Below are 93286 nucleotides of genomic sequence, written 5' to 3'. Positions count from 1 at the left end.
GGGCGGGCTCGGGCTCGGCCGGGGCGGGAGCCTCGGCGTCGCTCTCGGCGTCCACCGACGGGGTCGCATCGTCAGTGGCCTCGGTCTCGGCGGCCTGGACCTCGGGGGCCTCCTCGGCGGGAGCCTCGGGCTCGGACGCCGACGCGGCTCCGGAGCCGTCTCCGATGCGCACCAGCTCGGCGCCGACCTCGACGGTCTCGTCCTCCTGGACGAGGATCTCCTCGATCACTCCCGCGACGGGCGACGGGATCTCGGTGTCGACCTTGTCGGTCGAGACCTCGAGCAGGGGCTCGTCCACCTCGACGCGGTCCCCGACGTTCTTCAGCCAGCGGGTGACCGTTCCTTCCGTGACACTCTCTCCGAGTGCCGGGAGGCTGACGGATTCGCTCATGAGCCTGTCTCCTTAAGACGCTTGTGTTTCGATGTCCAGCTTACTGATGCGGAAGCGGCGGATCGCCGCACCGCAGTGGTTCTACAGGGCGTGCAACGGCTTCCCCGCCAGAGCGAGGTGCGCCTCGCCGAGCGCCTCGTTCTGAGTGGGGTGCGCGTGCACGAGGGGCGCGACGTCCTCGGGGTGCGCCTCCCAGTTCACGATGAGCTGAGCCTCGCCGATCAGCTCGCCGACGCGGGCTCCGACCATGTGCACGCCGACGACGGGGCCGTCGACCAGGCGCACGACCTTCACGGAGCCGGTGGTCCCGATGATCGTGCTCCGGGCGTTGCCGCCGAGGCCGTAGTCGTACACGGCGACGCGCTCGGCGCCGTACTCGGCGATCGCGCGGGCCTCGCCGAGGCCGACGGAGGCCACTTCGGGGTCGCTGTAGGTCACCTTCGGGACGTTGACGTCCGAGACGACCTGCGGGCCCAGACCGGCGATCTCCTCCGCGACGAAGATCCCCTGCTGGAAGCTCCGGTGCGCGAGCTGGAGCCCCGGCACGATGTCGCCCACGGCGTACACGCCGGGGACGGAGGTCTGCAGGCGCTCGTCGGTCAGCACGTAGCCGCGGTCGAGGCGGACCCCGGCCTCCTCGAGGCCGATGCCCGCGGTCACCGGGCCGCGGCCGACGGCGACCAGCAGGATCTCGCCCTCCACCGTGGCGCCGCTCTCGAGCGACACGGAGACGCCGCCCTCGCTCTGCGAGACCGACGCGATGCGAGATCCCAGCTGGAAGGCGATGCCCCGCTTGCGGAAGGCGCGCTCCAGCTGCTTGCTGACGCTCTCGTCCTCGCTGGGGACGAGGTGGGGGAGGGCCTCGACGATCGTGACCTCGGCGCCGAACGAGCGCCAGACGCTCGCGAACTCGACGCCGATCACTCCGCCGCCCAGGACGACGACGCTCGCGGGCACGTGGTCGAGCTCGAGAGCCTGGTCGCTCGTCAGGATGCGGCCGCCGATCTCGATCCCGGGGAGGGTGCGGGAGGCGGACCCGGTGGCGACGACGACCGACGCGCCGTGGAGCACGTGCTCACCGACCGTCACGGTGCCAGGCGCGGTGAGGCGGCCCTCGCCCGTGACGACCGTGATGCCGCGCGAGGACACGAGGCTCTGGAGCCCCTTGTACTTGCCGGCGACGACGCCTTCGCGGTAGCGCGTGACGCCCGCCATGTCGATCCCGGTGAAGCTCGAGAGCACGCCGTACTTCTCTCCCTCGCGGGCGCCGTCCGCCAGCTCGGCGGCGTGCAGCAGGGCCTTGGTGGGCACGCACCCGCGGTGCAGGCAGGTGCCGCCGAGCTTGTCGCGCTCCACGAGCGCGACGCTCATCCCGAGCTGCGTCGCCCGGAGGGCCGCCGCGTACCCGCCGCTGCCACCTCCGAGCACGACCAGGTCGTAGCGCTCTTCCGACACCCAGTGACTCCCTCGCGACGTGCGGTCCCGCTTCCCGGCCGACCGGCTCCGGCGCTGAGCGCCGAGCGGATCGGGAGGGGGGACGAGGCGGGATCTCCCGCCCCGTCGACCCTACTACGCGCTCGCGAAGCCCTCGGCCAGAGCGATCAGCGCGCGCACCGAGACCCCCGTGGCGCCGGCTCCGGTGAAGCCGTAGCCGCCGCCACCATTGCTCGAGGGGCCGGCGATGTCGAGGTGCGCCCACGGGATCGTGGTCGCGTCCTCGCCCTCGCCGCGCTTCCCGACGAACTCGCGGAGGAAGTGGCCGGCGAGGAGCATGCCGCCGGCGGTGTTGCCCGGCTTGACGTTCGCGATGTCGGCGATGTCCGAGTTGAGCAGCGGTCGCAGCTCCGCGGGGAGGGGCATCTGCCAGAAGGGCTCTCCCGCCGCGCGGGCGGCGTCGAGCACGCGGGAGACCAGCTCGTCGTCGCCCAGAGCGCCGACGGTCCGGTTGCCGAGGGCGACCACGGAGGCGCCGGTCAGCGTCGCGACGTCGATGATCGCATCGGGCTGCTCCTCGCTGGCGGCGACGAGGCCGTCGGCGAGCACCAGCCGGCCCTCGGCGTCGGTGTTCAGCACCTCCACCGTGGTCCCGCCGCGCACGGTGAGCACGTCGTCCGGGCGGATCGCGGTCCCGGAGGGGAGGTTCTCGGCGATGCAGAGCCAGGCGGTCGCGCGGAGCGGGAGGCCGAGCTCCGCGATGGCGCGCACGACGGCGTACACGGTCGCCGCGCCCGCCATGTCGGTCTTCATCCCGATCATCGAGGCCGGCGGCTTGAGCGAGAGTCCGCCGCTGTCGAAGGTGATGCCCTTGCCGACCAGGGCGAGGTGGGTGCTCGCGCCCTCGGGCGCGTAGGCGACCTTCACGAGGCGGGGCGGGCGGGAGGAGCCGCTGCCGACTCCGAGGATGCCGCCGAACCCCTCCTCCGCGAGGGCCTCCTCGTCCCAGACGGTGACCTCGAGCGGCAGTCCCTCGGCGCCGGTCTGCACGGCCTCGGCCAGCGTCTGCGGGTAGAGGTGCGACGGGGGAGTGTTGACGAGGTCCTTCACCGTGCCGACCGCGCGGCCGAGCACGAGCGCCCGGTCCAGGACGGCGGGGTCGGCCGACTCGCCGCCGCCCAGCAGGACGACGTGCTCGACGGGCGCCTTCGCCGCGGCGGCGGTGCTGCCGCGGAAGGCGGTGAAGGAGTAGGAGCCGAGCGCGGCGCCCTCGGCGACCGCGGCGAGCGTGCCGTCGGAGCCGGCCGGGAGGGAGAGGGCGACGGAGGCGGACCCCGCGAGCAGGCGGACGGCGGCGCCCGCGGCGTTCCGCAGCGCGGTGTCGTCGGGCTCCGCCGAGCCGAGTCCGACGAGGACGATCACTCCGGCACGGACCGAGGACGGCACGCGCACGAGCGTCTCGGCGGTGCCGGTCGCGCCGAGCGCGGTCAGCGCGGGGGCCAGCTCCTCGAAGCCCTCCGCGCCGACGAGCCGGGGACCATCGGGTCCCGGGGCGACGCCGAGGACGAGGGCGTCGGTGTCGATGTCGGAGGCGGGAACGGTCGAGTACTCGAGAGAGGAGAGGGGCATGGCGGCAATGCTAGGCGCTGTTCGCTGAGGGCTCAGCGGAGCCGGACGGGGCGCCGGGACCCCCGTTTAGACTGGACGCATGCTGGATCCGGAAGACCTGTTCGAGATCGAGGGCGACCTCTCCGAGATCCCGCGCGGGCTGCACCTCGTCGCGGGCCTGACCGGCTCGGCCGACGCCGGGGGAGCGGTGGGGCAGCTGGGGGAGTACCTCTTCGAGACCCTCGAGCACCGCGAGGTCGCGGTGTTCGACCAGGATCAGCTGCTCGACTACCGGGCCCGCCGCCCCATCATCACGTTCGACCAGGACCACCTGACGGACTACCGTCCTGCGATGCTCCGGCTCTCGCTCGCGCACGACGAGCTGCACCAGCCGTTCCTCCTGCTCACCGGCTTCGAGCCGGACTTCCAGTGGGAGCGGTTCACCCGCGCGGTGGTCTCCCTCCTCGAGCGGCTCGACGTCGCCTCGACCACGTGGGTCCAGGCGATCCCGATGCCCGTGCCGCACACCCGGCCCGTCGGCGTCACCGTGAGCGGGAACCGCGAGGACCTGATCGAGGCGATGTCGGTCTGGAAGCCGCACACGCAGGTGCCCTCGAACGTCCTCCACCTGCTCGAGCTGCGCCTCTACGAGCGCGGTCTGACCGTGGTCGGCTTCGCGCTGCTCATCCCCCACTACCTGTCGGACACCGAGTACCCGCAGGCGGCGGTCGCTGCGCTCGAGAGCATCTCGGCGTCGACCGGCCTCATCTTCCCGACGGACCGCCTGCGCGAGAGCGGGCGGGAGTTCCTCGGCAAGGTCGACGAGCAGGTCGGCGGCAACGACGAGCTGCAGAAGCTGGTCTCGGCCCTCGAGGCGCGGCACGACACCTACATGGAGGGGACGAGCCTCCGCTCGCCGCTCACCGACGAGGACGGCTTCGTGCCCAGCGCCGACGCGATCGCCGCCGAGCTCGAGAAGTTCCTCGCGATCCGCCGCCCGGGCGAGGAGCCCACCGCCTCCTGAGCGGCCGTAGGATCGGACGAGTGCGTGATCGTCGAGCCTGGTTCGTCTTCGGTGCCGGAGCGTTCGCCTACCTCGTCGCGGTCCTGGACCGCACGACGCTGGGCGTCGCAGGAGTGGACGCCGCGGAGCGGTTCGGGGTGGCCGCCGCCGTCCTCTCGTCGCTCGCCGTCGTCCAGCTGATCGTCTACGCCGGGATGCAGATCCCGGTCGGGATCCTCATCGACCGGTTCGGCCCGCGGACCCTGATCCTCTCGGGCACGGCCCTGATGATGGCGGGCCAGGTCGTGGTCGCGATCGCGCCGGGCATCGGCGTCGCGATCGTCGGGCGGATCCTGCTGGGAGCGGGGGACGCCGCGATCTTCACCTCCGTGATCCGCCTCACGGTCACCTGGTTCAGCGGACCGATCGTGCCGCAGCTCTCGCAGTGGATCGGCAACATCGGCCAGGTGGGCCAGATCCTCTCCGCACTCCCGTTCGCGGCGATCCTCCACACGTTCGGCTGGGAGCCCGCGTTCCTCAGCGCCGCCGGCCTCGGGGCCGTGTCCTTCCTCGGCGTGCTCCTCCTGGTCGCCGACGTCCCGCCGCGCACCGAGCCGATCACGGTGGTGCCTCCGACGCTCCGGGCGACGATCGCGCAGCTCGGAGTGAGCCTGCGCCGGCCGGGGACGCAGCTCGGCTTCTGGTCGCACTTCGTCACGCAGTCCTCCGGCACGGTGTTCACGCTGCTCTGGGGCTACCCCTTCCTCGTCTACGCGATCGGCCTGCCGCCGACCGTCGCCGCGCCGACCCTCACGATCGTCGTGATCGCGGGGATCGTCGTCGGGCCGGTGCTCGGCGTCCTGACCGCCCGCCACCCCATGCGCCGCAGCAACCTCGTGCTCGGGATCGTCTCGGCGATGGCGGTCGCCTGGACCGTCGTGCTGCTCTGGCCCGGCGTCCCGCCGTACTGGCTCGTGGTGCTGCTCCTGATCGTCGTCGGAGCGGGCGGCCCCGGCTCCATGATCGGGTTCGACTTCGCCCGCACGTTCAACCCCTCGCGGAGCCTCGGCGCGGCGAACGGAGTCGTCAACGTGGGCGGGTTCCTGGCCAGCTTCACGATGATGTTCGCGATCGGCCTGATCCTCGACGCACTGGCCGGTCCCGGTGCCTCCTCCGAGCAGACCTACTCGCTCGAGCACTTCCGCCTGGCGTGGTGCGTGCAGTACGTGGTGGTCGGCGCCGGAGTCGTCGGACTCCTCGTCGCGCGCCGCCGGACCCGCCGCCGCCTGGCCGAGGACGAGGGAATAACCGTGGCCCCTCTCTGGGTTGCACTGAGTGACCGGATGCGCCGCGGCCGCGCGGGGCGCTGACGGTCGTCCCCGTCGATCCGCCCTTCTGCAGACGCGATGTCCCAGCGGAACGGCCCGGATCCCGCCGGATCGAGCCCCACTCGCACCGCACCGCACGGCTGCACTACTCAGACGTGCAATAATTGTCAATAGGACCCGTTCGGGTCGAGGAGCACCAGGCCCACGTCGGGCGTGCGACGTCCTCGACTTGACATGGGTCCTCGTAATGCCCACCGACGGACGACGCCCTCCCGCGCCGCCCGCCCCCGGGACGCAACGGATGGAGAGGTGCCGCCATGGCCACCAGAGCTACCAAGACCGCAACGCTCGACGCCGTCGACGACGACGTGACGACGACCACCAAGAAGCCCGCGACGCGCAAGCCCGCGGCGAAGACCACGGCGGCCAAGACCACCGCGGCCAAGACGACCCGCTCGCGCGCCACGACCAAGGCCGCCGCTCCTGCCGACACCGAGGAGGAGCCGACCGACGCCGTCGAGCCCGACGAGGCAGCGGAGGAGGAGACCGAGGTCGTCGCCGAGGACACCGAGACCGACGCCAAGGACGACGCGGAGACGCCGGAGGCCCCGGCCGCCGCTGCCGTCGCCGCTCCGGCCGAGCCGCTCCCGAGCGGTGCGCTCGTCCTGTCGTTCGGCGGAGAGGACGACGAGGTCCCGGTCTACTCGACCGCGATCACCGGTGCCACCGCCGACCCGGTCAAGGACTACCTGAAGCAGATCGGCAAGGTCGCGCTCCTGAACGCGGCCGAGGAGGTCGAGCTCGCGATGCGCATCGAGGCCGGCCTGTTCGCCGAGGACAAGCTCGCCAACTCGACCGACCTCAGCCCGGAGCTCGTCCGCGAGCTGCGCTGGGTCGCGAAGGACGGCCAGCGCGCGAAGAGCCACCTGCTCGGAGCGAACCTCCGGCTCGTCGTCAGCCTCGCGAAGCGCTACACCGGTCGCGGGATGCAGTTCCTCGACCTCATCCAGGAGGGCAACCTGGGCCTCATCCGTGCGGTCGAGAAGTTCGACTACACCAAGGGCTTCAAGTTCTCGACCTACGCCACGTGGTGGATTCGCCAGGCGATCACCCGCGCGATGGCCGACCAGGCCCGCACCATCCGCATCCCGGTGCACATGGTCGAGGTCATCAACAAGCTGGCCCGCGTGCAGCGCCAGATGCTCCAGGACCTCGGCCGCGAGCCCACGCCCGAGGAGCTCTCGCGCGAGCTCGACATGACCCCCGAGAAGGTCATCGAGGTGCAGAAGTACGGGCGCGAGCCGATCTCGCTGCACACGCCCCTGGGCGAGGACGGCGACAGCGAGTTCGGCGACCTCATCGAGGACACCGAGGCGGTCGTCCCGGCCGACGCCGTGGGCTTCACCATGCTGCAGAAGCAGCTGGAGTCGCTGCTCGACTCGCTCTCGGAGCGCGAGGCCGGCGTGATCCGCATGCGCTTCGGCCTCGGCGACGGCATGCCGAAGACGCTCGACCAGATCGGCGACACCTTCGGCGTGACGCGCGAGCGCATCCGCCAGATCGAGTCCAAGACGATGGCCAAGCTCCGCCACCCGTCCCGCTCGCAGTCGCTCCGCGACTACCTCGAGTAGGCCGGTGATTCGCTACGCGCCGGCGGTCCTCCTCGGGAGGGCCGCCCGGTTCGCCGCGCGGGTCCGGAAGCCCGGCGGGGGATCCGCCGTGCCCGGACTCGTGGTGAACCGCGTCGCGCCCGGATTCCTGCCCGCGGTGCTCGACGGGTTCCGGGACGGCCTCGTGGTCGTCACGGGATCGGCGGGCAAGTCGACCACGACCAAGATGCTGGTCGCGGTGCTCCGCGCGCACGGGCTCCGGGTCTTCACCAACCCGTCGACGGCCAACATCGCCCAGGGGCTGACCTCCGCGCTCCTGGAGAGGGCGGACCTCCGCGGGCGGATCGACGCGGACATCGCCGTCCTCGAGATGGACGAGGGTCACGGCGCGCGCCTCGCGCCCCGGATGCGCCCCCGCGTCGTCCTGCTGACGAACGTGGTGGTCGACCAGATCGACCGCTTCTTCGATCCGGCCATGGTCGCCCGGATGCTCGGCACCATCGCCTCCCGCGCGACCGGTCCCGTCGTGCTGAACGCCGACGACCGCCACGTCGCCGATGTCGCGACCTCCCTCCCCTACGAGCGGATCCGCTGGTACGGCGTCTCCTCCTCCGTCCGCGACTCCGCGTCCGGCGGTCTCGGCTACGCCGCAGAGGCGGAGGCCGGGACCGACCGTGCGACCACCGTCGTCGAGAGCACGACGGGAGCGGCCGCGCGCATCATCAGCGACGGCGACCCGCTCGAGGTCCGGCTCCCCGCGCGGGGCGTCCACTACGCGGTGGACGCCGCGGCGGCCGTCTCCACGGCCCGCGCCGTGCTCGCTGAGCGCTTCGACCCGGCCCTCGCCGCCTCCGCGCTCTCGAGCATCGACCCCGTCTTCGGGCGGGGCGAGATCGTCACCGTGCGCGGCCACGAGGTCGAGTTCGTCCTGGTCCAGAACCCGGCGAGCTACCGCCTGAACATCGCGGAGATCCCCGAGGGGACCGAGCAGATCATGCTCGCGATCGGCTCCGACGTCCGAGACCCTTCCTACTTCTGGCCCGTGGACACCTCCGTGCTCGGGCACGTCAGAGTCGTCTCGGGGTCGAAGGCGCACGAGGCGGCGCTGCACCTGCGCTACGACGGCGTCCGCGTCGACTCCGTCGACGAGGACCTGGGCCGCGCGCTCGACGCGTTCCTCGCTCTGCCGACCCCCGCCTCCGGCCGGAAGACCATCGTCTTCTCGGCCGATTCGATGCGCCGCACCCGTGCGCACCTGCAGCTCGTCACCAACCGCGAGGAGACCGCGTGACCACCCTCCGCATCGCCGTGCTCGCTCCCGACGTCCTGGACAGCAACGGCGACGCGGCGAACGCCCGGGTCCTCGCGGCTCGGGCGCGCTGGGCGGGGGTCGAGGCGGAGGTGGTGCCGCTGGCGGCCGCCTCCGACGCCGAGGTCCGTCCGGACGTCCTGGTCGCCGGGACGGGAGCGGACGAGGACCTCCCGGGCGTCCTGGCCCTCCTCCACGAGATCGCGCCGACGCTGCGGGCCTGGGTAGACCAGGGCACCCAGGTGGTCGCGGTCGGGGCAGGCTGGGAGATGCTGGCCGGTTCGATCAGCACGGCCGCGGGCGGCGCCCGGGGGATCGGGCTGTTCCCCGGAGACTCGGTCACGGGCGAGCGCGCGACCGACGACCTCCTCGTCGAGACGCCGGGCGGCGTCCTCGTCGGCTTCGAGAACCACGAGAGCCGGATGACCGGGATCGCGCCCGAGCACGCGCTCGGCCGAGTGCTGCACGGCACCGGCGACGGCGCCGGCCACGAGGGCTACGCGGTGGGAGGCCTTCTGGGAACGCACCTGCACGGCCCCGTCCTCGCGAAGAACCCGTCGCTCGCGGACGCGATCCTGCGGCGCGCCCTCGGCGACGCCTACTCCCCGTCGGACGAGCGTCTCCGCCTGGTCGATGAAACGGCACGAGCCGCTCGCGAAGTGATCGCGAAGCGGCTCGGTGCCGGTCGGTAGGGCGCTGACGCGCCGTCCGGGCTGATCGGGGACGCGCTAGGGGCGCTGCTCCTCGAAGAGTCGGGCGGACTCGTCGTGCCAGCTCTGGGCGATGCTGGAGAGCTTCTCCTGGTACTTCTTCCCGTGGTGTGCGCAGAACAGCAGTTCTCCGTTGTTCACGACCACTCGGATGTACGCCTGGGCACCGCAGCTGTCGCAGCGGTCGGCGGCGGAGAGCTGGTGGGCACCGGCGAGCTCGTCCACGCCGTTCTGGGTTGCTGTGGTCGACATGACTTGGCCTCCTGCACTCGGTCTTCGATCTCTGCTTAGTGGAACCCATCCAAGCACGCGATTGTTTCCGCACGGAGTCGATCGGTCGGCATTTCGCTCTGCGCGTAGGGGCCCCGCGCCGAGCGGCCATCGTGCTGTCGCCGGGTGCCGCGCCACCGCGGCCGGAGCGGTTCCCGAAAGTAGACTGGGCGGATGGCCTCCACCGACTACAACGCCCGTCACCTCTCCGTCCTCGAGGGTCTCGAGGCGGTCCGGAAGCGGCCCGGCATGTACATCGGATCGACCGACTCGCGCGGCCTCATGCACTGCCTCTGGGAGGTCATCGACAACTCCGTCGACGAGGCGCTGGCCGGGCACGGGACCGAGATCAGCGTGCTCCTGCACGCCGACGGCAGCGTCGAGGTGCGCGACCGCGCGCGCGGGATCCCGGTCGACATCGAGCCGAAGACGGGGCTCTCCGGAGTCGAGGTCGTGTTCACGAAGCTGCACGCGGGCGGCAAGTTCGGCTCCGGATCCTACGCGGCGTCCGGCGGTCTGCACGGCGTCGGCGCCTCCGTGGTCAACGCGCTCTCGGAGCGCCTGGACGTCGAGGTCGACCGCAACGGCCGCACCTACCGGATGTCGTTCCACCGGGGGGAGCCCGGGCGCTTCGCCGACGCGGGCGAGCCCACCCCCGACGCTCCGTTCACGCCGTTCGAGAACGGGTCCGAGCTGACGGTCGTCGGGAAGGTCGCCAAGGGCGTCACCGGAACGCGCGTGCGCTACTGGGCCGACCGCCAGATCTTCACGAAGGGCGCCTCGTTCCAGACGGACGACCTGGTGACGCGCGCCCGGCAGACCGCGTTCCTCGTCCCCGGCCTGACGATCGACATCGTCGACGACCGGGCGGACGAGCGCCGCGCCGAGATGTTCCGCTACGACGGCGGCATCTCGGAGTTCGTCGAGTTCCTCGCCCCCGACGCCCCCGTGACCGAGGTGCTGCGCCTCACCGGCTCCGGCACCTTCACCGAGACCGTGCCGGTGCTGACCCCCGGCGGCGCCATGGTGCCCACCGAGGTGGAGCGCACCTGCGAGGTCGACATCGCCCTGCGCTGGGGCACCGGCTACGAGACGGTGATGCGCAGCTTCGTGAACATCATCTCGACGCCCAAGGGCGGGACGCACCAGACCGGCTTCGAGCAGGGCCTGCTGAAGCTGCTCCGCTCCCAGGTGGAGGCGAACGCCCGCCGCCTCAAGGTCGGCTCGGACAAGCTCGAGAAGGACGACGTCCTCGCCGGGCTCAGCGCCGTGCTGACCGTGCGGCTCCCGGAGCCGCAGTTCGAAGGCCAGACGAAGGAGGTGCTGGGCACGCCCGCCGTCCGCGCGATCGTCGCCTCCACCATCGCCTCGACGCTGGGCGCGGTGTTCTCCTCGACGCGCCGCGAGGACAAGGCGCAGACCTCCCAGCTCCTCGAGAAGGTCGTCGCCGAGATGAAGTCGCGGATCTCGGCCCGCGCGCACAAGGAGACCCAGCGCCGCAAGAACGCGCTGGAGTCCTCCTCCCTTCCGGCGAAGCTGGTCGACTGCCGCAGCAGCGACGTCGAGAACAGCGAGCTCTTCATCGTCGAGGGTGACTCCGCCCTCGGCACCGCCAAGCTCGCCCGCAACAGCGAGTACCAGGCCCTGCTGCCGATCCGGGGGAAGATCCTCAACACGCAGAAGGCGAGCATCGCCGACATGCTCTCGAACGCCGAGTGCGCCTCGATGATCCAGGTGATCGGAGCCGGCTCCGGCCGCTCCTTCGACCTCTCGGCCGCCCGCTACGGGAAGATCATCCTGATGAGCGACGCCGACGTCGACGGCGCCCACATCCGCACCCTGCTGCTCACGCTCTTCTTCCGCTACATGCGGCCGCTCGTCGAGGCGGGGCGCGTCTTCGCCGCCGTGCCTCCGCTGCACCGGCTCGTGGTGATGAACGCGGGGAAGAAGCCGAACGAGACGATCTACACCTACTCGGAGAAGGAGCTGCAGAGCGTCCTCGCGGCCCTCGGCAAGGCGGGCCGCCGCTACCAGGACCCGATCCAGCGCTACAAGGGGCTCGGCGAGATGGACGCGGACCAGCTGGCCACGACGACCATGGACCGCTCCCGCCGCACCCTCCGCCGGGTGCGGGTCGCCGACGCCGAGAACGCCGGCCGGGTGTTCGAGCTGCTGATGGGCAACGACGTGGCGCCCCGCAAGGAGTTCATCGTCCGCGGGTCCGAGTCGCTGTCGCGGGACCGCATCGACGTCTGAGCCGCGGGGCTCAGAACACCTCGGGCGCCGCTCCGATCGTCGCGATCGGCGCCGCGAGCGCCACGCCGGAGCCGTCGCGCTTCATCCCGGAGTCGGGCAGCGCGGCCACCGAGCCGTCGGCCTCGAGGGCGTGCGCGGGACCGGGGCCGACCCACGCCACTCCGAGGGCGGTCTCTCCCTTGAGGAAGCGCTGCGCGCGGACTCCGCCGGTGGCCCTGCCCTTGGCGGGGAACTCCGAGAACGGCGAGACCTTCGCACTGCCGGTGTCGGTCCCCGAGAGGGCCCAGCTGTCGACGGCGACCGTCGCGACGACGGCCTCGTCCCGGTCCTCGGCGGCGACGACGGCGAAGTGCACGACGTCGTCGGTCTCGGCCAGCTTGACCCCGGCCATCCCCGCGGCGGTCCGGCCCTGAGGGCGGACGGCGGACGCGGGGAAGCGCAGCAGCTGGGCCTCGCCGGTGACGAAGACCAGCTCGTCCTCCTCCGCCGACGCGGCCGCGCCCACGACGGCGTCCTTCGGCTTCAGGGCGATGAGCTCGATGTCCGGGCGGTTGGGCAGCTCGCCCGGCGCGACGCGCTTGACGACGCCCTGCTGGGTGCCGAGCGCGATCGGCCGCTCGTCGTCGAGGGCGACGAGCGCGAGCACCCGCTCGTCCTTCGCCAGGTGCGGGAGGTAGTCGCTCATGCGCACGCCCGCGCCCAGCTGCACCGAGGAGGAGGGGACGGCGGGCACGTCGACCGGCGAGAAGCGGAGGAGCCGACCGGCGCTGGTGACCGCGCCGATCTCCGTCCGGCTGGTCGTGTCGAGCACGCTGAGGACGGCGTCGTGCTTCGAGCGGCGCGTGGCGCGCTCGGGGTGGGGAGCGGCCTCGGGGTCGCGGTCGACCCGCACCATGCGGCCGGTGGTGCTCAGCAGCACCCGGCAGGGCACGTCCGCGATCTCGAGCACCGCGGCGGCCTTCCGCCCGGTGGTGGCGACGGAGGGGCGCGCCTCGGTGAGCAGGGTGCGCCGCGGGGTCCCGAGGCGCTGGGCGACCTCGTCGAGCTCGTCCGAGACCAGCTCGTCGATCCGTGATCGGCTGGCGAGGAGGGCCTCGAGCGCGGCGATCTCGGCGAGGAGGGTGTCGCGCTCGGTCTCGAGCTCGATGCGCGAGAACTTCGTGAGGCGGCGGAGCTGGAGCTCGAGGATGTAGTCGGCCTGCAGGGTGCTGAGGTCGAAGACCTCGATCAGCCGGGCCCGCGCCGCCGCGGTGTCGTCGCTCCCGCGGATCAGCTGGATGACCTCGTCGATGTCGAGGATCGCGATGAGCAGGCCCTCGACCAGGTGCAGCCGCTCCTGGCGCTTGCGCAGTCGGTAGCGGGTCCGCCGGGTGACGACCTGCACCCGGTGGCCGATGTAGACCTGCAGCAGCTCCTTCAGGCCGAGGGTGCGCGGGCCGCCGTCGACCAGCGCGACGTTGTTGATCGAGAACGCGTCCTCGAGGGGCGTGTAGCGGTAGAGCTGCTCGAGGACGGCCTCCGGGCTGAAGCCGGTCTTGATCCCGATGACGAGCCGGAGGCCGTTGTCCCGGTCCGTCAGGTCGGTGACGTCCGAGATGCCGCTGAGCTTCTTGTTCTGGACGCCGTCCTTGATCTTGTCGATGACCTTCTCGGCGCCGACGAGGTAGGGCAGCTCGGTGACGACCAGGCCGGACTTGCGCGCGGTGATGCTCTCGACCGAGACGCGCGCGCGGGTCTTGAAGCCGCCCCGGCCGGTCGCGTAGGCGTCGCGCACGCCGGCGAGGCCGACGATCGTGCCACCGCTCGGGAAGTCCGGTCCCGGGACGAACGACATCAGGTCGTCCAGGGACGCGTCGGGATGGGCGATCAGGTGCCGGGCCGCCCCGATCACCTCCACGAGGTTGTGGGGCGCCATGTTCGTCGCCATGCCGACGGCGATGCCGCTGGCCCCGTTGACCAGCAGGTTCGGGAACGCGGAGGGGAGGACCTCGGGCTGGTCGTGCGAGTTGTCGTAGTTCGGGACGAAGTCGACGACGTCCTCGCCGAGGTGCTCGGTCATGGCCGTGGCGGCCGGGGCGAGGCGGGCCTCGGTGTAGCGGGCCGCGGCCGGGCCGTCGTCGAGGGAGCCGAAGTTGCCGTGCCCGTCGACGAGGGCGACCCTCATCGTGAACGGCTGGGCGAGGCGGACGAGCGAGTCGTAGATCGAGGCGTCGCCGTGCGGGTGCAGCTTGCCCATCACCTCGCCGACCACGCGGGCCGACTTCACGTGGCCGTGATCGGGCCGCAGCCCCATCTCGCTCATCATGTAGAGGATCCGGCGCTGCACCGGCTTGAGGCCGTCGCGGGCGTCGGGCAGGGCCCGCGAGTAGATGACCGAGTACGCGTACTCGAGGAAGGACCCCTCCATCTCGGCCGAGACGTCGACGTCCTCGATGCGCTCGGTGAGCGAGGATCCGGAGGAGGGGGCTGCAGCGTTCATGACTCGATTCGGTGGCGGGCGCGGGGCGGCGGCGGGGGACTGCACCGCCCTGCGGCGCTCGACGGGACGGGCGGAGCGGAGACGGCGCCTCGCGGACGGGACCGGCCCTCCCGTTCACGCGGACGCTCCGCCGCACCGGCCCGGCGGGGACGGCGGCGCTGTGCGAAACTGGGCGCGATGACCCACATGCTACCGCCAGCCCCCGACGGGCGGCGGAGCCTCGCCGACGTCCTGCCGGGCGCCCTCGACGCGCTCCTGGGCCGCCCCGGCCTCTTCGGCTCGCCCCGCGTCGAGCGGATCGTGGTCGTCCTCGTCGACGGCCTGGGTGCCGCGAACCTCCGCCAGCGCGGGGGCCACTCGCGCACGCTCGCTCCGGCCCTCAACCGCGGCACCACGCTCGTCTCGGGCTTCCCGACGACAACCGCGGCGGCCCTGGCGAGCCTGACGACGGGCCTGCGCCCGGGCGGGCACGGGATGGTCGGCTACCGCGTGCTCGACCGCGCCTCCGACCGCCTGGTCAACCAGCTCTCCGGCTGGGACGAGGGCATGGTGCCCGAGACGTGGCAGCCCCACCCCACGGTCTTCGAGCACGCCTCGGCCGCCGGTGTCCGGGCCGGAGTGATCGGCCCCGCGCGGTACGCCCGCTCCGGTCTCACGCGGGCGATCCTGCGCGGCGCCGAGTACCACTCCGCCGGCGGCGTCGCCGAGCGCTTCACGGCGGCACGCGCCCTGCTCGACGAGGGCGGCCGGCAGCTCGTGTACCTCTACGTCCCCGAGCTCGACCAGGCGGCGCACGCGCGCGGCTGGGAGTCGCCGGAGTGGACGGCAGCGCTCGAGCTCCTGGACGGGGAGGTCGGCGGAGCGGTCCGCGGGCTCTCCGCCCGCGAGAGCGTGCTGGTCACCGCCGACCACGGCATCGTGGACGTCCCGGCGTCCTCGCACGTGCTCGTCGAGCGGGGACCGCTGCTCGAGGGCGTCCGGCACCTCGGCGGAGAGCCCCGCTGCCTGCAGCTGCACCTCGAGCCGGGTGTGGACCCCGACGAGGTGGCGCGGCGCTGGACCGAGGCGGAGGGCGCACGCGCCTGGATCGCGACGCGCGACGAGGTCGCCGCGAGCGGCTGGTTCGGCGAGGTCTCTCCGGCGGCGGCCGAGCGGATGGGCGACGTGTTCGTCGCGGCGCGGAGGACCATCGCCTATTACGCGGCGGACGACTCCTCCGGCCGCTCCATGATCGGGCAGCACGGGTCGCTCACGCCGGAGGAGACGCAGGTGCCGCTCCTCCGCTTCGGCGCGCTGGCCTGAGCCGGGCCGAGGGGACGGGGGGGGCACCGTCCACCCCGGCGGAGCCGCGCCGGCGGAGGGTCAGTCGTCGCTGCGCGCTCCGAAGACGATCTCGTCCCAGCTCGGCATCGACGCCCGCCCCCTGCGGAGGCTCCCGCGCACGCCCGACGGCTGCTCGGGGACCGGGGGAGCGGTGCGCGGCGGCTCCGGTGCCTTCTCGACGGGAGGAGCGGCCTCGGCCTCGGGCTCCGGCTCCTCGCGGACGCGGAGACTCGAGGCGTGATCGCGCTCGCCCCGGCGGCGCCGCAGGGCGTCGAGCAGGTCGGCGGTGTCGTTGAGGTTGCGCTCGCGCTGCTCCGTCGTGCTCGTGACGGGGCGGGGGAGCGTCGAGATCGGGCGCGGGGTCTCGGAGAGGGCCGGCTGCGGCTCCGTGTCGGAGGGGCGGACGGCGGCCGGCCGCGCGTGCGGCATCGCGGCGGGGCGGCCGGCGGTGGGGTGGTCGGCCCGGGCGGAGCGGCTCGGCGCCTCCGCGGACTCCGTGTCGAAGCGCGTGGCGAGCTCGTCGACGGCTGCGGGGATGACGGCGCGCAGGCGCGGGATGAGGGTCGGCCGGATCTCGCCCTGCTGCGAGAGCGTGATCGCCTCGGAGGTCAGCGGCGACAGCAGCGCCTTCCGCGGGTCGAAGCGCCAGCGGGCGTCGTGGTCGATCTCGTCCGAGCGGAAGAGGAGCTTGACGACCCAGCCCTCCTCCTCCTTCCAGCTCGACCACTGCTCGCCCTCGGCGCCGAGCGACGCGAGGCGGTCGCGGATGACGTCGCCGAAGGGCGTGCCCTCCTCGAGGGGATCGGGGTCGGTGGTCGTGTAGACGCGCACGGCGAGGGCGGACGCGACGATGTGCTCGCGCTCGGCCGTGACGGGTCCCTCGAAGCGCTGGACGTAGCCCAGGTCGGCGCCCGTGAGCTCGGCGACCTCCTCGGCGGAGAGCCCGGTGCGGATGTGGGCCTGGATCTCACGGGGGGAGACGCGCTTCTCGCGCGGCGGGAGGGTGTGGACCCGCGGCCGCAGCTGGCTCTGCAGCGTCTCGTCGATGCGGACCGAGAAGCGCTCGCCGCCCTCGGACACGAGGACGAGCGATCCGCCCTCGACGCCGATCACCTTCAGTTCCATCATCGTGGGGACCCTCCTTCTGGACGCGGACCGGGCAAGGATGCCACGCGCCCGGGCGATCGGCTGGGAATACCCCGGGCGGGTCGAAAGTTGGTGCGGAAGGAGGCGGGGCGAGCGGGTGTCAAGAGCCGTTCGAGGTGGTTTGCGAATCGATGCGTCGTGATGCACACTGACCCCGCCGATTTGTTGAACAGCAGAAATAAGAAGTGGATGGGAATGGCTACGGACTACGACGCCCCCCGCAAGACCGATGACGACTCCGAGTCGATCGAGGCCCTGAAGGAGCGAGTCCCCGACAAGATGTCCGGAGTCGTCGACGTCGATGACGCCGACAACCCGGGCGGATTCGAACTGCCCGGTGCCGATCTGTCCGACCTCGATCTGGACGTCGTGGTCCTTCCGCCCCAGGCGGACGAGTTCACGTGCGTGAGCTGCTTCCTCGTGAAGCACCGCTCGCAGATCGACCACGAGGAGAAGCTCGGACCGATCTGCCTGGAGTGCGCCGCTTAAGCGCCTCCCGGCTCCGAAGGACGACCGCTCCGTCGCCGTGATCCCCGGATCGCGGCGACGATGTCGTCCGGGCGGCGAGTGGAGACCAGCCAGTACGGCGTCGGGTCGGCCGGATCCTCGATCGGGACCCGCACCACCTCCTTCACCCAGCCGCGGATGACCAGGTACGCCCGCGCGTCCAAGCGCGTCCCGCGCTCGGCGAACGCCTGGTCCCCCGAGTAGGAGGACGGCTCGCCCACGAGGTCCAGCGGGATGTGCGCGCGGCCGGCGCGCAGCTCCCCCTCCGCCACCTCGATCACGGGGGAGAGCGCCAGCAGCGACAGCACGCAGCCCGCGTACAGAACGACCGCGACGATCACCCCCACCGCGAAGTCGATGGGCGCGAACACCAGGATGCTGGCGGGGATCACGAGGGCGGTGGCGACGAAGAGCCAGGGCGCGGGCCACAGCCTCTCTCGGTAGGACGGCATGACCCTATTGGATCAGACGTTTGGTCTACCCTCGTCACGTGCCTGCAACCGTCGACGTCCCGATCACCGCGGACCGGCTCCCCTCCTACGCCCGTCCGGGCGACGCGGGAGCCGATCTCCACTCGACGGAGGACGTGGTGCTCGCCCCCGGTGAGCGCGCCTCCGTCGGCACCGGGGTGGCCGTCGCCCTCCCGGAGGGCCACGCCGGCTTCGTCGTCCCCCGCAGCGGGCTGGCCTTCAGGCACGGCATCACCGTCGTCAACGCCCCCGGAACGATCGACGCGGGCTACCGCGGCGAGATCCGGGTGGCGCTGCTGAACACCGACGGCCGCGAGACGTACCGCGTCTCGGCGGGGGACCGGATCGCGCAGCTCGTGATCGTCCCCGTCGTCCAGGCGAGGTTCACGGCCGTCGACGAGCTTCCCGAGTCGGTCCGCGGCACGGGCGGCTTCGGATCCACCGGGTACGCCGCCGGCGCCCAGGAGACCAGAATCCACGAGGAGAGCGCATGAGCGACATCCAGCCCACGGCCGGCGAGGCCGCCGAGCCCGTCCAGCAGGACTTCGAGAAGTCGGCGCCGGAGGACCGCGCGGAGGCCGGGCCCCTGGACGAGCGCGAGGCCAACCCGGTCCGCCCCTACATCGACCTCGGCGGGGTGAAGGTGCTTCCCCGCGAGGGCATGCACATCCGCCTCGAGGTCGAGGAGGGGACCAAGCGCGTCATCGCCGTCGGCCTCGACTACGCCGGGTCGACGCTGCAGGTGCAGCCCTTCTCCGCGCCGCGCTCCTCGGGCCTCTGGCACGAGATCCGCGGCCAGATCGCCGAGCAGATCGGCCGTCAGGGCGGATCGACGACGGAGCGCGACGGCGTCTTCGGTCCGGAGCTCGTCGCCGAGCTCCCGATCGCCGGCGGCCAGACCCGCGTCGCCCGGTTCGTCGGCGTCGACGGTCCGCGCTGGTTCCTCCGCGGCGTGATCGCCGGAGCCGGAGCCGTCGACGAGCAGGCGGCCGCCTCGGTCGAGGAGCTCTTCCGCAGCATCGTCGTGGTCCGCGGCAGCGGCCCGATGCCTCCGCGCGACCTGATCCCGCTGAAGGTGCCGACCGGCAGCCAGACCCAGCAGAGCGCGAGCTGACCGGCATGGAGCCGGTGCGGCCCGAGGACCCGGCCCGATCGGAGGAGCCGGTCCGGCCCGAGGTGGGCGACGCGATCGCGCAGGCCGCCCGCCGCTCGGGACTCGGCGCGGTCGCCGACGGCGAGCCGTTCGACGGGAAGGCGCTGCTGCGCACCATGGGCGGCGTCCGGGGGATCCTCGAGGCCGTCGTGCCCGGCATAGCCTTCGTCCTGCTCTACACGGTCACCTCGGAGCTCGTGCTCTCGCTGGTCGCATCCGTCGGGCTCGCCGTGGCGTTCACGGTGGCGCGGGTGCTCGGCCGGACGCCGGTGATCCAGGCCGTCGGCGGACTGCTCGCCGTGGTGGTCTCGGCCGCACTGGCGATGTTCACCGGGCGGGGCGTCGACAACTTCGCCCTGGGGCTGCTCACCAATCTCGTCTACGGGCTCGTCTTCCTCCTCTCCGTCCTCGTGCGCTGGCCCCTGATCGGCGTCGCCGCCGGCTTCCTGATGGGGGACGGCACCGCCTGGCGATCCGATCGGCGCAAGCGCCGCCTCTTCGGCGCCCTGACCCTCGCGTGGGCGGGGCTCTTCCTCCTGCGCCTGGCCGTGCAGTACCCGCTGTTCCTCGCCGAGGACACCACGGCGCTGGGCATCTGGAAGCTGGCGCTGGGCCTGCCCCTGTACGCGCCGCTGCTGGTGCTCACCGTGCTCGCCGTCCGGGCCGAGTACCGCGGAGCCGGCGAGCGCGCCGATGCGGGCGATGCTCCGGATCGTGCGTAGAATTGTCTCGACGTCGAGATAAATAGCGCTCGCCTCCCCGCACCGTCGCGGCGAGGTCGACCGGGCGCGTCGGCGTCGAGGAGTTAGGTCCTCCTTGGTGGCAGGCCGCTGTGCGCGGTCGTCAAGATGAGGACGGAGAGCGGCTCCGCCCGTCGGCGGACGCTGCAGTCAGCGAAGGAGAGGGCGACGTGTCCGCGGTAGACAGCTTTGGATCGAAAGACACCCTGAAGGTCGGCTCGACCGACTACGAGGTGTTCCGCATCGACCGGGTCCCCGGTCACGAGAAGCTCCCGTTCAGCCTCAAGGTGCTGCTCGAGAACCTCCTGCGCACGGAGGACGGCGCGAACATCACCGCCGACCACATCCGCGCCCTCGGCGAGTGGGTCCCGGAGTCGGAGCCCGACACCGAGATCCAGTTCACGCCGGCCCGCGTGGTCATGCAGGACTTCACCGGCGTGCCCTGCATCGTCGACCTCGCCACCATGCGCGAGGCCGTCGCTGCCCTGGGCGGCGACGCGAACCGGATCAACCCGCTCGCGCCCGCCGAGATGGTGATCGACCACTCCGTCATCGCCGACCTCTTCGGCACCGAGGACGCGCTCGAGCGCAACGTCGAGCTCGAGTACGAGCGCAACGGCGAGCGGTACCAGTTCCTCCGCTGGGGCCAGACCGCCTTCGACGACTTCAAGGTCGTCCCGCCCGGAACCGGCATCGTGCACCAGGTCAACATCGAGTACCTGGCCCGCGTCACCATGACCCGCGAGGTGGGCGGTGCGCTGCGCGCCTACCCCGACACCTGCGTCGGCACCGACTCGCACACGACGATGGTCAACGGCCTCGGCGTGCTCGGCTGGGGCGTCGGCGGCATCGAGGCCGAGGCCGCGATGCTCGGCCAGCCCGTCTCGATGCTCATCCCGAAGGTCGTCGGCTTCAAGCTCACCGGCTCGATCCCGACCGGCGTGACCGCGACGGACGTCGTGCTCACCATCACGCAGATGCTGCGCAAGCACGGCGTGGTCGGCAAGTTCGTCGAGTTCTACGGGGCCGGCGTCGCCGCGGTGCCGCTCGCGAACCGCGCCACCATCGGCAACATGAGCCCCGAGTTCGGCTCCACCGCCGCGATGTTCCCCATCGACGACGTGACCCTCGACTACCTGCGCCTCACCGGCCGCAGCGACGAGCAGATCGCCCTCGTCGAGCAGTACTCCAAGCTGCAGAAGCTCTGGCACGACCCCGCGGTCGAGCCGGTCTTCAGCGAGTACCTCGAGCTCGACCTCGGCACCGTCGTCCCCTCGATCGCCGGCCCGAAGCGCCCGCAGGACCGGATCGAGCTCTCGTCCGCCAAGACGCAGTTCGAGTCGGATCTCACCAACTACGCGGACGTCTCGCACGACATCGTCGACCTGACCATCGCGGAGTCGTTCCCCGCCTCCGACCCCGGAGAGCTGCAGCCGCAGGACGAGCACAGCAGCCACGAGCACACCCACCGCTCGCACGCGCCGGCGACCGCCTCCAAGCCGACCACGGTCGAGCTCGGCGAGGGCGGGACCTTCACGATCGATCACGGCGCCGTCGCGATCGCGGCGATCACCTCGTGCACCAACACGTCGAACCCGTCCGTCATGCTCGCGGCCGGCCTGCTGGCCCGCAACGCAGCGCAGAAGGGCCTGAAGGCCAAGCCGTGGGTCAAGACCACGCTGGCGCCCGGGTCGAAGGTCGTCACCGACTACTACGAGAAGGCCGGCCTGACCGAGTCGCTCGAGGCGCTCGGCTTTTACACGGTCGGCTACGGCTGCACGACCTGCATCGGCAACTCCGGCCCGCTGCTCGAGGAGATCTCGGCCGCGGTGCAGGACAACGACCTCGCCGTGACCGCCGTGCTCTCGGGCAACCGCAACTTCGAGGGCCGCATCAACCCGGACGTGAAGATGAACTACCTGGCGAGCCCCCCGCTCGTCATCGCCTACGCGCTCGCCGGCTCGATGAACTTCGACTTCGAGGTCGACGCGCTCGGCACCGACTCCGACGGCAACGATGTGTTCCTCAAGGACATCTGGCCCGACGCGGCCGAGGTGCAGGCGACGATCGACTCGTCGATCGACAAGTCGATGTTCGACACGCAGTACGCGGGCGTGTTCGACGGCGACGAGCGCTGGCGCGCGCTGCAGACCCCCGAGGGCTCGATCTTCGAGTGGGACGAGTCGTCGACCTACGTGCGGAAGCCCCCGTACTTCGACGGCATGACGATGGAGACGACCCCGGTCACCGACATCGCCGGTGCCCGCGTGCTCGCCAAGCTCGGCGACTCCGTCACGACCGACCACATCAGCCCCGCCGGCTCGATCAAGGCCGACAGCCCCGCCGGCCGCTACCTCGACGAGCACGGCATCGACCGCAAGGACTACAACTCCTACGGCTCGCGCCGCGGCAACCACGAGGTGATGATCCGCGGCACGTTCGCGAACATCCGCCTGCGCAACCAGCTGCTCGACGGCGTGGAGGGCGGCTACACCCGCGACTTCACCCAGCCGGACGCCCCGCAGTCGTTCATCTACGACGCGTCGCAGAACTACCAGGCCGAGGGCACCCCGCTCGTCATCCTGGGCGGCAAGGAGTACGGCTCCGGCTCGTCGCGCGACTGGGCGGCCAAGGGCACGAGCCTGCTGGGCGTCAAGGCGGTCATCGTCGAGAGCTTCGAGCGGATCCACCGCTCGAACCTCATCGGCATGGGCGTCGTCCCGCTGCAGTTCCCCGCGGGCGAGAGCTGGGAGTCGCTGGGCCTCGACGGCACCGAGTCGATCAGCATCTCGGGCATCGAGGAGCTGAACGAGGGCGTCACCCCCAAGACGGTCCACGTCGTCGCCGAGCCGACCGAGCACTCGGCCGAGGGCAAGCAGACCGTCGAGTTCGACGCGGTCGTCCGCATCGACACCCCCGGTGAGGCGGACTACTACCGCAACGGCGGCATCCTGCAGTACGTGCTGCGCTCGCTCGTCTAGATCAGCCGCAGAGCGTGTGCGCCTTCCCTGCGGGGGAGGCGCACACGCGTTCCCGGGGGCCCCGTGCGTAGACTCGGGAGACGTCCCCACCTCGCTCACGACCCCGGAAGGCGGCGCGCATGGCTGTTCTCGAGACCATCGGCGGTCCTCGCGATCTCGATCGCCTGACCGCAGCCGAGCTCGAGACGCTGGCGCAGGAGATCCGCGACTTCCTCGTGCGCGAGGTCTCGAAGACCGGCGGCCACCTGGGGCCGAATCTCGGCGTCGTCGAGACGACCATCGCGATCCACCGGGTCTTCGACTCGCCGCACGACGCGATCGTGTTCGACACCGGCCACCAGTCCTACGTCCACAAGCTGCTCACCGGTCGCCAGGACTTCTCGAAGCTCCGGCAGCGCGGCGGCCTCGCCGGCTACCCGCAGCGGAGGGAGTCGCCGCACGACATCGTCGAGAGCTCGCACGCCTCCAGCTCGCTGTCCTGGGCGGACGGCATCTCCCGCGCCTTCACGATGACCGGTCAGACCGACCGCCACGTCGTCGCGGTCGTGGGCGACGGCGCCCTCACCGGCGGCATGACCTGGGAGGCGCTGAACAACATCAGCGACGACAACTCCCGCGGGCTCGTCATCGTGGTCAACGACAACGGGCGCTCCTACGCCCCGACCATCGGCGGCATGGCCCGCTTCCTCAACGGCGTCCGCACGCGGCCGACCTACCGCACGATGCACCGCGGCTCCCGGGCCGTCTCGGAGCGGCTGGGCGGCCCCGCCGCCGCCGTTTACCGCGGCATGCGCGGCGGGCTCCACGGCTTCCTCAGCCGCTTCATCAACAACGAGGCGCTCTACTCCAACCTCGACATCAAGTACCTGGGGCCGATCGACGGACACGACCTGACGGCGATGGAGGAGGCCCTCCAGCAGGCGAAGGACTACGGCCAGCCGGTCATCGTCCACGCGATCACCCAGAAGGGCAAGGGCTTCGGTCCGGCCGTGCACGACCTCGCCGACCAGTTCCACGCCGTCGGGCAGATCGACCCCGAGACGGGCGAGCCGCTGAGCGCGGCCGGGGCCCGATCGTGGACCTCGGTGTTCGCCGAGGAGATCGTCACCCTGGCCGACGAGGACCCGACGATCGTCGGCATCACGGCCGCCATGCTCCGGCCCGTCGGTCTCGACCGCCTCGCGGAGAAGTACCCGGAGCGCGTCTTCGACGTCGGCATCGCGGAGCAGCACGCCGTGACCTCGGCCGCCGGTCTCGCCTTCGGCGGGCTGCATCCGGTCGTCGCGCTGTACGCCACCTTCGTGAACCGCGCCTTCGACCAGGTCTTGATGGACGTCGCACTGCACCGAGCGGGCGTCACCTTCGTGCTGGACCGCGCCGGAGTCACCGGGCCCGACGGTCCGAGCCACCACGGCATGTGGGATCTGGCGATCCTGCAGGTCGTCCCGAACATCCGCCTCGCCGCTCCGCGCGACTCCGTGCGTCTGCGCGAGGAGCTGCGCGAGGCCGTGGGCGTCACCGACGCGCCGACCGTGGTGCGCTTCTCGAAGGGGAGCGTCGGTGACGAGATCGACGCCGTCGAGCGTCTCGGCGACGGGGTCGACGTGCTCGCCCGCGCCGAGCGCAAGGACGTGCTGCTGGTCACGGTCGGGCCGATGGCCGCGATGGGTCTCGAGGTCGCTGAGCGGCTCGCGGCCCAGGGCATCGGAGCCACCGTCGTGGACCCCCGCTGGGTCGTGCCCGTGCCCACCAGCATCATCGAGCTCGCCCGCGAGCACCGCATCGTCGTCTCGATCGAGGACGGGGTGCGCGTCGGTGGGATCGGCACACGCATCCGCCAGGACCTGCGCGAGGCCGGCGTGGACACCGCGGTGACCGAGCTCGGGCTGCCCGACCAGTTCCTCGACCACGCCAAGCGCGAGGAGATCCTCGAGGACGTCGGGCTCACTCCCCAGCACATCGCCCGCGACGTCGTCGCGCAGGTGCTGGGCAGCAAGATCCCGGTCGCCCGCCCGCTCCCGGACGAGGTCGAGGCCCGGGACGACGCCCGCAGCGACTGATCGTCCGTCGGGACCCGTCCCGCAGGCGACGCGCGGAAGGGGCGCCGGATCCGATCCGGCGCCCCTTCCGCGTCACTGCACTCGGCCTCAGTCGACGCCGCGGATGGCGGGGTGGTGGAACGTGTCCCCGAACGCCCGCTCGCTCGCGCCGACCCGGTCGAGGTAGGGCGTGAGCCCACCCATCTGGAACGGGTAGCCCGCGCCCAGGATCAGGCAGAGGTCGATGTCCTCGGCGGCGTGCACGACGTCGTCGTCCAGCATCCGCTTGACCTCGTCCGCGAGACCCGTCTCGACGCGCAGCCGCAGCTGCTCGGCCGTCATCGGCTCCGTGCCCCCGGCGACGATCGCGACCGCGCGCTTGTCGACGCCCTTCACACGCCCCTTCGCGTCGCGCTCGAAGACGTGGCCGAGCTCGGCGAGGCGGTGCAGGTTGGGGCTGTCGAAGAAGCGGTCGGGGAACGCGGCGTGGTGGGTGTCGAGCACGTGCGCGCCGACCTTGAGGCCCACCAGCTCGAGCAGCTCGAACGGGGTCATCGGCAGGCCGAACGGAGCCAGCGACTGCTCGACGACCTCGAAGGGAGTACCCGTGTCGACCGCGTGCATCGCCTCGCCCAGGACCTTCGCCAGCACGCGGTTCACCACGAAGCCCGGGGTGTCGCGCGTGATGACGGCGTTCTTCTTGAGCTTCGCGGCGGTGACCATCGCCGTCGAGAGGGTCTCGTCGTCGGTGTGCGGTGTCCGGACCACCTCGATCAGCGGCATGACCGCGACCGGGTTGAAGAAGTGGAAGCCGATGAGGCGCTCGGGGTGCACCAGCCGCTCGCCGATGCGCTCGACGGAGAGGGACGAGGTGTTGGTCGCGAGCACCGCCGTGGGCGAGACGTAGCGCTCGATATCGGCGAAGACCTCCTGCTTCACCGACAGCTCCTCGAAGACCGCCTCGATCACCCAGTCGGCGTCGGCGAAGTCGGAGCGATCGGTCGTGCCGGTGATCAGCGCGCGGAGGCGGTTCGCGTCGTCGGGGGAGACGCGTCCCTTCGCCAGCAGCGCGTCGATCTCGGCGCGGATGCCCGCGACGCCCTTGTCGACCCGCTCCTGGTCGAGGTCGGTGATGACCACCGGCACCTGGAGGCGGCGGAGGAAGAGCAGCGCGAACTGCGAGGCCATGAGGCCCGCGCCGACGACCCCGACCTTGGTGACGGGCTTGGCCAGCGCCCTGTCGGGCGCTCCCGCGGGACGCTTGGCGCGCTTCTGCACCAGATCGAACGCGTAGATGCTCGCACGGAACTGGTCGCCCGATATCAGGTCGGCCAGCGCCTCGTCCTCGGCGGCGAAGCCCTCCTCGCGCGTGGTGTTCTTCGCGGCCTTGAGCAGCTCCAGCGCGCGGTACGGAGACGCCGCGACCGTGCCGATCCGCGACTCCAGCTGCTTGCGAGCTATCGAGATCGCGACGTCCCACTTGACCAGCCGCTCCAGCTTGCCGGGTGCGTTCAGCCGCTCCACCTTCACGGAGCCGCCGATCACACCGTCGGCCCAGCGGAGCGAGTCCTCGAGGAAGGCGGCGGGCGGGAAGATCGCGTCGGCGATGCCGAGGTCGAACACCTCCTGGCCCTTGAGCGTGCGGTTGTTCTTCAGCGGGTTCTCGACGACGACCTTGAGGGCGTTCTCGATGCCGATCAGGTTCGGCAGGAGCCACGCGCCGCCCCAGCCGGGGATGATGCCGAGGAAGACCTCGGGGAGCCCGAGCGCGGGGATGGAGGAGTCGACGGTGCGGTAGTCGGCGTTCAGGCCGATCTCGGTGCCGCCGCCCAGGGCGAGGCCGTTGATGAAGGCGAAGGACGGCACGCCCAGCTCGGCCAGCATCCCCAGCGTGCGGTGGCCCAGGCGCGCCAGCTGGCGGCCGAGCTCACGGCTCGGGATGGCCCCGACCTTGCTGAGGTCGGCTCCCGCGGCGAGGATGAACGGCTTGCCGGTGATGCCGACCGCCTGGATCTCGCCGCGCGAGGCGCGCTCCTTCTGCGCCAGGAGGACGTCCGCCAGCTCGAAGAGCGACGCCGGCCCGAAGGTGTTGGGGCGGGTGTGGTCGCGGTCGTTGTCGAGCGTGATCAGGGCGAGCGTGCGGCCGCTGGGCAGCGGAACGTCGCGGACGTAGGAGTGGGTGACGACCTCGCCCTCGGCGAGGTCCACGAGGTTCTCGAATCCGTCGAGCATGGGTCAGCGTCCCTTCCGTCGTCCGCGCTTGCCGTCGTAGTGCGGGTTCTCCCAGATCACCGTGCCGCCCTGGCCGAGGCCGACGCAGAGGGCCGTCACGCCGTAGCGGACCTCGGGGTGCGACTCGAACTGCCGGGCCAGCTGGATCATCAGCCGGACCCCGGAGGAGGCGAGCGGGTGGCCGATCGCGATCGCTCCGCCGTACTCGTTGACGCGCGGGTCGTCGTCGTCGAGGCCGAAGTGGTCGAGGAAGGAGATCACCTGCACGGCGAACGCCTCGTTGAGCTCGAAGAGCCCGATGTCCTCGATGGTCAGGCCCGCCTTGCGGAGCGCCTTCTCGGTCGAGGGGACCGGGCCGATGCCCATGATCTCGGGCTCGACGCCGGAGTACGCGAAGCTCACCATCCGCATCTTCGCGGACAGGCCCAGCTCCTGTGCGGCCTCGGCGCTGGCCAGGAGCGACACCGTCGCTCCGTCGTTGAGCCCGGAGGAGTTGCCCGCGGTCACCCGGCCGTGGGGGCGGAACGGGGTCCGCAGGCCCGCGAGGCCCTCGAGGGTCGTCTCGGGGCGCGGTGCCTCATCGGCGGTCGCGAGGCCCCAGCCCGCGGCGCTGCGCGTGGCGACGGGGACGAGGTCCGGCTGGATGCTGCCGGCGGCGTACGCGGCGGCGAGCTTCTGCTGGCTCCGCAGGGCGTAGTGGTCGGCGCGCTCCTTCGTCAGGTGCGGGAAGCGGTCGTGGATCCGCTCCGCCGTGCGGCCCATGTTGAGCGCGTCCTCGCCGACGAGGCGCTCGGAGAGGAAGCGCGGGTTGGGGTCGGCGCCGAAGCCCATCGGGTGCCGGCCCATGTGCTCCACGCCACCGGCGAGGACCACGTCGTAGGCGCCGAACGCGATGCCGCCCGCGGTCGCGGTGACCGAGGTCATCGCTCCGGCGCACATGCGGTCGATGGCGAAGCCGGGCACCGACTTCGGCAGCCCTGCGAGCAGCGCCGCCGTGCGGCCGAGGGTCAGGCCCTGGTCGCCCTGCTGGGTGGTGGCGGCGATCGCCACCTCGTCCACCCGCTCCTTCGGCAGCGCGCCGTTGCGCTCCAGCAGACCGATCATCGCCTTGACGACGAGGTCGTCGGCTCGGGTCTGCCAGTACATGCCCTTCTCGCCGGCACGCCCGAACGGAGTACGGACTCCGTCGATGAACACGACTTCGGATCTCTCGGCCACAATGCCTCCCAGGAACTCACGGTCGCCGTCGATCGTAGGAACCGGCACCGCGCAGCCGGAATCCTTTGCCGCTTCCTACGAAGGGGTTTCGGTGCCCTCGGCCGGCGCTTGGGCCGCTTCGACAAACGCGGTGGCGATCGAGCCCGACGTGGCTTCGACCTGCCAGGCGCGGGCGCCGGCGCGGGTGAGCTCCGCGGCGACCGACTCCGCGGTCAACGGCTCGGGCGGGTTCCAGGCCACCCGGCGCAGCAGCTCCGGCGTGAGCAGGTTCTCGACCGGGAGCGAGAGCAGCTCGGCGATCTCGGTGACCACGGCGCGTCCCGCCTTCAGACGGGCGTCGGCGGCCGGGTTGCGATCGCCCCACGCGCGGGGAGGGGGGAGCGTGTCGGCGGCCGGGCGGGTCGGGCTCGGCAGGTCCTCGGTCGTCGTCCCGCGCTCGATCGCGGCCCACCAGCGCTCGACCTCGCCGCGGCTGGCGCGGCCGGTGAAGTCGCGGCGGCCCGAGAGCTGGCCGATGCTGGTCGGGATGTTGCGGGCGACCGCGATGATCGAGGAGTCGGGGATCAGGCGGCCGGGAGCGATGTCGCGCTCGCGGGCGAACGCGTCCCGGGCCAGCCAGAGCTCGCGCGCCACGGCGAGGGGGCGCGGGCCGCGGAGCGAGTGCATGCCGGAGAGGCGGCGCCACGGATCCGGCGGGACCGCCTTCGGGGCGCGCGCGAGCGTCGCCTCGAACTCCTCGCGGGCGATGCGCGTCTTCCGCGCGGCGATGAGCATCTCCTCCATGCGGTCGCGGAGGTCCACGAGGAGCTCCACGTCCTTCGCGGCGTAGACGAGCCAGCTCTGGGGGAGGGGGCGGGTCGACCAGTCGGCGGCCGAGTGCTCCTTGGCCAGGTGGATGCCGAGGAGGTCCTCGACGACGGCGCCGAGGCCCACCTTGGGCAGTCCGAGGAGCCGGGCGGCGAGCTCGGTGTCGAAGATCCGCACCGGGTCCAGGCCCACCTCGCGCAGGCAGGCGAGATCCTGGCTGGCGGCGTGGAGGACCCACTCCTCCTGGCCGATGACCGCCTGCAGGGCGTCCATCCGGCCGATGGCGGGGGGATCGAAGAGGAACGCGCCGGCACCGCGCCGGTAGACCTGGATCAGGTACGCGCGCTGCGAGTAGGTGAAGCCGGAGGCGCGCTCGGCGTCGACGGCGACGGGGCCCTCGCCGGCGGCGAGGGCGTCGACCGCGGCGAGGAACTCGTCGGGCGTGGAGAGGACACGGTAATCAGTCACGGTTGTTCCGTCGGAAGGCGAGCGGGGTCACACCGTCGCTCGATACGGGCGGGAGACCCGCGAGCATGCACAACAGCTCCCCCCACCCTTCCACGTGAGCGGCGAGCTGCGCATCATCCGGGCTCCAGGAGGCGCGGATCTCGATCTGCGCACCGTCGCCCTGAGCGGCCAGCTCGCCGAAACCGGTGGAGAGCACCTTGGTGGCCGTGCCGGACGCGGCGGAATAGGAGGCGCCCCGCGCCCCGAGGGCATCGATGAGCCAGGACCAGGCGACCTCGGCGAGGAACGGATCGGTGCCGATCTCGACCTCGAGCGGGGCCTGGGCGAAGCAGACGACGCGGAAGGGGCCGCCCCACTGCTCGGGCTCCTCGGGGTCGTAGAGCAGGATGAAGCGCCCCGTGCCCAGCTCGGAGTCGCGTCCGTGCGCGTGCGGCGCGACGTCGCCCGACAGGGCGAGGGCCCAGGGCGCGAGACCCGACGGCGAGGCGATCTCGGACACGGTGAGCTCGGCGCGCGTGGCAGCGGCGCGGATCGACTCCGTCGCGACCCGGAACTCCTCGGGGAGCTGGGACGACGCTGGGAATTCGGGCACGGTCGCAGACTAGGGTTCCGACGCGCCCGGGACGCGGAGGCACGCCGGGTGGGCGGCTCTCAGCGCGTGCGGCTCCAGCGGGCGTAGACGGCCCCGGAATCGTCCGCGGCCAGGAGCGTCAGGGCGTAGGCGTCGTCGACGACGGCCGTGCCCGTCGCGACCGGGAGGCCCGGCAGGACGACGCGCGGCGAGGTGGTGAGGCACAGCTCGTCGACCCGGCCCGAGGCGAGGAACTGGCCCGAGAGCGAGGCGCCGCCCTCGCAGACGACGCGGTGCAGGCCGAGCCCGGCGAGAGCCTCCAGGAGCTCGTCGACGCCGATCCGCTCCGAGGAGGACGGGACCGGGACGACCTCGACGCCGGCGGGGAGCCCCTCCACCGCGCCGCGCGACTCCGGCACCAGCAGCAGGACCCGGGAGCCCTCCTGCAGCTCCAGGCGGTGCCCGGCGAGATCGCCCGAGGCGGAGACGACGGCGAGCGGGACCCGCCGGGGGACGCGGTAGCCCTCGGCGCGGACGCTCGCGGCTCCGACGAGGACGACGTCGGCCTGCTCGCGGACGACTCCGAGGATCGTGCGGTCGACGCGGTTGGTGAGCGTCTCGCTGGTGCCGTCGGAGCCGGTGCTGGAGCCGGTGACGCTCGCGATCATGTTCAGGCGCACGCGCACCGCCTCGTCGGGACGCCAGGCGTCCGCGACCGCCGCTCGCGCGCCCTCCTCGCCGATCACGATCGGCGGACCCGCGGGGACGAGCGGCCGGAGAATCATGCGGCCAGGTGCGCGCGGACCTGCCGCTTGGTGCGGCCGAGCAGCGCGGTCATGCCGCGCAGGCGCAGCGGCGAGACCGCCTCCGAGAGGCCGATGGTCTGCGGGAAGTCGTCGGGGACGGCGAGCACCTGCTCGGGGGTGAGCCCGGCCAGGCCCTGCGCCAGGATCGACGCGAAGCCGCGCGTCGTGGGCGCCTCGCGGGGAGCAGTGGCGTGCAGGTGCACGATCCCGCCCTCCACGTCGACGACGATGAAGACGGGCGCCTGGCACTCCTCCACGCGCTCGAAGAGGTCCGGGTGGTCGCGGTAGCGCTCGGGCAGGTCGGGGAGCTCGTTCGAGAACTCGAGCAGGAGCTGCAGGCGCTCCGGCTTCTCGAGGGCGAGGAACTCCTCGCGGATGTCGCGCAGAGCGTCGGGGAGCGTGGTGTCGGTCATCCGGTCCAGTGTCTCATCGGGGGAGGGGCGGCGGGCGGTCGCAGCGGAGGCCGGGAGCCCGGATCCGGCCCGTCGACGGGCGGATCGGCGCTCCCGGCCTCCGCCGTGACGCGTCAGCGGGCCGCGGGGGCCTCGCCGGGCTCGGCGCCCTGCACGATCGGGACGCGGACGGCGCTGCCCCACTCGGTCCAGGAGCCGTCGTAGTTGCGGACGCCCTCGAAGCCGAGGAGGTGGGTCAGCACGAACCAGGTGTGGGCGGAGCGCTCGCCGATCCGGCAGTAGGCGATGACGGAGTCGCCGTCCTTCAGCCCCGCGCCCTCGCGGTAGATGCCGTTCAGCTCGTCGAGGGGGCGGAAGGTGCCGTCCTCGGCGGCGGCCCTGCCCCAGGGCACGTTCTGCGCGCTGGGGATGTGACCGGCGCGCAGGGCGCCCTCCTCCGGGTAGGCCGGCGCCGTGGTGCGCTGCCCGGTGAACTCCTCCGGGGAGCGGACGTCGATCAGCGGGTTGCCGAAGTGCGCGAGGACGTCGTCCTTGAAGGCGCGGATCTCGGCGTCGCTGCGCTCGACGACGGGGTACTCGGCGGGCTCCGGGGAGGAGGCGTCGGTGGTCGTCGGGCGGCCCTCCGCGAGCCACTTGTCGCGGCCGCCGTCGAGCAGACGGACGTCCTCGTGGCCGAAGAGGGTGAAGACCCAGAGCGCGTAGGCGGCCCACCAGTTGTTCTTGTCGCCGTAGACGACGACGGTGGTGTCGCGGGCGATGCCCTTGCCGCCGACGAGCGCGGCGAACGCGGCACCGTCGATGTAGTCGCGCTGCACCGGGTCGTTGAGGTCGGTGTGCCAGTCGATCTTGACGGAGCCGGGGATGTGGCCGGTCTCGTAGAGCAGGACGTCCTCGTCGGACTCGACGACGACGAGACCGGGAGTGCCGAGGCGCTGCTCGAGCCAGTCGGCGCTGACGAGCCGTTCGGGGTGCGCGTAGGAGGCGAACTTCGGCGACGGATCGGTTTCGACGGACAAGGAGGACCTCCAGGATGGTGCGCGGAGCGCGGGCGTGATTCCACGGCGGGCTACGCTGGAGCCCGCCCTTCAGCGACAGTACGCGTCCGCGGACGACGCCGCACGGAGGGCGCCGTAAGAGTTCGACACAGAACCGCGGCGGCTCCGTGCCCGGTGCGGCCGCCGCCACTGAGCGCACGGACCCCCGCCGTGCGCAGGATGCGAGACGCGAGTGAGCCCCGACGACGTCCGATCGACGAGCAGCCTGACCGCCCGCTCGCCCCAGATCAGCGGGCACGAGATCGCGTCGACGCTGGTGCCCCCGCGCCAGTTCGAGGGCGCCACCTTCGAGAGCTACCGTCCCGACCCGGAGTACCCCTCGCAGGCCGACGCGGTGGAGGCTCTCCGCGCGTTCGCCGCCGGCGGCGGATCCAAGGGCGGCGGAGGCGGCTTCCTGGGCTTCGGCCGGAAGAAGGCCCCCGCGGTCAAGCCGGGCGTGTACCTCGACGGCGGCTTCGGCGTCGGCAAGACCCACCTGCTCGCGGCGATCTGGCACGCGGTGCCGGGCCGCACCTACTTCGGGACGTTCATCGAGTACACCGCGCTCGTCGGCGCGCTCGGCTACGCGGCGACCGTCTCTCTCCTCAAGGGCTCGGCGCTCCTGTGCATCGACGAGTTCGAACTGGACGACCCGGGCGACACGATGCTGATGACGCGGCTCCTCGGCGAGCTCGTCGCCTCCGGGACCCGCATCGCCGCGACCTCGAACACCCCGCCCAACGCGCTGGGCGAGGGGCGCTTCGCCGCAGCGGACTTCCTCCGCGAGATCCAGTCGATGGCCGCCCACTTCGAGACGATGCGGATCGACGGCACCGACTACCGGCGCCGCGACATCGAGGGCCACGCCGTGGTGCGCACCGACGAGGAGATCGACGCTCTCGTCGCGGCCGCCCCCGCAGGCTCCGTCGTCACCGACGACCCGTTCGCGGGCGCCGTGCACCACCTGGGCACCGTGCACCCCTCCCGCTACATCAAGGTGATCGACGGCGTCGACACCATCGTGCTCCGGGGCGTCACCGCTCTGACCGACCAGACCGACGCCCTGCGCCTCGTGGCCTTCATCGACCGGGTCTACGACGCGCAGATCCCGGTCCTCGCCTCCGGGACGCCCCTCGACGAGGTCTTCGGCGGCGACATGCTGAGCGGCGGCTACCGCAAGAAGTACCTGCGCTCGATGTCGCGGCTCATCGCGCTCACCTCGATGGCGCCCCGCTCCTAGGGGCGGATCCGCTCTCCTCCCGGCGTTCCCAGGGTCGTCGTCGTGCCGTCCGCCAGCGCGCCGTAACGCGCTTTTTACACAGGGGCCTCGGCCGTAACCTCCGCGAAACGCGGTGCCTCACGGGACGAAACCTCGCGCCACCAGACTGTCGGCTACCCGAGGTGACCCGACACCCGCGTGTCTCCAGGCCGTGCTCCGACGCAGCGTCCTCGCTCCGGGCTTTTCTCTGCACACTCACGAGAGGTTCAACAATGGATCAAGGCAATACCGCGTTCCTGCTCATCGCAGCCGCGCTGGTCCTGCTCATGACCCCCGGGCTCGCCTTCTTCTACGGCGGCCTGGTGCGTGCGAAGAGCGTCATCAGCATGATGATGCTCAGCTTCGGAGCCATGGGCCTCATCGGGGTCCTCTGGGTCCTGTACGGCTACGCGATCGCGTTCGGCAACGGCCCGTCCGGCCCCGCAGGGACCGACACCTTCGTCGGCATCGACGGCGTCCTCGGCATCGACACCGCCCAGATCGGCCTGCAGGGCATCTACAACGACGCGCTCGGCGAGCAGACGTCGGCCTACCCGACGCTGGCCTTCGCCGCGTTCCAGGCGACGTTCGCGATCATCACCGTCGCGCTCATCTCCGGCGCCATCGCGGACCGCGCGAAGTTCGGGGCCTGGATGGTCTTCGCCGGCGTCTGGGCCACCGTCGTCTACTTCCCGGTCGCCTCGTGGGTCTTCAACTTCACCCTCGGCGACGACGCCACCGTCGTCGACGGCGGCTGGATCGCCTACGGCGTCGGCGCGATCGACTTCGCGGGCGGCACCGCCGTCCACATCAACGCCGGAGCGGCGGCCCTCGCCCTCGCCCTGGTGCTCGGCAAGCGCGTCAACTTCACCAAGGGCGCGCACCAGCCGCACAACCCGCCGTTCGTGCTCCTGGGCGCCGGACTGCTGTGGTTCGGCTGGTTCGGGTTCAACGCCGGCTCCGAGCTCGCCGCCGACGGCATCGCGGCCGTCGCCTTCCTGAACACCATCGCCGCTCCGGCCGCCGCGATCCTCGGCTGGCTCGTCGTCGAGAAGATCAAGGACGGCAAGCCCACCTCGATCGGCGCCGCCTCGGGCGCGGTCGCGGGCCTCGTCGCGATCACCCCGGCCTGCGCCAGCCTGTCGCCGTTCTGGGCGATCGTCCTGGGCGTCATCACCGGCGCCGTCTGCGCCCTGGCGATCGACCTGAAGTACCGCCTCGGCTACGACGACTCGCTCGACGTGGTCGGCGTGCACCTGGTCGGCGGCCTCATCGGAACGCTCTACATCGGCTTCTTCGGCACCGGCGTGGGCCTGTTCCTCACCGGCGACGCGAGCCAGCTCGGCAAGCAGGCCCTCGCGGCCTTCACCGTCCTCGCCTACTCCTTCGTCATGACGCTCCTCATCGGCTGGATCATCCAGAAGACGATGGGCTTCCGCGTGAAGAACGAGGACGAGATCGCCGGCATCGACACGGCCATCCACGGCGAGGCGGGCTACGTCCTGGCGGACTGACCCCCTCCTCCGCAGCACCCGACGGGGTGCCGGCTCTCCGGAGCCGGCACCCCGTCGGCGCGTCCGGGCCGGGCGACCGCCGGGCGCGCCCCCGCAGGCGGGCGGCCGCGGATCCGGGCTAGGGTTCCGGGGTGCCCTCCTCGCGCTCGGTCGTGTCCCTGCTCCTCCGACTCCTCGGCCGCGCGGTCGCCCCGCGGCCGGACGCCGGGCCCCGCCCGCAGCGCCCGTACCTGAGCACGACGGCGCCGACGCCGGGCGCGAGCGGAGTGGGCCGCACCGTCGAGGTCGACCCGTCGCGGCTCCGCGGGGTCCGCCTGGGCTACGCGCCCACGCCCGACGGCGACCCGGACCCGGGCGAGGTCGTCTGGACCTGGGTGCCGTACGAGGAGGACGACGGCCGCGGCAAGGACCGCCCGGTGCTCGTGCTCGCGGTCGAGAAGTCGGGGACGGTTCTCGCCGTGCGGCTGAGCTCGAAGGAGCACTCCGACTACCTGGCCGTCGGCACCGGCGGCTGGGACCCGGACGGGCGCCCCAGCTGGGTCGACCCGGAGCGCGTGTTCCGCGTGCACCCCGCCGGGATGCGCCGCGAAGGAGCATCTCTGGAGCGTGCTCGGTACGACGCCGTCGCCCGGGTGCTCTCGGCGCGGTACGGCTGGCACTGAGCGCTCGACGCCGTCGAGCGGCCATGAGTGGTCGCCGCTGAGCGCCTCACGGGAGATCCCTGCCCGTCGAACGAGGGCCGTGCTCCTCGGAGGAGGCGTCAGACCGGGTCGATCGGCACGAAGCCCGCGTACTTCGCGGCGCGGCCGTCCCCGGAGGACGTGCCGGTGAGCCTCCGCTGCACCCACGGCGCGACGTGCTGCCGGTAGTACTGCACGGTTCCGCCGCGCCGGAGTGCGGCCTCGGGAGCGTCGGGCAGCGCGGCGGGCGGCGTGAGCCCGAGCGCCCGCAGGACCCGGTCGGCCACCCGCCGGTGCCCCCGCGGGCCGAGGTGCAGGCGGTCCTCCGACCACAGCTCCGGATCGGCGAAAGCGGGGTCGTGCCAGTTGTCGGCGACGACCACGTCGGTCCGGTGGCTCGTCCGACGCAGGACGGCGTCGGTCAGCGCGTCCCCGCGGCGGCGGATGAGCGAGCCGAGCGGGAGCCGCGGCGACGGGTCGGCGCCGGCCAGGGCGATCAGCACGACGCCCTGCTCGTCGCAGCGCTCGAGCACACGGAGGTAGGCGTCGGCGATCCGCTCGATGTCGGCCCGCGGGCGCAGCATGTCGTTGCCGCCTCCGTTGAAGGAGAGGTGGGTCGGGCCGAGGGCGAGCGCGGGCTCGAGCTGCTCGGCGAGGATCGGCGCGATGAGCCGGCCCCGGATCGCGAGGTTGGCGTACTCGATCCGCTCACCCGTGGCCGCCGCCCATCCCGCGGCCGCCAGATCGGCCCAGCCGCGCGGGGTGCCGTCCGGCCGCTCGTCGCCGACGCCCTCGGTGAAGGAATCGCCGATCGCGACGTAGCGGACGGCCGTCATCGGCGGGTTCCGGAGGTGCGCATCGTGGCACTTTACCGCTCCGCGGCCGGGCTCAGGCGCGGCGCCTCAGCGGGGTGACCGGTGCCGAGCGGATGCTGCTGGGGCGGGCCGGCGTCGCGGCACCCGGCGCTGCGGCGAGCAGCTCCTCCTCGGGCCGGATGCCGGGCCGGTGCTCGCGCTCGGGACGCGGGGCGGCCCGGAACCAGGCGGCCAGCGCGGAGGACCGGCGGTGCCTCCGGTGGTCGCGGTCCAGCTCGGCGGTGCCCCGGTAGCCGGAACCCCGGGCGATGCGGTCGAGGCCGCCGAGAGCGACGGGGGTGCTCGCCATCAGGACGGCGGCCAGCTCGAGTCGGCGGAGGGCGAGGTGCTCGTCGAGGCCGAGCCCGTAGCAGCGGCGGAACCGCAGCCGCAGCAGCAGGGCGGGCATCCGCAGCTCGGCGGCGAGGTGGTGGACGGTGAAGCGCCGATCCAGGTAGCACTCGTTGACGAGGGCGGCCGCCGCGATGGCGACGACGTCGAGCGGCCGGCGGGAGGCGGCTAGGCGAGGGGTGGGGGTTCGGGTGTCCAGGGGAGGCATGCACAGGAGACGCGCGAGGTCCCTGTTCGTGACGCGGAGGCGCGGAATGCGTTCGGGTGGCGCAGTGATCGGTGTCGGACCGGCTCGACCGGCAGGGGCTGTGCCATCGTCGGGAGGGGGCGGAGTCCCCGCCGATCCGGAACCGACACCCAGGAGACGACCGCATGGCGCACGCCGCGCTGATCATCCACAGCGCACGGAAGGTCGACGCGGCCGGGACGGTGGAGCACCACTGGCTCCGCGCGCGGGACGGCGCGATCACGGCGACCGGCACCGGCACCGGCTGGCAGGCGCAGGCGGAGGGGGCGGAGCTGCACGACGCGCGGGGCCTCACCGCTGTCCCGGGCTTCCTCGACCTCCATGTGCACGGAGGGGGCGGTCACGGCTTCGACGGAGGAGCGGAGGCGATCCGCGCGGGCCTCGCGCTGCACCGCTCCCGTGGCACCACGCGCTCGCTGGTCAGCCTGGTCTCGGCGCCGCTGGAGCAGCTGGAGTCCTCTCTGGACGCGGTCTCGGCCCTCGCGGCCACCGACCCGCTCGTGCTCGGCGCGCACCTCGAGGGCCCGTTCCTCGCGCCCTCGCGCAGGGGAGCGCACGACCCCGCGGCTCTCGTGCACCCCTCCTCCGGCGCGGTCGGCCGGCTGCTGGACGCCGCCCGCGGACGCCTCGCGCAGATCACGCTCGCGCCCGAGCTGCCGGGAGCCCTCGCCGCGGTGGAGCGGCTCGCCGGCGCCGGCACGGTGGTCGCGGTGGGCCACACCGAGGCGGACGCCGACCAGGCGCGGGCAGCGTTCGACCGCGGAGCCCGGCTGGTCACGCACGCGTTCAACGCCATGCCCGGGATCGGCCACCGCTCCCCGGGCCCGATCCCGGTGGCCCTGGGAGACGAGAGGGTCGCGCTCGAGCTGATCCTCGACGGCCGGCACGTGGACGTCGAGGTGGTGCGGCTCGCGTTCGCGGCGGCTCCCGGGCGGATCGCGCTCGTCACCGACGCGATGGCGGCGGCCGGGGCGGGCGACGGAGCGCACCGCCTCGGCCCGCTCGACGTCGAGGTGCTCGGCGGAGTCGCCCGGCTCGCGGGCACCGCTGTGCTCGCCGGATCCACGCTCACGCAGGACGAGGCCCTGCGGCGCGCCGTCGGGCCCGGTCGGCTCGGGCTGGAGGCGTCCGTCGCCGCCCTCACCGCCGTTCCCGCCCGCGTGCTCGGCCGTGGCGACCTCGGCCTGCTGGCCCCCGGGTACCGCGCCGACGTCGTCCTGCTCGACGCATCGCTCCGCGTGCAGCGGGTCTGGGCCGAGGGGCGCCCGTTCCCCGACTCCGCGGCCGGCGCGACGCGACCCCGGGTCAGGGCGTCGGCGTGACGGTCCAGGTCCCCTCGGTCTGGACGGCCATGACGCCGGGCAGGTCGGCCTCGAACACCTCGGAGAAGGCGACGGAGTCGCCGAACAGCTGCGGCTGATCGGAGGTCGTGAACACGCGGCCGGAGAACGAGTCGTCCGGACCCGCGGGCGTGTAGTCGACCGTCACGCGCGGGACGTCGTCGGAGAAGAACAGGACGGCCGGGCCGGTGCCGGACTGCGCACCGCTCACCGTCGCGAGGTCGTTCCAGCTCTGCAGGCCGAGCGTCCACGGCCCGTCGGCTCGGACGATCACCTGCTGCTCGACGGGGTCGTCGCGGAAGATCCCGGTCAGGAACGACCCCGTCATCGGGGCGGCGGCCTCGCCGAAGGGCGTCATCCGGCCCGCGGCGGTGACGATCGCCGTGCCGGTGCAGGCCGAGCAGTCCAGGCTCAGGACGACCGCGAACTCGCCCTGCCGCTGGAACGACACGTCGGCCGGGCCGGTGCCCGAGACGGTGGCGGGGACTCCCTCGCCGACCGGCCCGGCGTCGACGACGGTTCCGACCGGCTCGGCGGTCGCCGGAGCGGAGGGGGTCGGGCTCGAAGTGATCAGGTCGGTGATGGCGGGTCTCGGCGTCCGCGAGGCGGGCGCGGACGCCGTGGCGCCCGCCTCGGCCCCGCCGCCGGCGGTGCACCCGCCCAGCAGCAGGAGCCCCGCCGCTGCCGTCGTCGCCACTGCTGCTGTCGTCCCCTGAGCCCTCATGCGTCCAGACTGCCAGGGCTGGTCCGGATCGTCGTCCCCGGAGGGAGTCAGAGGAGCAGGGCGCCGAGGCCCGCGGCGGCGAGGACGACGATCCACGGGGGCACGGTCCAGCGCGTCAGCGCCACGAAGGCGCCGATCGCGAGCGCCAGAGCGCCGGTCGAGCCGATGCCCTCGGTCAGCACCGGGTCGTAGAGGGCGCCGCCGAGCAGTCCCACCACGCCGGCGTTCACGCCGGCCAGCGCCCTCTGCGCGACCGGCAGGTGCCGCAGCCGCTGCCAGAACGGGAGCACGCCGACCACGAGCAGAGCGCCCGGCAGGAAGATCGCGACCAGCGCGATCGCCGCCCCCGCGACACCGTCCGGCGTCCCCGCGCCCACCGCGCCGAGGAACGCGGAGAAGGTGAAGAGCGGGCCGGGCACCGCCTGCGCCGCCCCGTATCCGGCCAGGAACTCGCTCTGCCCGACCGTGCCCGCGCCGACCGTCTGCGCCTCCAGCAGAGGCAGCACGACGTGGCCGCCCCCGAACACCAGAGCGCCCGCGCGGTAGAAGACGGAGGCGAGACCCGCCGCTCCCTCGCCCGTGAGAGCGTCCAGCAGGGGGAGGCCGGCCAGGAGGAGTCCCCAGAGGGCGAGCGCCGAGACCGCGAGCGCCGTCGGGATTCGGACCGCGAAGCCCGGGCCGTCGTCTGGAGCCGCCTCCTCACGGCGGAGCCACAGGACGCCGGCCAGGCCCGCCGCCGCGATCACCGCCACTTGCAGCGCGGGCTCCGGGGCGAGGAGCACGGCGACGGCCGCCGCACCGGCGATCGTCGCGCGTCGGCGGTCCGGTGCGAGCGAGCGCGCCATCCCGAGCACGGCCTGTGCGACGACCGCGGCCGCCGCCGCCTGGAGGCCCAGGAGCCAGCCGGCGGAGGCGACATCGCCCGTACCGGCGACGAGCCCGGCGACGAGGACCAGGGCGATCGCCGAGGGGAGCGTGAATCCGCACCACGCGGCGACCAGTCCGGCGAGTCCCGCGCGCTGCAGGCCGACCGCCATCCCGACCTGGCTGGACGCGGGTCCGGGGAGGAACTGGCACAGCGCGACGAGGTCGGCGTACGCGCGATCGGTCAGCCAGCCGCGGCGCACCACGAACTCCTCGCGGAAGTAGCCGAGGTGCGCGATCGGCCCGCCGAACGAGGTCAGCCCGAGGCGGAGGAACACGAGGAGCACGGGGAGGGCGCCGCCCCGCTGCAGCCGACCCGTCTCCGACACGGGGGCATCCTGCCAGACGGCGGTGTCCAGCACGCGTCGTGTCACCGGAAAAGGGACGATAAGCGGCCGGATAAGCGATTCCTTCTTCTCCGGTTGATGAAACGGTGGGTAGAAATACTGAACCCCTTCTCATCCCCTCTGTTAGCCTGATCCGGCTTCCCTTTCCTTCTCGAGGAGAAGGTGATCCGCATCAGTAGCGCGAGCGCTGCCGCTCGTTCACTGAACGCCTTCTCCTCCTCTTTCGATCGGTGTACCCGGAACGGTGACGATCGGAAAGGCTCTCTCTTCCGTGACTCCTCAGGACACTGCCGTCGGCGACTCCGCCGACTCCTCCCGCACCGGCTCCCGATCGGGCGTCAAGGCCCTCTCCGCTCTCTCCCGCCGCACGATCCTCGCCGGATCCGTCGCCGGCGCGGGCGCGATCGCCTTCGCGACGCCGGCCCTCGCGGCCGGCGACCTCACCGCGGTGCCCCGACTGCCCGGCGAGGTCTCGCGCCTGTCCACCGCCACGTCGAAGACGGGCGGGAAGCGCTACGAGATCATCGACGTCGTCGTCGCGGGGGACCGGGCGCGCCTGTTCGTGCCGCACGCGACGCCTCCGTCGCAGACCAGGGGCGCATCGATGCTCTGGTACTACCACGCCCGCAACGGCACCCACACGGCGCTCTCGAGCGCCTTCGCGTACTCGGCCGACCTCGCCGTGGACCGCGGCATCGTCAGCATCTGCCCGACCTACGGCGGCAGCATCTGGTCGAGCCCGCGAGCGATCGAGATCCAGGCCGCTGTCGTCGCCTGGGCCTCGTCGGTGTGGCGGATCGACGCGAGCCTCCTGCGCTCCGACTCCGGGGGCGGGCCGCTTCTGACCTGGGCCTACGGGAAGCGGATGGTGCCGAACATCCGGGGCGCGTACCTCTGCAACAGCTCCTACGACATGGAGGAGCGGGCGGCGAGCGAACCGGACCGGATCGGCCCCGAGTACGCCGACGCCGCGGCCATCGCCGCCACCAACCCGGCGCGGCTGCCCGCGTCGGTGTGGCGCGGTGCGCGGCTGAGGATCACCGGATCGCCCGACGACAAGGTCGTGCCGTTCGCTCTGCACGGCGCCGCCCTCCACGCCGCGGCCCTGCCCCTGGCGAAGGAGGCGACGGTCCGCACCCACCCGGGGGAGGGCACCGACGGGCACAAGGTCCCGAGCTTCACCAACAAGGAGATGCTCGACACCTTCCAGCGCTGGATCGCCGAGGGCCCCGTGCCGCAGACGGAGCCCGAGCCCGAGACGCCGCCCGTGTCCACGCTGCCCGGCGCGGGCACCTACGAGAACGGCGCCGCGCAGATCGTCACCACCGGCACCTGGACGACGCTGAAGGCCACCGCGGACAGCGGCGGGAGCATCGCCTACTCGACCAGCTCCGACGCCTCCGCGACGCTCGCCTTCACCGGCACGAGCATCGCCTGGATCAGCCGACTCACGTCGTCCTCCGGGATCAACGACGTCGAGCTCGACGGTGTGAAGGTCGCCTCCGTCGACCGCTACAGCGCGTCCACCCGCTCGAAGCAGACGGTGTGGAGCAGCGGACAGCTCGCCGCCGGGCCGCACACGCTGACGATCCGCCGGGGGAGCGGCCGCAATCCGGCCTCGACCGGGACCAACCTGCTGCTCGACTCCTTCGTGGTCGGCGACGCGACGCCTCCGCCGGCGACGACGCTGCCCGGAGCGGGCACCTACGAGAACGGCGCCGCCCCGATCGTCACGACCGGCACCTGGTCGACGTTGAAGGCGAGCACGGACAGCGGCGGCAGCATCGCCTACTCGACCACCGCGGGCGCCTCCGCCACCCTCGCCTTCACGGGCACCAGCGTGAGCTGGATCAGCCGCCTCACCGGCTCGTCCGGCATCAACGAGGTCGAGCTCGACGGAGTCAAGGTCGCGTCCGTCGACCGCTACAGCGCCGCGACGCGGTCGAAGCAGACGGTCTGGAGCAGCGGACAGCTCGCGGCCGGGCCGCACACGGTGACCATCCGCCGCGGGAGCGGCCGCAACCCGGCCTCGAGCGGCACCAACCTGATCCTCGACGCGTTCGTGGTCGGCGACGCCGCTCCGGTCCCCACGGTCACCGTGCCCACGCCGATCGCGGAGTGGTCCTTCGCCGAGAGCGCCGCCCCCTTCGCCTCGGCCGTCGCGGGCGCTCCGGCGCTCCGGCAGGGCGCGGGCTCCTCCGCCCGCGCCGTCGCCACGCCGTTCGGCACCGGAGTCGCCCTCAACGGGACGACGGACCACCTGGTCGTCCCCAAGGACGAGGTCGGCCCGCTCAACCTGGGCGCCTCGACCGGCCAGGTGACGATCGCGGTGTGGGTGCTCAACTCCGCCGCGGACGGCGCCTGCATCGCGGGCGTCTGGGAGGAGTCGACGGTCGGGCCGCTGCGCTCCTACGCGCTGTTCAACAACCTCCCCGAGTACGGCGGCTGGGAGCGCGTGTGCATGCACGTCTCGAAGCTCGGCGGGCCGACGCCCGGCTACCCGTACTCGCGCGACTACTCGGTGGAGCCCCGCCGGATCACGCGCGGCGTGTGGCAGCTGCACGTCGGGACGTACGACGGCGCAGTCGCGGTCTCGTACCTCGACGGCGCCGCCACCGCGTACCCGGTGTACACCGACAAGCTCGGCGCGACCTACGCCAAGAACCCCTACGTCTACCCCGACGGCCTCAACGCGGCTCCCGGCGACTTCGTGGTCGGAGCGGTCGGCCGGGACGGCACGATGATCAACCGCTTCGCCGGCTCCCTCGCCCGACTGCGGGTGTGGGACCGGGCGCTGACCGCGGAGCAGGTGAAGCAGCTCTACTCGGCCGAGAAGGGCGCTCTCGGGTGACGACCCGAGGGCGGTGACACGAGTCCGAGAAGCGGATGATCCGCTTCTCGGACAAGGCCGTTCGAGCGATAGCGGGCGTCCCTCTTTCGAGGGTGGTGTTATCGGCTGAATACACTTCGGCGGGCGGCCGCTTCACGGCTGCTTCGCCGTTCTCCGCCGCCTGTATCCGTTGCGCGGGATTCCGTACTCAGGCGGACGTGCGCTCCCGGAGGGCCGTACGGCGGGGGATCATCGCCCGGCGGCCGCGCAGCCCTGTCCCGGATCTCGGAGTGCGGCCCCGCGCCAGATGCGCACCGGCGCGACCACCTCCCAGCCGAGGGTGAGGTAGAGGGGGCGGCCGTCCGTGCTGGCGACGAGGAGACCGCTCCGTGCACCCTCGGACCGGGCCCAGGCGGTGAGGGCGTCGACGACCCGCCGTCCCAGCCCGCGTCGGCGGAACCGCGCATCGGTCTCGATCCGGTCCAGAACCGCGACCGTCCCGTGCACGGCGGCGGTGCCCTGAGCGGCGACGACTCCGCCGACCAGCAGCCGGACGCTCGCCACTCCGTCGGCGGCCTCGAGCACGGCTCCCGCGAGCAGGGCACCCTCGGCGGTGCGGCCCGGGCCGAGGAGCGCCGCCATCAGGCTCTCGTCGCCCGCGACGAGCTCCAGCCCGGCGGCGGGCGCGAGGCGGGCGTCTTCGCCCAGGCCGATGACCGTCAGCCACTCCTGGGGCCCGGCCACCCGCTCGGCGCCCGCCTGCGGCGCGGAGGGCGACGGATCGACCAGGATCCGCTCCCGCGTGCGCGACTCCGCTCCGACATCGACCAGCCATGCCCCGTCCTCGCGGACGCGCTGCACGCCGCGTGCCCGGCACCAGCCCTCGACCCAGTCGTCCACCCGCTCCGTCGTCGTGATCACGCCCCGAGAGCAGCCGCGACCGGACGGGCGCGATCGTGGGAAGCGGGTTCTCCCGGCGGTGGCCGTCGATCCCCAGCAGGACCGCCCTCGCGCGGATCGCACCCCGCGCACCGCGATCCGCCGGGTCCTCCCGTTGTCAACCTCAGTGCCACGGCGCCGTCCCGGCCCTACCGTCGGCGCGAGACATCCGCTGCACCGCCGGGACCCTGACGGCCGTGCCGAGAGTGAGGGGCCGATCCGATGCCCAGGCAGGACGGCGACCCGCGGAGCACCACCCGAGTGCTGCGCGAGCTGGTCGCCGCGTTCGAGGATCCGGGGGCCGTGCACCCGGCGCTGGCGCGGCAGGTGCGGAGCGCCGCCCGCGAGCTGCTCGGCGCGTCGGAGCGGGAACCGCTGCGCCTGCGCGTGCGGATGCCGACCCGGGATGGTCCCGCGCTCGGTCGTGGACGAGGTGCCCGATCCGCCCCCGGTGCCGCCCGCCGCGCTCTGACCCGACGGCGCTCGTACACTCGGACGATGCGACACGGCATCGTCATCCTCCCGCAGGACCCGTGGGCCGAGGCCCGCCGGAAGTGGCAGTCGGCCGAGGGCCTGGGCTTCGACCACGCGTGGACCTACGACCACCTCTCCTGGCGCTCCCTCGCCGACCAGCCGTGGCACGCGACCGTCCCCACCCTCACCGCTGCCGCGATGGTGACCGAGACGCTCCGCCTGGGCACGTTCGTGGCCTCCCCGAACTTCCGCCACCCGGTGCCGTTCGCGAAGGAGATCGCGACGCTGGACGAGATCTCGGGCGGTCGGACGATCCTCGGGGTCGGCTCGGGCGGCACGGGCTTCGACGCGCGCGTGCTCGGGCAGCCCGACTACTCGCCCCGGCAGCGGCACGAGCGCTTCACCGAGTTCGTCACGGCCCTTGACGCGCTGCTGCGCTTCGAGGAGCCCGGCTCGGGCGGAGTGGACCTCGAGGGGGAGTGGTTCACCGCCCGCTCGGCGCGGATGGTGGGCGAGCCCGTGCAGCGCCCCCGCGTCCCGTTCGTCCTCGCCGCGAACGGGCCGAAGGGCCTCGCGCTCGTCGCCGAGCGCGGGCAGGGCTGGGTCACGACCGGCCCGGAGGGAGTGTCGAGCGAGGAGTGGTGGCGGGCGGTCGCGTCCCTCTCCCGGCGGCTCGATGCGGCGCTCGAGGCGGCCGGGCGCGACCCGCGCACCGTCGAGCGCCACCTCTCGCTCGACTCCGGGGGCGACTACTCCCTCGAGAGCGTCGCCCGGTTCGAGGACATGGCCGGCCGGGCGGAGGAGCTCGGCTTCACGGACGTGATCGCGCACTGGCCGCGGCGCGACGGCGTCTACGCGGGCGACGACGAGGTCCTCTACGAGGTCGCCTCGCGATTCTGACCGGGCCTCGGGGGCTCCGGAGCGGTCCTCAGACCGCGCGGGCGCTCCCGCGGTCGACGAGACGCGCGGGCAGGAGGCGGATCGACGGCTCCTCGCCGCGGGACGGCTGCTCGATCCGCTCGACGAGCGTGTCGACCAGGTGCGCGCCGAGCTCGGCGGCACCCGTCTCGACGTAGCTGTAGGGGAGCGAGAAGTCGCGGGCGAACTCGGCCGAGTACAGGCTCACGACGGACAGCTGCCCGGGCACGGCGACAGCGCGTCGGCCCAGGATCGCGGGAAGCATCGCGATGGTCCGGTCGCTGTGGACGACCAGCGCCGTGAGTCCGGGGTTGTCGTCGAGGAACGCCGTGATCATCGGCTCGACGGCGTCGGCGGCGGTGGCGGCCGGGCGCATCACCAGCTCGATCCCGAGCCGACCGGCGGTCTTGAGAGCCGACTCGCGGAACCGGAGCCCGTAGGTCCCTCCGCGGTCGAAGACGCGCTCAGGAGGGGTGACGAGACCGATGCTCCGATGCCCGAGGGCGCCCAGGTGCTCGATCAGCAGGCGGGCCGCGTCGCCGAAGTCGAGGTCGAAGACGTCCACCCCGGAGGCGTCCGCGGGCACGCCGAGGGCGGCACCGGGCCGCCGCGAGGCGCGCAGGACGGGCAGCCGGTCGTCGTCGTCCGCGACGCTCAGGAGGATCAGTCCGTCGACCTGGCCGGAGCGCGTGAGTCGGCGGACGGCAGCCGCCCCGTCGGCCTCGGTGGCCAGCAGCACGTCGTAGCCGAGCTCGCGGGCGCGGGCCGTGATGGGGAGCACGTACTCGACCATCGCGGGCGCGAACTCGTCCGGGTCGAAGTGGACGAGCAGGCCGAGCGCCATGGTGCGGCGCGTCGCGAGCGCCCGTGCTCCGGCGTTGACCGTGAAGTCGAGCTCGGCGATCGCGTCCTCGATGCGCTTGCGCGTCTCGGCGGAGATGCTGCGCTTGCCGGAGAGGACGTACGACACAGTGCTGCGAGAGACCCCTGCCGCTTTCGCGACGTCTCCGATCGTGGCCATCTCCACCCCCGCTCGAACCGTGTCGAGAGTGGCAGTGCGGCGCGGCGCACGCAACTCGGGCGCCGCGTCCCCGGAGCGAGGACCGGACGCTGCGGCTCCGACGCTCTGCTCGTCCACGGCGCGGCCGTCCCCGTCGGGGAACGTCCGGTCCCGACGACACGCCGACGCGGCCGGGCGCACGAGGTGCCCGGCCGCGTCAGGGCGTTCTGGACGGATCAGCCGCAGCGCGCCGCACCGTAGGCCGGTGCCGTGGATCCGCTCGCGGCAGCGCCGTCGACCGTCCCCGCGATCCGCACGTCGAGAGCGCCGGCTCCGACGCTCGCAGCGCGGGTGCTGAAGGCGGCTGAGACCGTCTTGCCGGGAGCGACCCCGGTGAAGGTCTTCGTGCCCCAGGCCGAGCCGATCGTGATGTCAGCGGCGACCGCGCTGGTGTTGGTCGCCGTCCCCGTGATCGTGACCTTCCCCGCGGTGCAGCGCGAGGCCGCCGTGCCGCTCACCGTCAGGCCCGCTGTCCGCCCGACGAAGGGCGTGACCGAGATCCTGTCGATGTTGGGCGCGTACTGCGAGGTGAGCAGGACGCCGGGGAAGGTGTCGGAGAGGTAGGTCGTCCCGTCGAACCCCGGGAGCTCCTTCGAGGTGATCGCGATGGTGTTCGAGCCCTTCCTGAGCGTGACCGGCACGCTCAGGTCCCACAGCTGGTTCTGGTGGAACGTGTGCGGGAAGAGCACGCGCTGCGTCACTCCGTTGACCGTGATGTCCGCGTGGCGGGCGAGCGGGTCGGGGTTGTAGTGCGTCGCGGGGGACTGCTCCTCGTTGGAGTAGCGCAGCGTGAGCGCGTAGGTCCCGTCCTGCTCGGCCTTCACGTCGCCGAAGGTCAGGGTCGAGTCGCCGTCGCGTCCGCCGCCGATGTTCCCGACGGCCTTGCCGCCCGACGCGAAGGACAGGTCGCGGACCGTGGCGGGGCCGGTGATCGTGGCCGCCTCCGCCTCGTAGCTCGTCGTCGCGGGCGGGTTCGCGCTCGCTCCGATGACGATCCGATCGACGAGGAGCGTGCCGCTCGTGCCGACGACCTCGATCTTGTTCACGCCGCCCGAGAGGAAGACCTGGCGGGTCGAGCTCGCGCCCACCGGCCCGACCTTCACGTCGTTGACGTAGAGGTCGCCGGTGCCGCCGCCCAGGGTGTCCACGGTCACGGAGGACGGCGCGTCCTTCGCGGAGTAGCCCCAGACGGTGGTGGAGGCGCCGCTGGTGAGCGTCGCCGTGCCCGAGCCGGAGACGCCGGCGCGGGAGTAGTCGGCCGTCGCTCCGTTGTCGAGCGTGCCGGTCTCGGCCTCGTGGATCGAGGTCGCGGCGGCCGCGCTGGGGAGGGAGAGCTCGATCTTGTCGACGATCGCGTCGCCCACGGTCGACTTCGTGCCGGCGAGGTTCTTCGCGGCGAGCGAGATCGTGTGGGTGCCGGCGGTCAGCTTCACCTTGGTGTCCGCGTGGTCCCAGACCACGAACTTGTAGGCCAGCGGAAGGAGGATCTCCTGCTCCGCAGCGCCGTCGACGCTCAGGAACGCGTTGATCGGACCCTGCTGGGCGTTGGCGGCGTAGGTGTTGAGGGAGTTGGCGAAGACGCTGAGGTCGTACTCGCCGTCCTTCGGGACGGTGACCGCGAAGTCGAGCTTCAGGTCACCGCCGGTGCGGATCCCGCCCACGTTGCGTCCGCCCGAGGTGTAGAAGCCGCCGACGTTGGTCGGCGAGCCCTCGGGTCCGTTGAGGTTCCGCGATCCGGTGTAGCGGGCGTCCTCGGCCTCGTACTTCTGGCGGAAGTCGACGGGCGAGGCGGACGGCGACGACGCGTTGGCGCCCGGGGTCAGGACGACTTCGTAGGCGGAGTCGATGTCGAGCGCGGGGAGGGATCCGCCGAAGTCCAGCGAGAGGGCGCCGTCCACGACGGACGCGTCGAACTCCTTGACCGTCTGCGGGGCTCCCGAGTCGCCGACCTGGCCGGTCCAGCGGATCTCGCTGACCTCCACGTGGACCTTCGAGCCGAAAGTGGCGGCCGGGATGCGCTCGAACGCGACCTTCTGCGAGCCGCCGACGCCTCCGAAGAGGGCTCTCGCCTGCTTGGCCGCGGTGTCGAGGGTCGCGACGCCCTGGAGGGTGTAGCTCTGGCCGGGCTTGGGCGGCGTGACCGCGACGGTGTCGCCGGTCATCGAGGCGTAGGCGTTGAGGAGCCACCACTGGCCGTTGGCGCGGTTGGCCTGCACCGCGGAGTCGGAGAGGTTGCCGTCGATGTTCCAGTAGGCGATGTCGCCGTCGACCTTCTTGTCCTCGAGCGCGCTGATCCACTGGACCATCTGGCCGGGCACGGAGGTGTGGTAGTTGAAGGCGTACTCGTTGAGGTTCACCGGCAGGTGCTTCCCGGCGTAGGACGTGCCCGCGTACAGCTCGTCCTCCCAGGCCCGGAAGCGGTCGACGTTGGTGCGGATCTCACCCGGGGCGCTCAGCTCGTGCCAGGTCATCACGTCGGGGACGGTGTCCTGCTCGAGCGTGTGGGTCATGAACCCGCGGACCTGGTCGTAGAGGACGCTGGTGTTCGGTCCGGCGATGCGGGCGTCGGGCATCCTGTCGCGGATCAGCGCGTAGGTGCTGTCCCAGGCCGCGAAGAACGCGGTCGGGTCCTCCAGCCAGCTCTTCCCGTCGTAGCTCCACTTCCCGTTGCCGAACATGTTGCCCTCGGGCTCGTTGAACGGCACGAACACGATGTTGTCCTGGTACTCCTCGGGGAGCGCGAGCACCTGGTCGACCTGCGTGGCGATCTTCGCCTGGTAGTCGGCCAGCTTCTCCTGGGGAGTGCTGCCCGGCCACTCGTAGGGGAAGCCGCGGTAGATGTCCGTCATGTAGATGTAGGTGTCGCCGTCCGAGGTGTCGGCGACGGCCTTCGCGACGCTGAGCGCGTCGGCGCCCGGATGCTGCGGCCCGTCCTGCGCCTTGGTCGAGACCGTGCGCAGGTCGATCCCCTCGAGGAGGTTGTCGGAGGGGAGGCCCTCGCCGTAGACCCCGTAGAGGGTGCCGGACGCGCCGCCCATGAACTCCCCGGTGCTCGTGCCGAGGTCGATGGTCATCTCGTCGAGTGCGCGCACCGTGACGGTCGCCGTGATCGCGGTGCCGAGGCCGGTGACGGTGCCCTTCACGGTGAAGGTGCCGCGCTTCGCGTACGCGGAGGCGGGGACGCTCTCCCAGGTGACCGGGGCGTCGCGGTTCACGCCGTCGGAGTAGGTGGCGGGGACCCCCGGCAGGGCCGGCGCGACGCCGATGCCGGTGGTGACCGCGACGCTCGTCGAGAGAACGCCGGTGACGGCCGGCGCGGCGTCCCCCGCCAGACCCCGGACCTGAGCGGCGGTCAGAGCCCGGTCGTAGACGCGGAAGTCGTCGATCGCTCCGTCGAAGTAGGGGTGCACGTTCCAGAGCGCCCGGCCGATGTTGCCGCTCTTGGAGGCGGAGGCGGAGTAGAGCTGCTTCGCGAGATCGACGGAGGCGGGAGCCGTCGCGACCTGCAGACCGTTGAGGTACAGGGTCACGGTCGTGCCGTCCATCGTCGCGGTGACGTTGACCCACTGGTCCTTCTGCAGCGGCGAGGAGCTGGAGACACCGGTCTCGCCGCCGTCCTTCAGCTGCTTGATGATCGCGCGGGCGCTGCCGCCGTCGAACGACGGAGCGAAGGCCGACGCGGCGTCGGGGCTGATGCCCAGGCACCACAGCCACTGGAAGCCTCCGGTGCCGGACCACTTCGTCCAGGCGGAGACGGTGGTCTGCGTCACGCCCTGGAAGAGCCCGTTCGGCACGGTCAGGTACGGCGCGGAGGTCGAGTTCGCCGCGCCCCCGGGAAGGTCGATCGCGGTCGTACCGGCCTTCCGACCCGCGACGTACGTCGCTCTCGCGCTGTTGACGACGGTGCCGTCGAGCTTCTTCGACGAGAGGTCGGCGACCGTGGATCCGGACACCTGCCCCTGCTCGAAGTCGTACTGGAGGATGAGCGCGTCGGCGGGGACGGAGGTGTCGGCCGCGGAGGCGGACTCGGCGCTCGGGAGAGCGACGGCGAGGGCGGCGAGTGTCGCGGCACTCAGCGCGAGGGCGAGGGAGCGGGTGCCGCGCCTCGGGGAGGACATCGTTGTCACGCTGGTCACTTTCTGTGGGGACAGCCGGCCGGACGACGGCGGGCGTCGGTCCGGGGTCGGAGCAACAGTGCTTCGAACCGGTTCGACAAAACTAGGTTCCGCGCCTGCGACACGCAAGAGGACCTGAGAAGTTCCTCGTCCGGCTCGCAGGTGCCGGCGGCCGCTCGGGCTCTCGCCGGGACTCGTCAGCCCGCCGGAGCAGCCGTCGCCGCGACGCTCGACGGTGAGCGGACGGGCGCGCGTCGCCGGGGGAGTGCTGCTGATCGGGATGCTCGCCGGATGCACGGCGGGCCCCTCCGCTCCCGTCGACGACCGGATCATCGTCGCCGCGGAGACCGGCGACCGGCCCGCAGGAGGACGTCCTGGACGCGGTCGAGGGGAGCCGCCCGGACTGGCTGAGCCCCGACGGCGTCCTCCCGCGGTGACCCGCGGGACCGCGGCGGCCTGTGCCGCGTGCGGGAGGATGAGGGCATGACGCTCCCTCGGCCGACGCTCCTCTCCCCGCCGCTCCAGGACCGGCTGGCCCGGTGGTTCGACGAGGAGGCGCCGCCGGCCCCCTCGGTGAGCTGGGCCCTGTTCGACCGCAGCGGGCTGCTCGTCCACCACGGCCGCGGCGAGTACCGCCTCGACGGCGCCGCTCCCGGGCCCGGGACCGTGCACCGCATCGCCTCCATGTCGAAGAGCTTCGAGGCGGCGGCGGTGCTGATCCTGCGCGACCGCGGGCTGCTCCGCCTCGACGACCGCGTCGCCGACCACGTGCCGGAATTCGCCGATCCGCTCGACTCCGCGGGCCTGCCGCTGCCCGTGACGATCAGGATGCTCCTCAGCAACTGCTCGGGGCTCCCGGAGGACAACGGCTGGGCCGACGACGTCATGGCTCTGACGCGGGAGGAGTTCCTCGAGGTCGTCGGCCGCGGGCTGACCTTCACGGAGCGGCCGGGTGAGGTCTACCAGTACTCGAACATCGGCTTCTGGCTGCTCGGCGTGCTCGTCGAGAACGTGACCGGGGAGGACTTCCCGTCCTTCGCGACGCGGACGATCCTCGAGCCGCTCGGCCTCCACGACACCCGCTACGACAGCGGCGACTACCCCGACGGCACCGACCTGGCGGCCGGCTTCAGCACCTTCGACGACGGAGCGACCTGGGTGCCCCGCCCCGTGACCGGCACCGGAGCGGGCGCCTGCGCCGCGAGCATGTTCAGCACGGTCGGCGACATCGCCCGCTGGAGCGGCTGGCTCTCCTCCGCGTTCGAGGGCGAGGACGGCGCGGACGACGACCCGGTGCTGAGCCGTGCCTCCCGCCGCGAGATGCAGCGCGGCTGGACGCCGGTCCCCGCGCTGAGCCCTCGCGCCGTCGAGAGCACGCTCGACGGCTCCGCGTACGGGTTCGGCCTCGTCGTCGAGCACGACGTCCGCTTCGGCGGGATCGCCCACCACTCCGGCGGCCTGCCGGGCTGGTCGTCGAACATGCGGTGGCATCTGGAGTCGGGCCTGGGGGCCGTGGTCTTCGCGACCGCGAACGGGGCGAAGCTCGCCGCCGCCGCGACGGGACTCCTCCGCGCCGCCCTCGAGGACACCGCTCCTCCGGCGCGGACCATCACCCTCCTCCCGTGGACGCTCGCCGCGGCCGCCGCCGTCGAGGCCGCGATCGTCGCGGGAGACCTCACCCGGGCGGGGGAGCCGGGCAGCGGCGCCCTGTTCAGCCCCAACCTGCTGAGCGATGTGCCGGCCGACGTGCGCGCCCGCCGCCTCGCCACGGCGATCGCGGAGATCGGCGGGCTCGCCGAGGACCCGACCGCGAGGCCGCTGGTGGAGCGGCTGCTCTGGAGCGCCTCCGCGGCGCAGGCGGCCTTCCTCCTGCCGGGCCGCGACGGAGAGCTCGAGTGCCGGCTCGAGACCACGCCGACCGTCCCGGCCCTGATCCAGCGCCTCGAGATCGTCGTGCGCGAGGCTCCGACGGCTGCCCTCCCGGTCGTGCGCTTCTACCGCCCTCGGGCCGGCTAGCGGTCGAAGACGAGGCGCGGACGCGGCGGACCTCGACGCTCCCGCATCGAGAACGGCGGGCGGCCCGCGAGGGACCGCCCGCCGTCACGCTCCCGCGGTCAGCGGATCGTCGTGCTCGCCGTGTCCGCGTTGCTGCGGATGGACGGGTCGGGCGTCTTCGTCGAGAACGCCGCCGCCAGCGCGGTCGCCGTGCCCGAGACGGCCGCCCTCACCGTGATCTTCTCCGACACGGTCCGCCCGTCCGCCAGGCCGGCCCGCTGGAACCCCACGACGTTCCCGACCCTGGTGTACGAGCCTGTCGCCGAGACGAACTGCACACCCGCGGGCAGGACGACCTGCGAGAAGACCGACCCAGACGCAGCCGGACCGGCGTTCGTCGTGATGAGGGTGTAGGTGAGCGTCCTCCCCTTCACCGCCGAGGCCGGCCCGGAGAGGTCGACGCGCAGATCGGCCTTCGTCGCGACCTGCTTCGGCGAGACCGTCAGCGTGCTCGTCGCCCGAGCCGTGCCCGCCGAGTTCGCGGCCTGGATGCTGAAGGTGGTGGTCCCGGCCGTGGTCGGCGTCCCGGAGAGGCGCCCGGTCGCGTCGAGGGTGAGTCCGGCGGGCAGTGCGCCGGAGACCAGGGAGACCGATGGAGCGGGCGTGCCGCTCACCGCGTAGCGGAAGTCGTAGGCCGAGCCGACGACGCCGGCCGCGACCGTCCCGGAGAGGGTCGGCGCGACCGTCGGCGACGACACGGTGACGGTGCTGGTGGTCTCCGCGGAGGCGGTGCCGGCGCGGGCCGCCAGCGTGAACGTGAAGGTGCCTGGCGCGGACGGAGTCCCGGTCAGGCGCCCGGCCGGAGTCAGGGTGAGGCCGGACGGGAGCGCACCGGAGGAGACGGCCACCGACGGCGCGGGGAAGCCCGAGACGGTGTAGCCGAAGTCGTAGGGGGTGCCGACGACGCCCGGCCCGGGGGTACCGGAGATCCCCGGTGCAGCGGCGGCGGGGGAGACGACGACGGTGCTGGTGGTCTCCGCGCTCCCCGCAGCGCTCGAGGCCCGCAGGGTGAAGGTGGAGCGTCCGGCGGTCGTCGGCGTCCCGGTCAGGCCGCCACGATCATCGAGGCTCAGGCCGGCGGGGAGCGTTCCGGAGACGAGCGAGACCGTCGGCGCCGGTGTGCCCGTCACGCTGTAGTCGAAGTCGTACGGGGTGCCCACCGTCGCGGCGGGCGGGTCGCCGGCCAGGGTCGGCGCGACCGTCGTCTCCGCCACGGCGAACGTGTGCGGGGCCCCGACGGTGGCGCCGAAGGGGTTCCGCGCGGAGACGGCGAAGGTGGACGTGCCCGCGGTCGTCGGCGTGCCGGAGAGGACCCCGGACGCGCTGAGGGACAGGCCGTCGGGGAGGGAGCCGGAGGCGACCGCGAACGAGGCGGGGCGGTCGGCCGCGAAGGTGTACGAGGCGGCCGCTCCGAGCGGCCCGGACGCGGGAGGAGCATCCGCCGTCAGGACCGGACGCGGGCCCCGGGCGAGCACGTGATCGGGTCCGGCTGCGAGAGCCGTCGTGCCGGCGAGGCCGGCGGGGAACTGCAACTGCCCGGCCGAGCTCCGGCCCCAGCCGACGATCGTGCCGTCGCCCTTCAGCGCGAGGCTGTAGTCGGACGCGGCGGCGATCGCCACGACCCCGGACAGGCCTTCCGGCACCGTGGTCTGGCCGTAGTCGACGACGACCGAGTCGGAGCTCGCGCCCCAGGCGACGACGGTGCCGTCCTCCTTCAGCGCGAGGCTGTGGGTCTCTCCCGCCGCGACGGCCACCACGCCCTCGAGCCCCGCGGGGACGTCGGTCTGCCCGTAGAGGTCCCAGCCCCAGGCGATCACCCTCCCGCCGGACACGGCGAGGCTGTGGCGCTGGCCCGCGGCGATGGCCGTGACGCCTCCGAGGCCGGCCGGGACCAGGCCCTCGCCCAGCCCGTTGCTGCCCCACGACGTGACGGTGCCGTCGTTGCCGAGCGCGAGGCTGTTGTCGCGGGAGGACGAGATCGCGACGATCCCGGTCAGCGCGGCACTCCTCGAGACCTGCCCGTCGCCGTCGTAGCCCCAGGAGACGACGGTCCCGTCGCTCTTCAGCGCATGGCTGCTGTAGTCGCCGGCGGAGACCGCGACGACCCCCGTGAGACCGTCGGGGACGCTGGTCTGCCCGTACGACCCGCGGCCCCAGGCGACGACCCCGCCGTCGCCGTTCGCGGCGAGGCTGTGGGTCCGGCCCGCGGCGAGGGAGAGGACGCCCTCGACCCCGGCCGGGACCGTGGTCTTCCCGTCGGTGCTGCTTCCCCAGGCCGCCACCCCGAGGACCGGGGCGGACGGAGCGGCGACCGCCGCGAGAGGAACGGCGGTGCCGACGAGGAGCGCGACGGCCGCGATCAGCCCGAGCAGACCCCGCCGGAGCCGCCGCGCCGCTCCTGGATCCCGCGGCTGCGACGTGCCGTCCTCGACGGCGGGCGGACGAGGGACGGTGCTGGAGCGCATGTGCTGCCTTCGATCGGGACGGCCCTCATCGGCCGTCCTCGAACCGTGGCACGGCCGTCCCGCCGCTGACAATGTCCTCTAGCGGCCCTGTCCGGAAGAGGGCGCCGCGGAGCTCCGCGGAGGGGACGTAGGCCCGGTCTCACTGCGGCCGAGCGCTCCCGCCGCGGGCCCGTGACGGTCAGCGCATCCCGAGGGACGCCGTCGCGTCCTGACCGCTCAGCGGGGTCGGAACGGGGACCCCGACCCTCCCGCGTACGGAGCGTCCGCCTGGTCGAAGTCCCAGCGGCCCGCGGTGGACGGGCGGACGACGGGGGTCTTCGTCGGGGTCGGCGTCGCCGACGGCGCCGGCGCGGCGGCCAGCCCGGCGTGCCAGCGGAAGATCGCATCGATGCCGTCCTGGTTCACCCACGACGGTGCGTTGTGGCCGAGCGCGTGCGTCCGGACGGTCGCCTCCCTGGCCGTGGCCGTCGCCTTCTTCACGAGGGCGAGCCCGTGCAGTGCCGGCGGCACGCTCGGGTCCGGGTGGGCCGTGTCGGACACCACCGCGCGGATGTTCGCGCCGGCCCAGGCGGAGGCGGGCAGCCGCTTCGGGTTGTGGGAGTCGATCTGAGCGGTGCTGCCGCCGAAGGCACCGCCGATCGAGAAGCGGCCCCGCGTCGTGCGGTCGTGGGTGTCGCGGAGGTCGTAGACGCCGTTGACCAGGTAGACGCCGTTGATGCCGGGGAAGACTCGCGCGCCGTAGTCCTCGCACGCGAGCGCGCCGCCGGCCGACATCGCCCAGAGGTAGCTGGCGGCGATCGGGAACTGGCCGGAGAGGTAGGCGTAGCCGTTCCGCTGGTGCTTCTGCGCGGTGTCGTTGGTCCAGATCGTTCCGCCGAGCGTCTGACAGATCGCGATGGCGCCCCGCTCGACGGCGAGCTCGGCCGGGTACGCGAAGACGCTGGACAGCGAGGTGTGGTCGGCCTGCGCGGAGTGGATGAACCAGATCACCGGTACCGCCGCGGCCTGCCGCGGCTTCACCGTCTGCGGCACGAAGATCCGCGCGAGGTCGCCCGCGATCGAGACCGTGAGGACGTCGTAGAGCACGCCGCGGTTCTTCGTCCGGACGTTGATCGTGCGGGTCTTCTCCCCGGGCAGGCCCGGCACGGGGGAGGCGGCGGCGGAGGCGGCCGGGAGCGTCGCCGCGCCCAGAGCGAGAGCACCCGTGAGGGCGCCGCCGACGACGGTGCGCCGCCGGAGGCCGGGAGTTCGAGAGGGGGGTCCTGCGGAATCGTCGGGGGACACGGGGGCTCCTCGTGCAGGGACCGCGAACCGACGAGGTCGGCGGAGCGGTCCGGGTGGGCGGGGGGTGTGCCTGCAACGCTAGCCGGAGGACCGGCCGGACGACCCGTCGATGCGCGCCAGTCGCGGGACGGCGGAGGGACGACGCCGCACGGACGGAACGGTCGGCGGCTCGGCGACCGCATCGGCGGCGGATCGAGGCGCTCAGGAGGCGAAGGAGAGGCCCGTTCCTGATCGTCCGCCCCGCCGGTTCCGACCCTTTCGCCCCGTTTGGGAGCACTTCCCCGCACCGGTCTGGCCCCCCGGTGTGAAGGCTCCCAGGTTCCTCGCGCTCGTCGGCGGACCGGTGCCAGCGTGAAGGGACCGAGAAGCAGAAGGAGAAACGTCCATGACTCTTCGACGAACTCTTGCCACCCTCGCCCTCACGGGCGCCATCGCCTCCGTCGGCGTCGTCGCTGTCGCGACGCCCGCCTCCGCGGCCGAGGTCGCGAACGGACAGTACGTGAACGCCGGGAACTACGCGTGCGGAGCCCAGGAGGTGGCCACCGGCGCCACCCTCGGACCCGAGGGCGTCCTGCGCCAGCGCGCTCTCGTCTTCCGCAACTGCGGGTCGAGCACGGTCGAGCGCAAGGCCGACATCATCGCCGACTTCGACGGCAGCTGCTACTCCGTGGCGCCGGGCAAGGCCCGAGTCCTCGACGCGCTGTTCGTGGCGGCGGGACGCAACACCTACCGCGCGTCCAAGGCCTGCTGAGCTCGCGTGCTCCGCCGGAGGGGCGGGTCGGGGACATCCCCGGCCCGCCCCTCCGGCTGTCCGGAACGACCACGCCGTCCGAGCCGTCCTCCCGCCGACCCGCCCGCGGATCACTCCAGCACAGGCCCCAGCTCCGCCAGGACCTCCGCGACCCGGGCCCGCGCCCGTGCATCCAGCCCGCGGACCGGACGCGGGAGGCAGCGCGCCTCGGCGAGACCGAGCTGCTCCGCCATCGCCGCGACCACGCGGTAGCTGCCGCCGTGCTCCGCGAAGAGGTCCCAGACGGGCTGCAGGCGCGCCGATCCCGCGATCGCCGCCGCCTCGTCGCCCGACTGCGCCGCCCGGGCGATCGACAGCGCCGTCCGCGGGAAGAGGCCGCCGATCACCGAGTACCAGGCGTCGCAGCCGCCGAGCAGCCCGCGCGCACCCGCGGCGTCCCCCGAGACCCCGACAGTGACCCCCTCCGGCACCCGCGCCCGGATCTCGCGGACGCGCGCCGCCGCGGCGCCCGGTCCCTCCGGCACGCCGGGGATCTTGAGGGAGGCGACCTGCGGCAGCCGGGCGACGGCCCCGTAGAGGTCGTCGGAGAAGGAGAAGCGCGTCGTCCCGGGGTTGTCGTACACGACGAGCGGCACCGAGAGCTGAGCCGTCACGTCCTCGTAGAGCCCGAGCACGTCCTCGTCCGTCAGCGGCTGGTAGCCGAGCGGCGCCAGGAGCACCGCGCTCGCCCCGGCGCTCTGCGCGTCCTCGGCGAGCGCCAGCACCTGCGAGGTGCGCAGCGCCCCGATCCCGACCACGACCGGCACCGGACCGGCGCTGCGGACGGCGATCTCGGCGGCGCGCCGGCGCTCGCCGCGGTCCAGGTACGGAGCCGAGCCGGTCGAGCCCAGTGCGCCGATCGAGTCGACTCCCGCCCGCGCGAGCCGCTCGACGAGAGCGGCGAACGACCGCTCGTCGATGCTGTCGTCGCGGAGCGGAGTGAGGGGGAAGGCGCTGAGTCCGGTGAGCACGTCGGTCCGTTCGCTGGGGGCGGGAGGGGCCCGGCCAGTCTCCCCGGCGGCAGGGGCCCGGTCGAGGCCAGAACCGCCGGGGGCCGGGGGACCAGCCGTCACTCCGCGTCGAGCACCACTCGGGAGTGGAGTCCGAGCCGGTCGAGGAACGCCTCGTCGTGGCTGACGACGACCAGGCCGCCCCGCCAGGCGGCGAGAACGTCGACGAGGTGGTCGGTCGTGGCGAGATCGAGATCGTTCGTCGGCTCGTCGAGCACGAGCAGCTGCGGAGCGGGCTGCGCCAGCACGAGCCCGGCGAGCGCGACGCGGAACCGCTCGCCGCCCGAGAGCGACGCGATCCTCCGATCGACCACGTCGCCGCGCACCAGGAGCCGCGCGAGGGCGTTCCGCAGCTCGACCGCCGGACGATCCGGCGCGGCCCGGGAGACGTGCTCCCGCACGGTGGCCTCCTCGTCGAGGAGTCCCTCGCGGCGCTGGGGGAGCCAGCGGACCCGCTCCGTCAGCGCTCGGGCCGTGGTGCCGGCGAGCGGATGCTCCCGCGCACCCGGCGCCCCGACGAGGTGCTCGAGCAGGGTGGTCTTCCCCGTCCCGTTCGCGCCGACCACGGCGATCCGCTCCGGCCCCTGGAGCACCGTCGTCCGGCCGCGCACCGTCACCTCCGCCAGACGGCGCCTGGCCGCGACCCCGGGGTCCGGCAGGTCGAGGCGGACCCGGTCGTCGTCCCGGACTGCTCGCGACGCTGCGTCGACCTGCTCGCGCGCCCGCGCCTCCGCGGCCCCGTGCCCGGAGCGCAGCCGTCCCGCGGTCGCCTCGGCTCGTCCTCTCCGCGCGTTCGCGAGGATCGCGGGCATCGACTCCGCCGATCGCGCCCCCGCCCGCGCCCGGCGGGCGATGGTCGTCTCGGCCGCGATGCGCTGCCGCCGCTCGGCGCGGAGAAGCCGGTCGGCGTCGCGCAGATCGCGCTCCGCGGCCGCCTGCTCGAGGGCGAGCCGCTCCTCGAACGCCGAGAGCGTCCCGCCCGAGGTGCGGACCGCCCCGTCGCGCAGCTCCGCGATCTCGTCGACGTGCTCGAGCAGCTCCCGGTCGTGGCTGACGAGCACGAGCGTCCCGCGCCACCGGTCGACCAGGTCGAGCAGAAGCCCTCGGGAGCGCCGGTCGAGGTCGTTCGTCGGCTCGTCGAGCACGGCGATCGGCCGACCGCGCAGCCGGACGCCGGTCACGGCCGTGAGGACGGCCTGCCCTCCGGAGAGGGTCGCGACCGGCCGCAGCAGGTCCGCCTCCTCCAGGTCGAGACCGGCGTCGCCGAGTGCGGCGAGCGCTCGGGCCTCGAGGTCCCAGTCGTCCGCGAGCATCTCGAAGTGCCGCGGATCCGCGTCGCCGCGGAGGATCGCGTGCAGAGCGTCCAGGCGATGCCGGATCCCGAGGAGATCGGCGACGGTGTCGTCGGGCCCTCGCCGGAGGCGCTGGGGCAGCAGGTCGACGGGTCCCGTCGTCGAGACGCTCCCGGCGGTGGGGGAGAGGCCGCCGGTGACGAGGCGGACGAGGGTCGACTTGCCGGCGCCGTTCGCGCCGACGAGACCGGTGCGCCCGCGTCCGAACGCAGCGGTGACGCGGTCGAGGACGACGGAGCCGTCGGGCCAGGCGAACGTGCAGTCGTGGAGGACGACGGCGGGCGGGGTGGTGCTGGAAGTGGAGGGCACGGTGCTCCAGGGGTCGGTGTCGGCGCACGACGACCACCGGACTCCGAGGGAGCAACGGCTCGCCCCTGAGGGGCGGGCACGGGGGACGTCAGTGCGAGAGCAGCTGCTGCGTCGTGGACGCAGTACCGGTGCTGGAGCGCAAGAGTCCGTCTTCCGTGCGGGGAGCCCCCGTGACCGCGAGCCGCTGGATCGGCCGGTGTGGCGGCCGCACCGACGTCGCGGCTCGCGACGAGGTACCCGACGACCGTACGTGCCCGTCGATACACGCGCAACCGTGACCGACTGCTCGTCCGCCGCCTGCGTCCGTCGGCGCCGTCGCGCGGCTCGCGGCGGACGGCTCTCCCCCCACGGCGGAACGGCCGGACCGCCCTGGTATGCACGCTGCTGCCCACCGGTCGAGGGGGTCGCCGGCGGGCCCTCCCGTCGCCGGGCCCTCACTACGCTGAGCCCATGGTGACCATTCGCGACGTCGCGGCCGATGCGGGGGTGGCCCGCAGCACGGTGTCCTACGTGCTCTCCGGCAACAAGAAGCTCCCGGAGGCGACCCGCCTGCGCGTGCTCGCGAGCGTGGAGCGGCTCGGCTACCGGCCCGACCCGATGGCGCGGGCCCTGGCGCTGCGGCGCACGAACATCCTCGGCTTCTTCGCCTCCGTCGATCCGGAGTCGCGGCAGACCGATGTCGACGTCTTCATGCGCTTCGTGCGGGCGGCGATGTACGCGGCCCGCGCCCGCGGCTTCGACCTGCTGATGATGGGCACGGGCGAGGGGGAGCTCGCGCGCGACGTCCTCGCCGATGCGCTCGTCGTGATGGACATCCGCCGGGACGACCCCCGGCTGCCGGTCCTCGCGAGCATCGGCCTGCCGACCGCGCTGGTCGGCTACCCGGGCGAGGGCAGCCCGTTCAGCGCGATCGACCTCGACTTCGACGGCGCGGCGCGGGTCGCCGTCGACCACCTCGCCGACCTCGGGCACGTCGAGATCGCGGTCCTCGGGATGGGCCCCGACGCCTACGAGAGCGGCTACGCCTTCGCCCTGCGGTTCCGCGAGGGCTTCCTCGACCAGTGCCGCCTGCGCGGCGTGCGGGGCGCCGTCATCCCCAGCACCGACGACGTCGACGACTGGTTCGAGCAGGCGCAGGAGCAGCTCCCCGGCCTGAGCGCCGTGGTCACGCACGGGCCGGGCGTGCTCGAGCCGTTCCTGCAGCGCCTCAGCGGCCTGGGCCTGCGCGTCCCGGAGGACTGCTCGATCATGACCATCGCCCCGGAGGCGGTGATGCGGCACGCCGACCAGCCGGTCACCGTGGTGGACCTGCCCGGCGACGAGATGGTCTCGCGGGCGGTCGACCTGGTGCTCGACGAGCTCGCCGGCACCGCGACTCCGGGAGTGACGGAGCTGCTGCCCGCGGTGGTCGTGGAACTCGGCACCACCGCGCCCTTCTCGCCGGGCACCAGCCGGGGCGTCGTCCCCTCGTGGCGGCGGGCGCGCGGCTGACGTCGCCGGGTCGTCCGGAGCGTTCCCCGGGCGATCGGTGAACCGGTTCTCCGAAATCTATTGAACCGGTTCTCCGACTCGGTTAGGCTCGCCACGACTTCCGGACGGACCGCCCCAGCGGGCGCCCCCGGAGGGTCTTCCCGGCGCGAGCGCTCCGCTCGTTCCGACCGTATTCAGAGAGGAATACCGTGAAGAACAGCATCCGACGAGCCGCAGGCGCCGCCTCCCTCGTCCTCATCGCCGGAGTCGCCCTCAGCGCGTGCAGCGCACAGGGAGCGGGCGACGACTCGTCGAAGTCGCTCACCCTCTGGGACAGCTTCACCCAGTACGACGCGTCCTCCCCCTACGGCCAGCTCCTGGCCGGCTGCGAGGCCTCGACCGGGATCACCCTCGAGCGCACCTCCGACCCCGACCTCACCACCAAGCTCCTGCAGTCGGCCGCGTCGAAGACCACGCCGAACCTGGTCGTCCTCGACAACCCCAACGTCGCGAAGTTCGCCGACACCGGCCTGCTCGTCGACAACGCCGCCTCCGGGCTCGACACCAGCGACGTCCTCCCGAACGTGCTCGCCGCCGGCCAGCTGGACGGGAAGACCTACGGCTCGTCGATCGGCTCGAACACCCTCGCGCTCTTCTACAACAAGGCGCTCTTCGAGGCAGCCGGCGTCACTCCGCCGACGACCTGGGACGAGCTGACCACCGCCGCGAAGGCCCTCACCGCGGGCGACGTCACCGGGCTCGGCTTCTCCGCGGTCGGCACCGAGGAGGGCACCTTCCAGTTCCTGCCCTTCTTCTGGGGCTCCGGTGCGACCCTCGAGGACATCTCCTCCGACGACGCCGTCTCGGCGCTCGCGCTCTGGACCGACCTGGTGAAGAGCGGCTCGGCCTCGCAGGCGAACGTCAACGCCAACCAGCAGGACGTCCGCGACCAGTTCCTCGCGGGCAAGCTCGGGATGATGGTCAACGGCACCTGGCAGCTCTCCGCCCTCGACGAGGCGGGCATCGACTACGGCGTCGTGCCGATCCCGGCGAAGGACGGGGGAGCGGCACCGAGCCCGCTCGGCGGCGAGTTCGTCGAGGTGGTCGCCTCCGACGCCGCGAAGCAGACCCTCGCCACGGAGTTCGCGCAGTGCGTCATCCAGCCCGACAGCCTGAAGGCCTGGGCGGCCGGCCAGTCGTACATCATGCCGTACGCCGACGCGGCCGCCGAACAGGCGACCGAGGACCCCGCGCTCCAGCCGTGGGTGGAGGCCATCTCGGTCGCGCAGGGACGCACCAGCGACCTCGGCGTCGCCTACCCCGACACCTCGAAGGCGCTCTGGACCGCGATCCAGGAGTCGCTGACCGGCTCGAAGACGCCGCAGGCGGCCCTCGACGACGCCGCGGCGAGCCTGAAGTAGCGGCCGCATGACCGACCCCGCCGTGCTCACGGCGCCGGTCGCGGGCGGGGCGGCCACCAGGCCGCCCGCCCGCCGCCGACCCCGCTCCCACCTCCGCCTCGCCGCCGCCGCCTTCATGGCGCCCGTGGTGATCTTCCTCGCCGTCTTCTTCGTCTACCCGATCATCCGCGGCGTCGTCCTCAGCCTCCAGGACTTCGGACCGTCGTCCTTCGTGACCGGGATCGCCCCCTTCGTCGGCTTCGACAACTACGTCACGGTCGTCACCGATCCGATCTTCGCGAGCATCGCCTGGCACACCGTGGTCTTCACCGTGGTCTCGCTGGTGGGCCAGTTCACGATCGGCATGGCCCTGGCGCTGTTCTTCAGCCGCCGGTTCCCGCTCTCGGCGACGTTCCGCTCCCTCATCCTGCTGCCGTGGCTCCTGCCGCTGATCGTCTCGGCGACGGCCTGGCGCTGGATCTTCGACCAGCAGTTCGGCATCCTGAACGCCGCAATCGGCACGCCGGTCGGCTGGCTGACCGATCCGTCCGTCTCGCTGTGGGCGGTCATCATCGCCAACATCTGGCTGGGCATCCCGTTCAACATGGTGCTGCTGCACGGAGGCCTGCAGGGCATCCCCGAGAGCCTCTACGAGGCCGCGGCACTGGACGGCGCCTCGCGCTGGCGGTCCTTCTGGAGCATCACCTGGCCGCTGCTGCGACCGGTGACCTCCGTCACGCTCCTCCTCGGCCTCGTCTACACGATCAAGGTGTTCGACGTCATCTGGATCCTCACCAAGGGAGGCCCGGCCAACAGCTCGCACACCCTCGCGACCTGGGCCTACGAGCAGTCCTTCACCGACCTGCAGTTCGGAGTCGGAGCGGCGGCCGGCCAAATCCTCGTGATCGTCGCCCTCGTCTTCGGCGTGATCTACATCCGCGCCCAGCGCAAGGAGGACCTCGGATGAACCGGCACACCACAGGGCTGCGCCGCGGGATCGACGTGGTCATCGCGATCGTGCTCTGCGGCTTCCTCCTCTTCCCGCTCTACTGGATGGTCAACGTCTCGCTGACCAAGCCGCAGAACCTGATCCAGACCCCGCCGAGCCTGTTCCCCGGCGACCCGACGCTCGACGGGTACGTGCAGGCGTTCTCGACGCAGCTGCCGAACCTCATCACGAGCCTCGTGATCTCGATCGGCTGCGTGATCCTGACCCTGGCGATCGCTCTGCCCGCCGCTTTCGCGATGGCGAAGTTCCGGGTGCGGGGGACCGGCGTCGTGATGTTCGTGTTCCTCCTCGCCCAGATGATCCCCGGGATCGTCCTGGTCACCGCGCTGTTCGCGATCTACAACGCGCTGGGGCTGCTCAACACCTATCCGGGCCTGATCCTCGCCGACGCGACCGCCTCCGTGCCGTTCGCGGTGATCATCCTCCGGGCCTTCATGCTCGGCATCCCCGACGAGCTGATCGAGGCCGCGCGGATCGACGGTGCGAGCAACTGGCGCTCCTTCGTCTCGATCGTCATCCCGCTGAGCCGGAACTCGATCGTGACCGCGGGCCTGTTCTCGTTCCTGTTCGCCTGGGCCGACTTCCTCAACGCGAACTCGCTCACCTCGGGCAACAGCATCGTGCCGTTCACCCTCGGCCTCTACCGCTACATCGGATCGACCACCACCAACTGGAACGGGATCATGGCGACCGCCGTGATCGCCTCCATCCCGGCCGCCGTGCTGCTGATCGTGGCCCAGCGCTACGTCGCCGCCGGGGTCACCGCCGGCGCGGTCAAGGACTGAGCGCCGTGCCCGACTCGAGGAAGCAGGAGCACATGGACACCGACGCGTTCGCGCTCGAGGGGGACCGCCTCGTCTGGCGCGGCGACGGCGAGACCGTCGTCGTCGAGCCGTGGGGGAGGGACAGCGTCCGGGTCCGCGCCCGCCGGTCCGGGGAGGTCCTCGACACCGACTGGGCGCTGATCGCCCCCGAGCGCCACGCGCCGGAGGTCTCGATCGAGGGACCGCGGGCGACGCTGCGCGCCGGCGGCATCACCGTCGTCCTCGAGCAGCAGGAGGGCTACGGGTACCAGACCGGCTACCACGAGCTCTCCTGCTCCCTCTCCTTCTACGACCGTCGGGGGGAGCTGCTCTTCCGAGAGCTCGGGAGCGGGGGAGCGCTCAAGCTGCGCGCCCGCGAGCAGCGTCCGCACCTGGGCGGCGACTTCCGGCTGACCGCGCTGTTCGAGACGTCCCCCGACGAGAAGCTGTACGGGATGGGGCAGTACCAGCAGGACATCCTCGATCTGAAGGGCTGCACGCTCGAGCTCGCGCACCGCAACTCCCAGTCGAGCGTCCCGTTCGTGCTGTCGAGCCGCGGCTACGGGTTCCTCTGGCACAACCCCGCGATCGGCCGCGCGACTTTCGCAGCCAACCGCACGGAGTGGTCCGCCGAGTCCTCCCAGCAGCTCGACTACTGGGTGACCGCGGGGGAGACCCCGGCCGACATCACCCGGGCCTACGCCGACGCGACCGGGCACGTCCCGATGATGCCCGAGCACGGCCTCGGCTTCTGGCAGTGCAAGCTGCGCTACTGGAACCAGGAGCAGCTGCTCGAGGTCGCCCGCGAGCACCGGCGCCGCGGCCTGCCGATGGACGTCATCGTGGCCGACTTCTTCCACTGGCCGCACATGGGCGACTTCCGCTTCGAGGAGGAGTTCTGGCCGGATCCGTCCGCCATGGTCGCCGAGCTGCGCGAGCTCGGGATCGAGCTGATGGTCTCGGTCTGGCCGCAGGTGTCGGTCGAGTCCGAGAACTACATCGCGATGAAGAAGGGGAACCTCCTCGTCAAGGCCGAGCGGGGCCTGGACCTGCACATGCAGTTCGAGGGTCCGAGCGCGTTCTACGACGCGACGAGCCCCGCCGCCCGGAGGTTCGTCTGGGAGGCGTGCCGGCGCAACTACGGCGAGCACGGGATCCGGCTCTTCTGGCTCGACGAGGCCGAGCCCGAGTACGGCGTCTACGACTTCGACAACTACCGCTACGCCGCCGGCCCCGCCGTCCAAGTCGGCAACCTCTACCCGCAGGCGTTCTCCCGCGGCTTCTTCGAGGGGCAGAGCGAGGGCGGGGAGACCGCGATCGTCAACCTCGTCCGCACCGCGTGGGCGGGCAGTCAGCGCTACGGCGCGCTCGTGTGGTCGGGCGACATCCACTCGACCTTCGCGGACCTGCGCCACCAGATCACGGCCGGCATCCACATGGGCGTCGCGGGGATCCCGTGGTTCACGACCGACATCGGAGGATTCGCCGGGGGAGACCCGTCGGATCCGGAGTTCCGTGAGCTCCTCGTGCGCTGGTTCCAGTTCGGCGCGTTCAGCCCCGTGATGCGCTTGCACGGCGACCGCGCGCCGTCGGCCCCGGTCACGGCCGCCGACGGGAGCCGCCGCGCCGCGACCGGAGCCGGGAACGAGGTGTGGAGCTTCGGCGAGGAGGCCACGCCGATCCTCACCCGCCTGCTGCATCTTCGCGAGACCCTGCGCCCGTACACGCGCGCGGCGATGCGGGAGGCGCACGAGCTGGGCCAGCCGGTGCTGCGAGCGGTGTTCCACGAGTTCCCGGGGGACCCGGAGGCCTGGGATCTGGCCGACCAGTACCTCTTCGGCTCGGACCTGCTCGTAGCTCCGGTCACGCACGCCGGAGCCGTCTCCCGTCGGGTCTACCTGCCCGCCGGGGCGCGGTGGACGGAGCTCTCGACGGGCGCCGAGCACGAGGGCGGGCAGTGGATCGTCGCCGACGCGCCCCTGGCCGTCATCCCGGTCTTCGCGCGCGACGGTCGGCAGGCGCACCTCGTCGGGCAGCTCTGAGCGAAGGCTCCCCGCTGTCCGGAGGTTCCGCCGCGAGGAGCTCCCCCGCGTCAGCCCGTCCCCTCGAGCCAGAAGTCGACCGCGTCGGGGGACGGGCGTTCGGCGACCCGGACGACGTCGCCGAACTCGAGCACGCTGTCCGGATCCTCCTGGACGGCCGGCCACCGCTCGCGGCCGGCGGCGTCCGGATCGCCGTGGGAGACGAATGCGAGCCAGCGCGCGGTCATCTCCTGCTCGAGCCGGCGGTCGACGTCCGTGTAGTCGGCGTCGCCGTCCGCCCCGAGGTTCCCGTACGCGTACATCACCTCGGCGCCGTGGTACGCGCCGAACCGCTCGAGTCCGCTCTCCGGGGGAGTGCGCGTGAAGATGTAGGCGTGGACGCCCGCCCGCCCGGTCCGGGCGGCCGTCAGCGCCCAGAGCCGCATCGGGGCGGTCATCGTCCGGTCGCTGCCGGCGCGCAGCCGGGAGTCGACGACCTGGTCCTCGACGGCACCCGGGTACAGCGCGAGGAATCGGTCCGCGTCGTCTCCGTGCTCCCGGCGCACCTCCTGCTCGTAGGCGTTCGGATCCGGGTCGACGCCTCCCAGCAGATCGAGCGAGGTCTCGTCGGAGTTGCTGCCGAGCAGGAGGGGGACGTCGTTCTGCCGACCGGCCTCGTAGACGGCGAGCGGCGTGTCGGGGAGGACGACGCCGTCGATCGAGGGCCACCAGTGCTGCGAGAGGCCCGCGGCGGCCGCGACGACGCGCTCGGCCGGCAGGGCTCTCATCTCGGCGAGGCTCGCCCCGCCGAGGGCCTCGCTCAGGCGCGCAGCCGCCTCCCGTGCGGTGGCGGCGTCGTCGTAGAGGTCGCCGGCCTCGCGGTCTCCCGCCGACCCCAGGCATCCTCCGCTCTCCCCGATGATCCCGTGGAGGAGGCCGGCCGCGAGGGGCGAGGCCCCGAGGATGCAGGCGCTGCCGGAGCCGGCGGACTGGCCGGCGACCGTCACCCGCCCCGGGTCCCCGCCGAAAGCGGCGATGTTGTCCTGCACCCACTGCAGAGCGGCGACCTGGTCGAGCAGTCCCTGATTCCCCGGGGTGCCGCCGCCGAGCACATCACCGGCGAGGAAACCGAGGACCCCCAGACGGTAGGCGACGGTGACGACCACCGCGCCCCGGGAGGCGAGCGCCGCGCCGTCGTAGGCGGGGAGGGCGCCGGACCCCGAGACGAACGCGCCGCCGTGGAGGTAGACGAGGACCGGGCTGGAGTCGCCCGCCCCGCCGGCCGGCGTCCAGATGTTCAGGCGGAGGCTGTCCTCGTCCGTCGCGTACCCGCCGAGGAGCGTCTCCTCCAGCGGCAGGTCGAGCACGCGGGTCGCCGCTCGGGAGAGGAACGTCGGCTCCGGCTGAACGGCGGAGGGGCCGAAGTCGTCGGCCACGAGGGTCGCCGACCGCTGCGGGGCCGGGCGGGGCGCCTCCCAGCGCAGCGGGCCGACCGGGGGAGCGGCGTAGGGGATCCCCGCGAAGGCGTCGACCCCGGCCGCGGCGTCGTGCACACCGACGACGTCGCCCTGCCGGGTCGTGACCGGGGCGGTGTGCGGACCGGCGAGCGTCCGCGTCGCCGGGAGAGGACCCGCGGCGAGGGCGACGGCTCCGACGAGCCCTGCGGACGCGACCCAGGCCGCCGTACGCAGCATCCAGTGCCGGTGCCGCCAGCTCCTCGAGACGGCCGCGATCAGGACCGCGGCCGCCGCGACGACGAGCCACCCCCACCACTCCAGCCGGTTCAGCCAGGCGAGGACCGCCCCGATGAGCACGACGGTCGCGGCCGGCAGCCACGGGGACCGTCGCCGTCGAGGTTCGGGCGTTCCAGTTCTCGATACGGTATGCATTGGAAACGAAACGTACTGAAAAGGCCCATCCAGCGCAAGGATCCGAATAGGCTGGGGGCGTGGTCACAGGCGAGCAGGCTCCGGTCCGGCGGAGGAGCGAGACGCGACGACGTCTCCTCGCCGCGGCCGCCGAGCTCTTCGAGAGCACGGGCACCATCGGCCAGCGCGTCGAGGCCATCTGCGCGCAGGCGGGCTTCACCCGCGGCGCGTTCTACTCGAACTTCGCCGGTGTCGACCAGCTCTTCCTCGCACTCCACGAGGAGCAGGCCGCGAGAGTGTGGGGGAGCCTGCAGGAGGCCCTCGACGTCCAGCTGCAGGAGGAGCACCGCGCGGCGACCCTCGACGGCGCCGTACGCTCTCTCCTCGACGCGCTCCCGTCCAGCCGCGAGTGGTTCTCCCTGCGGTCGGTGCTCCTGGCACGCGCTGCCGCGGACCCGGAGTTCGCCGAGCGGATGATGATCGACGACGACCGCGTCTCGCGCGAGCTGGGCGAGCGCTTCGCCGCCCTCGCCGCCGTGCACGGCCGCGTCCCCGCCGTCGAGTCCGCTGTCCTGGCGAAGGCGGTCGTCGCGGCGCACGTCGGGTCGGTGAGCCAGTGGCCCGTGGACACCAGCGCCGAACTCACGCAGCGCATGGTCGTCGCCGCGGTGATCCGAGGCCTCACCGTCGAAGCGCCCGGTCTGCCATCGGAGCGCGGCGGCGATCGATGACGTCCTGTCGCAGGAGCGTTGAGGGGAGCCGATCGCCATCCCTGCAGAACGGGACTTCGGTCGAACTGACATAATGTGCATTATCGGATAACGGCGGAAGGGCCGGACGGACCGGGACCGAGGCCGCCCGACGGTCCGGCACGTCATCAGCGGACAGGCGAATGCTCCACCCACGGCTCGACGTCCTCGTACCACCACGTTTCGGTCGGAGTGTCGAAGTGCGTGACCAGCCGTAGCCGCGGATCGACGGTCATCGTGCCGCGGACGCGGCCGTCGCCTCGATCCTCCCGGGCGCCCGCCGCAACGCGCGTCGGCGTTCCTGCGAGCGCTCCCGCCGGTTCACCATCACCGCGACGGCATCGAGAAGGATGCTCACGCCGCCCGGCGTCCGCCGGCGGACGGACTGCGGCCACGACGGCGTCGGACTCCCCCGATGCCGGTCCGCTGCCGTCCATCGGAGTCATCCGTCAAGGCTCGCAGAACCGTGCGCCGGCGTCAGCCCCTGGTGAGGATCAGGCGAAGTCGGAGATGTCGCCGACGAGGCGGGTGTTGTCCGCGGGGATCGGCTCGACGGCCGCCAGAGCGACCTCGGCCGCGAACTCCTGCACGTTGTAGAGCTTGCCGGCCGACTCGCGACGCGAGCTGATCGCGCCCGGGTTCGCGCGCTCCAGCAGGGTCGCGGTGATGGTGCCCTCGATCATGTCGCCCGAGACGACGACGAACTCGATCCCGCGCTCGGCGAGCTCACCGATCCGCTCGCGCAGGGCGTCCTCGCCGGCGCGCTTGGAGAGCGCGACGGGCTCGTACTCGGGCATCGTGGGCGTGGTCCGGATGAAGTGCGCCTGGTGGCTCGTGACGAACACGACACGGGAGCCCTCGGAGAGCAGCGGCAGCGCCGCGTCGAGCACGGCGACCTGCGAGTCGCGGTTGAGGACCATCGCGTAGTCCTCCCCCATGTTGCTCTCCATGCCGCCGGAGGCGTTCAGGACGAGCACGTCCAGTCCTCCGTACTCCTTCTCGATGCGGGAGAAGAGCTCGGCGCGCGACTCGGCGTCGGTGAGATCGGCGCCGACGGCGATGGCGGTGCCGCCGGCCTCGACGATCTGCGCGACGAGCTTGTCGGCGCGCGGCGCCTTCGAGCGGTAGTTGACGACGACGCGGGCTCCGGCCTCGGCCAGGTAGCGGACCGTGTCGGCGCCGATGCCGCGGGACGACCCGGTGACGAGAGCGCGCTTGCCGTCGAAGGAGCCGGGGGCGAGGGGATTGGACACGGGTATTCCTCCAGAACGCCGGCTCGGAGACCGGATCGGGCACGATGACGGGCCACGGCCCGACGGAGGAGTCTACCAAGGGCCTCGAGACCGTCGGCGCACCCCCTCTCCCAGCCCTCGTCCGGGGGGCGTTGATAGCCTGGGAATGCTCGTCGAGGGGAAGGAGCACACAGCATGGACGCTGTCACCCAGTACGCGTGGATCCTCTGGCTCGCGCTGATCCTCATCTTCGTGATCGTCGAGATGATCACTCTCGAGTTCACGTTCCTGATGCTCGCCGTCGGCAGCATCGGCGGACTGCTGACCGGGCTGGTCGGGGCTCCCTTCTGGGTCCAGGTCCCCGTCGCGGCCGTCCTCGCCGCCCTCCTGCTGTTCACCGTCCGGCCGCCGCTGCTGCGGCTGCTGAAACGGGGCGGCGATCCCACCCCCAGCGGAGCGGACGCTCTCCTCGGGCTCTCCGGCAGCGTCGTCCTCGCCGGCCCCGGAGCCGGCCAGGTCAAGCTCGCCAACGGCGAGACCTGGACCGTCCGCCTGTCCCCGCTCGTCGAGGACCGCACACTCGGAGTCGGCGAGAGAGTCGTCGTCACCGCCATCGAGGGCGCGACCGCGGTCGTCGTCCCCGCCGAAAGGAGCACACCGTGACACCGTCCTCCGTCGTGACGATCGTCGTCGTCGCCGCCGTCGTCCTCTTCGCCCTGGTCGTCCTCTTCCGAGCGGTCCGCATCATCCCCCAGGCCACCGCCGGGGTCGTGGAGCGCCTCGGCAAGTACCACAAGACCCTGCTGCCGGGCCTCAATCTCGTCGTGCCGTTCATCGACCGGGTCCGCCCGCTGATCGACCTGCGCGAGCAGGTCGTCTCGTTCCCGCCCCAGCCCGTGATCACGGAGGACAACCTCGTCGTCTCGATCGACACGGTCGTCTACTTCCAGGTGACGGACGCCCGCGCGGCGACCTACGAGATCGCCAACTACCTCGGCGCGGTCGAGCAGCTGACCACCACCACGCTCCGCAACGTCGTCGGCGGCCTGAACCTCGAGGAGGCGCTGACCTCCCGCGACAACATCAACGGGCAGCTGCGCATCGTCCTCGACGAGGCCACCGGCAAGTGGGGCATCCGCGTCGGACGCGTGGAGCTCAAGGCCATCGACCCGCCCCTCTCCATCCAGGACTCGATGGAGAAGCAGATGCGCGCCGAGCGCGACCGTCGAGCCGTGATCCTCACCGCCGAGGGCACCAAGCAGTCCCAGATCCTGAACGCCGAGGGTCAGCGCCAGGCCGCGATCCTCGCTGCGGAGGGCCAGGCGAAGGCGGCGGTCCTGCGGGCCGAGGGTGAGGCCAAGGCGATCACCACCGTCTTCCACGCCATCCACGAGGGCCGCCCCGACAGCGAGCTCCTCGCCTACCAGTACCTCCAGACACTCCCCAAGATCGCTGAGGGCAGCGCGAACAAGCTCTGGGTCATTCCGAGCGAGCTCACCGAGGCGCTGAAGGGCATCGGAGGCGCGCTCGGCCAGCGCGGCCAGTCCGCCCCGGCGGTCCGCCCGCAGGACGCGGCACCCCCGTCGGCGCCTGCGGCGTCCGCGCCTGCCGCATCCGGGTCCGTCGGCTCCACTCCTGTCGAGCCCGGATCCGACACGTCCGCCCCCGTGGCGCCCGCGACGACCGATGGAGCCCCCGGCTCGGCGCCCACTCCCCCGCCGCTGGCCGTCTAGCCGCGGACCCGGCCCGCGATGCGCACCCCTGAGCGCCCCCTCGCCCTGAGCGGGCCGACCCCCCGGGTGATCGCGCATCGCGGGTTCGGCCCGCAGGCCGAGGGCAACGCGCTCGCCGCCTTCGAGCGCGCCCTCGCCGCGGGTGCGGACCTCCTCGAGACGGACGCGCGCGCCTCCCTCGACGGGGTCGCCGTGCTCGTCCACGACGCCGAGGTGATCGACCGCTCCGGCCGCCGCCACGTCGTCGCCGCCACCCGGTGGGAGGAGCTCGCCGACCTTCGACTGGCGGGCGGCGCCCGGCTCGCCTCTCTCGAGCAGGCCCTCGCCGCACTCCCCCGCGCGCGCTTCAACATCGACGTGAAGTCGCGGGACGCGATCGACCCGGTCGTCGCGGCGGTGTCCGGCGCCGCCGCCGCGGAGCGCGTCCTGATCACCTCGTTCTCCGAGATCCGTCGAGCAGCGGCCCTCCGCCGTCTTCCCGGCGCCGCGACCTCGGCGTCGGCGGTCCGCTTCGTCGTCGCCCTGGTCGCCGCCCACCTCGGCGCCGCCCTCCCCGTGCGTCTCGCTCTCCGCGGCATCGACGCGCTCCAGGTGCCCGAGCGCGCGCTCGGCCTCCGCGTCGCCGAGCCGCGGATCCTCGCCCGGCTGCGGGTGACCGGCTGCGAGATCCACCTCTGGACCATCGACGATCCGGAGCGGATGGAGCAGCTCCTCGCGCTCGGGATCGACGGACTCGTGACCGACCGCACCGACCTCGCCCGAGCGGCCGTCGACGCCTTCCTCAGCGCCCGTCAGCCACGCCCTCAGGAACCGCGGAATACGCCTCCGACCTGAGGATTCTCTGGCAATGGCAGGGACGGGAAGACCACCTCCAGGTACGACGTTGACACTGGGGAAGCACAGCGAGAGGAGACCACACAATGGCAGATCGAAGCTTGCGAGGAATGCGGCTCGGATCCCAGAGCCTGCAGAGCGAAGAAGGCGTCGTCTTCTCCCCGCGATCGACGTACGAGTACCACTGCGCGAACTGCGGCCACGACACCGACATGGTGTTCTCGGCCGATGCGGAAGCACCGGAGACCTGGGAGTGCCGCTCCTGCGGTCACGAGGCCACTCTGATGGTGGACTCGAAGCCGGTCGTCGTGGACAAGGGCGAGCAGAAGGCTCCGCGCACCCACTGGGACATGCTGCTCGAGCGTCGGACCCGCGCGGAGCTGGAGGAGCTGCTCGAGGAGCGGCTCGCCTATCTGCGCGCCAGGCGCGGCGAGCACAAGATCGGCGCGTAGCGCCGGTCAGCGGTAACGGCGTCGCGGCTCGCGCGTCCTGAGGACGAACGAGACCATGCCGATGAGACCGGCGGCCAGGAAGTACCAGCCGAGGTCTCGCGCCCACACCAGAGCCGGGGTCGTGGTGGAGCTGAGGGGGACCTCGTCCACCATGGCACCCGGCTCGAACCATGTCAGGGAGTCGATCGTCGCGCCGTCCGGCCCGATGATCGCACTCGTCCCGACGGTCGAGATGTTGACCACGCTGCGCCCGGTCTCGATCGCCCGCAGGCGAGCGATCGCGAGCTGCTGGACGCTCTCGTCGGTCCGGCCGAAGTCGGCGTTGTTGGTCTGCCCGAGGATGACCTGGGCACCCCCGTCGACCATCGCGTTCGTCAGCGCGTCGTCCGAGATGTCGAAGCAGATCGCGATGCCTGCGAGCACGCCGTTCACGTCGAAGACGTTGGGACGGGTGCCGATCGAGTAGTCGCGGCTCACCAGGTCGACCAGGTCCGGAGCGAACATCCGCCAGAACGCCCGGTCCGGCATGTACTCGGCGAACGGGACGGGATGCACCTTGTCGTAGACCTGCGTCGCTCCCTCCCCCGCCTTCCAGAGCAGCGAGCTGTTGTAGAAGACGTCATCCGAGGGGTTCGTGATCGTGCCCACGACGAACGGCGCGTCCATCGTCCGGCTGAGGTAGTCGAGGACGGCGGCCGACTGGGCGTTCCGGGTCGGATCGATGTCGACGCCGTTCTCGGGCCACACCACCATGTCGACGTCCTGGTCGAGGATCGGCAGCGTCGCCGAGGTGTGGTCCTCGAGGATCTGCCCGCGGTAGCTCTGTGAGAACAGGCCCGCATCGGAGTCGCCCTGGACGGCGGCGATCCGGGTCGTGCCCTCCGTCGGTGCCGGCCAGGCGGGGAACACCAGCGCCACGATCGCGAAGCCCGCGAGAGCGCTGACGCGAGAGGAGGCCGTGACGGACATCTCGCGGACGGCCTGCGCGAGCACGGCCGCGAGGAACGCCACCACGAAGCCGAGGCCGGCGAAGCCGATCCACGCCGCGAGACCGGCGAGCGGGCCGAGGGACTGCGAGATCGCGAGGCGGCCCCAGGCGAAACCGCCGTAGGGCCAGACGCTGGTGATCGACTCGCGCCCGATCCAGAGCGCCCCCAGGAGGGCGGGGAGGCCGACCATCCGGCCGAGCGGTCCCGTCCAGACGCGGTGGCCGCGCGTGGAGACGACCGCCATCAGCCCCGCGGAGAGCGCGAAGAAGATCGCCTGCAGGCCGGCGAGGGCCGCCCACGGGACCGGGCCGAGGTAGAGGGTCAGCCACTCGATGTGGACGCCCCAGAAGACCGCTCCGCCGACGAGGCCGACGAGGCTCCCGCTCCAGAAGCCGCGCCCCGCCAGCGCGAACAGGATCGCCGCGGCGCCCACGATCGCCAGCGGCCAGACGTCGGAGTCGGGGAAGCCGCGGTCGAGCACGGCGCCGCCGAGGGCGGCGAGGGGCAGCGCCACCCACAGCGGAACGGTCCGCCCGTCGGGCGGAGGAGCGATCGGCGTCATGCGACCGTCGAGTACGCGACGATGCCGCGGCGGACCAGGTCGAGGGCGGTCCGGGCCGCGCGGCCGACCTTGCCCTCGGCGACGACGGAGAGCTGGTCGAGGAGGTCGATGGTCTGCTTCGCCCAGCGCACGAAGTCGCCGGCGGCCATGTCGGACTCGCGGAGCACCATGTCGAGCGGCATGCCCTTGGCCCACATGTTCATCGACAGCGCCAGGCTCGTCGAGATCGGGTTGCTGCCCGGCAGGCGGTGCTCCCGCTCGACGTCGTCGAGCCGGGCCCACAGAAGCTGGGTCCTCTCCAGCGCCTCGGGGAACGCGCCGCGGGGCAGGAACTGCTCGCCGAGCGTCCCCTCCTCGCGTCGCGGCTCGAAGACCAGGCAGCACGCCATCGCCGCGAGGCCGGCCGGATCGAGCTCCGTCCACGCCTGCTTCCGGAGGCACTCGGCGACGAGCAGGTCCCGCTCCCCGTAGATCCGGCGGAGCGTGCGACCGTTGGGCGTCAGCGAGAGCTCGCCGACCTCGTCCCGGCGGAAGTAGCCGAGCTCGAGCAGCACGTCCGTGATGTGGTCGAAGATGCGGGCGACGGCGCCGGTGCGCGAGCGGATCTGGCGCTCGATCTCGTCGGTCTCGCGGCGCAGCTTCCACCAGCGCTCGGCCCAGCGCGCGTGCTGCTCGCGGTCGGAGCAGGCGTGGCACGGGTGCGCCTTCATCCGACGCCGCAGGCTCGTGAGCTGTCCCTGGCGCTTCTCGCGCTCGGCGTGGGAGGCCGACTCGCCGCGCACCGCGCCCCGGCGCTCGAGGTCGCCGATCTCACGGCGGATCGCCGCGTACTGCTCGAAGTCGCCCAGGTGGCACTGCATCGCCGTGACGTAGCCCGCCATCGACTCCTCCTGCTGGCGGACCCGGCGGGCGAGATCGACGACGGACCGGTCGGCCTGGAACTGCGCGAACGACGACTCGAGGATCTCGCGCGTGCGCACCCGCCCGAACTGCTCGATCAGGTTCGCGGCCATATTGTAGCTGGGGCGGAAGCTGGAATTGAGCGGGTAGGTCCGCCGGGAGGCGAGGGACGCGACCGCCTGGGGGTCCATCCCGCCGCGCCACTGGATCACCGAGTGGCCCTCCACGTCGATGCCGCGTCGGCCCGCCCGGCCGGTGAGCTGGGTGTACTCCCCCGGTGTGATCGGGACGCGCGCCTCGCCGTTGAACTTCTCGAGCTTCTCGAGGACGACCGTGCGGGCGGGCATGTTGATGCCGAGCGCGAGCGTCTCGGTCGCGAAGACCACGCGCACGAGCCGGCGCAGGAACAGCTCCTCCACGACCTCCTTGAAGGCGGGGAGCATCCCGGCATGGTGCGCGGCGACGCCCCGCTGGAGTCCGTCGAGCCACTCCCAGTAGCCGAGCACCGCGAGGTCCTCGTCGCGGATCGTCCGGCACCGCTCCTCGACGATCGCGCGGATCTCGTCGCGCTCGTGGCGCTCGGTGAGGCGCACGCCCGACCGCAGCACCTGGCGCACGGCCTGGTCGCAGCCCGCACGGCTGAAGACGAAGAAGATCGCGGGGAGGAGGTTCTTGCCGCGGAGGATCTCGACGACCTCCGAGCGCAGCACGAGCTCCTCGGTGCGCTGCTCCGGGTAGCGGCCGCGACCGCCTCGGCCGTTGCGGCCGCCCCTGCCGCCGCGCTCGACCCGGGAGCCGCCCTGGGCCATGCGGGCGAGCTCGGGGTTCACCCGGTTCGTCGCCGCCCGACCGGAGGAGTCGAAGAGGTCGACCAGCTTGCCGCCCACCAGGACGTGCTGGTCGAGCGGGACGGGGCGCTCCTCGGAGACGATGACCTCGGTCTCGCCCCGGACGGTCTGGAGCCAGTCGCCGAACTCCTCGGCGTTCGACACGGTCGCGCTGAGCGAGACCAGCCGCACGCGCTGCGGGAGGTGGATGATGACCTCCTCCCAGACGGCGCCGCGGAAGCGGTCGGCGAGGTAGTGCACCTCGTCCATCACGACGTAGGCGAGGTCGCGCAGGAGGTCCGAGTCGGCGTACAGCATGTTGCGCAGCACCTCGGTCGTCATCACGACGATGCGGGCGCGCGCGTTGACGTTGGAGTCGCCGGTCAGCAGGCCGACCTCGGAGGCTCCGTAGTCCTCGACGAACTCCTGGAACTTCTGGTTGCTCAGCGCCTTCATCGGCGTCGTGTAGAAGACCTTGGCCGTCGGGTCCTGCATGGCCAGGTGGATCGCGAACTCGGCCACCGCGGTCTTGCCGGCACCGGTGGGCGCGGCGACGAGGACGCTGTGGCCGTCGTCGAGCGCGCTGCAGGCCTCGTACTGGAAGGGGTCGAGGTCGAACGCGAGGGTCGAGCGGAACGCCTCGACCCTCGCGTGGCCCTGGCGCGTCCGGAACGCGGCGAACCGCTCGGCGGGAGACGGTCCGGTCACGCGGGCAGGTCGGAGGGGCTGCCGTCGAACACCAGCTGGCGCTTGGCGGCGCGCCGGTCGTGCAGGATCGCGATCCCGCAGGCGAGGAAGAACAGGAAGATGATCGGGATGGCCAGGAGGAACATCGAGATCGGGTCGGCCGCGGGGGTCGCGATCGCCGTGAAGAGCACGATCGCCATGATCGCGATGCGCCACGACTTGAGGATCAGCATGCCGGGGAGGACGCCGAGGAAGTTGAGGAGCACCAGGAAGACGGGCAGCACGAACGCGATGCCGACGACCAGCACGAGCTTGAGAACGAACTCGTAGTAGATCTTGGCGTCGAGGAAGCTCGCCGCGTTGCTGCCGGTGAAGCTCGTCAGGAGCTCCACGATGTGCGGGAACACGAACCAGCCGGCCGCGCAGCCCGCGAAGAACAGCGGGATGGCGGTGAGGATGAAGCCGAGGCCGTACCGCATCTCCTTGCGGGTCAGGCCCGGGACGAGGAACGCCCAGATCTGGTAGAGCCAGACCGGGCTCGCCAGGACGATGCCCACCGTGATGGCGATCTGCAGCCGCAGGTCGAAGGCACCGGCGATCGTCGGGAAGTTGAGGATCGCCTCCTTGCCCTGGGTGGAGGCCACCTCGGAGATCGGAGCCTTGAGGGCCTCGAAGACCCACTCCGAGACGAACCACCCCGCGACGCACGCGATGACGATCGCGATCGCCGACTTGAAGAGCCTGTTGCGAAGCTCGACGAGGTGCGCCCCGAGCGACATGCGCCCGTCGGGGTTCTTCGTCCGCTTCGTCCGTGGCTTCTTCGGTGCCACGGACGTCATTACTTGAGCGGGGACTCGGGCGGCGTGGTGGTGCCGGTGCCGGTGGTCGTGCCGGTGGATCCGGCGACGGTGCCGGTGGTCCCCTCGGTCGACTCACGGCGCTCGGTGCCGTCCTCGTCCTTCATGGTCTTGACCTCGCTCTTGAAGATCCGCATCGACTGCCCGACACTGCGGGCCAGCTGCGGGAGCTTGGGCGCACCGAACAGGAGGAGGATCACGGCGAGGATGATGAGGAGGTGCCACCCCTGGAGGCCAGCGAACATTGCAGACTCACTTCACTTGTCGGTTGCGGTGTACGAGGAGCTTACCCCGTTCGACCCGTTCTGACCGGCGGAGATCGATCCTGTCGCGACGTGTGTCACGCCGGCCCTCGTGCGCACGCCTCACGTCGTCGCGATCGGCGAACAGCGACGAGGACGGCCGGGGCGGCAGGTCGTCCGTCACTCCAGGACTCAGTGTCTCGAGTTTCGCGGTGACCTCGGACAGCTGTCCGAGGAGCATCTTCCCCTTGCGCCAGTAGGAGAGGGCGAAGAGGACCAGCATCGCCAGAGCGCCCAGCGCGAGGCCGAGCCAGATCAGGATCCACGACCACCAGGTCACGACGGCTCCCCCTCGTTCGCGGCGAGCGCGGAGGCCGCCCAGTGCGCGACCGCGGTGCGCGCCTCGGGGGGTGCCACCACGGTGACGAGACCCGCCAACGACGCCACCAGGCGCGTCAGTCCCTCCAGATGGGCGACGCGGAGACGGACGAGGACACCGTGGTCCTCCTCCCCCGGCACGGGATCGGGGAACTCGGCGTCGGCCGCGTAGTCGCCCAGCAGCACGACGGCGCTGGGAGCGACGCGCAGGTCCACGACGAGATCGGAGGCGGAGGCCTCGAAGAGCCGTTCCGAGAGGGTCACCTCGTTGCGGCGCCGGACGATCGGCGTCCCCGTGTCGCGGAGGGAGCGCATCCTGTCGACCCGGAACGTCCTGACGCCCTCGCGGAGGTGGTCCCATCCGCGCAGGTACCAGTCCCGGTCGACCGATTCGAGCACGAAGGGGTCGACGAGCCGGGACTCGGTCTCGCCGCGGGCGCTGCGGTAGTCGAAAGCGACCTGCGTCGCCGAGCCCATCGCTGTCCGCAGGAGCGCCACAGCGCTGTCCGCGCCCGTGCCGCGCGAGACCGCGACCGCGCTCGGGGCCGAGGAGGCGCCGCGCGCGAGCTTCCCCATCAGCGAGGCGATCCGGTCGTTGCCCTGGTTCTCGGGCAGCGCTGCGAGGTACTGCATGCCGGCGATGAGGGCGGCGGCCTCCCGCGCCGAGAACCTCGGCGACTCGTCGATCGCGACCTGGTGGGTGAGGACGACGTGGTCGTTCTCCTCGAAGTCGTCCCAGCCGATGTCGAAGAGGTCGTTCGCCTGGTACTGCGCGGTCTCGCCGGGGATGCCCGAGACGGCGATGAGGCGCACCGCGCGGCGCACCTCCTCCTCCGGGATCTCGAAGTGCGCGGCGACCTCGGCGACGGAGACGCGGCCCCGGTCGAGGAGGTAGGGAACGAGGGAGAGGAGGACGGCCAGGCGGTCGCGCGCCTGCAGGGAGCGGGGTCTAGCCACGAGAATCCCCTCCATGGTCGTCGAGGGTGCGGCGGAGGCGGTCGAGGACGCGTCGGCGGAGCTCCTCCGGCTCGAGCACCCGCACCTCGGGACCGTGACCGGCGAGCTCGTCCGCGAGCACGTCCGGGTCGGTGTAGTGCAGGCGCAGCAGGCCCTGGCCCTCGCCCTCGGCCTCGGCACGCCCGCCGAGACGGAGGGCGGCGTCGGAGTCGGGGGCGACGCGCAGGAGCGCGCTGTTGCGCTGCAGGATCTCGTCGAGCTGGGCGAGAGCGGTCGCCGCGTGGTCCCCCTCCGCGGGAGGCGCGGTGCGGCCGGTGGACGCGACCGGCCCGACGATCCGCGACAGGAGGAAGGTCCGCGTGCCCTCGGCGCCCTCGTCCCAGCCGTGGAGGTGCCAGCGCCCCTGGTGGTTCACCAGGGCGCGGGGCTGCACGCTGCGCACGCGCGGCTCCTCGCCGCCGGGCTTCAGGTAGGGGAAGCGGACGACCTGGCCGCGGTCGAGCGCGGCGTTGAGCGGCTCGAACGAGGCCTCGCGGACCCGGATCGAGGGGCTGATGCCGATGACGGGGTCGACGGACTCGACCCCGATCGAGCGCAGCTTGATCAGCGCGCGCCGCGACTCCGCCGAGAGCGTCCCCTCGCGCCAGACCGCCCCGGCCAGGCGGAGCAGCGCGAGCTCCTCCGGATCGAAGGTCAGGTCGGCAGGGAGGTCGTAGCTGCGCTTCGCGATGCGGTACCGGACGGTCTGGGTGTTGCCCGGGTCGCCCGGGGCGTCGACCGTCTCGATCGGGATGCCCAGCTCGCGCAGGTCGTCCTTGTCGCGCTCGAACTGGCGCTCGAGCGAGGTCCGGTCGCCTCGGCCGACCCGCTGCCGGTAGCCCTGCACCGTGGAGAGGACATCGGCCTTCGTCAGTCCGTTCTCGGCCGCGACGAGCGCGAGCACGAGGTTGAACAGACGCTCCTCGGCCGGGACGCGGCTCGAGGACGGGGCGTCGGAAGGCACGCCCTCCAGTCTAGGGCCGGGCCCGGTCAGACCTTTCCGAGGATGTCGGCGACGAAGATCAGCGTCGCGCCGCCGGGGATCCCGCCCTGAGGGGAGCCCTGGTCGCCGTAGCCCTGGTCCGGCGGGATGACCGCGATGACCTGGGATCCGACGGGCTGGCCGATGAGGGCGTCGGCGAATCCGGCGATGACTCCGCCCTGGGTGGTCGAGCCGTCGGCGGCCGTGAAGACGGCGGGAGCGCCCTTCTCCCAGCTGGAGTCGAACACCTTCCCGTCGCTCCACTGCCAGCCTGTGTAGGCCACGACGACCTGGTCGCCCTCGGCGACGACGTCGCCGTCGCCCTTCTTGAGCTGGGCGATGCGGAGGTCGGTCGGCGCGTCACCGGAGGGCTTCGCGAGCCCCGGGCGTCCGTCGTCGCCGAGCGTCACCGTCGGGAAGCCGTCGGGCGCGGGCTGGGCGGCGCCGTTCGCGCGGGCCAGCGAGGCCTCGCGGACGTCCGCGACGAGCACAAGCGTGTCGTCCTCCGAGATGCCGAGCTGCGACGAGGACTGGCCGAAGCCGTCCTCGGGGGCGATCGCGATGGCGACGCGCGAGCCGACCTGCGTGCAGAGGAGGCCCTCGTTCAGGCCGACGAGCCCGGCTCCGCCGACGCCGAAGCGGGCGGTGCTCGACCCGTCGTAGGGCGAGGTCTCGAGGACCGTGCCGTCCGCTCCGTTGACCAGGGTGTAGTCGATGGTGACGAGCTGGCCCTTCTCGAGCGGTGCGCCCGAGCCCTCGATGAGGGTGCTGACCTGCGTGCCGTCCGCCTTCAGCGGCGTCGGGACGCTGACGTCCGGCTTCGCTCCGAAGTCGCCCGTGGCGCTGACCGCCGCCGAGGAGTCGCCGGAGGAGAACGGAGCGTCGCAGTCCGCCCGCGAGGAGGACGCGGTGCATCCGGTGAGAGCGGCGACGATGCCGATGCCGGCGATGAGCGCGGTGGTCCTGCGCACGGGTCCTCGATTCGAGTGAAGGGGAGCGGTGACGCCCGGGGTGGAGACGGCCCGGAGGCCGGGAACAGCTTAGAGGATGCCCTCGTCGTCGGGCTCCGCGGTCTCCTCGCCGAACCCGCGGGCCCGGGAGAGCTCGGCGCTGGTGGCGGACTCGCGGACCCGCTTGCGCAGGCTCTTGGGGCTCACGGCGCGCTCGCCGAGCGCGCCGGGGGTCCAGGCCTCCACGTCCTCGTCGCTGAAGTCCGTCTTCGACGGGCGACGCTTGAGCTCGGGGAGCAAGGTGTCCGGAGCGAGCCGGCGAGCGGTGATGAGGAAGCCGGTGTGGCCGATCATCCGGTGGTCCGGCCGGACCGCGAGGCCCTCGACGTGCCAGCCGCGGACCATGGTCTCGTTCGACGACGGGTTCGTGAACTGGCATGAGGCGCGGATCGCCTCCGCCGTCCGCGAGAGCTGCGTGACGGTGGCCACGTAGCAGAGGAGCACTCCCCCGGGCGTGAGAGCCTCGGCGGCGACGTCGAGGCACTCCCAGGGCGCGAGCATGTCGAGCACGACGCGGTCGGCCTCGCCGGACGGGACCGTGCCGGGCAGCGCCTCGACGAGGTCGCCGACGGTGACGCTCCAGTTGTCGGGCGTATAGCCGAGGAAGGTCTCGATGTTCGCCCGTGCGACATCCGCGAACTCCTCGCGCCGCTCGAACGACGACAGCCGGCCGGTCGGACCGACCGCCCGCAGCAGCCAGAGCGAGAGCGCGCCGGAGCCGACACCGGCCTCGACCACGCGGGCGCCGGGGAAGACGTCGGCGAGGGCGAGGATCTGGGCCGCGTCCTTCGGGTACACGATCGCCGCGCCGCGGGGCATCGACATCACGAAGTCGGCGAGGAGAGGTCGCAGCGCGAGGTGCTCGACGCCGACGGTGTTGGTCACCACCGAGCCGTCGGGCAGCCCGATCACCGTGTCGTGCTCGATGCCGCCCCGGTGCGTGTGGAACACCTTGCCGGGAACGAGCGTGATGGTGTTCATCCGCCCCTTGGGTCCCGTCAGCTGGACGCGGTCCCCCGCGCGGAAGGGTCCGGAATGCTGCAGTGCCTCACCGGTCATCGGCGGGCCTCCGTCTCGGTCGTGGCCGGGCCGGAGCCGCGGTGCTCGGAGGACACCGTCGCGAGGTCCGCGACGGTGCGGCCCGCGAGGGTGGGCCAGAGGGCGTAGGGGGCGGCGGGGTCGAGCTCCAGCTGGTGCGGGACGCCGATCGCCGCGGCTCCGGAGGCGACGGCCGCGCCGAGGCCCGTGAGGGAGTCCTCGATCGCGACGCAGGCGGCGATGTCGACACCGAGGGTGCTCGCGGCGAGGAGGTACGCCTCGGGGTGGGGCTTGCTGCGCTCGACCATGTCGCCGCTGACGACGGCGGCGAAGGCGGGGAACGGGATCCGGTCCACGACGGCCGCGGCCATCCGCGAGATCGACATCGTGACCAGCGCCTGCGGCACACCCGCCTCGGACACCGCGTGCAGCAGCTCGAGCGCGCCCGGTCGCCACGGGATGCTCACGGCCAGCTGGTCGACGACCTCGTCGGTCATCCGGTCGATGATCGCGTCGACGGAGAGGTCGACGCCCTTGCCCTGCAGGATGCGGGCGGCGGCGGGCAGGCCCGAGCCGACGAGTCCCATCGCGTCCTCGTGGGTCCACACTCCGCCGAAGGAGGAGACGAGCGCGTGCTCCGACGCCATCCAGTACGGCTCGGTGTCGACGAGCGTCCCGTCCATGTCCCAGAGGACGGCGGCGGGGGCGGACGCTCCTCCGAGCGGCTCGGAGGACAGCGGCCGGGCGGAGGTCTCGGGAGTCACGAGCGACCATGGTACCGGCAGTGCCGCGCCCCTCCCCGGCCGCGGGCCGAGAGCGAACAGCGCGGCCGATCCCGCCGGACGGGACGGGCGGGGCCGGGGGCGGTCCTATCCTGGACGGAGGGACAGGCGCGGTGTGCGCTCCCCGCACATCGAGCCGAACGCGGAGATCCTGCCTATGAACGTGATCACGGGGAACGTCCTGGTCGTGGCCTTCGAGGGCTGGAACGACGCCGGGGACGCCGCCAGCGGCGCGCTGCGGCTGGTCAAGGACGCCGGGGAGTACGTGCCCCTCTTCGCCGTCGACGCCGAGCAGTACTACGACTTCCAGTACACCCGCCCCATGCTCTCGATCGGCGAGGACGGCCGCCGCAGCCTCGCCTGGCCCGGCACCCAGATCTTCGGCCCGGCCGACACCTCGGTCGACGCCGAGAGCGCGCTGTACCTCATGATCGGCACCGAGCCCTCGCGCAGCTGGAAGAGCTTCGCCGCCGAGGTCGTCGACGCCATGCTCGCGATCGACATCTCCGCCGTCGTCTTCCTCGGCGCGATGCTCGCCGACGTCCCGCACACCCGGCCGATCTCGATCTTCGCCTCGAGCGAGAACGCGGAGCTGCGGAGCTCGTTCGAGCTCGAGCGCTCCAGCTACGAGGGGCCGGTCGGCATCCTCAGCGTGATCGGCGAGGCCGCGCAGAAGGTCGGCATCCCCGCCGTCTCGATCTGGGCCTCCGTCCCGCACTACGTGCACAACGCGCCCTCGCCCAAGGCGATGCTGGCGCTGCTCGAGAAGCTCGAGGAGGTCGTCGGCCTGGCGATCCCCCGCGGCGACCTCGTCGAGGAGGCGGAGGAGTGGGAGCGCGGCATCGACGCCCTCGCCGCCGAGGACGAGGAGATGGCGTCGTACATCGCCCAGCTCGAGCAGGCGCGCGACACCGTCGACTCGCCCGAGGCGAGCGGCGAGGCGATCGCCCAGGAGTTCGAGCGCTACCTGCGCCGCCGCGGCGACGGCCGCTCCGGCGAGGAGCCCTGGCGCCCGTAGCCTCCGCCGGCGCCCGCTCGTCCGAGACGGTCGTCGATCACGGGACCGCTCCCGGCCGCCCTGACGGGACTCGCCCACGACGGGACTCGAGCCTTGAGGGACTCGAGCCTGACGGGGTTCAGGCCGGGCGCACCCCGAGCAGGGCGTCGACCGCGTCGCGCAGGAGCGACGGGTCGTCCACGCCCTCGGTCAGTGCGGCGTCGACGACGGCGAGGGCGGCCGGAGTGCCGAGGTCGTCGGCCAGCGCCTCGCGCAGCTGCGCCAGCACCTCGAGCGCCGAGCGCGGTCCGACGGCGGCGAGGGCCGACTCCCAGCGCGCCAGGCGCGCCTCGGCCGACGGCAGGTCCTCGGGCAGCCACTCCCAGTCGGAGCGGTAGTGGTGCGCGAGGAGCGCGAGGCGGATCGCCCGCGGGTCCGCGCCCTCGCTCCGCAGACGGGAGACCAGCACCAGGTTCCCGAGCGACTTGCTCATCTTCTCGCCCTGGTAGGCGACCATCCCGGCGTGCGCGTAGGCACTGGCCAGAGGACGGCCGGACAGCGAAGCGGCGTGGCCGGCGCTGAACTCGTGGTGCGGGAAGACCAGGTCGCTGCCGCCGCCCTGCAGGGTGAACTCGGGTCCGAGCCGGTCGAGGGCGATCACCGAGCACTCGATGTGCCAGCCCGGACGGCCGCGACCGACCTCGGCGTCCCAGGCGGGCTCGCCGGCGCGCTCGGCCCGCCAGAGCAGCGGATCGAGGGGGTCGCGCTTGCCGGCGCGCTCCGGGTCGCCCCCGCGCAGCGCCGAGAAGCGGGCCATCGACTCCGCGTCGAGCCGGCTCTCGCTGCCCAGGTGCCAGACGGCGCTCTCGGCCGCGGCGATGTCGTAGTAGAGGTCGCTCGCGCCCTCCTCCGCCGCGTCCGGAGCAGCGACGCGGTAGGCGACGCCGTTGCGCTCCAGGAGGGCGACCGCCTCCGCGATGGGATCCACGGTCTCCGTGACTCCGACGTAGTGCTGCGGAGGCAGGACGCGCAGGGCGGCCATGTCGCCGCGGAACAGCTCGACCTGCTCCTCGGCGAGGTCGCGCCAGTCGACGCCGGTGGCCGTCGCACGCTCGAGCAGCGGGTCGTCGACGTCGGTCACGTTCTGGGCGTACTCGACCGTGTAGCCCGCGTCGAGCCAGACGCGCTGGACCGTGTCGAAGGCGAGGTAGGTCGACGCGTGCCCGAGGTGGGTGGCGTCGTAGGGCGTGATGCCGCAGACGTAGAGGCTCGCGACTCCGCTGGGCGCGTCGAGCTCGACGGGGCCGGCGGTCGCGGTGTCGTGCAGGCGCGGTGCGCTCCCCCGGCCGGGCAGGGCGGGGACGTCGGCGGCGGTCCAGGCGCGCATCTAGGCGGCGATCAGGCCGGTGGCGAGCGCGACCATGAGGACGACGCCGAGGACGATGCGGTACACGACGAACGGGAGGAAGCTGCGGCGGGAGATGTAGCTCATGAAGAACGCGATCACGACGAAGCCGACCACGAACGCGACGATGGTCGCCACGAGGGTCTCGAGGCCGCCGACCTGGACCTGGTTCGGGAGCACGACCGGGTCGCTGATGCTCTTGTACAGCTGGTAGAGACCGCTGCCGAACACCGCGGGGATCGCGAGGAGGAAGGAGTAGCGCGCCGCCGCCTTGCGCTCGTAACCGAGGAAGAGGCCGGCGGTGATGGTGCCTCCCGAGCGCGAGACGCCGGGGATCAGGGCGAGCGCCTGCGCGCCTCCGAAGATCAGGCCGTCGCGGACGCCCAGGTCGCGTAGGCGGCGCTTCTTCGCGCCGACCGCGTCGGCGATGCCGAGCAGGATGCCGAAGAGGATGAGGGTGGTGGCCACCACCCACAGAGAGCGGAGGGTCGTCTCGATCGCGTCCTGGAAGACGAGGCCGAGGACGATGATCGGAAGGCTGCCCAGGATGATGAGCCAGCCCATCCGTGCGTCCGGGTCCGAGCGCGGGATCCGGCCGACGAGGGAGCGCGCCCAGTGCGACACGATCCGCACGATGTCGCGCCAGAAGTAGATGATGACGGCGGTCTCGGTGCCCAGCTGCGTGATCGCGGTGAAAGCGGCTCCGGTGTCGCGGCCGCCGAGACCGGGCAGCAGCTCGCTGACGATCCGGAGGTGGGCGCTGGAGGAGATGGGGAGGAATTCGGTCAGACCCTGGACGAGTCCCAGGATCAGCGCGTCGAGCAGGCCCATGCGTCACTTTCGAGGAGGGCTGGGGCGTCGTCGGCCAGCAGTCGGTCGGGATCGGTCGGTGCTGACCCGGTCCGCGGCGCCGTCAGGAGCTCAGCAGGAGATCGGTCAGGACCTTCCTGCCAAACACTAGTGCGTCCAGTGGAACGCGCTCGTCGACCCCGTGGAACAGCGCCGGGAAGTCCAGAGACGACGGCAGCTGGAGCGGCGCGAACCCGTATCCGGTGATGCCGAGCGTCGAGAGCGCCTTGTTGTCGGTGCCTCCGGAGAGCAGGTACGGGAGGACCTCGGCGCCCGGATCGAACCGGCGGATCGAGGCGGCCATGCTCTCGACGAGGGGGCCGGCGAAGGGCACCTCGAGTCCGATGTCGCGGTGCTGGACGAGGATCTCGACGTGCTCGCCCGCGAGGACCTTCAGGCGCTCGAGCACCGCATCCTCCTCGCCGGGGAGGACGCGCACGTCGATGGTGGCGTCCGCGGTGTCCGGGATGACGTTGGCCTTGTAGCCGGCCGACAGCATCGACGGATTGGCGGTGGTGCGCAGCGTCGCGGCGATGAAGCGCGAGGCGGTGCCGGTGGCGAGTGCCAGCTCCTCCGGAGTGCTGCGCTGGGGGTCGTGGCCGAGCAGGCGGGCGACCTCGTCGAGCAGCTCGCGCGTGGTGTCGGTGAGGCGGGTGGGCCACTCCTCGCTTCCGATGCGGGCGATCGCCTGCGCCAGCCGGGTGACGGCGTTCTCGGAGTTGATCTGCGAGCCGTGCCCCGCCGTGCCGTGCGCGCGGAGGGTCAGCCACATCAGCGCCTTCTCGCCCGTCTGCACGAGATAGGCGCGCTTGCCGGCCAGCTCGATCGAGTAGCCGCCGACCTCGCTGATCGCCTCGGTCGCTCCGGCGAACAGCTCGGGCCGCTCACGGGCCAGGAATCCCGACCCCCGCACGCCGCCCGCCTCCTCGTCGGCGAAGAAGGCGATGACGAGGTCGCGGGAGGGGCGCCTCCCCTCGCGGAGGATGTCGCCGAGCGAGGCGAGGATCATCGCGTCCATGTTCTTCATGTCGACCGCGCCGCGGCCCCAGAGCATGCCGTCCTTGATCTCGCCGCCGAACGGGTCGACGCTCCAGTTGTCGGCGATGGCGGGCACCACGTCGAGGTGCCCGTGGACGACGAGGGCGCCGCGCTCGCGGTCCTCCCCCGCAACCCGCGCCACGACGCTCGTGCGTCCCGGGTCGGAGTCGATCAGCTCCGGCTCGAGGCCGAGGTCACGCAGCTTCGCCGCGACGTACTCCGCGGCCGGGCGCTCCGGCTCCGCCTTCCCGTCGCCGTAGTTGCTGGTGTCGAAGCGGATGAGATCGCGCGCGATGAGCGCCGTCTCGTCGAGGGTGCTGTCGGTCACTGGCGCGCTGTCGATGCTGTCGGACATGCGGGCAACGGTACCGGCGCGGGCTCGACGGCGCGCGGAGGCCGGTGGGCCACGAGGTGGCGTGAGAGGCTCCGGAACCGTGCTAATGTCTTCTTCGGCCGCGGAAACGCAGGTCGAAGGAAACACTCGTCCGGGTGGCGGAAATGGCAGACGCGCTAGCTTGAGGTGCTAGTGCCCGTATAGGGCGTGGGGGTTCAAGTCCCCCCTCGGACACACTGATCGGAACCCCTCGTCTCTCCTCGGAGAGGCGGGGGGTTCCGTCGTTCCCGGCACCGTCCGCTCCTCGCGCCGGCGGGAGGGATGCTGTGGGCGGAGAGTGCAGACGCCCCGGCTCCTCACGAGGAGACGGGGCGGCTGCTGCATCGGACGGCGCTTCTGCAGCGGACGGGCGCTCCTGCACCGCAGGGCCCTCCCGCACGGACCGAGCCTCGGTGTCAGACGCCCACTGCTGCCGGAGACCAGCCGAGAGCCGGAGCGATCGATTCCACGACAGTGCGCAGGAGCCGCGCGTTGTACTCGACCCCGAGCTGGTTGGGAACGGTGAGCAGCAGCGTGTCCGCCTCCTGCACGGCGGCGTCCGCAGCGAGCTCGGCGGCGACGGCGTCCGGCTCGCCCGTGTAGCTGCGGCCGAAGCGGGCGCGGACGCCCTCGAGGGTGGCGACCTGGTCCTGCTCACCGCGGCCGCCGAAGTACAGGCGGTCGAGATCGCTCGTGATCGGGAGGACGCTGCGCGAGACGGAGACGCGCGGGGTGCGCTCCCAGCCCGCCTCGCTCCACGCGGCGCGGTACTCGCGGATCTGGCGGGCCTGCAGCTCGTCGAAGGGCACGCCCTCCTCCTCCAGGAGCAGGGTCGACGACTGCAGGTTCATGCCCTGCTCGGCCGCCCAGCGCGCGGTCGCGAAGCTGCCGGCACCCCACCAGATCCGGTCCTCGAGGCCGGGCGAGCGCGGCTCGATCGAGAGCGGGAGCGACTGGCGCGTCATCGCCGGATCCGACTGCGCGACCGGCGCTCCGGCGAGCGCCTCCCGGAGGATGCGCACCTTCTGCCGGGCGAGGTCGGCCTCGGTCATCCCCTCCGGGGGGACGAAGCCGAACGCCTCGGACCCGCGCAGGGCGGTCTCGGGCGATCCCCGGCTGACCCCGAGCTCGAGCCGGCCGTCGGAGATCAGGTCGGTGGCGGCCGCCTCCTCCGCCATGTAGAGCGGGTTCTCGTAGCGCATGTCGATGACCCCGGTGCCGATCTCGATGCGGCGGGTGCGCGCGGCGATCGCCGCCAGCAGCGGGAACGGCGAGGCGAGCTGCGGCGCGAAGTGGTGCACGCGGACGTAGGCGCCGTCGATGCCGATCTCCTCCGCCGCCTCCGCGAGCTCGATCGTCTGGAGGAGGACGTCGCGAGCAGAGCGGGTCTGAGACCCGGGGACGGACTGGTAGTGGCCGAAGGAGAGGAAGCCGATGCGCGAGACCATGCCTGCCTCAGCGCCCGGGGGTCCCCCGCTATTCCCCGAGGGTGTGCACGGCGGTCGCCGAACCGCGACAGCGCTCCCGAGGAGTACTCAATACACGTATGGTGGTCGCGTGCCCGCTGATCGGGGCGGAGAGGGGTCGTCGTGGAGCCGATGGTCGGTCGCCTCGGGGCGACTCTCGGGGTTGCCATGCAGACGATAAGCGGGTCGCAGGTGCAGGCAGGCGCTCTCCGTCCGCAGCGGAAACGGTCGCCCGGTCGCGTCTCCGCGTCAGTGCGCCTCGAAGTCGGCGGAGACCGAGGCGGTGACCTCGATGTCCTCCGGCTTGAGGGCCAACGGCTCCTCAGGAGAGGAGAACGCCTTGGCGCGGCTCATCATCGCCGAGCCGCCCTCGATGCGCGTGTGCGGCCGCAGTCCCGGCTCGAAGAGGGTCAGCACCCGCACCTCGGTCAGGCCGAGGGCCGCAGCATAGGCCTCGGCCCGCTCGCGCGCGTCGCGGACGGCAGCGGTGCGGACCTCGCGCTCGATGCCCGCACGTCGTGCCGCCGTCACGTCCCAGTCGACCCCCGAGATCTGGATCCCCGGCACCTCCGAGATCGAGCCGACCCAGCGCCCGAGAGCCGCGAAGTCCCGGTACTTCACCCGGACCCCGGCGGCAGCGACATGGAACAGCTGCGTGACGTCCGAGTCCTTGATGTACCGGCGGATCGAGGAGACCGAGATCTGATCGGAGGACCACCAGGTGGCGGCGCCGGACGCCTGCTCGGCGGCCGCCTCCTCACGGACCCGCGCGTGCAGGGCGGTGACCTCGGCGAGCGCCTGGGGTCGGGATCGCGACTCGCGCCGGATCTCGAGGCGGACGGTGCCCCGCTCGGCGGGGTGGAAGTGCTGGGCGAGACCGGCGACGGTGATGGTGACCATGGCCCCATGGTGCCGTACGCACCCCGTCAGCTCCGAGCGGCGAGCATCTCCCGGATGCGGTCGGCGAGGGCCCGCTCCGTCGTCAGGTTGCTGACCAGCTGGGCTCGGTGCCCCCCGCAGGCGCCTGGGAGGGGATCTCCGGTGCTCGGGTCGACCCGGCCCAGCAGTGCCCGCTCCCCCTGGGCGATCGAGGCCTCGAGCAGGGCGAGCCGCCGCTCGAGCCGCTCGATCTCGAAGCTCTCGGGCGTGATGTCGGACTCGCGGAAGTGGCCGGCTGTGGAAGTGGGGACGCTCATCGATGATCCGTTCCGTCGGGGGCGCCCAGGAGCGGCGCCATCACCAGGAAGACACCGGAGAACGGCGATCATGACGCGAAGGCGCGAAATGCACTGAGACGTGGCGCGCCACCGGCGGTCAGGAGCGGAAGACGGCCAGGTTCTCGTTCTCCACGATGGCGAGGGTGCGGACGAGGCGGGTGTAGCGCTCGACGAGCTCGCCCTCCCCCGCGCCCTGCCCCAGCAGGGCCGAGATGCTCTCGGCGGGGAAGAGGGAGACGATCTCCATCGCGACGGCCCGCGCGTGCTCGGAGGAGAGAGTGCGCGCGTACTCCAGAGCGCGGGTCAGCTGCGGCCTCTCCTCCCCCTCCGGACTCGCCGACGGCGCCGTCGTGGCGGCATGGCCGAGGACCGCCACGAAGACGCGGGCGATCTCGTCGACCCGGAGTGCGCGGACCAGGGTCAGCAGACGCAAGGAGACGCGGGAGACGCCGCGCGCGAGGAGCTCTCCGCTGAGGGCGCGCACCTCGATCACGTCGCCGCCGCCGAACTCGCCGGAGACGCGCTTGATGCCCGAGGCGAACAGGCTCGAGCCGGCTCCGATGCTCCGCTCGGCCTCGAGGTTGATCTCGACGCGGCCGCGGCCGGTGGCCACTCCGGAGATCCAGCGCTGCTCCACGGGCGGATGCGCGTGCACGGCGCGGACGAGGGTGCCCGGGCCCGGCCCTCCCAGGGCGCCCAGGATGACCTCGGGGGTGCGCGCCCCGGCGATCCTGGTCGAGACGCCGTTGTGCGCGGCGAGCTCGGCGGCCCGCAGCTTGGAGCGGATGCCCCCTCGGCCGGTACCGCCCTTCTGCACGCCGATGCGGCGCAGCTCCGAGATGCCCAGCTCCTCGAGGTGCACGCCCTCGGCGATGCTGCCGGCGAAGACGCCGGGGACGTCGGTGAGCAGCAGCAGAAGGTCCGCCCCGAGGAGCATCGCCAGTCCGCCGGCGACGCCGTCGTTGTCCGAGCCGGCGGAGTCGATCGTGTCGTTGCCGTTGACCACGGGCACGACTCCGGCGTCGAGGGCGTGGCGGATCGCCTCGGCCACGTGCGCCATCTGCCGGGGAGAGGCGAGGTCGGACTCGCCGATGAGGATCTGCGCGACCAGGGCGCCCGAGAGCTCGGCCACCGAGCGGTAGAAGCCCATCAGGACGGTCTGGCCCACCGCTGCCGCCAGGCGGGCGCTGATCGGCTCCTCCTGCGAGCGGGCGAAGAGCGCCCGGCCCGAGGAGACGGCGCCGGAGGAGACCAGCACGACGTCCCAGCCCAGCGCGCGGGCGGCGAAGGCGCTCTCGAGCGCGCTGGCCAGGAGAACGGGATCCGGACCCGACTGCTTGGTGACCGAGCTGGACCCCATCTTGACCACGAGGGTCCTTCTGCGCGGGGCGGCCGGGGCGGTGGCGTCGGAGTCGGCGGGGTCGAGCAGGGCGTCGGACATGGCTCCCATGGTAGAGGCGCGGCAGGAGGCCCTCCCTCGCCGAGACCCGGTGGAGAACGCCCCCGGACGGGGATGTCGGAGGCGGATGCGAGACTGCCCGGGACGTCTGGAACCTCCTCCTCAGTGCGCCTCGCCGGGCGGTCGCGGAAGGGTCCGAGCGGCTCGCCGGTGGATGTCGGTGGCGATTGACATACTCGAACACATGTTCGAACATGGGCAGATGAGCCCCCCTTCACCCCTCGTCTCCGCGGAGACGGCCGAGGCCGCAGAGCCCCTTCTGCGGCAGCTCGCGTCGGTGAAGGAGCTGCAGTCCCGCATCCGGGACATGCAGGCGACCACTCTCGAGACCAGGAGCCTCGCCACCCTGCCGGCCTTCTCCTCCGTGCTCCCGGGCGGCTCGCTCAAGCAGGGTGCCGCCTACTCGGTGGAGGGCTCGATGAGTCTGGCGATGGGGCTGCTCGCCGGCCCGTCCGCCGAGGGCTCGTGGTGCGGCGTGGTGGGCGTCCCGGAGTTCGGGGCCGAGGCCGCGGCCG

78 protein-coding genes and 1 tRNA gene (1 of these 79 running past the window's edge) are annotated in these 93286 nt (G+C 72.5%); 34 read left to right on the top strand and 45 right to left on the bottom strand.

Features of this window, described 5'->3' with window-relative positions; genetic code table 11:
- From C5B95_RS05925 to C5B95_RS05915, 3 genes are all read right to left on the bottom strand, one after another.
- Positions 1-391: biotin/lipoyl-containing protein (locus C5B95_RS05925; RefSeq protein WP_308471271.1), on the bottom strand; the 391-nt coding region annotated here is incomplete at its 3' end.
- Positions 392-472: 81 nt separating this feature from the next.
- The gene (gene lpdA, locus C5B95_RS05920) at positions 473-1846 is read right to left on the bottom strand and encodes a dihydrolipoyl dehydrogenase (protein WP_104348684.1); all 1374 of its coding nucleotides are present in this window, start codon (positions 1844-1846) and stop codon (positions 473-475) included.
- 114 nt (positions 1847-1960) lie between these two features.
- Positions 1961-3454, bottom strand: a complete 1494-nt coding sequence (locus C5B95_RS05915; protein WP_104348683.1) for a leucyl aminopeptidase — start codon at positions 3452-3454, stop codon at positions 1961-1963.
- A gap of 79 nt (positions 3455-3533) precedes the next feature.
- On the opposite strand from C5B95_RS05915, the gene C5B95_RS05910 reads away from it, so the two are divergent.
- From C5B95_RS05910 to C5B95_RS05890, 5 genes are all read left to right on the top strand, one after another.
- Entirely contained in the window at positions 3534-4457 is a 924-nt protein-coding gene (locus tag C5B95_RS05910; RefSeq protein WP_104238748.1) for a proteasome assembly chaperone family protein, read from the top strand.
- A gap of 20 nt (positions 4458-4477) precedes the next feature.
- A complete protein-coding gene (locus tag C5B95_RS05905) occupies positions 4478-5806 on the top strand; it encodes a nitrate/nitrite transporter (RefSeq protein WP_104338501.1) in 1329 nt (442 codons plus the stop codon).
- 275 nt (positions 5807-6081) lie between these two features.
- Positions 6082-7395, top strand: coding sequence for an RNA polymerase sigma factor (locus C5B95_RS05900; RefSeq protein WP_104222118.1), 1314 nt, complete (start codon positions 6082-6084; stop codon positions 7393-7395).
- 88 nt (positions 7396-7483) lie between these two features.
- On the top strand, positions 7484-8665 hold the full coding sequence (locus tag C5B95_RS05895) for a Mur ligase family protein (protein WP_146076494.1): 1182 nt from the start codon (positions 7484-7486) through the stop codon (positions 8663-8665).
- A complete protein-coding gene (locus C5B95_RS05890) occupies positions 8662-9375 on the top strand; it encodes a type 1 glutamine amidotransferase (RefSeq protein ID WP_146076493.1) in 714 nt (237 codons plus the stop codon). The genes C5B95_RS05895 and C5B95_RS05890 overlap by 4 nt, the downstream gene beginning before the upstream one ends.
- A gap of 36 nt (positions 9376-9411) precedes the next feature.
- Here C5B95_RS05890 and C5B95_RS05885 read toward each other — a convergent pair whose 3' ends face one another.
- Entirely contained in the window at positions 9412-9645 is a 234-nt protein-coding gene (locus C5B95_RS05885; protein ID WP_068212876.1) for a hypothetical protein, read from the bottom strand.
- Between the two features lie 192 nt (positions 9646-9837).
- Between C5B95_RS05885 and C5B95_RS05880 the strand changes: the two genes are divergently transcribed.
- Complete coding sequence (locus C5B95_RS05880) at positions 9838-11919, top strand: type IIA DNA topoisomerase subunit B (RefSeq protein WP_104225230.1); 2082 nt, start codon at positions 9838-9840, stop codon at positions 11917-11919.
- Positions 11920-11929: 10 nt separating this feature from the next.
- Here C5B95_RS05880 and C5B95_RS05875 read toward each other — a convergent pair whose 3' ends face one another.
- Positions 11930-14398 (bottom strand): DNA topoisomerase (ATP-hydrolyzing) subunit A, encoded by a 2469-nt coding sequence (locus C5B95_RS05875; RefSeq protein WP_104267887.1) that lies wholly within the window; start codon positions 14396-14398, stop codon positions 11930-11932.
- A gap of 177 nt (positions 14399-14575) precedes the next feature.
- Here C5B95_RS05875 and C5B95_RS05870 point away from each other — a divergent pair, with 177 nt between their 5' ends.
- The gene (locus tag C5B95_RS05870) at positions 14576-15700 is read left to right on the top strand and encodes an alkaline phosphatase family protein (RefSeq protein WP_258059830.1); all 1125 of its coding nucleotides are present in this window, start codon (positions 14576-14578) and stop codon (positions 15698-15700) included.
- 60 nt (positions 15701-15760) lie between these two features.
- On the opposite strand, the gene sepH is transcribed toward C5B95_RS05870, so the two are convergent.
- The gene (gene sepH / locus C5B95_RS05865; RefSeq protein ID WP_104348680.1) at positions 15761-16849 is read right to left on the bottom strand and encodes a septation protein SepH; all 1089 of its coding nucleotides are present in this window, start codon (positions 16847-16849) and stop codon (positions 15761-15763) included.
- Positions 16850-17062: 213 nt separating this feature from the next.
- On the opposite strand from sepH, the gene C5B95_RS05860 reads away from it, so the two are divergent.
- Positions 17063-17356 (top strand): DUF4193 domain-containing protein, encoded by a 294-nt coding sequence (locus C5B95_RS05860; RefSeq protein ID WP_055792269.1) that lies wholly within the window; start codon positions 17063-17065, stop codon positions 17354-17356.
- On the opposite strand, the gene C5B95_RS05855 is transcribed toward C5B95_RS05860, so the two are convergent.
- On the bottom strand, positions 17353-17826 hold the full coding sequence (locus tag C5B95_RS05855) for a DUF3093 domain-containing protein (RefSeq protein WP_104222107.1): 474 nt from the start codon (positions 17824-17826) through the stop codon (positions 17353-17355). The two genes, C5B95_RS05860 and C5B95_RS05855, sit on opposite strands and share 4 nt — an antisense overlap.
- A gap of 38 nt (positions 17827-17864) precedes the next feature.
- On the opposite strand from C5B95_RS05855, the gene dut reads away from it, so the two are divergent.
- From dut to dxs, 5 genes are all read left to right on the top strand, one after another.
- Positions 17865-18338: a dUTP diphosphatase gene (gene dut, locus C5B95_RS05850; RefSeq protein WP_104267884.1), complete on the top strand. Its 474-nt coding sequence runs from the start codon at positions 17865-17867 to the stop codon at positions 18336-18338.
- Positions 18335-18958 (top strand): DUF3710 domain-containing protein, encoded by a 624-nt coding sequence (locus C5B95_RS05845; protein ID WP_104248032.1) that lies wholly within the window; start codon positions 18335-18337, stop codon positions 18956-18958. Before dut ends, C5B95_RS05845 begins: the two co-directional genes overlap by 4 nt.
- A gap of 5 nt (positions 18959-18963) precedes the next feature.
- Positions 18964-19719 carry a DUF3159 domain-containing protein gene (locus tag C5B95_RS05840; RefSeq protein WP_104348679.1) on the top strand — a complete coding sequence of 252 codons (756 nt, stop codon included), beginning with the start codon at positions 18964-18966 and terminating at the stop codon, positions 19717-19719.
- 188 nt (positions 19720-19907) lie between these two features.
- Positions 19908-22718 carry an aconitate hydratase AcnA gene (acnA, locus tag C5B95_RS05835; protein WP_104267882.1) on the top strand — a complete coding sequence of 937 codons (2811 nt, stop codon included), beginning with the start codon at positions 19908-19910 and terminating at the stop codon, positions 22716-22718.
- Positions 22719-22837: 119 nt separating this feature from the next.
- Positions 22838-24778: a 1-deoxy-D-xylulose-5-phosphate synthase gene (gene dxs / locus C5B95_RS05830; protein ID WP_104267881.1), complete on the top strand. Its 1941-nt coding sequence runs from the start codon at positions 22838-22840 to the stop codon at positions 24776-24778.
- An 87-nt stretch (positions 24779-24865) separates the two neighbouring features.
- On the opposite strand, the gene C5B95_RS05825 is transcribed toward dxs, so the two are convergent.
- The 7 genes from C5B95_RS05825 to C5B95_RS05795 form a co-directional block, all read right to left on the bottom strand.
- Complete coding sequence (locus C5B95_RS05825; protein ID WP_104348678.1) at positions 24866-26989, bottom strand: 3-hydroxyacyl-CoA dehydrogenase NAD-binding domain-containing protein; 2124 nt, start codon at positions 26987-26989, stop codon at positions 24866-24868.
- A gap of 3 nt (positions 26990-26992) precedes the next feature.
- A complete protein-coding gene (locus tag C5B95_RS05820) occupies positions 26993-28207 on the bottom strand; it encodes a thiolase family protein (protein ID WP_104348677.1) in 1215 nt (404 codons plus the stop codon).
- Between the two features lie 75 nt (positions 28208-28282).
- Entirely contained in the window at positions 28283-29482 is a 1200-nt protein-coding gene (locus tag C5B95_RS05815; RefSeq protein ID WP_104222092.1) for a ribonuclease D, read from the bottom strand.
- The gene (locus C5B95_RS05810) at positions 29475-30074 is read right to left on the bottom strand and encodes a DUF3000 domain-containing protein (protein WP_104222090.1); all 600 of its coding nucleotides are present in this window, start codon (positions 30072-30074) and stop codon (positions 29475-29477) included. The genes C5B95_RS05815 and C5B95_RS05810 overlap by 8 nt, the downstream gene beginning before the upstream one ends.
- Before the next feature lie 59 nt (positions 30075-30133).
- Entirely contained in the window at positions 30134-30838 is a 705-nt protein-coding gene (locus tag C5B95_RS05805; protein WP_104222088.1) for a dihydrofolate reductase family protein, read from the bottom strand.
- Positions 30835-31272 carry a SufE family protein gene (locus C5B95_RS05800; protein ID WP_104222086.1) on the bottom strand — a complete coding sequence of 146 codons (438 nt, stop codon included), beginning with the start codon at positions 31270-31272 and terminating at the stop codon, positions 30835-30837. The genes C5B95_RS05805 and C5B95_RS05800 overlap by 4 nt, the downstream gene beginning before the upstream one ends.
- A 113-nt stretch (positions 31273-31385) precedes the next feature.
- Positions 31386-32288 (bottom strand): sulfurtransferase, encoded by a 903-nt coding sequence (locus tag C5B95_RS05795; protein ID WP_104232576.1) that lies wholly within the window; start codon positions 32286-32288, stop codon positions 31386-31388.
- Between the two features lie 211 nt (positions 32289-32499).
- Here C5B95_RS05795 and zapE point away from each other — a divergent pair, with 211 nt between their 5' ends.
- The 3 genes from zapE to C5B95_RS05780 all read left to right on the top strand — a co-directional run bounded on the left by zapE (position 32500) and on the right by C5B95_RS05780 (position 35740).
- On the top strand, positions 32500-33546 hold the full coding sequence (gene zapE / locus C5B95_RS05790; protein WP_104348676.1) for a cell division protein ZapE: 1047 nt from the start codon (positions 32500-32502) through the stop codon (positions 33544-33546).
- A gap of 251 nt (positions 33547-33797) precedes the next feature.
- Entirely contained in the window at positions 33798-35078 is a 1281-nt protein-coding gene (locus C5B95_RS05785; RefSeq protein ID WP_104222080.1) for an ammonium transporter, read from the top strand.
- Positions 35079-35209: 131 nt separating this feature from the next.
- On the top strand, positions 35210-35740 hold the full coding sequence (locus C5B95_RS05780; protein ID WP_219813824.1) for a type II toxin-antitoxin system PemK/MazF family toxin: 531 nt from the start codon (positions 35210-35212) through the stop codon (positions 35738-35740).
- 98 nt (positions 35741-35838) lie between these two features.
- On the opposite strand, the gene C5B95_RS05775 is transcribed toward C5B95_RS05780, so the two are convergent.
- Positions 35839-36594 (bottom strand): SGNH/GDSL hydrolase family protein, encoded by a 756-nt coding sequence (locus C5B95_RS05775; protein ID WP_104262912.1) that lies wholly within the window; start codon positions 36592-36594, stop codon positions 35839-35841.
- A 52-nt stretch (positions 36595-36646) separates the two neighbouring features.
- Positions 36647-37171 (bottom strand): hypothetical protein, encoded by a 525-nt coding sequence (locus tag C5B95_RS05770; protein WP_104348675.1) that lies wholly within the window; start codon positions 37169-37171, stop codon positions 36647-36649.
- A 164-nt stretch (positions 37172-37335) separates the two neighbouring features.
- Between C5B95_RS05770 and C5B95_RS05765 the strand changes: the two genes are divergently transcribed.
- On the top strand, positions 37336-38532 hold the full coding sequence (locus C5B95_RS05765; protein WP_104337294.1) for an N-acetylglucosamine-6-phosphate deacetylase: 1197 nt from the start codon (positions 37336-37338) through the stop codon (positions 38530-38532).
- Here C5B95_RS05765 and C5B95_RS05760 read toward each other — a convergent pair.
- Positions 38516-39274 (bottom strand): hypothetical protein, encoded by a 759-nt coding sequence (locus tag C5B95_RS05760; RefSeq protein WP_146076492.1) that lies wholly within the window; start codon positions 39272-39274, stop codon positions 38516-38518. The genes C5B95_RS05765 and C5B95_RS05760 overlap by 17 nt on opposite strands.
- A 47-nt stretch (positions 39275-39321) precedes the next feature.
- On the bottom strand, positions 39322-40527 hold the full coding sequence (chrA, locus tag C5B95_RS05755) for a chromate efflux transporter (RefSeq protein ID WP_258059829.1): 1206 nt from the start codon (positions 40525-40527) through the stop codon (positions 39322-39324).
- A 289-nt stretch (positions 40528-40816) separates the two neighbouring features.
- On the opposite strand from chrA, the gene C5B95_RS05750 reads away from it, so the two are divergent.
- Positions 40817-43396: a LamG-like jellyroll fold domain-containing protein gene (locus C5B95_RS05750; protein WP_104348673.1), complete on the top strand. Its 2580-nt coding sequence runs from the start codon at positions 40817-40819 to the stop codon at positions 43394-43396.
- Positions 43397-43624: 228 nt separating this feature from the next.
- Here the strand turns inward: C5B95_RS05750 and C5B95_RS17710 are convergent, their stop codons facing one another.
- Positions 43625-44296, bottom strand: coding sequence for a GNAT family N-acetyltransferase (locus tag C5B95_RS17710; protein ID WP_219813823.1), 672 nt, complete (start codon positions 44294-44296; stop codon positions 43625-43627).
- Positions 44297-44536: 240 nt separating this feature from the next.
- On the opposite strand from C5B95_RS17710, the gene C5B95_RS05740 reads away from it, so the two are divergent.
- A complete protein-coding gene (locus tag C5B95_RS05740) occupies positions 44537-45688 on the top strand; it encodes an LLM class flavin-dependent oxidoreductase (protein WP_258059828.1) in 1152 nt (383 codons plus the stop codon).
- A 28-nt stretch (positions 45689-45716) separates the two neighbouring features.
- Here the strand turns inward: C5B95_RS05740 and C5B95_RS05735 are convergent, their stop codons facing one another.
- Both C5B95_RS05735 and C5B95_RS05730 read right to left on the bottom strand, forming a co-directional pair.
- A complete protein-coding gene (locus tag C5B95_RS05735; RefSeq protein ID WP_104348690.1) occupies positions 45717-46727 on the bottom strand; it encodes a LacI family DNA-binding transcriptional regulator in 1011 nt (336 codons plus the stop codon).
- A gap of 215 nt (positions 46728-46942) precedes the next feature.
- Positions 46943-50884: a LamG-like jellyroll fold domain-containing protein gene (locus C5B95_RS05730; RefSeq protein ID WP_104348672.1), complete on the bottom strand. Its 3942-nt coding sequence runs from the start codon at positions 50882-50884 to the stop codon at positions 46943-46945.
- A gap of 480 nt (positions 50885-51364) precedes the next feature.
- Between C5B95_RS05730 and C5B95_RS05725 the strand changes: the two genes are divergently transcribed.
- Positions 51365-52897 carry a serine hydrolase gene (locus C5B95_RS05725; RefSeq protein ID WP_104348671.1) on the top strand — a complete coding sequence of 511 codons (1533 nt, stop codon included), beginning with the start codon at positions 51365-51367 and terminating at the stop codon, positions 52895-52897.
- Positions 52898-52995: 98 nt separating this feature from the next.
- Here the strand turns inward: C5B95_RS05725 and C5B95_RS05720 are convergent, their stop codons facing one another.
- Both C5B95_RS05720 and C5B95_RS05715 read right to left on the bottom strand, forming a co-directional pair.
- Positions 52996-55401, bottom strand: a complete 2406-nt coding sequence (locus tag C5B95_RS05720; protein WP_104337297.1) for a putative Ig domain-containing protein — start codon at positions 55399-55401, stop codon at positions 52996-52998.
- Between the two features lie 216 nt (positions 55402-55617).
- Positions 55618-56685, bottom strand: coding sequence for a hypothetical protein (locus tag C5B95_RS05715; protein WP_104337298.1), 1068 nt, complete (start codon positions 56683-56685; stop codon positions 55618-55620).
- A 385-nt stretch (positions 56686-57070) separates the two neighbouring features.
- Here C5B95_RS05715 and C5B95_RS05710 point away from each other — a divergent pair, with 385 nt between their 5' ends.
- Positions 57071-57436 (top strand): hypothetical protein, encoded by a 366-nt coding sequence (locus tag C5B95_RS05710; RefSeq protein WP_104232590.1) that lies wholly within the window; start codon positions 57071-57073, stop codon positions 57434-57436.
- A gap of 110 nt (positions 57437-57546) precedes the next feature.
- Here C5B95_RS05710 and C5B95_RS05705 read toward each other — a convergent pair whose 3' ends face one another.
- Together C5B95_RS05705 and C5B95_RS05700 are read right to left on the bottom strand one after the other, a co-directional pair.
- On the bottom strand, positions 57547-58446 hold the full coding sequence (locus tag C5B95_RS05705; RefSeq protein WP_104232591.1) for a dihydrodipicolinate synthase family protein: 900 nt from the start codon (positions 58444-58446) through the stop codon (positions 57547-57549).
- 98 nt (positions 58447-58544) lie between these two features.
- Positions 58545-60146 carry an ATP-binding cassette domain-containing protein gene (locus C5B95_RS05700; RefSeq protein ID WP_104337299.1) on the bottom strand — a complete coding sequence of 534 codons (1602 nt, stop codon included), beginning with the start codon at positions 60144-60146 and terminating at the stop codon, positions 58545-58547.
- Between the two features lie 450 nt (positions 60147-60596).
- On the opposite strand from C5B95_RS05700, the gene C5B95_RS05695 reads away from it, so the two are divergent.
- From C5B95_RS05695 to C5B95_RS05675, 5 genes are all read left to right on the top strand, one after another.
- On the top strand, positions 60597-61637 hold the full coding sequence (locus C5B95_RS05695) for a LacI family DNA-binding transcriptional regulator (protein WP_104317098.1): 1041 nt from the start codon (positions 60597-60599) through the stop codon (positions 61635-61637).
- A gap of 188 nt (positions 61638-61825) precedes the next feature.
- A complete protein-coding gene (locus C5B95_RS05690) occupies positions 61826-63037 on the top strand; it encodes an extracellular solute-binding protein (protein WP_104232593.1) in 1212 nt (403 codons plus the stop codon).
- A gap of 7 nt (positions 63038-63044) precedes the next feature.
- The gene (locus C5B95_RS05685; RefSeq protein WP_104225253.1) at positions 63045-63983 is read left to right on the top strand and encodes a carbohydrate ABC transporter permease; all 939 of its coding nucleotides are present in this window, start codon (positions 63045-63047) and stop codon (positions 63981-63983) included.
- The gene (locus C5B95_RS05680) at positions 63980-64810 is read left to right on the top strand and encodes a carbohydrate ABC transporter permease (RefSeq protein WP_104222044.1); all 831 of its coding nucleotides are present in this window, start codon (positions 63980-63982) and stop codon (positions 64808-64810) included. The genes C5B95_RS05685 and C5B95_RS05680 overlap by 4 nt, the downstream gene beginning before the upstream one ends.
- 32 nt (positions 64811-64842) lie before the next feature.
- On the top strand, positions 64843-66870 hold the full coding sequence (locus C5B95_RS05675) for a TIM-barrel domain-containing protein (protein ID WP_104292088.1): 2028 nt from the start codon (positions 64843-64845) through the stop codon (positions 66868-66870).
- Positions 66871-66920: 50 nt separating this feature from the next.
- Here C5B95_RS05675 and C5B95_RS05670 read toward each other — a convergent pair whose 3' ends face one another.
- Positions 66921-68663 carry a carboxylesterase/lipase family protein gene (locus C5B95_RS05670; protein WP_219813822.1) on the bottom strand — a complete coding sequence of 581 codons (1743 nt, stop codon included), beginning with the start codon at positions 68661-68663 and terminating at the stop codon, positions 66921-66923.
- A gap of 134 nt (positions 68664-68797) precedes the next feature.
- Between C5B95_RS05670 and C5B95_RS05665 the strand changes: the two genes are divergently transcribed.
- A complete protein-coding gene (locus tag C5B95_RS05665) occupies positions 68798-69448 on the top strand; it encodes a TetR/AcrR family transcriptional regulator (protein ID WP_104348670.1) in 651 nt (216 codons plus the stop codon).
- A gap of 146 nt (positions 69449-69594) precedes the next feature.
- Here the strand turns inward: C5B95_RS05665 and C5B95_RS17055 are convergent, their stop codons facing one another.
- Positions 69595-69912, bottom strand: coding sequence for a hypothetical protein (locus C5B95_RS17055; protein ID WP_146076491.1), 318 nt, complete (start codon positions 69910-69912; stop codon positions 69595-69597).
- A gap of 48 nt (positions 69913-69960) precedes the next feature.
- The gene (locus C5B95_RS05660; protein ID WP_104348669.1) at positions 69961-70719 is read right to left on the bottom strand and encodes an SDR family oxidoreductase; all 759 of its coding nucleotides are present in this window, start codon (positions 70717-70719) and stop codon (positions 69961-69963) included.
- A gap of 174 nt (positions 70720-70893) precedes the next feature.
- On the opposite strand from C5B95_RS05660, the gene C5B95_RS05655 reads away from it, so the two are divergent.
- The 4 genes from C5B95_RS05655 to C5B95_RS05640 all read left to right on the top strand — a co-directional run bounded on the left by C5B95_RS05655 (position 70894) and on the right by C5B95_RS05640 (position 73717).
- The gene (locus C5B95_RS05655; protein ID WP_104222034.1) at positions 70894-71361 is read left to right on the top strand and encodes an NfeD family protein; all 468 of its coding nucleotides are present in this window, start codon (positions 70894-70896) and stop codon (positions 71359-71361) included.
- A gap of 14 nt (positions 71362-71375) precedes the next feature.
- Positions 71376-72431: an SPFH domain-containing protein gene (locus C5B95_RS05650; RefSeq protein ID WP_374954251.1), complete on the top strand. Its 1056-nt coding sequence runs from the start codon at positions 71376-71378 to the stop codon at positions 72429-72431.
- A gap of 18 nt (positions 72432-72449) precedes the next feature.
- A complete protein-coding gene (locus tag C5B95_RS05645) occupies positions 72450-73265 on the top strand; it encodes a glycerophosphodiester phosphodiesterase family protein (RefSeq protein WP_104337303.1) in 816 nt (271 codons plus the stop codon).
- 86 nt (positions 73266-73351) lie between these two features.
- On the top strand, positions 73352-73717 hold the full coding sequence (locus tag C5B95_RS05640) for an RNA polymerase-binding protein RbpA (RefSeq protein ID WP_068207052.1): 366 nt from the start codon (positions 73352-73354) through the stop codon (positions 73715-73717).
- Positions 73718-73723: 6 nt separating this feature from the next.
- Here the strand turns inward: C5B95_RS05640 and lnt are convergent, their stop codons facing one another.
- From lnt to C5B95_RS05590, 10 genes are all read right to left on the bottom strand, one after another.
- Positions 73724-75268, bottom strand: a complete 1545-nt coding sequence (gene lnt / locus C5B95_RS05635; RefSeq protein WP_104337304.1) for an apolipoprotein N-acyltransferase — start codon at positions 75266-75268, stop codon at positions 73724-73726.
- Positions 75265-77703 (bottom strand): RNA helicase, encoded by a 2439-nt coding sequence (locus C5B95_RS05630; RefSeq protein ID WP_104222026.1) that lies wholly within the window; start codon positions 77701-77703, stop codon positions 75265-75267. Before C5B95_RS05630 ends, lnt begins: the two co-directional genes overlap by 4 nt.
- Positions 77700-78461 (bottom strand): twin-arginine translocase subunit TatC, encoded by a 762-nt coding sequence (tatC, locus tag C5B95_RS05625; RefSeq protein WP_104222024.1) that lies wholly within the window; start codon positions 78459-78461, stop codon positions 77700-77702. The genes C5B95_RS05630 and tatC overlap by 4 nt, the downstream gene beginning before the upstream one ends.
- A gap of 59 nt (positions 78462-78520) precedes the next feature.
- Positions 78521-78784, bottom strand: a complete 264-nt coding sequence (tatA, locus tag C5B95_RS05620; protein ID WP_104222022.1) for a Sec-independent protein translocase subunit TatA — start codon at positions 78782-78784, stop codon at positions 78521-78523.
- Positions 78785-78791: 7 nt separating this feature from the next.
- Entirely contained in the window at positions 78792-79121 is a 330-nt protein-coding gene (locus tag C5B95_RS05615) for a hypothetical protein (RefSeq protein WP_104337305.1), read from the bottom strand.
- Positions 79118-80116, bottom strand: coding sequence for a YafY family protein (locus tag C5B95_RS05610; RefSeq protein WP_258059823.1), 999 nt, complete (start codon positions 80114-80116; stop codon positions 79118-79120). The genes C5B95_RS05615 and C5B95_RS05610 overlap by 4 nt, the downstream gene beginning before the upstream one ends.
- Positions 80109-81119: a YafY family protein gene (locus C5B95_RS05605; protein ID WP_104348668.1), complete on the bottom strand. Its 1011-nt coding sequence runs from the start codon at positions 81117-81119 to the stop codon at positions 80109-80111. Before C5B95_RS05605 ends, C5B95_RS05610 begins: the two co-directional genes overlap by 8 nt.
- A gap of 26 nt (positions 81120-81145) precedes the next feature.
- A complete protein-coding gene (locus tag C5B95_RS05600; RefSeq protein WP_104348667.1) occupies positions 81146-82108 on the bottom strand; it encodes an FKBP-type peptidyl-prolyl cis-trans isomerase in 963 nt (320 codons plus the stop codon).
- A 69-nt stretch (positions 82109-82177) separates the two neighbouring features.
- Positions 82178-83206 carry a tRNA (adenine-N1)-methyltransferase gene (locus C5B95_RS05595; RefSeq protein ID WP_104348666.1) on the bottom strand — a complete coding sequence of 343 codons (1029 nt, stop codon included), beginning with the start codon at positions 83204-83206 and terminating at the stop codon, positions 82178-82180.
- Positions 83203-83949, bottom strand: a complete 747-nt coding sequence (locus C5B95_RS05590; RefSeq protein ID WP_258059822.1) for an HAD family phosphatase — start codon at positions 83947-83949, stop codon at positions 83203-83205. Before C5B95_RS05590 ends, C5B95_RS05595 begins: the two co-directional genes overlap by 4 nt.
- 175 nt (positions 83950-84124) lie before the next feature.
- Between C5B95_RS05590 and C5B95_RS05585 the strand changes: the two genes are divergently transcribed.
- The gene (locus tag C5B95_RS05585; RefSeq protein ID WP_104222142.1) at positions 84125-84985 is read left to right on the top strand and encodes a proteasome assembly chaperone family protein; all 861 of its coding nucleotides are present in this window, start codon (positions 84125-84127) and stop codon (positions 84983-84985) included.
- 118 nt (positions 84986-85103) lie between these two features.
- Here the strand turns inward: C5B95_RS05585 and mshC are convergent, their stop codons facing one another.
- The 3 genes from mshC to C5B95_RS05570 all read right to left on the bottom strand — a co-directional run bounded on the left by mshC (position 85104) and on the right by C5B95_RS05570 (position 88611).
- Positions 85104-86351: a cysteine--1-D-myo-inosityl 2-amino-2-deoxy-alpha-D-glucopyranoside ligase gene (mshC, locus tag C5B95_RS05580; RefSeq protein ID WP_104348665.1), complete on the bottom strand. Its 1248-nt coding sequence runs from the start codon at positions 86349-86351 to the stop codon at positions 85104-85106.
- Positions 86352-87200 (bottom strand): undecaprenyl-diphosphate phosphatase, encoded by an 849-nt coding sequence (locus C5B95_RS05575; RefSeq protein WP_104222008.1) that lies wholly within the window; start codon positions 87198-87200, stop codon positions 86352-86354.
- 82 nt (positions 87201-87282) lie between these two features.
- A complete protein-coding gene (locus tag C5B95_RS05570) occupies positions 87283-88611 on the bottom strand; it encodes a M20/M25/M40 family metallo-hydrolase (protein WP_181068004.1) in 1329 nt (442 codons plus the stop codon).
- A 128-nt stretch (positions 88612-88739) separates the two neighbouring features.
- Between C5B95_RS05570 and C5B95_RS05565 the strand changes: the two genes are divergently transcribed.
- Positions 88740-88824, top strand: a tRNA-Leu gene (locus C5B95_RS05565).
- A gap of 221 nt (positions 88825-89045) precedes the next feature.
- Here C5B95_RS05565 and C5B95_RS05560 read toward each other — a convergent pair.
- The 4 genes from C5B95_RS05560 to proB all read right to left on the bottom strand — a co-directional run bounded on the left by C5B95_RS05560 (position 89046) and on the right by proB (position 92753).
- A complete protein-coding gene (locus C5B95_RS05560) occupies positions 89046-90077 on the bottom strand; it encodes an LLM class flavin-dependent oxidoreductase (protein WP_104337308.1) in 1032 nt (343 codons plus the stop codon).
- Positions 90078-90344: 267 nt separating this feature from the next.
- Positions 90345-90995, bottom strand: coding sequence for an SIMPL domain-containing protein (locus tag C5B95_RS05555; RefSeq protein WP_104225267.1), 651 nt, complete (start codon positions 90993-90995; stop codon positions 90345-90347).
- 26 nt (positions 90996-91021) lie between these two features.
- Entirely contained in the window at positions 91022-91291 is a 270-nt protein-coding gene (locus tag C5B95_RS05550; protein WP_104222002.1) for a hypothetical protein, read from the bottom strand.
- 118 nt (positions 91292-91409) lie between these two features.
- Positions 91410-92753, bottom strand: a complete 1344-nt coding sequence (gene proB / locus C5B95_RS05545) for a glutamate 5-kinase (protein ID WP_181068003.1) — start codon at positions 92751-92753, stop codon at positions 91410-91412.
- 220 nt (positions 92754-92973) lie between these two features.
- On the opposite strand from proB, the gene C5B95_RS05540 reads away from it, so the two are divergent.
- A protein-coding gene (locus tag C5B95_RS05540; RefSeq protein ID WP_104225270.1) for a hypothetical protein crosses the window boundary here: on the top strand, positions 92974-93286 show its start. Its footprint extends 407 nt past the window's final position; the window shows 313 of its 720 coding nt (coding positions 1-313); the start codon lies at positions 92974-92976; its stop codon lies off the right edge, out of view.

This window comes from Rathayibacter sp. AY1A7 (genome assembly GCF_002930845.1).
Lineage (GTDB): Bacteria > Actinomycetota > Actinomycetes > Actinomycetales > Microbacteriaceae > Rathayibacter.
The sequence above is the reverse complement of the archived record's forward strand: the minus strand, read 5'-3'. Positions and strand labels throughout refer to the sequence as shown.

What these genes read in the sequence shown, in the direction of transcription:
- C5B95_RS05915 (WP_104348683.1), bottom strand. Translation starts at nt 3,454, where the DNA reads ATGCCCCTCTCCTCTCTCGAGTACTCGACCGTTCCCGCCTCCGACATC.
- C5B95_RS05910 (WP_104238748.1), top strand. Translation starts at nt 3,534, where the DNA reads ATGCTGGATCCGGAAGACCTGTTCGAGATCGAGGGCGACCTCTCCGAG.
- C5B95_RS05900 (WP_104222118.1), top strand. Translation starts at nt 6,082, where the DNA reads ATGGCCACCAGAGCTACCAAGACCGCAACGCTCGACGCCGTCGACGAC.
- C5B95_RS05885 (WP_068212876.1), bottom strand. Translation starts at nt 9,645, where the DNA reads ATGTCGACCACAGCAACCCAGAACGGCGTGGACGAGCTCGCCGGTGCC.
- C5B95_RS05880 (WP_104225230.1), top strand. Translation starts at nt 9,838, where the DNA reads ATGGCCTCCACCGACTACAACGCCCGTCACCTCTCCGTCCTCGAGGGT.
- C5B95_RS05875 (WP_104267887.1), bottom strand. Translation starts at nt 14,398, where the DNA reads ATGAACGCTGCAGCCCCCTCCTCCGGATCCTCGCTCACCGAGCGCATC.
- C5B95_RS05870 (WP_258059830.1), top strand. Translation starts at nt 14,576, where the DNA reads ATGACCCACATGCTACCGCCAGCCCCCGACGGGCGGCGGAGCCTCGCC.
- sepH (WP_104348680.1), bottom strand. Translation starts at nt 16,849, where the DNA reads ATGATGGAACTGAAGGTGATCGGCGTCGAGGGCGGATCGCTCGTCCTC.
- C5B95_RS05860 (WP_055792269.1), top strand. Translation starts at nt 17,063, where the DNA reads ATGGCTACGGACTACGACGCCCCCCGCAAGACCGATGACGACTCCGAG.
- C5B95_RS05855 (WP_104222107.1), bottom strand. Translation starts at nt 17,826, where the DNA reads ATGCCGTCCTACCGAGAGAGGCTGTGGCCCGCGCCCTGGCTCTTCGTC.
- C5B95_RS05845 (WP_104248032.1), top strand. Translation starts at nt 18,335, where the DNA reads ATGAGCGACATCCAGCCCACGGCCGGCGAGGCCGCCGAGCCCGTCCAG.
- C5B95_RS05840 (WP_104348679.1), top strand. Translation starts at nt 18,964, where the DNA reads ATGGAGCCGGTGCGGCCCGAGGACCCGGCCCGATCGGAGGAGCCGGTC.
- dxs (WP_104267881.1), top strand. Translation starts at nt 22,838, where the DNA reads ATGGCTGTTCTCGAGACCATCGGCGGTCCTCGCGATCTCGATCGCCTG.
- C5B95_RS05825 (WP_104348678.1), bottom strand. Translation starts at nt 26,989, where the DNA reads ATGCTCGACGGATTCGAGAACCTCGTGGACCTCGCCGAGGGCGAGGTC.
- C5B95_RS05805 (WP_104222088.1), bottom strand. Translation starts at nt 30,838, where the DNA reads ATGATTCTCCGGCCGCTCGTCCCCGCGGGTCCGCCGATCGTGATCGGC.
- C5B95_RS05800 (WP_104222086.1), bottom strand. Translation starts at nt 31,272, where the DNA reads ATGACCGACACCACGCTCCCCGACGCTCTGCGCGACATCCGCGAGGAG.
- C5B95_RS05785 (WP_104222080.1), top strand. Translation starts at nt 33,798, where the DNA reads ATGGATCAAGGCAATACCGCGTTCCTGCTCATCGCAGCCGCGCTGGTC.
- C5B95_RS05775 (WP_104262912.1), bottom strand. Translation starts at nt 36,594, where the DNA reads ATGACGGCCGTCCGCTACGTCGCGATCGGCGATTCCTTCACCGAGGGC.
- C5B95_RS05770 (WP_104348675.1), bottom strand. Translation starts at nt 37,171, where the DNA reads ATGCCTCCCCTGGACACCCGAACCCCCACCCCTCGCCTAGCCGCCTCC.
- C5B95_RS05765 (WP_104337294.1), top strand. Translation starts at nt 37,336, where the DNA reads ATGGCGCACGCCGCGCTGATCATCCACAGCGCACGGAAGGTCGACGCG.
- C5B95_RS05760 (WP_146076492.1), bottom strand. Translation starts at nt 39,274, where the DNA reads ATGAGGGCTCAGGGGACGACAGCAGCAGTGGCGACGACGGCAGCGGCG.
- C5B95_RS05740 (WP_258059828.1), top strand. Translation starts at nt 44,537, where the DNA reads ATGCCCAGGCAGGACGGCGACCCGCGGAGCACCACCCGAGTGCTGCGC.
- C5B95_RS05735 (WP_104348690.1), bottom strand. Translation starts at nt 46,727, where the DNA reads ATGGCCACGATCGGAGACGTCGCGAAAGCGGCAGGGGTCTCTCGCAGC.
- C5B95_RS05730 (WP_104348672.1), bottom strand. Translation starts at nt 50,884, where the DNA reads ATGTCCTCCCCGAGGCGCGGCACCCGCTCCCTCGCCCTCGCGCTGAGT.
- C5B95_RS05725 (WP_104348671.1), top strand. Translation starts at nt 51,365, where the DNA reads ATGACGCTCCCTCGGCCGACGCTCCTCTCCCCGCCGCTCCAGGACCGG.
- C5B95_RS05720 (WP_104337297.1), bottom strand. Translation starts at nt 55,401, where the DNA reads ATGCGCTCCAGCACCGTCCCTCGTCCGCCCGCCGTCGAGGACGGCACG.
- C5B95_RS05710 (WP_104232590.1), top strand. Translation starts at nt 57,071, where the DNA reads ATGACTCTTCGACGAACTCTTGCCACCCTCGCCCTCACGGGCGCCATC.
- C5B95_RS05695 (WP_104317098.1), top strand. Translation starts at nt 60,597, where the DNA reads ATGGTGACCATTCGCGACGTCGCGGCCGATGCGGGGGTGGCCCGCAGC.
- C5B95_RS05685 (WP_104225253.1), top strand. Translation starts at nt 63,045, where the DNA reads ATGACCGACCCCGCCGTGCTCACGGCGCCGGTCGCGGGCGGGGCGGCC.
- C5B95_RS05680 (WP_104222044.1), top strand. Translation starts at nt 63,980, where the DNA reads ATGAACCGGCACACCACAGGGCTGCGCCGCGGGATCGACGTGGTCATC.
- C5B95_RS05675 (WP_104292088.1), top strand. Translation starts at nt 64,843, where the DNA reads ATGGACACCGACGCGTTCGCGCTCGAGGGGGACCGCCTCGTCTGGCGC.
- C5B95_RS17055 (WP_146076491.1), bottom strand. Translation starts at nt 69,912, where the DNA reads ATGACTCCGATGGACGGCAGCGGACCGGCATCGGGGGAGTCCGACGCC.
- C5B95_RS05655 (WP_104222034.1), top strand. Translation starts at nt 70,894, where the DNA reads ATGGACGCTGTCACCCAGTACGCGTGGATCCTCTGGCTCGCGCTGATC.
- C5B95_RS05645 (WP_104337303.1), top strand. Translation starts at nt 72,450, where the DNA reads ATGCGCACCCCTGAGCGCCCCCTCGCCCTGAGCGGGCCGACCCCCCGG.
- C5B95_RS05640 (WP_068207052.1), top strand. Translation starts at nt 73,352, where the DNA reads ATGGCAGATCGAAGCTTGCGAGGAATGCGGCTCGGATCCCAGAGCCTG.
- lnt (WP_104337304.1), bottom strand. Translation starts at nt 75,268, where the DNA reads ATGACGCCGATCGCTCCTCCGCCCGACGGGCGGACCGTTCCGCTGTGG.
- tatC (WP_104222024.1), bottom strand. Translation starts at nt 78,461, where the DNA reads ATGTCGCTCGGGGCGCACCTCGTCGAGCTTCGCAACAGGCTCTTCAAG.
- tatA (WP_104222022.1), bottom strand. Translation starts at nt 78,784, where the DNA reads ATGTTCGCTGGCCTCCAGGGGTGGCACCTCCTCATCATCCTCGCCGTG.
- C5B95_RS05595 (WP_104348666.1), bottom strand. Translation starts at nt 83,206, where the DNA reads ATGACCGGTGAGGCACTGCAGCATTCCGGACCCTTCCGCGCGGGGGAC.
- C5B95_RS05585 (WP_104222142.1), top strand. Translation starts at nt 84,125, where the DNA reads ATGAACGTGATCACGGGGAACGTCCTGGTCGTGGCCTTCGAGGGCTGG.
- mshC (WP_104348665.1), bottom strand. Translation starts at nt 86,351, where the DNA reads ATGCGCGCCTGGACCGCCGCCGACGTCCCCGCCCTGCCCGGCCGGGGG.
- C5B95_RS05575 (WP_104222008.1), bottom strand. Translation starts at nt 87,200, where the DNA reads ATGGGCCTGCTCGACGCGCTGATCCTGGGACTCGTCCAGGGTCTGACC.
- C5B95_RS05570 (WP_181068004.1), bottom strand. Translation starts at nt 88,611, where the DNA reads ATGTCCGACAGCATCGACAGCGCGCCAGTGACCGACAGCACCCTCGAC.
- C5B95_RS05560 (WP_104337308.1), bottom strand. Translation starts at nt 90,077, where the DNA reads ATGGTCTCGCGCATCGGCTTCCTCTCCTTCGGCCACTACCAGTCCGTC.
- C5B95_RS05555 (WP_104225267.1), bottom strand. Translation starts at nt 90,995, where the DNA reads ATGGTCACCATCACCGTCGCCGGTCTCGCCCAGCACTTCCACCCCGCC.
- C5B95_RS05550 (WP_104222002.1), bottom strand. Translation starts at nt 91,291, where the DNA reads ATGAGCGTCCCCACTTCCACAGCCGGCCACTTCCGCGAGTCCGACATC.
- proB (WP_181068003.1), bottom strand. Translation starts at nt 92,753, where the DNA reads ATGTCCGACGCCCTGCTCGACCCCGCCGACTCCGACGCCACCGCCCCG.